The organism is Pseudomonas sp. AL10, from assembly GCF_029960685.1.
Lineage (GTDB): Bacteria > Pseudomonadota > Gammaproteobacteria > Pseudomonadales > Pseudomonadaceae > Aquipseudomonas > Aquipseudomonas lactis.
This window is the reverse complement of record NZ_JASBQZ010000001.1, coordinates 353549-468553: the sequence shown is the minus strand read 5'-3', so window position 1 is coordinate 468553 and position 115005 is coordinate 353549. Positions and strand designations below refer to the sequence as shown.

The 115005-nt window shown below is 58.4% G+C and carries 102 protein-coding genes and 2 pseudogenes (1 of these 104 running past the window's edge); 52 read left to right on the top strand and 52 right to left on the bottom strand.

Translation table 11 applies throughout. From position 1 onward, the window contains the following. From arsC to QK296_RS02165, 8 genes are all read left to right on the top strand, one after another. Entirely contained in the window at positions 1 to 429 is a 429-nt protein-coding gene (arsC, locus tag QK296_RS02200) for an arsenate reductase (glutaredoxin) (RefSeq protein ID WP_019334880.1), read from the top strand. Positions 430 to 732: 303 nt separating this feature from the next. Continuing rightward, entirely contained in the window at positions 733 to 1866 is a 1134-nt protein-coding gene (locus QK296_RS02195; protein ID WP_038444681.1) for a nucleoid-associated protein, read from the top strand. Positions 1867 to 1868: 2 nt separating this feature from the next. Next, the gene (locus tag QK296_RS02190) at positions 1869 to 3131 is read left to right on the top strand and encodes a hypothetical protein (RefSeq protein ID WP_061433810.1); all 1263 of its coding nucleotides are present in this window, start codon (positions 1869 to 1871) and stop codon (positions 3129 to 3131) included. A gap of 318 nt (positions 3132 to 3449) precedes the next feature. Beyond that, entirely contained in the window at positions 3450 to 3782 is a 333-nt protein-coding gene (locus QK296_RS02185; RefSeq protein ID WP_019334883.1) for a DUF2790 domain-containing protein, read from the top strand. 218 nt (positions 3783 to 4000) lie between these two features. Next, positions 4001 to 5326 (top strand): OprD family porin, encoded by a 1326-nt coding sequence (locus QK296_RS02180; RefSeq protein ID WP_058825474.1) that lies wholly within the window; start codon positions 4001 to 4003, stop codon positions 5324 to 5326. Between the two features lie 227 nt (positions 5327 to 5553). Further along, complete coding sequence (locus QK296_RS02175) at positions 5554 to 5829, top strand: metal/formaldehyde-sensitive transcriptional repressor (protein WP_061433809.1); 276 nt, start codon at positions 5554 to 5556, stop codon at positions 5827 to 5829. Between the two features lie 11 nt (positions 5830 to 5840). Then, positions 5841 to 6794: a CDF family Co(II)/Ni(II) efflux transporter DmeF gene (dmeF, locus tag QK296_RS02170; RefSeq protein ID WP_061433807.1), complete on the top strand. Its 954-nt coding sequence runs from the start codon at positions 5841 to 5843 to the stop codon at positions 6792 to 6794. Positions 6795 to 6837: 43 nt separating this feature from the next. Further along, on the top strand, positions 6838 to 7020 hold the full coding sequence (locus QK296_RS02165) for a DUF1289 domain-containing protein (RefSeq protein WP_017341650.1): 183 nt from the start codon (positions 6838 to 6840) through the stop codon (positions 7018 to 7020). Between the two features lie 319 nt (positions 7021 to 7339). On the opposite strand, the gene QK296_RS02160 is transcribed toward QK296_RS02165, so the two are convergent. The 5 genes from QK296_RS02160 to QK296_RS02140 all read right to left on the bottom strand — a co-directional run bounded on the left by QK296_RS02160 (position 7340) and on the right by QK296_RS02140 (position 11577). Then, positions 7340 to 7807 carry a DUF411 domain-containing protein gene (locus QK296_RS02160; RefSeq protein ID WP_017341649.1) on the bottom strand — a complete coding sequence of 156 codons (468 nt, stop codon included), beginning with the start codon at positions 7805 to 7807 and terminating at the stop codon, positions 7340 to 7342. Between the two features lie 162 nt (positions 7808 to 7969). Next, positions 7970 to 9034 (bottom strand): copper resistance protein B, encoded by a 1065-nt coding sequence (locus QK296_RS02155; RefSeq protein WP_038444668.1) that lies wholly within the window; start codon positions 9032 to 9034, stop codon positions 7970 to 7972. Next, positions 9006 to 9251, bottom strand: a complete 246-nt coding sequence (locus QK296_RS02150) for a hypothetical protein (protein WP_139302248.1) — start codon at positions 9249 to 9251, stop codon at positions 9006 to 9008. Before QK296_RS02150 ends, QK296_RS02155 begins: the two co-directional genes overlap by 29 nt. Positions 9252 to 9263: 12 nt before the next feature. Beyond that, positions 9264 to 11192 (bottom strand): copper resistance system multicopper oxidase, encoded by a 1929-nt coding sequence (locus tag QK296_RS02145; RefSeq protein ID WP_099452388.1) that lies wholly within the window; start codon positions 11190 to 11192, stop codon positions 9264 to 9266. Between the two features lie 178 nt (positions 11193 to 11370). Next, positions 11371 to 11577, bottom strand: coding sequence for a co-regulatory protein PtrA N-terminal domain-containing protein (locus QK296_RS02140; RefSeq protein ID WP_061433800.1), 207 nt, complete (start codon positions 11575 to 11577; stop codon positions 11371 to 11373). A gap of 385 nt (positions 11578 to 11962) precedes the next feature. Between QK296_RS02140 and flgB the strand changes: the two genes are divergently transcribed. Continuing rightward, positions 11963 to 12376, top strand: a complete 414-nt coding sequence (flgB, locus tag QK296_RS02135; RefSeq protein ID WP_082781443.1) for a flagellar basal body rod protein FlgB — start codon at positions 11963 to 11965, stop codon at positions 12374 to 12376. 30 nt (positions 12377 to 12406) lie between these two features. On the opposite strand, the gene QK296_RS02130 is transcribed toward flgB, so the two are convergent. The 5 genes from QK296_RS02130 to QK296_RS02110 form a co-directional block, all read right to left on the bottom strand. Next, a complete protein-coding gene (locus tag QK296_RS02130; RefSeq protein WP_074321237.1) occupies positions 12407 to 12607 on the bottom strand; it encodes a heavy metal-associated domain-containing protein in 201 nt (66 codons plus the stop codon). A gap of 111 nt (positions 12608 to 12718) precedes the next feature. Continuing rightward, a complete protein-coding gene (locus tag QK296_RS02125; RefSeq protein WP_080034400.1) occupies positions 12719 to 15076 on the bottom strand; it encodes a heavy metal translocating P-type ATPase in 2358 nt (785 codons plus the stop codon). 2 nt (positions 15077 to 15078) lie between these two features. Next, entirely contained in the window at positions 15079 to 15324 is a 246-nt protein-coding gene (locus tag QK296_RS02120; protein ID WP_019334910.1) for a DUF2933 domain-containing protein, read from the bottom strand. Positions 15325 to 15419: 95 nt separating this feature from the next. Continuing rightward, positions 15420 to 15956, bottom strand: a complete 537-nt coding sequence (locus QK296_RS02115; protein WP_019334911.1) for a plastocyanin/azurin family copper-binding protein — start codon at positions 15954 to 15956, stop codon at positions 15420 to 15422. 163 nt (positions 15957 to 16119) lie between these two features. Continuing rightward, positions 16120 to 16473 carry a co-regulatory protein PtrA N-terminal domain-containing protein gene (locus tag QK296_RS02110; RefSeq protein WP_019334912.1) on the bottom strand — a complete coding sequence of 118 codons (354 nt, stop codon included), beginning with the start codon at positions 16471 to 16473 and terminating at the stop codon, positions 16120 to 16122. Between the two features lie 206 nt (positions 16474 to 16679). Here QK296_RS02110 and QK296_RS02105 point away from each other — a divergent pair, with 206 nt between their 5' ends. The 12 genes from QK296_RS02105 to QK296_RS02050 all read left to right on the top strand — a co-directional run bounded on the left by QK296_RS02105 (position 16680) and on the right by QK296_RS02050 (position 31773). Beyond that, the gene (locus tag QK296_RS02105) at positions 16680 to 17375 is read left to right on the top strand and encodes a heavy metal response regulator transcription factor (RefSeq protein WP_017341638.1); all 696 of its coding nucleotides are present in this window, start codon (positions 16680 to 16682) and stop codon (positions 17373 to 17375) included. Next, entirely contained in the window at positions 17372 to 18760 is a 1389-nt protein-coding gene (locus QK296_RS02100; RefSeq protein WP_032708745.1) for a heavy metal sensor histidine kinase, read from the top strand. The genes QK296_RS02105 and QK296_RS02100 overlap by 4 nt, the downstream gene beginning before the upstream one ends. Before the next feature lie 339 nt (positions 18761 to 19099). Then, positions 19100 to 19483 (top strand): copper homeostasis periplasmic binding protein CopC, encoded by a 384-nt coding sequence (gene copC, locus QK296_RS02095; RefSeq protein WP_017341635.1) that lies wholly within the window; start codon positions 19100 to 19102, stop codon positions 19481 to 19483. Positions 19484 to 19486: 3 nt separating this feature from the next. Beyond that, positions 19487 to 20425 carry a copper homeostasis membrane protein CopD gene (copD, locus tag QK296_RS02090; protein ID WP_019334915.1) on the top strand — a complete coding sequence of 313 codons (939 nt, stop codon included), beginning with the start codon at positions 19487 to 19489 and terminating at the stop codon, positions 20423 to 20425. A gap of 74 nt (positions 20426 to 20499) precedes the next feature. Beyond that, positions 20500 to 20841 carry a hypothetical protein gene (locus QK296_RS02085; protein WP_074321238.1) on the top strand — a complete coding sequence of 114 codons (342 nt, stop codon included), beginning with the start codon at positions 20500 to 20502 and terminating at the stop codon, positions 20839 to 20841. A 99-nt stretch (positions 20842 to 20940) separates the two neighbouring features. Then, entirely contained in the window at positions 20941 to 22197 is a 1257-nt protein-coding gene (locus tag QK296_RS02080; protein ID WP_019334916.1) for a TolC family protein, read from the top strand. Then, positions 22194 to 23678 (top strand): efflux RND transporter periplasmic adaptor subunit, encoded by a 1485-nt coding sequence (locus QK296_RS02075; RefSeq protein WP_019334917.1) that lies wholly within the window; start codon positions 22194 to 22196, stop codon positions 23676 to 23678. The genes QK296_RS02080 and QK296_RS02075 overlap by 4 nt, the downstream gene beginning before the upstream one ends. Then, entirely contained in the window at positions 23675 to 26818 is a 3144-nt protein-coding gene (locus QK296_RS02070; RefSeq protein ID WP_099236593.1) for an efflux RND transporter permease subunit, read from the top strand. Before QK296_RS02075 ends, QK296_RS02070 begins: the two co-directional genes overlap by 4 nt. 291 nt (positions 26819 to 27109) lie before the next feature. After that, a complete protein-coding gene (locus QK296_RS02065) occupies positions 27110 to 28276 on the top strand; it encodes an SAVED domain-containing protein (protein WP_282390548.1) in 1167 nt (388 codons plus the stop codon). After that, complete coding sequence (locus QK296_RS02060; protein WP_019334920.1) at positions 28276 to 29526, top strand: nucleotidyltransferase; 1251 nt, start codon at positions 28276 to 28278, stop codon at positions 29524 to 29526. Before QK296_RS02065 ends, QK296_RS02060 begins: the two co-directional genes overlap by 1 nt. Further along, positions 29510 to 31294, top strand: a complete 1785-nt coding sequence (locus QK296_RS02055; RefSeq protein ID WP_019334921.1) for a ThiF family adenylyltransferase — start codon at positions 29510 to 29512, stop codon at positions 31292 to 31294. The genes QK296_RS02060 and QK296_RS02055 overlap by 17 nt, the downstream gene beginning before the upstream one ends. Next, a complete protein-coding gene (locus QK296_RS02050; RefSeq protein ID WP_019334922.1) occupies positions 31291 to 31773 on the top strand; it encodes a Mov34/MPN/PAD-1 family protein in 483 nt (160 codons plus the stop codon). Before QK296_RS02055 ends, QK296_RS02050 begins: the two co-directional genes overlap by 4 nt. A 28-nt stretch (positions 31774 to 31801) precedes the next feature. Here the strand turns inward: QK296_RS02050 and QK296_RS02045 are convergent, their stop codons facing one another. After that, positions 31802 to 32350 carry a 3'-5' exonuclease gene (locus tag QK296_RS02045; RefSeq protein WP_099236594.1) on the bottom strand — a complete coding sequence of 183 codons (549 nt, stop codon included), beginning with the start codon at positions 32348 to 32350 and terminating at the stop codon, positions 31802 to 31804. Between the two features lie 226 nt (positions 32351 to 32576). Here QK296_RS02045 and QK296_RS02040 point away from each other — a divergent pair, with 226 nt between their 5' ends. The 4 genes and pseudogenes from QK296_RS02040 to QK296_RS02025 all read left to right on the top strand — a co-directional run bounded on the left by QK296_RS02040 (position 32577) and on the right by QK296_RS02025 (position 34625). After that, entirely contained in the window at positions 32577 to 33215 is a 639-nt protein-coding gene (locus tag QK296_RS02040; protein ID WP_306533188.1) for an antitoxin Xre/MbcA/ParS toxin-binding domain-containing protein, read from the top strand. Positions 33216 to 33234: 19 nt separating this feature from the next. After that, positions 33235 to 33428 (top strand): annotated as a pseudogene (locus QK296_RS02035) (N-acetyltransferase); the annotation flags it as partial. 150 nt (positions 33429 to 33578) lie between these two features. Next, on the top strand, positions 33579 to 33971 hold the full coding sequence (locus QK296_RS02030) for a hypothetical protein (RefSeq protein ID WP_074321239.1): 393 nt from the start codon (positions 33579 to 33581) through the stop codon (positions 33969 to 33971). A gap of 288 nt (positions 33972 to 34259) precedes the next feature. Further along, positions 34260 to 34625: a hypothetical protein gene (locus QK296_RS02025; RefSeq protein WP_282390544.1), complete on the top strand. Its 366-nt coding sequence runs from the start codon at positions 34260 to 34262 to the stop codon at positions 34623 to 34625. A gap of 168 nt (positions 34626 to 34793) precedes the next feature. Here QK296_RS02025 and QK296_RS02020 read toward each other — a convergent pair whose 3' ends face one another. The 6 genes from QK296_RS02020 to QK296_RS01995 are packed head-to-tail and all read right to left on the bottom strand — an operon-like array spanning position 34794 to position 40471. Next, on the bottom strand, positions 34794 to 35726 hold the full coding sequence (locus tag QK296_RS02020; protein ID WP_003195814.1) for a phosphatidate cytidylyltransferase: 933 nt from the start codon (positions 35724 to 35726) through the stop codon (positions 34794 to 34796). A 1-nt stretch (position 35727) separates the two neighbouring features. Further along, on the bottom strand, positions 35728 to 36348 hold the full coding sequence (locus QK296_RS02015) for a lysophospholipid acyltransferase family protein (RefSeq protein WP_003195812.1): 621 nt from the start codon (positions 36346 to 36348) through the stop codon (positions 35728 to 35730). 9 nt (positions 36349 to 36357) lie between these two features. Next, the gene (locus QK296_RS02010; protein ID WP_054896098.1) at positions 36358 to 36801 is read right to left on the bottom strand and encodes a hypothetical protein; all 444 of its coding nucleotides are present in this window, start codon (positions 36799 to 36801) and stop codon (positions 36358 to 36360) included. Next, positions 36791 to 38089, bottom strand: coding sequence for a phosphatase PAP2/dual specificity phosphatase family protein (locus QK296_RS02005; RefSeq protein ID WP_281913077.1), 1299 nt, complete (start codon positions 38087 to 38089; stop codon positions 36791 to 36793). Before QK296_RS02005 ends, QK296_RS02010 begins: the two co-directional genes overlap by 11 nt. A 2-nt stretch (positions 38090 to 38091) precedes the next feature. Next, entirely contained in the window at positions 38092 to 39840 is a 1749-nt protein-coding gene (locus QK296_RS02000) for a bifunctional alpha/beta hydrolase/class I SAM-dependent methyltransferase (protein ID WP_282390543.1), read from the bottom strand. Positions 39841 to 39850: 10 nt separating this feature from the next. Continuing rightward, positions 39851 to 40471, bottom strand: coding sequence for a CDP-alcohol phosphatidyltransferase family protein (locus tag QK296_RS01995; RefSeq protein WP_003195803.1), 621 nt, complete (start codon positions 40469 to 40471; stop codon positions 39851 to 39853). A 319-nt stretch (positions 40472 to 40790) separates the two neighbouring features. On the opposite strand from QK296_RS01995, the gene QK296_RS01990 reads away from it, so the two are divergent. From QK296_RS01990 to cfaB, 8 genes are all read left to right on the top strand, one after another. Next, positions 40791 to 42716: a protease modulator HflK gene (locus QK296_RS01990; protein WP_094773983.1), complete on the top strand. Its 1926-nt coding sequence runs from the start codon at positions 40791 to 40793 to the stop codon at positions 42714 to 42716. A 9-nt stretch (positions 42717 to 42725) separates the two neighbouring features. Further along, a complete protein-coding gene (locus tag QK296_RS01985; RefSeq protein ID WP_164692220.1) occupies positions 42726 to 43727 on the top strand; it encodes a protease modulator HflC in 1002 nt (333 codons plus the stop codon). Continuing rightward, the gene (locus QK296_RS01980) at positions 43724 to 44758 is read left to right on the top strand and encodes a protease modulator HflK (protein WP_282390542.1); all 1035 of its coding nucleotides are present in this window, start codon (positions 43724 to 43726) and stop codon (positions 44756 to 44758) included. Before QK296_RS01985 ends, QK296_RS01980 begins: the two co-directional genes overlap by 4 nt. Beyond that, entirely contained in the window at positions 44755 to 46641 is a 1887-nt protein-coding gene (locus tag QK296_RS01975) for a cation-translocating P-type ATPase (protein ID WP_057710623.1), read from the top strand. Before QK296_RS01980 ends, QK296_RS01975 begins: the two co-directional genes overlap by 4 nt. A 116-nt stretch (positions 46642 to 46757) precedes the next feature. Beyond that, positions 46758 to 47009, top strand: coding sequence for a membrane protein (locus tag QK296_RS01970; protein ID WP_003195792.1), 252 nt, complete (start codon positions 46758 to 46760; stop codon positions 47007 to 47009). Positions 47010 to 47076: 67 nt separating this feature from the next. Next, entirely contained in the window at positions 47077 to 47922 is an 846-nt protein-coding gene (locus QK296_RS01965; RefSeq protein WP_003195790.1) for a DUF692 domain-containing protein, read from the top strand. Beyond that, the gene (locus QK296_RS01960; protein ID WP_057710622.1) at positions 47913 to 48701 is read left to right on the top strand and encodes a DNA-binding domain-containing protein; all 789 of its coding nucleotides are present in this window, start codon (positions 47913 to 47915) and stop codon (positions 48699 to 48701) included. Before QK296_RS01965 ends, QK296_RS01960 begins: the two co-directional genes overlap by 10 nt. 86 nt (positions 48702 to 48787) lie before the next feature. Then, positions 48788 to 49972 (top strand): C17 cyclopropane fatty acid synthase CfaB, encoded by a 1185-nt coding sequence (cfaB, locus tag QK296_RS01955; protein WP_034134113.1) that lies wholly within the window; start codon positions 48788 to 48790, stop codon positions 49970 to 49972. Between the two features lie 132 nt (positions 49973 to 50104). Here cfaB and cls read toward each other — a convergent pair whose 3' ends face one another. After that, positions 50105 to 51544: a cardiolipin synthase gene (gene cls, locus QK296_RS01950; protein WP_034134112.1), complete on the bottom strand. Its 1440-nt coding sequence runs from the start codon at positions 51542 to 51544 to the stop codon at positions 50105 to 50107. Between the two features lie 130 nt (positions 51545 to 51674). Here cls and QK296_RS01945 point away from each other — a divergent pair, with 130 nt between their 5' ends. Further along, on the top strand, positions 51675 to 52196 hold the full coding sequence (locus QK296_RS01945; protein WP_003195781.1) for a DUF3617 domain-containing protein: 522 nt from the start codon (positions 51675 to 51677) through the stop codon (positions 52194 to 52196). On the opposite strand, the gene QK296_RS01940 is transcribed toward QK296_RS01945, so the two are convergent. Genes QK296_RS01940 through folE2 form a run of 6 tightly spaced genes read right to left on the bottom strand, consistent with a single transcriptional unit; the run spans position 52193 to position 57403 of the window. Beyond that, positions 52193 to 53530 carry a dihydroorotase gene (locus QK296_RS01940; protein ID WP_282390541.1) on the bottom strand — a complete coding sequence of 446 codons (1338 nt, stop codon included), beginning with the start codon at positions 53528 to 53530 and terminating at the stop codon, positions 52193 to 52195. The genes QK296_RS01945 and QK296_RS01940 overlap by 4 nt on opposite strands. A gap of 3 nt (positions 53531 to 53533) precedes the next feature. After that, positions 53534 to 54094: a DapH/DapD/GlmU-related protein gene (locus QK296_RS01935; protein WP_003195776.1), complete on the bottom strand. Its 561-nt coding sequence runs from the start codon at positions 54092 to 54094 to the stop codon at positions 53534 to 53536. Further along, entirely contained in the window at positions 54091 to 54969 is an 879-nt protein-coding gene (locus QK296_RS01930) for a metal ABC transporter substrate-binding protein (protein ID WP_003195774.1), read from the bottom strand. Before QK296_RS01930 ends, QK296_RS01935 begins: the two co-directional genes overlap by 4 nt. An 11-nt stretch (positions 54970 to 54980) precedes the next feature. Continuing rightward, positions 54981 to 55847 carry a metal ABC transporter permease gene (locus QK296_RS01925; protein WP_003195772.1) on the bottom strand — a complete coding sequence of 289 codons (867 nt, stop codon included), beginning with the start codon at positions 55845 to 55847 and terminating at the stop codon, positions 54981 to 54983. Then, positions 55848 to 56516, bottom strand: a complete 669-nt coding sequence (locus tag QK296_RS01920) for an ATP-binding cassette domain-containing protein (RefSeq protein ID WP_003195770.1) — start codon at positions 56514 to 56516, stop codon at positions 55848 to 55850. After that, positions 56513 to 57403 (bottom strand): GTP cyclohydrolase FolE2, encoded by an 891-nt coding sequence (folE2, locus tag QK296_RS01915; protein WP_057710621.1) that lies wholly within the window; start codon positions 57401 to 57403, stop codon positions 56513 to 56515. The genes QK296_RS01920 and folE2 overlap by 4 nt, the downstream gene beginning before the upstream one ends. Before the next feature lie 128 nt (positions 57404 to 57531). Here folE2 and QK296_RS01910 point away from each other — a divergent pair. Then, a pseudogene (locus tag QK296_RS01910) lies at positions 57532 to 58744 on the top strand (N-acetylmuramoyl-L-alanine amidase). Here QK296_RS01910 and QK296_RS01905 read toward each other — a convergent pair. Continuing rightward, positions 58741 to 59109, bottom strand: a complete 369-nt coding sequence (locus QK296_RS01905; RefSeq protein WP_282390540.1) for a glutamine synthetase — start codon at positions 59107 to 59109, stop codon at positions 58741 to 58743. The pseudogene QK296_RS01910 and the gene QK296_RS01905 sit on opposite strands and share 4 nt — an antisense overlap. A gap of 126 nt (positions 59110 to 59235) precedes the next feature. On the opposite strand from QK296_RS01905, the gene dksA reads away from it, so the two are divergent. From dksA to QK296_RS01885, 4 genes are read left to right on the top strand one after another with little or no spacing between them, the layout of a single operon-like run. After that, on the top strand, positions 59236 to 59640 hold the full coding sequence (gene dksA, locus QK296_RS01900) for an RNA polymerase-binding protein DksA (protein WP_003195761.1): 405 nt from the start codon (positions 59236 to 59238) through the stop codon (positions 59638 to 59640). A gap of 27 nt (positions 59641 to 59667) precedes the next feature. Continuing rightward, complete coding sequence (gene zigA, locus QK296_RS01895; RefSeq protein ID WP_003195759.1) at positions 59668 to 60873, top strand: zinc metallochaperone GTPase ZigA; 1206 nt, start codon at positions 59668 to 59670, stop codon at positions 60871 to 60873. Then, complete coding sequence (locus QK296_RS01890; RefSeq protein WP_137204665.1) at positions 60873 to 61517, top strand: DUF1826 domain-containing protein; 645 nt, start codon at positions 60873 to 60875, stop codon at positions 61515 to 61517. Before zigA ends, QK296_RS01890 begins: the two co-directional genes overlap by 1 nt. A 44-nt stretch (positions 61518 to 61561) precedes the next feature. Then, positions 61562 to 62524: a CobW family GTP-binding protein gene (locus QK296_RS01885; protein WP_094773986.1), complete on the top strand. Its 963-nt coding sequence runs from the start codon at positions 61562 to 61564 to the stop codon at positions 62522 to 62524. Here the strand turns inward: QK296_RS01885 and QK296_RS01880 are convergent. After that, positions 62518 to 62913, bottom strand: coding sequence for a DUF3301 domain-containing protein (locus QK296_RS01880; protein ID WP_003195752.1), 396 nt, complete (start codon positions 62911 to 62913; stop codon positions 62518 to 62520). The genes QK296_RS01885 and QK296_RS01880 overlap by 7 nt on opposite strands. A gap of 117 nt (positions 62914 to 63030) precedes the next feature. On the opposite strand from QK296_RS01880, the gene pdxY reads away from it, so the two are divergent. Further along, the gene (pdxY, locus tag QK296_RS01875) at positions 63031 to 63903 is read left to right on the top strand and encodes a pyridoxal kinase PdxY (RefSeq protein ID WP_003195749.1); all 873 of its coding nucleotides are present in this window, start codon (positions 63031 to 63033) and stop codon (positions 63901 to 63903) included. A gap of 133 nt (positions 63904 to 64036) precedes the next feature. On the opposite strand, the gene QK296_RS01870 is transcribed toward pdxY, so the two are convergent. After that, positions 64037 to 64522: an acyl-CoA thioesterase gene (locus tag QK296_RS01870; protein WP_003195747.1), complete on the bottom strand. Its 486-nt coding sequence runs from the start codon at positions 64520 to 64522 to the stop codon at positions 64037 to 64039. Between the two features lie 284 nt (positions 64523 to 64806). On the opposite strand from QK296_RS01870, the gene QK296_RS01865 reads away from it, so the two are divergent. Further along, positions 64807 to 66564 (top strand): cation:proton antiporter, encoded by a 1758-nt coding sequence (locus tag QK296_RS01865; RefSeq protein ID WP_003195744.1) that lies wholly within the window; start codon positions 64807 to 64809, stop codon positions 66562 to 66564. A 101-nt stretch (positions 66565 to 66665) separates the two neighbouring features. On the opposite strand, the gene QK296_RS01860 is transcribed toward QK296_RS01865, so the two are convergent. The 3 genes from QK296_RS01860 to uvrD form a co-directional block, all read right to left on the bottom strand. After that, positions 66666 to 67073 (bottom strand): SMI1/KNR4 family protein, encoded by a 408-nt coding sequence (locus QK296_RS01860; RefSeq protein WP_003195742.1) that lies wholly within the window; start codon positions 67071 to 67073, stop codon positions 66666 to 66668. A gap of 135 nt (positions 67074 to 67208) precedes the next feature. Further along, a complete protein-coding gene (locus QK296_RS01855) occupies positions 67209 to 68075 on the bottom strand; it encodes a Tim44 domain-containing protein (RefSeq protein WP_003195740.1) in 867 nt (288 codons plus the stop codon). A 284-nt stretch (positions 68076 to 68359) separates the two neighbouring features. Further along, on the bottom strand, positions 68360 to 70543 hold the full coding sequence (gene uvrD / locus QK296_RS01845; RefSeq protein WP_192002103.1) for a DNA helicase II: 2184 nt from the start codon (positions 70541 to 70543) through the stop codon (positions 68360 to 68362). 279 nt (positions 70544 to 70822) lie between these two features. Here uvrD and QK296_RS01840 point away from each other — a divergent pair, with 279 nt between their 5' ends. The 3 genes from QK296_RS01840 (at position 70823) to QK296_RS01830 (ending at position 75129) form a co-directional block, all read left to right on the top strand. Beyond that, the gene (locus QK296_RS01840) at positions 70823 to 73696 is read left to right on the top strand and encodes an EAL domain-containing protein (protein ID WP_003195736.1); all 2874 of its coding nucleotides are present in this window, start codon (positions 70823 to 70825) and stop codon (positions 73694 to 73696) included. A gap of 162 nt (positions 73697 to 73858) precedes the next feature. Continuing rightward, a complete protein-coding gene (gene hexR, locus QK296_RS01835; RefSeq protein WP_003177007.1) occupies positions 73859 to 74725 on the top strand; it encodes a transcriptional regulator HexR in 867 nt (288 codons plus the stop codon). A gap of 206 nt (positions 74726 to 74931) precedes the next feature. Beyond that, positions 74932 to 75129 carry a hypothetical protein gene (locus QK296_RS01830; protein WP_020302818.1) on the top strand — a complete coding sequence of 66 codons (198 nt, stop codon included), beginning with the start codon at positions 74932 to 74934 and terminating at the stop codon, positions 75127 to 75129. Here the strand turns inward: QK296_RS01830 and QK296_RS01825 are convergent. Then, positions 75059 to 76033 carry a LysR family transcriptional regulator gene (locus tag QK296_RS01825; protein WP_003195734.1) on the bottom strand — a complete coding sequence of 325 codons (975 nt, stop codon included), beginning with the start codon at positions 76031 to 76033 and terminating at the stop codon, positions 75059 to 75061. The two genes, QK296_RS01830 and QK296_RS01825, sit on opposite strands and share 71 nt — an antisense overlap. A gap of 194 nt (positions 76034 to 76227) precedes the next feature. On the opposite strand from QK296_RS01825, the gene QK296_RS01820 reads away from it, so the two are divergent. Together QK296_RS01820 and oadA are read left to right on the top strand one after the other, a co-directional pair. After that, a complete protein-coding gene (locus tag QK296_RS01820) occupies positions 76228 to 77643 on the top strand; it encodes an acetyl-CoA carboxylase biotin carboxylase subunit (protein ID WP_003195732.1) in 1416 nt (471 codons plus the stop codon). An 11-nt stretch (positions 77644 to 77654) separates the two neighbouring features. Then, on the top strand, positions 77655 to 79463 hold the full coding sequence (gene oadA / locus QK296_RS01815; protein ID WP_094773988.1) for a sodium-extruding oxaloacetate decarboxylase subunit alpha: 1809 nt from the start codon (positions 77655 to 77657) through the stop codon (positions 79461 to 79463). A gap of 85 nt (positions 79464 to 79548) precedes the next feature. Here oadA and QK296_RS01810 read toward each other — a convergent pair whose 3' ends face one another. The 4 genes from QK296_RS01810 to QK296_RS01795 all read right to left on the bottom strand — a co-directional run bounded on the left by QK296_RS01810 (position 79549) and on the right by QK296_RS01795 (position 85670). After that, complete coding sequence (locus tag QK296_RS01810; RefSeq protein ID WP_282390539.1) at positions 79549 to 80850, bottom strand: autotransporter outer membrane beta-barrel domain-containing protein; 1302 nt, start codon at positions 80848 to 80850, stop codon at positions 79549 to 79551. A gap of 109 nt (positions 80851 to 80959) precedes the next feature. Beyond that, positions 80960 to 83926, bottom strand: coding sequence for an autotransporter outer membrane beta-barrel domain-containing protein (locus QK296_RS01805; protein ID WP_282390538.1), 2967 nt, complete (start codon positions 83924 to 83926; stop codon positions 80960 to 80962). Positions 83927 to 84081: 155 nt separating this feature from the next. Beyond that, on the bottom strand, positions 84082 to 84852 hold the full coding sequence (locus QK296_RS01800; protein WP_003195723.1) for an amino acid ABC transporter permease: 771 nt from the start codon (positions 84850 to 84852) through the stop codon (positions 84082 to 84084). Continuing rightward, positions 84849 to 85670 (bottom strand): ABC transporter substrate-binding protein, encoded by an 822-nt coding sequence (locus tag QK296_RS01795; protein WP_169912828.1) that lies wholly within the window; start codon positions 85668 to 85670, stop codon positions 84849 to 84851. The genes QK296_RS01800 and QK296_RS01795 overlap by 4 nt, the downstream gene beginning before the upstream one ends. A 114-nt stretch (positions 85671 to 85784) precedes the next feature. On the opposite strand from QK296_RS01795, the gene QK296_RS01790 reads away from it, so the two are divergent. Further along, entirely contained in the window at positions 85785 to 86687 is a 903-nt protein-coding gene (locus QK296_RS01790; RefSeq protein WP_282390537.1) for a homocysteine S-methyltransferase family protein, read from the top strand. Between the two features lie 115 nt (positions 86688 to 86802). Here QK296_RS01790 and QK296_RS01785 read toward each other — a convergent pair whose 3' ends face one another. The 3 genes from QK296_RS01785 to QK296_RS01775 are packed head-to-tail and all read right to left on the bottom strand — an operon-like array spanning position 86803 to position 88566. Beyond that, positions 86803 to 87474: a GNAT family protein gene (locus QK296_RS01785; protein WP_282390536.1), complete on the bottom strand. Its 672-nt coding sequence runs from the start codon at positions 87472 to 87474 to the stop codon at positions 86803 to 86805. 10 nt (positions 87475 to 87484) lie between these two features. Further along, positions 87485 to 87931, bottom strand: a complete 447-nt coding sequence (locus tag QK296_RS01780; protein ID WP_003195716.1) for a GNAT family N-acetyltransferase — start codon at positions 87929 to 87931, stop codon at positions 87485 to 87487. Next, complete coding sequence (locus QK296_RS01775) at positions 87928 to 88566, bottom strand: FMN-binding negative transcriptional regulator (protein WP_003195715.1); 639 nt, start codon at positions 88564 to 88566, stop codon at positions 87928 to 87930. The genes QK296_RS01780 and QK296_RS01775 overlap by 4 nt, the downstream gene beginning before the upstream one ends. A gap of 87 nt (positions 88567 to 88653) precedes the next feature. Between QK296_RS01775 and QK296_RS01770 the strand changes: the two genes are divergently transcribed. Then, entirely contained in the window at positions 88654 to 90192 is a 1539-nt protein-coding gene (locus QK296_RS01770; RefSeq protein ID WP_003195713.1) for a PLP-dependent aminotransferase family protein, read from the top strand. Between the two features lie 7 nt (positions 90193 to 90199). Here the strand turns inward: QK296_RS01770 and QK296_RS01765 are convergent, their stop codons facing one another. The 7 genes from QK296_RS01765 to QK296_RS01735 form a co-directional block, all read right to left on the bottom strand. Then, the gene (locus QK296_RS01765; RefSeq protein WP_282390535.1) at positions 90200 to 94810 is read right to left on the bottom strand and encodes a DUF6543 domain-containing protein; all 4611 of its coding nucleotides are present in this window, start codon (positions 94808 to 94810) and stop codon (positions 90200 to 90202) included. 140 nt (positions 94811 to 94950) lie between these two features. Next, positions 94951 to 99540: a hypothetical protein gene (locus tag QK296_RS01760; RefSeq protein ID WP_282390534.1), complete on the bottom strand. Its 4590-nt coding sequence runs from the start codon at positions 99538 to 99540 to the stop codon at positions 94951 to 94953. A gap of 124 nt (positions 99541 to 99664) precedes the next feature. Then, entirely contained in the window at positions 99665 to 100756 is a 1092-nt protein-coding gene (locus tag QK296_RS01755; protein WP_003195708.1) for a polyamine ABC transporter substrate-binding protein, read from the bottom strand. After that, positions 100753 to 101787, bottom strand: a complete 1035-nt coding sequence (locus tag QK296_RS01750; protein WP_003195706.1) for a histone deacetylase family protein — start codon at positions 101785 to 101787, stop codon at positions 100753 to 100755. The genes QK296_RS01755 and QK296_RS01750 overlap by 4 nt, the downstream gene beginning before the upstream one ends. A 133-nt stretch (positions 101788 to 101920) precedes the next feature. Continuing rightward, entirely contained in the window at positions 101921 to 102913 is a 993-nt protein-coding gene (locus QK296_RS01745) for an AraC family transcriptional regulator (RefSeq protein WP_003195702.1), read from the bottom strand. Between the two features lie 50 nt (positions 102914 to 102963). After that, positions 102964 to 103941 (bottom strand): asparaginase, encoded by a 978-nt coding sequence (locus QK296_RS01740; protein ID WP_094773996.1) that lies wholly within the window; start codon positions 103939 to 103941, stop codon positions 102964 to 102966. Positions 103942 to 104017: 76 nt separating this feature from the next. Beyond that, positions 104018 to 105463, bottom strand: coding sequence for an alanine/glycine:cation symporter family protein (locus QK296_RS01735; RefSeq protein WP_003195697.1), 1446 nt, complete (start codon positions 105461 to 105463; stop codon positions 104018 to 104020). 396 nt (positions 105464 to 105859) lie between these two features. Here QK296_RS01735 and QK296_RS01730 point away from each other — a divergent pair, with 396 nt between their 5' ends. The 4 genes from QK296_RS01730 to QK296_RS01715 all read left to right on the top strand — a co-directional run bounded on the left by QK296_RS01730 (position 105860) and on the right by QK296_RS01715 (position 108560). Then, a complete protein-coding gene (locus tag QK296_RS01730; protein WP_240520818.1) occupies positions 105860 to 106090 on the top strand; it encodes a DUF3077 domain-containing protein in 231 nt (76 codons plus the stop codon). 228 nt (positions 106091 to 106318) lie between these two features. After that, entirely contained in the window at positions 106319 to 107731 is a 1413-nt protein-coding gene (locus QK296_RS01725) for a PAAR domain-containing protein (RefSeq protein ID WP_094773997.1), read from the top strand. Further along, a complete protein-coding gene (locus QK296_RS01720; RefSeq protein ID WP_094773998.1) occupies positions 107728 to 108117 on the top strand; it encodes a hypothetical protein in 390 nt (129 codons plus the stop codon). The genes QK296_RS01725 and QK296_RS01720 overlap by 4 nt, the downstream gene beginning before the upstream one ends. A gap of 53 nt (positions 108118 to 108170) precedes the next feature. Next, positions 108171 to 108560, top strand: a complete 390-nt coding sequence (locus tag QK296_RS01715) for a hypothetical protein (protein WP_094773999.1) — start codon at positions 108171 to 108173, stop codon at positions 108558 to 108560. 124 nt (positions 108561 to 108684) lie between these two features. Here QK296_RS01715 and QK296_RS01710 read toward each other — a convergent pair whose 3' ends face one another. The 7 genes from QK296_RS01710 to QK296_RS01680 form a co-directional block, all read right to left on the bottom strand. Further along, on the bottom strand, positions 108685 to 109911 hold the full coding sequence (locus tag QK296_RS01710) for a hypothetical protein (RefSeq protein ID WP_282390533.1): 1227 nt from the start codon (positions 109909 to 109911) through the stop codon (positions 108685 to 108687). A 450-nt stretch (positions 109912 to 110361) separates the two neighbouring features. Continuing rightward, positions 110362 to 111321 carry a PDR/VanB family oxidoreductase gene (locus QK296_RS01705; protein WP_282390532.1) on the bottom strand — a complete coding sequence of 320 codons (960 nt, stop codon included), beginning with the start codon at positions 111319 to 111321 and terminating at the stop codon, positions 110362 to 110364. Next, positions 111318 to 112352 carry an aromatic ring-hydroxylating dioxygenase subunit alpha gene (locus tag QK296_RS01700; protein WP_003195686.1) on the bottom strand — a complete coding sequence of 345 codons (1035 nt, stop codon included), beginning with the start codon at positions 112350 to 112352 and terminating at the stop codon, positions 111318 to 111320. Before QK296_RS01700 ends, QK296_RS01705 begins: the two co-directional genes overlap by 4 nt. Positions 112353 to 112371: 19 nt before the next feature. After that, on the bottom strand, positions 112372 to 112599 hold the full coding sequence (locus QK296_RS01695; RefSeq protein ID WP_003195684.1) for a recombinase-like helix-turn-helix domain-containing protein: 228 nt from the start codon (positions 112597 to 112599) through the stop codon (positions 112372 to 112374). 25 nt (positions 112600 to 112624) lie between these two features. Next, positions 112625 to 113767 (bottom strand): FAD-dependent monooxygenase, encoded by a 1143-nt coding sequence (locus QK296_RS01690; protein WP_034134088.1) that lies wholly within the window; start codon positions 113765 to 113767, stop codon positions 112625 to 112627. A 13-nt stretch (positions 113768 to 113780) separates the two neighbouring features. Beyond that, positions 113781 to 114746, bottom strand: a complete 966-nt coding sequence (locus QK296_RS01685; RefSeq protein ID WP_003195680.1) for a VOC family protein — start codon at positions 114744 to 114746, stop codon at positions 113781 to 113783. Next, positions 114743 to 115005, bottom strand: partial view of an aldehyde dehydrogenase gene (locus tag QK296_RS01680; protein WP_169912817.1) — the end only. 1234 nt of this gene lie beyond the right edge of the window; 263 of the gene's 1497 nt are visible here — the last part of the coding sequence; its start codon lies beyond the right edge, outside the window — the gene reads right to left on this strand; it ends in the stop codon at positions 114743 to 114745. The genes QK296_RS01685 and QK296_RS01680 overlap by 4 nt, the downstream gene beginning before the upstream one ends.

Sequence of the window (115005 nt, the reverse complement as noted above, 5' to 3'; positions counted from 1 at the left end):
ATGAATCAGATCACGATTTATCACAACCCGGAATGTGGCACTTCCCGCAATACCTTGGCATTGATCCGCAACAGCGGTGAAGAGCCAACGGTAATTGAGTACCTGAAAACCCCACCTGATCGGCCAACGCTAATCAGGTTGATCAAGGATATGGGTATAGAGGTGCGGGCGCTCCTCCGTATCAAAGGCACGCCGTACGAAGAGCTTGGGTTGGGCGATCCGTCACTTGCCGATGACCAGCTCATTGACGCCATGATGGCTCATCCCATCCTGATCAATCGTCCCATCGTCGTGACCCCCTTGGGGGCACGCCTGTGTCGTCCGTCTGAGGCTGTCCTCGACCTGCTTCCACAAGAGCAGCGCGGCAGTTTCGTCAAAGAGGACGGACAGGTCGTTGTGAAAATTGATGATCTGGGCCGTAAAGTCTGATCCCACGTAAGCGATACGCAGCAAACGTAGGGGGGGATGGTGGTGAGTCATAATCCGAAATTTGATGTCGTGGTTATTGGCGGCGGCCAATCCGCGCTTCAACCCTCCGCTCCTCGTGCTGATGAATGGCATAGATTATGATACTGTATACATATACAGTTATTGGGTTCGTGCAGCCTTACTGATCGGTAGGTATTGGAGCCCTTCGGTGATATCTGATATCGAGATAAGCCCTGAAGTTTGCTGGGTAAGGTGCTATTTTCAGTGATTCCATATTGATACTATCGGAACGGAATTCGACCTATGATTACGCTGAAAACTGCCATTATTCACAGCTTCAAGAAGCTGGCCAAGACCAGTTTTATCTCCGAGGTGGTCAAGAAGGATGTGGCGCTCGATACTGAAAATCCCGCGTTGCATTTTCTGGTCAATGGTATCCACGGCCTCATCGGCAAAGAAGGCAACAGCGTGGTCTACGGCCAGTTTGCCGATGATGACCGTCAGGGACCGTTTCCAGAGCGCTTCACCGCGTTCGTAGAAGTACAAGATGATGAAGCGCGATTTATCGACTTGACCCACTTGGCAATGGACCAGTTGGTGGAGCAAGCCGGTAATCAAGTCTTATCGACCGGTGGACACATCCTTTGCGCTCAGTACACCGCAGGTGCAACCGACTTTTTCCTGGTCGCCAGCATGAAGGAACGCGGCGGTATACAGCTGGACGAGAACTATGTGCCCAAGGAAATTCAAGAGGTCGATCTCAACAAGGTTCAGCAGGCCGCCAGGATCAATTTAGCGAGCTTCGTGGCCATAAAGGCTATGGCTGCTGCGGCCGCTGCTGCGCCTGAGCAGAATGAAGATGACGCGGAGGATGAAGTGGATTCAACCTACCTGTGCTTCATCAGCCGGGGCCGTGATAGTCAGGCATCCGATTATTTCATCTCTGCACTGGGATGCGCGAAAGGAGTAGCTTCCGGACGCGCTACCAAAAATGCCATTGATAACGTTGCACGGTTTTTTCGCGACAACAAAACGTTAAAAGGCTTTGGTTACAAGGCCAAAGAGGCGGTGATCAAGTATCTGGAGGAGCAGTTGGCCGCAGGCAAATCTGCGCGCTTGGACGCTATCTGCCACGTCGCTGTCGCACACGTACCCGCTGACTTAGTGGATGAAATTGTTGGGCTGAAAGACTATTTGAATAGCGAGAAACATAAGGTGCCAGACGACTTTACGGTCAATGCGAAATCGCTGAAAGAGAAGACCCGTATCAAGGGGGACGCGGCTAACTGGTCGTTGCAATTCGAGCGTGGAGCGTTAGGTAAGGATCCGGCCGCAGACGTTTATTATGATGAGGGACGGAAAAAGTTGACACTGTCCAATCTGACTGCCGAACTGGTTGGTGTGATCGAGAAAGAACTGCTGGCCAGGGTCGGCTAAGAATGTTTTCTAATGTGGTAGCTCTCTACCGCGCCATTGGAGCGCCCACCATTGAGGACGGAGTCATCCGCTATGAGGGGATGCCAACGCCCGACATTATCGGTGCGTTGCGAATGTGCGATGGCCTGCCCGCAGCCTATGGCAAGTTCGAGCATTGCTCTGAAGAAGCAGACTCTCTCGATATTGAGTTTCGCTTGCCATCGAACGAGTCTGGCCGGTTCTACGCGAACTTAGGCGAGTTTGTCGCTCGCAATGGCTCATTGGGCAAGGGGCAATTCCCGAGCAACGTATACATTGTTGAGCTCTGTTGGGCAGATAGTGATGACATCGAGCCTCCGACGATTAAGGCGCTCAGGCGCGTCTGCCGGCTGATCGAGCTGCTTGCACTGCTAGCGATCGGTGTCGACAAAGACAGCAGCCAAGATGGTTTTAATCTGTTCTTTGCCTTGCCTCCCGATGGGGCTAAGCCTCCGAGAACTTTTCTGTTACCTACCCAGGTTGACATCAAGGTTCTTGACTATGAGCTCAATCACCTGAGCTTGTTGGAAGAAATACTCAATCGAAAAAACGAAAATAAGGCACACCTCTCCGAACGAAAATTAATGATTCGGATGGCGGTGGCTAGCGTCATCGAGAAGTTTGAGAGCGAGCCCAATCTGTTCTTGGTGATCGTGCGGGAGTGGCGGGAGGTCCTCGCCACATACCGCGCGAATCTGCAAACCTACGTCTATAGCTTCTCGTTTGAGCGGGCCCGGCGCGAGGTGGCCCAAGCTGAAATCGACTATGGCACCAAGCTTAGCGGGGTGCTGGGCGACATCGCCGGCAAGATGCTCGCCCTGCCGATATCGCTAGCGGGTTTGGTCGTGTTGGAGAAAACAACCTCAAAATTCGAAGGTTTTATCCTTGTCCTTGGGCTGGCAGTTGTTTCTGTGGTTCTACTTGCGATCCTCCACAATCAAATGCTGCAAACGGAGCGCCTGCTGCACAGCTTCAATGTCATTTTCGATGATTTCAAGGACAAGATAAAAACATATCCCCCGAAACTTCAGGGGCTGCTCAGGATCACCATCGATCAAGTCGACAAGCAAGGCCGAACCCTCACCAGGACCTTTCGGTTGCTGAAGGGGTTGTCCCTGCTTCCAATCGTCGGTGCTTTGCTGCTAGCCGCGATAAAATACTGGGACGATTTCTTATGGCTGTTAAAGGCTATCCTAGCGATGGTGTTTTCGGTACTCAACGTAGCCCCTAATATTCTCAGCCTATAAGGCTTTTGTAACACGTTCCTCGTCTCATCTTACTGCGCTCAAACCACTCATCCATATGGAGCAGTCCAAGCAGCTGTCCATAATATAGATGAGATGTATCTTTAATAAAAAAAGCTTGGGTATTTCGTGAGAAACTCGAGTTGATCTTTAATGCTTATCTGACATATTCAGCCTACTTCGCCAACAAGTTAAAATTCTAATAGTCGAGCTCACCAGTGCTGAGGGACACCTTACGCATATGTAATATTCGCGGCAGCTTTCTGAAAGGCATCACTGGTTATCCTCTAGTCAGAAGTAAGTGAACACTAGGAGAAAATCATGAAATCACTAAAAGCTTTTTTTGCCGTTTCCATCTTGACCTTGTCTTCTTTGGCCATGGCTGAAGGAGGTGGTGACCGTGTTTATGGTCGAATGATGCAAGAGAACCAGAAGGCGATGGAACAGTACGCCTTAGAAAATGGAAAGACGACACCTGAAGTTGTTCATTATGAATATGGAATGAACCTCGATGTCCAGAAGGTAATCAGTACCACTCAAGCCAATAAAACCTGTGGCGTAGCTCCTTCGCGCATGACCTATGAAGACTCGGCGGGCAAGCTCAACACCCTGGAATACAAGGTTATGGGTACTAACTGCCCTCACGGAAGCTAGTTAGCGTTGGCCCTAGCTGCGCCAGTTTGTTCGGTATGTTTTGAGCCTGCTTACTGTTCGCTGACATAGAAGTAATTTTCAGGTCACGCTGGAGTTATCTATTGTATGAAATTATGTCTGCCGGCACGTAGGAGAAATCCTCACGTGCTGGTGGCTTTTTATAATTATAAAAAATATTTCATAAAGAAACTCTGCCAAGCTAAAGCCTGGAGTGTTAAATGAACAATAAAAGCATTTATGGTCTTTCTCTCATTGCCCTTGGCATGAGCATGGGGCAAGTTGCAGTAGCTGTGGAGCAAAAACCTGAAGGGTTCATTGAGGGGAGCACCTTTAGTATTCTGAATCGGAATCTCTATCTCAATCGTGATTATCGAAAGGGCCAGTCAAGCCCCACGGGCAATGGTTACTCAGCCGAATGGGCTCATGGCATCATTGGCCGATTCGAATCGGGCTTTACTCAAGGTACGGTAGGCTTCGGCATTGATGCGTTTGCAATGGAAGGCCTCAAGCTCGATTCAGGTGATGGTCGCTCGGGAGCCCGTAGCTCAGTCGATGTCTTGCCGCACAATAGCAAAGGCCAACCTGAAGACTCCTACTCAAAAGTAGGCGGGGCCGCAAAAGTGCGCTTCCTGGATACAGTCGTCAAGGTAGGGGACGTATTTCCATCGACACCTGTCGTGGCCTATGGGGATTCCCGACTCCTCCCTGAGAGTTTTCGTGGCGCAACGTTCACCAATACCAGCATCAAAGACCTGACCCTTCAAGGGGGTCGGCTGCATGCGATGAGCCAACCCAATTCCAGTGGCATGCGTGACGGCTTTTCGACTTTCTACGCCGGTGCAGTAGATGCTCCGTGGATCGCTTATCTAGGGGGCGATTACACGGTCAATGAGCACGTAGGTGTGAGTCTTTACACCAGCCAATTCAAGGATGTGTGGAACCAGTATTACGCAGGCACCACATTGAACTATCCGCTCTCAGACAGCGTATCGCTAATCGGTGGCTTTAATTACTACCGAGCGGTTGATGAGGGTAAAAAACTTCTGGGAAGCTTCGATAACAACATCTGGAGCGGCAAGACCGGGGTCAAATTCGGAGCGCATACCGTGACCGTTGGGTATCAGCGCAATAATGGTAACGACGACTTTGACTACCTACGCCAATCAGACTCGATTTTCTTGGATAACTCCATTCAGTACAGCGATTTCAACTCACCGAAAGAGCAATCCTTGCAGCTGCGCTACGATCTAGATATGCAGGCTTTCGGCATCCCCGGTCTCAGCTTCATGACCCGCTACGCTAAGGGTTGGGATGCGGACTATTCCAACGCGAACAGCGTGTACATGCGTCGCGGAGCGGACGGTGCCCCATTGCAGGACCAAAAGCGTTGGGAGCGAGACATAGAGGCCAAATACGTCATCCAGTCCGGCTCACTGAAGGACATGTCTTTACGTGTTCGCCAAGCAACAACACGAGCTACCGATTTCGAATCTGATTTGGACGAGGTCCGACTGATTGTTGAATATCCACTGCAACTCCTCTAACGGGCATTAGCCATCGGCATTAACTGTCCGGTATCCCCGATACACCCCGTCTCTTTGTTTCTCCTTTGGTTTGGAGACGGCTTAGGCGCCCTAGTGGCGCCTTTTTTTGGATTGAAAAAACTGTTGGTATATCCAGGCGTTTGCAACGCGGCGGCGAGCATCCCTGGGGTTGTATGGCTAATTGGAACGTGTGATCATACTCTCAATATAGGTAGGGGGGGTATGGTATGGGTCATGTCAGATCAAGCAAAGACGATCTTCTTAAGCGCGTAAAGCGAATCGCTGGGCAAATCCAGGCGATTGAGCGAGCACTCGACTCTGATGATGACTGCTCGAAAACCTTGCTTTTGGTCGCTTCTGCCCGTGGCGCTATCAATGGGCTGATGGATGAAATTATCGAAGACCACGCTCGTGAACACGTCGCGAATCCGACACTCAGCAACGACGAAAGAGCGAAAGGTGTCGACGAGCTGCTCGAAGCCATTCGCCGCTATTCCAAATAGGATCTGCCTCGATGAGCACCGACTATTCACACGACCATATGTTCCTTGGGAAATCACATGAAGAAAACGCCAAGCGAACCTTGTGGGTGGTGGCCCTGACCGTCGTAATGATGGTTGCTGAAATCACCGCAGGTTATCTCACTGGCTCAATGGCGTTGCTTGCCGATGGTTTTCACATGGCAACGCATGCAGGAGCGCTGGGCATAGCCGCAGCTGCTTACGCGTACGCGAAAAGACATGCCTCAAGTGCTCGCTACAGTTTTGGAACTGGCAAGGTAGGAGACTTGGGTGGCTTCGCTTCTGCTCTGATTTTGGGACTGGTTTCCTTGGGAATTGCTGGAGAGTCGCTGTTTCGTCTCTTTCAACCGACTCAAGTGCAATTCGGGACAGCGACTCTAATCGCAATTGTCGGACTAGCAGTGAATGTGGTGAGCGCGCTTTTGCTGTCTGGCGGTCATGATCATCACCATGGGCATGACCACGGCCACGATGAGTCTCACCATGCGCATGGTCACGACAATAATTTGCGCTCTGCATACGTTCACGTCATTGCAGATGCACTGACTTCGGTTCTGGCCATCGCAGCCCTTCTTGCTGGTCGGTACCTTGGTTGGGTATGGCTCGACCCTGCAATGGGGATTGTGGGTGCCGTTGTGATTGCACGCTGGGCTTGGTCGTTGATGCGGGTGACTTCGGGTGTATTGCTCGACCAGACAGATGATCATGTCGCTGAAGAGATTCGTGAACTGGTTGAGCGACCGGGAGATGCTTCGATCATTGATCTTCATGTCTGGCAGGTTGGGCCGCAAGCCCGCGCCGCGATTGTGAGTGTTCTGGGCAGCCCAGCAGTCAATGCAGAAAACATACGAGAACGGCTTGCGACGGTTCATGAGATCACTCATCTGACAGTTGAGTACCGCACGAAGTTGGGCGCTGACGCACCTGATCAGATCGTTCTGGCTTAGCTATGAACCCGCAGCACGCATAAGTTCGACGAGGAATTGAACAATGGCAAAGGACATCGAAAATCCCTGTATTTCTGTTTGCCAGCTGAACAGCGAACTGTGCGTTAGCTGCGGTCGCACCAAGGAAGACATCAGAAAATGGAAACGAATGAAGCGTCCAGAAAAAATGGCCGCTGTACAACGCGCGACCCTACGTCTGAAGAGCCTTCAAAAAAAGAACTCTTAAGCCACCGTCATTTACGTTTTCTACTGTTTCAGCCGAGACAGATGTCCTGATTCGGGAAGGTACGCTGAGGGTGCAACGCCATCTCCGAACTTAACACTATCGCGATCAACTGCGCAGTGCTTGTCAGCATGCGGAGGATGGGATCATCTCAAATTCTTATTGAGGACTGCGGTTCGGGGTTATCTGATTAGGCACAAGCATGCCTTTACGACGGCTGTTGATCGTCTTTAGCCATGGCTTGAGAATGAAATCGAAGGAGCATGTCCCGCTGCATGGTCATGAACGCTGACCATGCTGTGACGGGAGGGATGGGGTGGGATTAGTTTTGAGGGTACTCAGCAATGACCTGATCTGTGCCAGCTTTGGTCAGGCCGATTATCTGGTAGGCCTCATGCACTCCGTCGACTTCCATTCCTGGAGAACCAGGTGGCATGCCAGGAGCAGCGATCCCGAGAAGGTCGTCGCGTTTACTCATCGCAATTATTTGCTCAGCTGGCACGTGGCCTTCAACAAACTTCCCGTTGATCATCGCGGTGTGACAAGACGAGAGTCGTGGAGCGACACCCAGATCTTGTTTGAGAGCACTCATGTTGGTTTCTTCATGATCGATGACGGTGAAGCCATTGGCCTCAAGATGCTGAATCCATTTTTTGCAACATCCGCAGTTTGCATCACGATGCACATCGATGGTGAGGGCCTGCGCCGCTTGAGCCGTTGAGCCAATGAACAGCGCGGCGAATGTTGCGATACGCAGAGATCGACTTGAAAGTCGGAAGCTACCTGTCATGAATATTTCCTTTTCCCTTGGAGACGGCGAGATGTTCTACGAAGCAATAGAACTCCACTCAAGCGTTCATGCCGCTGCAAAGGTTGCATTGAAGGATCTACTCTAGAGTCGGGGAGCTAACTCCCCGATCATTAGAATTCGTAGGGCTAGTGCTCAAATCGCTTAGAACCACATCCGAATACCAGCTACAAATCGGGCCTCGTTTGTTTTTTCCCCTTCATCGCTGGCCAGGTCAGCCGTCTTACCGTATGAGCGATTCCAGCTAACTCCAATGTAGGGTGCGAATTGACGAGTAATTTCGTAGCGCAACCGCAGGCCTAGTTCGGTGTTGGCCAATCCAGATCCTATGCCGCGCTGAGGATCATTTTTCCCGTACAAGTTTACTTCGGCGGTCGGCTGCAAGATCAGGCGATTGGTCAACAGGATGTCGTAATCGCCTTCAAATCGAGCAGCGGTTTGACCGTTCTCACCAATATAAGCAGTCGCTTCAGCTTCAAAGTTATAGAGGGCCATGCCCTGAATACCGAGCGCTCCCCAGGTTTGAGGTGACCCAGGTTTGAAGTCTTGTCGAATGCCGGTGACGACATCCCACCATGGACCGATGGCGTGTCCCCACAGAGCCTGAAGTTCAGCGTTTTCGGTTACGCCATTTGTACGTTCACCTTCCGAACGCAACCAGAGGCGGTCGACGTCACCGCCGATCCACCCTTTTGCATCCCAAGCCAGCGCACTGCCGTTGTCAGCGTCTTGGTACTCAAATTTATCCAGGAGGATGAACGAGTTAATTTTTTTATCGTGCACACCATGGCCTGGTACGTCTGGAAAAGCGGCGGCCCGGTCAGCGTCGGTAAGTACGGGGATCGGGGTTCGGCTTGTGGTAGTCGCCCCTCCATCCATGCTTTCCATACCGTCCATTTGCCCGTTATCCATGCTCATCTTGCTGTGATCCATCGCCCCCATCTTGCTATGGTCCATGGCTCCCATTGAGCCGTGGTCCATCTTGGAGTGATCCATCGCGGCATCTTTCGCTTTGGCTGGTTTGGATTTTTGTGCAGTTGAAGGCTTTGCGTCCGCACTTGATGGCATCGCCATCGACGGATCCATCTCTTCAGCGGCTTGAGCCATAAAAAAGAATGCAGGACCGGTGGAGACTGCAAGTGCCATCAACGTTGGGCGTAAAAACTTACTGGTCATGATCTCAATCTGCCTTTTTGGTTTTTTGGTCATGATCCATCGACTCATGGCTCATCTTGCTATGGTCCATTGACCCGTGATCTAGCTTCGAATCGTTTGCCGCTGCTGGCTTGTCCGTTGCTGTAGCAGGAACAGTAGTTGAATGATCGCTGCCATTTTCCTTTGCCAGCACCGTGGGCGAGAGTCCACTCAGCAGGACAGCGGCAAAGAGGCAACCCACGAGGGAATTACGATTTAGGTATGTGCTCACAGATCGTCTCCTTTACTCATCAACCCGTACTTCACGGAACATGCCCATTTCCATATGGAAAAGCAGGTGGCAGTGATATGCCCAGCGGCCTAAGGCATCAGCGGTGACTCGATAGCTGCGTTTGGTACCAGGTGGCATATCAATCGTGTGCTTGCGCACCATGAACTTGCCGTTCTCATCCTCGAGGTCACTCCACATGCCGTGAAGGTGGATGGGGTGGGTCATCATGGTGTCGTTCACCAAGGTGATGCGCAGACGCTCGCCATACTTCAGGCGCAGCGGTTCGGCGTCAGAGAATTTGATGCCGTTGAACGACCACGAAAACTTCTCCATGTGACCGGTCAGGTGAAGCTCGATGGTGCGATTTGGCTCGCGGCCGTCAGGATCTTGGAAAGTGCTTTTCAAGTCGGAGTAAGTGAGCACTCGACGACCATTGTTCCGCAAGCCTATGCCAGGATCGTTCAGCTTTGGCGTTGGACTCATGGCTTGCATGTCAACCAAGGGATTGTTGGTTTCAGAGGCTGGATGAGTCTGCATTTCTCCACCCATACCGCCCATGCCAGCCATCCCTGACATATCGCCACTGCCCATTCCTGCCATCTTGCTGTGGTCCATGCCAGCCATGTTGGACATGTCGCCTTTGTCCATGCCAGCCATCTTGCTGTGGTCCATGCCAGCCATGTTAGTCATGTCACCGCTGTCCATGCCGGTCATCCCGGTCATGTCACCTTGGTTCATCCCTGCCATCTTGCTGTGATCCATGCCGGCCATGTCGCCGCCGCTCATTCCACCCGAGCTGCCATGGTCCATACCAGCCATACCACCCATCCCCATGTCATCCATAGTTACTATAGGACGTGGGTCAATCGCAGGTATCGGTGCCTTTAGGCCGTCACGCACTGCAAGTGTTCCGCTGGCGTAACCTGTGCGATCCATAGACTGAGCGAAGATGGTGTAAGCCTCATCAGTAGCAGTCTCCACAATAACGTCATATGTTTCAGCTACCGCAATACGAAACTCGTCGACGCTCACCGGCTTGACATGTTGACCGTCTGCGGCAACCACGGTCATCTTCAACCCAGGAATGCGGACGTCGAAATAGCTCATGGCGGAGCCGTTGATAAAGCGCAGACGGAGTTTCTCACCCGGTTTGAAAATACCAGTCCAGTTACCGTTGGGTGCCTGGCCATTCATGAGATAGGTATAGGTATCCGCGCTGACATCGCCGAGGTCAGTAGGACTCATGTTCATCTCAGCCCACATCTTTCGATCTGCTACCGTCGAAGACCAACCTTTGCTGCTGACATCGTCTATGAAGTCTCCGACGGTGCGCTTGTGATGGTTGTAATAGCCCGATTGTTTCTTGAGCTTCGCCATAACGCGACTGGGATCTTCGTCGGTCCAGTCAGTCAACATCACCACGTAGTCGCGATCGTATTGAAACGGTTCAGGTTCTTTCGAATCGATGACGATTGGACCGTAAACGCCTGCCTGCTCCTGCAAACCCGAGTGGCTGTGATACCAGTAGGTTCCGTTCTGATGAAGCTTGAATTTGTATTCGTACATGCCATCGGGTGCGATGCCATGGAAGCTCAAGCCAGGCACACCGTCCATGTTGGCGGGTAAGATGATCCCGTGCCAATGGATTGATGTGTCTTGGTCTAGACGGTTTTTTACACGCAGAGTGACGGTCTCCCCCTCACGCCAACGCAGCAACGGTCCGGGCAATGATCCGTTGATGGTCATAGCTGTGCGAGGCGAGCCTGTGATGTTTACAGGGCTTTCACCAATAAACAGATCAAATTCGTTACCGGAGAGTACGCTCGGCATACCAGGACTTGTCACCGCCCATACAGGAGTGCGCCAAAGGCCAAGGCCGCCGAGAATGCCACCAGCGGCCAAGCCTTTCACGAATGTCCGCCTAGAGGTTTTGGAGTGCATGCCGTTATGTCCAATCAGTCAAAAGGGAAGCCGCGCGAAACAACAAATGAATTGTCTGGATGAGACTCACTCACCGTTACAAAAGACGAACTCAAACGGTAAGCGAGCTCAGAAATTGCCACATTTAAACCACCACAGTGATTACATTTCTGTCAGCTTGTGAGCGTAGCTCAAATATTTAGCAATTTTTGTGGTCCATCGCCCTGGCTTTGCTTTCCGCGACAGGAGGCTGGGCATTTTTCGTTTGGGCTATTTGGTACGATTCCATCGAGTTACTCCTGGCCGCTTCCATACGTTCGAAAGTGCGGTCACCTCCGCCTTCAGCCATAGCAAAAGAAGATACGGTCAGAGCAGCGATGACGAACAAGGTTTTGATAGGGTTCATTTGGGTTTCCTCTGATAGATGGTAGCCCCTGAATCCACAACAAAGTTGTTGATGCTCAGGGAAGAGCTTAAGGCTCAATAGGACTATAAGACTGATTCCCTGTCAGGCAGCTTAGGCCAATATTACAGTTGTGTCAGGTTCCGATATTTCTCTTGAGCTGCGATGTACTTAATCCGTATGGTCTATCCATTGTCGGAATTCGCTGAAATCAAGCTCCTAAAATTTAGCCGTTCGGTGTTCTGTGCTTTCGGTCACTTTCACAGGGCTTGACGTTTTTTGAATTTGCACCGGAGTTATAAGCCGACTCAGACGCACCACATTCAACACATAAGTGTTTGATATAGGTGAAAATGGGAAATAGTAGCGTGACGTAAGGTGGCCGCTTGTGAGCATTAATTTTGAAAAAGCGCTTGGCTCCGCAGAAAGAGCGTTAGTTTATCGCGGCCAAAGAGCTGAGGTACTTAGCAATAATATCGCTAACGCTGATACTCCTAACTTTAAGGCTAGAGATTTGGAGTTTTCTGCTGTGCTCGCCAGCCAGACAAAACGAGGCTTGGATTCTCCGTTCTCTTTGAAAACAACAAACCTAAAACATATTGCCGCAAACGAATTAGCAAGTGATGGTCAAGGTGATGGTTTGTTTTACAGCACGCCTTACCAACCTTCACTTGATCAAAATACTGTGGATGCACAGCTTGAAGTTGCAAAGTTTACTGATAACGAAATTCATTTTGAAAGCGCTTTTAATAGATTGAACGGAGCATTTAAGGGGTTGCTTAAAGCTCTGCGAGGTGATTAGTAAGATTTACCCAACAATGAAATCAGCGCCTTAAGCGCTGATTTGCGATGGGAAACCGAGTGATTCGACAGCTTTACGAACTTGCTCTGGGTTTTCGCTACTTTCAACGCTTACCTTACCTGCCGCGCGATCCACGGAAACTTTAGCCTCGCTGTCCAACGATTGAATCGCTTTAGTGATTTTGCTGACGCAGCTACCGCAACCAATGCCTGATACGTTTAAGACGAACATGGTTATTCCTCTTGTGCTGAGCGGTCTCTTTTCACCGCGATGACAGCATCAACGTTGACACCGCGGTAAGGTCAAGAGTTATGTTTTGTGGGGTGCGAGCAACGGTTTCGCTCAAGCTATATGGGTATTCCTCAGTCTCAAAGCATTGAAAACTACAGACGCAGAACTGACGCTCATGGCTAACGCAGCGATCATTGGCGACAGAAGGTGCCCCGTCAGCGGATAGAGTAGGCCTGCGGCCAAGGGAATACCCATTGAGTTGTAAAGGAAGGCGAAACCCAAGTTTTGCCGCATGTTTTTTACTGTCGCAACCGAAAGTGCCCGTGCCCGTAGAATCCCCATCAGGTCGCCTTTTACCAGCGTGAGCTGCGCGCTATTCATCGCGACATCAGTCCCTGTACCCATGGCAATGCCCACATCTGCACGCGCCAAGGCCGGTGCGTCGTTGATACCGTCGCCGGCCATGGCAACCTTTCGACCGTATCGCTGGAGGTCCGCCACCAGGCGCTCTTTGTCCTGAGGTTTAACTTCTCCATGAACCTCTTCAATACCCATCTCCTTGGCGACAGCACGTGCGGTGGTGAGCCCGTCTCCGGTGGCCATGATGATTTTTACGTTATCAGCTTTAAGCTTGGTGACTGCTTCTTTGGAGGTCGGTTTTATCGGATCTGAGACCGCCAGTAATCCTGCCAGAACCCCGTCAACTGCTAGATAGATGATGCTGATGCCTTCAAGGCGCAACAACTCTGCACGGTACTGTAAGACCTTAGTGCTTACACCGGCAGCGTCCATCAGTGCTGTGTTGCCCAGCTGTACCTTCTTGCCATCAACGAGGCCACTGACTCCAATCCCAGACCCGGACTCAAACGATTCAGGCTTGGTGAGCACGATATTTTCAGTTCGGGCATGGTCGACGATGGCGCGCGCCAAAGGATGTTCGCTGCCTTGATCAAGGCTAGCGGCCAGTTGAAGAACATCGTGTGGGTTGAAATCTGGTGTGGCCTCCACACTGTGAAATACCGGCCGTCCCTCTGTCAGGGTCCCCGTTTTATCGACAATCAGCGTGTCGATCTTGCAAAGGTTTTCAATAGCACTGGCGTCCCTGAATAGCACACCCATACTGGCGGCTTTACCCGTCGAAACCATGATCGACATGGGCGTTGCGAGACCAAGTGCACAGGGGCAAGCGATGATAAGTACGGCGACAGCGTTGATCAGGCCGAAGACCCAGCTGGGTTCCGGGCCGAATAGTCCCCAGCCTAAGAATGTCAGCAACGCAATCGCGATAACCCCCATCACAAAGTAGCCGGCGATCGAGTCGGCCATTCTTTGCATTGGCGCTTTGGAGCGTTGGGCTAGAGCGACCATTTGCACTATCTGCGACAGCATGGTGTCGGCGCCGACCTTTTGCGCCTCCATCACCAAGCTCCCGTGAGTATTAAGCGTGGCGCCGATCAAACTATCCCCTGGTCTTTTCATTACCGGCACAGGCTCACCAGTGAGCATGGACTCATCCACCGCACTTTCTCCCTCGAGCACAGAGCCATCAACTGGCACCTTTTCACCAGGTCTGACCCGCAAATGGTCGCCCAAGTGAACATGGGTAAGAGGAATGTCTTCCTCCTGACCATCGGCGTTGATCTTGCGTGCAGTTTTGGGAGATAGGCCTAGAAGGGACTTAATTGCTGCGGAGGTTTGTGACCGTGCTTTTAGCTCAAGAATCTGCCCAAGCAAGGTGAGCGAGATGATGACCGCAGCGGCTTCGAAGTAAACGCCGATGCGTCCATCTTGCATGAAGGTGGTGGGAAAACTTTGGGGAAAGAGGGTTGCTGCGACGCTGTAAAGATAAGCTGCGGAAGTACCCAAACCTATCAGAGTCCACATATTTGGACTGCGATTTCTAACAGATGCTATGCCCCTTACAAAAAAGGGCCACCCTGCCCATAAGGTAACCGGTGTCGCAAGAGCAAACTCGATCCAGTTTTGAACCGAACCATGGAAGAGTTGTAATGAATGGCCCGCCATGGCTAGAACGGTCACTATCACGGTTAAAGGCAGAGACCACCAAAAGCGGCGCGCGAAATCACGGAGCTCGGTTTTGTCATCGTCATCTAGCGCCGGAATGACAGGTTCTAATGTCATGCCACATTTTGGGCAATTGCCGGGCCCTGGCTGTTTTATTTCCGGGTGCATCGGACAGGTAAATTCAGTGGCTACTTGGCGCGCGGGTTCTGTAGCCGCGATGCTGGGTTCAGTGCTGGGATGAATACCACTGTAGTGCTCTGGAGCTGCCCGAAATTTTTCTTGGCATTTCTGGCTGCAAAACTGATAAATCTGTCCCTGATAAGACTCGCCAAATTTACTTGGAGGCGTAATCGTCATGCCGCACACCGGGTCACGTAGATCAGCGTCAGGGGGCGAGGCAGCGTGGGTAGGACCGTGATCGTGGTGGCTCGGTTTATTGGGCATAGCTATTTCTCTTCCTTGTTGGCTTGCGCCTGATTGCCATGGTCATGTGCGCCATGTCCATGCCCCAAAAAATGCATCAATGGACAGATCAACAGAATGAGATAGGGCAAGTATGGATAGACGTGGCTGAAATGCTCCCGCACCACGTAGAAGGCGCCGATCACAATGAACATAATCAGCACAACGCCTGTTTTGCGCGTCCAAAATGGGGTGGTGATGCTTCCAGCCGGATGCTGATGGTTATTCATGATCTAGACCCCAGTGTGTGAGCGAGTTGCTCTGATGTCTGCCTCAGAGCGTAGCCAACTCTTGAGGAGATGCGGGTTTAGTGGTCAGTTCAGGCTCACTTCAGGTCAAATTGACCGACCATCCCAGATTGGTAATGACCTGGCACGTTGCAGGCAAATTGAAGTCCAGTTGTATTGTTGAAGGTCCAGATCAATTCCTTTGTTGCTCCTGGCTCGATCAGCATGCTGTTCGGGTCGTTGTGTTCCATTCCAACCATCTTCATCCCTCCCATGCTGTGACCCATGCTGCCCGTCATTTTCCCTGACCCGGTGGGTGTAAGCGTTCCGTTCTGGAACATGCTCGCCATTTCTTTTTGGTGCGCCGCATGAGCGGCGGCTTGGCCGATATTGAATTCGTGCAGCAGTGCGCCCTTATTACGAAGGACAAAACGAATAGTCTCACCAGGCTTCACATCGATGTTTTTAGGCATGAAGAAAATATCACCCATCTCCACATCTACCGTACGGGTCACCGCAGAGGCGACGCCAGGCTGGCCGATGTCCTCTTTGCCATGACCTACGTCTGCCATGGCCGTCGCACCGAAGAATAGGGTGATCGCCGCAATAACTGGGGTAACGAGCTTAGCTTTCATGATGACCTCAAGAGCAAATTGAAAACACTAGCTATGCTAAAAGGATAGAGCTGCCAGCTAACTGACGTGAACACTACATTTCTGTCAGTTTCCAAGAGTAGTGCGGCGCGCATATGACGCCGTACCAACCGAGCGGATCAAACAGCCCATCGGAGGTACCCGGTTACTGATGGTTCTCAGAAAGCATCAGTTTGTGTTCGCGCTGCATTTGGTTCAAAACGTCATCAACCATAGCGTCGTGCTTTTCCATCCAGGAAAGATGTTCCTGAGGCGACATTGATGCTTTTGGGTGATCCTGATGGAGTTGGTTCATGATCTCGCCCAGCAGTTTCATATGCTCGGCCATGTGTACATGGCGCTCTCCCTCTGGGGCTTTTTCAGCTTGCACCAAGGTCGCTTCTGCTTTGTCGCGTAGGCTTTCCATACGCTCCGCAATCCGATCTGCGCCACCTTCAGCCAAAGCAGACGCTGAGATGAGTATCGAACCCACAAAGAAAAGGATTTTTAGATGATTCATGAGGAAGCTCCTTTTTAATCTGTTTTCCGGCTCCCCCAAGGTTTCATGCGGAGGCGTCGGTCGAGTACTAGGGAGTACTCATGCTCGAACCCTAGACAGCACTCGCTGACATCTACCTGAAGCCAATATTACTTTTCTGTCAGTTGCTGGTTGGCAGAAGCATTTCCTTGCAGACTCATCATCACAATCATTCGAGAGCCACCCCCATGAGACTTCTGGTTGCGGAAGACGAACCCAAAATAGGCATTTATTTGCAGCAAGGTCTTGCTGAGGCAGGGTTCAATGTTGATCGCTTTACCAATGGTAAGGAGGCGCTTCAACACGCGTTGAGCGAGGCTTATGACCTGCTGATTCTCGATGTGATGATGCCTGGGCTGGACGGATGGGAAGTACTTCAGAAGGTGCGGGCATCCGGAAAAAATGTCCCCGTGCTTTTTCTCACGGCGCGAGACCGCGTCGAGGATCGCGTCAAAGGACTTGAGCTGGGGGCAGACGATTACCTCATAAAACCCTTCGCTTTTTCTGAATTGCTGGCCCGCGTCAGAACGCTGCTGCGAAGAGGGAGTACAGCCCCCTCCCAAACTCATATGAAATTGGCTGATCTTGAGGTTGACCTGCTCAAGCGCAGGGTTGTCCGTGGAGGCAAACGTATAGATCTCACGGCCAAAGAGTTTGCGTTACTCGAATTGCTGCTCCGTCGTCGAGGTGAGGTGCTGCCTAAGTCGCTTATCGCTTCCCAGGTGTGGGACATGAACTTCGACAGCGATACTAACGTCATCGAGGTCGCCGTAAGGCGGCTCAGAGCAAAGATTGATGATGATTTTGAGGTCAAGCTTATCCACACCTCCCGAGGCATGGGCTACATGCTAGATGCGCCGGATTCTGGGACGGGGCTGGAATGAATCGAATGTCTCTGACTACCCGCATGAGCCTGATGTTCATGCTAGCTGTAACGGCGGTGCTCACCGTCGCTGGACTCAGTTTTAACAGCCTTAGCCGGCATCATTTCAAAATGCTAGATCAGCAGGCGCTGAACGAGAAGCTACACTCGACCCAAAGAATTTTGACGGGATTGAGTAGCATTGACCAGTTCAGTGATGTTAAGCCTGAGTTGGAGGCGCTGCTGGGTGCTCACCGAGATTTGACAGCCCTGATCTTCGATGGTCAGGGCAAGACCCTTTTTGCTGATCCAGGTCCAATCGATATTCCGGAAGGCTTTCGTACGACTTCAAACAACAATGTTTGGGAGTGGCGGGATGATGAGCAAACGTTCCGGGGAATAACGGCGCAAGCGATTGTGACGGGACAAGAAAAACCGCTGACCGTACTGTTGATCTTTGACGTTACGCAACATATGGCGTTCTTTGAGACGCTTGAACGCTGGTTTTTGATAGGGTTGTTTATAAGCGCGCTGGTCAGTGCGGCGCTGGGCTGGATGGTCGCGAGCAGTGGACTAAGGCCTATTCGCCAGGTTACTCAAGTTGCTGCGTCAATGTCTGCTAAATCGCTCAAAGAACGGATTCCTTTAGCGGCCGTTCCTAAAGAGCTTCAGCAGATGGTGCTTTCTTTCAATGCAATGTTATCTAGACTTGACGATGCATTTGTTCGCTTATCAAACTTCTCTGCGGACATTGCTCACGAACTACGAACACCTGTCAGCAATTTGATGACTCACACCGAAGTGGTTTTATCTAGAAAAAGGAATATTGAGGACTACGAAGACAACTTGTACTCGAATCTTGATGACCTGAAGCGTATGGGCCGGATGATCGATGACATGCTTTTTCTAGCGAAATCTGACAATGGTCTGATTTCTCATGAAAACAAACCGATAGACTTGGTAGCGCTAGTAGAAAAATTACTCGAGTACTACCGCTTGTTGGCTGATGAGCAAGGCATCGACCTTAAGGTGACAGGGAGGGGCAGCGTCCGAGGTGACGTTCTTATGCTCGACAGGGCTATCTCTAATCTGCTCTCGAATGCCCTCCGGTACACCTCCGCAGGGAAATGTATCAGCGTCAATATAAGGCAGGAAGGGACGTCAATCTCTGTCTCCGTGGAAAACCCTGGAGAACCTATCGCTCCTGAGCACCTTGAAAAACTGTTTGATCGATTTTATCGAGTGGACCCCGCTCGTAGAGAAGGAAACCCAAGTAATGCGGGGCTAGGCTTATCAATCACTCGATCCATTATCGAGTCGCATGGCGGCAAGATATGGTGCACGTCGTCAGATGGAAAAACAGCCTTTCATATACAGCTCCCATGTGCGAGTGCAGAAAATGCCTAATCAACGACACCATATACACCCGAGCAGCTATGTGGTCTTGCGAACGGTTATCACAGTGTGAACGTCGCAAAACGGAAGCCAGTTTTAACCATTTTTTCAAGAAATTCAGCGTCCCAAAGCAGGTCCAAGCTGACTGAAATGTAATCGAATAGTTTGCGTTCGTGTGGCATCGTGTACTTGCGCTGTGACGTTGGAATTCTTGTGATTATTCCTGTCCAGGCCGCCGTAGAACACGGAATTTGCTAGGTAGCTCGCCAGTGTTTTTAATAAGCGTAAAAGTAATAACTAGATACTCATCAAAAACCTAGAATCAACAGCTTTTGCTGTGAGGAGTCTTGCATGTCATTCCTTAAAACCACCACCGTAGCTGTAGCACTGACAGCGGGTTTGCTTTTGAGTGCAGTTGCTCAGGCACATCCAAAGCTGCTTTCTTCTACTCCAGCAGAAGGGTCGGATGTTGCTGCTCCTGCGAAAATTGAACTGCAATTTTCTGAGAATCTAACGACTCAGTTTTCCGGTGCTAAGCTGATCATGACCGATATGCCTGGCATGCCTAACTCCCCAATGGGCGTTAAAGCAGCCGTTGCAGGCGGTGGAGATCCTAAGACAATGGTTATTACGCCTGCATCGCCATTGACCACAGGTACTTATAAAGTTGAGTGGCGTGCCGTCTCGTCTGACACTCATCCAATCACCGGCAATTTTTCTTTCAAAGTGAAATGATTCATGAGCGACTCAATAAATATAGCTGTTCGCTTTGCTCTATATTTTGATCTGATGCTGTTATTTGGACTGGCAATATTTGGTCTTTATAGCCTGAGGGGAAAAGAGAGAGTATCGGGAGCGGTTTTAAATTTTGAGTCGCTTCTTTACAGTACATCTGTTTTAGGTGTAGCTCTGTCTCTAGCAGCCATGTTGTTGCTTGCAAAAGCTATGAGTGGTGTGTCGGGCTTCATGGAGCTACATCACCATATTTTTCAAATGGTTCTCATGGGGACTGACGTCGGTTTGACCTGGATGGTCCGGATAGTGGCGTTGCTGACGGCTGTTCTCGGCGTTGCTCTGAGTAAGCGCTTTCCGACACTCAGTCTTTGGATTGTCACTGTATGTGGCGCCATTGCGCTTGCGACGCTGGCATGGACAGGGCATGGTGCGATGGACGAAGGGAGCCGTCGTTACTGGCATTTTACTAGCGACATCTTCCATCTCTTGGCCGCAGGCGGTTGGTTGGGTGCGTTGGCAGCATTTGCACTGCTGCTGCGTTTAAAATCGCTGAAAGGTGATCAGGAAGTACGAGTTCTTGCTCGGGTACTGACAGGGTTTGAATCGGCCGGCGCGGTGATTGTAGTAATCATCAGTATAACGGGCGTGGTGAATTACCTATTTATCGTAGGACCGAGCCTCGATGAGGTGATGCTCAGCACTTATGGCCAGTTACTATTTTTGAAAATCCTGCTGTTTGCAGGGATGATCGTATTAGCCACGCTTAACCGTTTTCATCTAAGCCCCTTATTGGAGCGATCAGTTCGCAATGGCGAATACGCTGTCGCGGTGAATGCCTTGCGCCGTAGCATGAAACTTGAGTTTTCAATGGCGGTCATCATTATCTGTCTTGTCGCATGGTTAGGTACTTTAAGCCCTGTCATGGAAATGAGCGCAGCATAGACGTTGGTAACAGCCAATACAGGAGTCTTAAGGGTGAATTGTAAGGGCCATTTGCACCGTCTACACTTTAGCCCATGAAACGCTATGTGCGGTTTTGCCTGATTTTCCTAATTAGCTTGGCGCTTCCCCTTAGCGGGATGGCGGGTGTTCAAGCATCGACTGAACCATGCCCGATGAAAACCATGGGTATAGCGATGATGGATGGTATGGGTCAAGACTGCTGCCACGACATGAAAAGTACCGCTGAGCATGGCAAACCTTGTAAGTCGGGCCAGGAATGCAAAACGGGCGGCATGCTGCAAGTCTCGATCATCAAGCCTCCTATTACCTTGTCCAGTCCAATCGTTCCGCCCTTCTCCAGCCATTTCCCACTCGTACAAACCCCTTCTGGGTTATGGCGACCGCCCCGTACTTGATTCCTGTACCACACTGAGCCTCATTCCGCGTTAGCGGGATGGCATATCTGCGCGCATGTCTTATGAAGCGCGCGGTGGATCATCACAGGAATCGTGAACATGAACTCCAACTGCTTTTGCACAGGTTGGTCCCTCGTGGCCGGCCTGGCGGCAAGCGTACTGGCATTGCCGAGCCTTGCTGGTGCATTGACACTCGATGAAGCGCTGCGGCTGGCCGAAAACAATGCACCGTCGTTGACCGCACAAGACGCCAAAATTCAAGCAGCCACCAGTGCGGCCATTCCCGCTGGCGAACTACCCGATCCCAAGCTACTGCTGGGCGTGCAGAACTACCCCATTGGTGGTGCCGACAGATGGAGCATCGACCAGGACTTCATGACCATGCAAATGGTCGGGGTCAGACAGGAGATGCCCAACAGCGATAAGCGCAAAGCACGTATCGAGGTCGCGGATGCGGCTGTTGATCGAGCGTCCGCTGAGCGTCGAGTGGCGCGTCTGAACGTCCGACAGTCCACGGCATTGGCCTGGATCAGTAGCTACTCGGTTGAGCGTAAAGATGCGATGTTCCAGGACTTCTACAAAGAAAACCGTCTTCTGACCGATACCGTCAGATCTCAGATTGCGGGTGGCCGCGCCCAACCCGCCGATGCGGTGACACCTAAACAGGAAGCTGCCCAACTGGCGGAGCAGCAGGATGATTTAGTTCGCCAACGTGCACAGGCCCGGGCGGCCCTCAAGCGCTGGATTGGCCCAGCTGCCAATGACAAACCGGCGGGCAGCTTGCCTGATTGGCCCATTGAAACCTCTGGATACTCCCATAAGCTGCAACATCACCCTGAATTGGCGGCGTATGTGCCGATGACCCGTGAAGCACAAGCCAAGATCCGTGAAGCTGAGGCGGAAAAGCAATCTGACTGGAGCTGGGAATTCGACTATCAGCATCGAGGCAAACAATTCGGTGACATGGTTAGCGTCCAGTTTTCATGGGATCTCCCGCTGTTTCCTGACTCTCGGCAAAACCCCAAAATTGCGGCAAAGCACGCCGAACTCAACCAGCTTGAGGCTGAGCGGGAAGCTCTGTCGCGCGAGCATACCCAGCAACTGGAGGATGAGTTGGCCGACTACGAGCGACTCAATCGTGCAGTCAACCGTAATCAGGAAAGCTTGTTGCCGCTGGCTAAAGAAAAGGTTGAACTCACCATGGCTAGCTACCGTTCCGGCAAAGGTGATTTGAACTCGGTTGTGGCCGCCCGACGCGAACTCATCGAAGCCCGTCTCAAGCAGATTGACGTTGAAGAGCAACGTGCTCTCACCAGCGCTCGCCTGTATTTCTCTTACGGGGAGCCCGCTCAATGAATTTCAAAGTATGGAAAGGGACTTTAGTTGTCGGCATCTCGATTGCCTTGGGTGTTGCCGGAGGTTACTGGTTAGCCCAACCGCGAATGAGCGAAGTAGCTGGTGTCGAGCCGGATCAGGAAGCCAAAGCCTCTCCTGATCGAAAGGTTCTGTATTGGTATGACCCCATGTACCCACAACAGAAATTCGATAAACCGGGTAAGTCACCCTTCATGGATATGCAGATGATCCCCCAATACGCAGATACCAAGGGGGACAGCGGCGGCATTCGAATTGATCCAAGCCTGACTCAGAACCTTGGTGTGCGACTGGCTAGTGTCAGTCGAGGGGTATTTGCCTCGACACTGAACGTGGTAGGTGTTCTGGCCTTCAACGAACGGGACGTTGCAGTCATTCAGGCCCGTACGGCGGGTTTTGTCGAGCGCGTGTACGCCCATGCACCTGGTGATGTGCTGAAAGTGAATGCCGCCTTGGCAGATATCTTGGTGCCGGATTGGGCAGCTGCTCAAGAGGAATTTCTCGCCCTCAAGCGTAGTGGCGATGCTGACTTGCTGACAGCGGCCCGCCAGCGATTGAGGCTCACCGGAATGCCAACTAAGTTAATTGCTCAAGTTGAGCGCAGTGGCAAAGTTCAACCGAACCTGACTCTGACCAGCCCTATTGGTGGTGTGCTTCAAGAGCTGAGTGTGCGTGAAGGTATGACGGTGGCCGCAGGCGAGACGCTCGCGCGTGTTAATGGTTTGAGCAGTGTCTGGCTGGCCGTGGCGGTACCAGAGTCGGAGGCTGGGTCAATCGTTGTAGGGCAAGCAGCCGAAGCGCGTTTGTCCGCGCTCCCTGGAGTTGTGCTCAAGGGCGTCGTCAGTGCGATTCTTCCGGAAACCAGTTCGGACAGTCGCACACTTCGCGTTCGAGTTGAGTTACCCAATCCGGATGGCCGACTCAGGCCAGGTTTGACCGCGCAGGTAAGTCTCAATCGTTCGACGGAGCAAAGTGTTTTGTGGGTGCCGAGCGAGGCCGTCATTCGTACCGGTCGACGTACGTTGGTCATGCTCTCTGAAGACGCTGGTCGATATCGCCCGGTGGAGGTGCAGTTAGGCCAAGATAACGATGGCAAAACGCTGATATTGAAAGGCTTGGAAGAGGGGCAAAAAGTGGTGACTTCTGGCCAGTTCCTTCTCGACTCGGAGGCCAGTCTCAAGGGCGTTGTCGCAAGCTCACTGGACGTTTCGCCATCTACTGTAACCGCAGGCGCTTTGCATGAGGCCGATGGTCAGATCGTTGAGATCAACGACAAAGAAGTCACGCTCGCCCACGGTCCCTTCAGAACATTGGGTATGTCAGGCATGACGATGACTTTCCCTCTCGCCGCTCCAGCTCTGATGAAGGATCTTAAAACGGGCGACAAGGTTCGGATCGCTGTCAGCCAGACGGAAGATGGTCTGCGCGTTGAGCGTCTGGAACGCTCTGGGACCCAGCCATGATCGCGGCCCTTATTCGCTGGTCGGTGGCTAACCGCTTTCTTGTGTTGCTGGCGACGCTGTTTGTCACGGCATGGGGGATCTGGGCGGTTCAAAGTACGCCCATTGACGCACTGCCAGACCTGTCGGATGTTCAGGTAATTATCCGTACACCATATCCAGGCCAAGCCCCACAGATCGTAGAGAACCAGGTCACCTATCCATTGGCAACCACCATGCTCTCTGTGCCTGGTGCCAAGACTGTGCGCGGTTATTCCTTCTTTGGCGACAGTTTCGTTTACGTACTATTCGAAGACGGAACTGACTTGTACTGGGCTCGCTCGCGCGTATTGGAATATCTGAGCCAGATACAAAGCCGGCTTCCGGCCAGTGCCAAGCCCGCTTTAGGACCTGATGCCACTGGGGTTGGCTGGATTTTCCAGTACGCCCTGGTAGACCGAAGCGGCGGGCATGACTTGGCGCAGTTACGTGCCTTGCAGGACTGGTTCCTTAAATTCGAGCTTAAGACCCTACCGAACGTTGCGGAAGTGGCCACGGTGGGTGGCATGGTAAAGCAGTACCAGGTGCAGCTTGATCCGGTGAAGCTGGCCAGCTTGGGTATCACGCAGTCTGAAGTGACCGAGGCGATCGGCAAGGCCAATCAGGAAACTGGTGGGGCGGTGCTGGAGATGGCGGAGACCGAGTTTATTGTGCGGGCTTCCGGGTACTTGAAGACCCTCAATGACTTTCGTGCTATCCCACTCAAACTGGGCACGGGTGGTGTGCCGGTCACTCTGGGCGATGTTGCCACGATTCAGATGGGGCCTGAGATGCGTCGAGGCATCACCGAACTCGATGGCGAAGGTGAGACCGTCGGCGGCGTTGTAATTCTGCGCAGCGGTAAGAATGCTCGAGAAACCATTGCGGCGGTCAAGACCAAACTCGACGAGCTGAAAAGCAGTCTGCCGGCGGGGGTAGAAATCGTCACCACCTACGACCGCAGCAAGTTGATTGATCGTGCCGTGGAAAACCTCAGCCACAAGCTGATCGAAGAGTTCATCGTCGTCGCGTTGGTCTGCGGAATCTTTCTCTGGCACCTGCGTTCATCTCTGGTGGCAATCATCTCCCTGCCGGTTGGGGTGCTGATCGCCTTCATCGTAATGCGCTATCAGGGTATCAACGCCAACATCATGTCCCTTGGCGGGATTGCCATCGCCATCGGCGCCATGGTCGACGCTGCCGTGGTGATGATTGAAAACGCCCACAAGAAGGTCGAGGCTTGGCACGTGGCTAATCCTGGGAAGGAACTGAAAGGTGAACGTCATTGGCACGTGATGACTGAAGCGGCTGCCGAGGTAGGACCCGCATTGTTCTTCTGTCTGCTGATCATCACCCTGTCGTTCATTCCGGTGTTCACGCTGGAGGCTCAGGAAGGACGTCTATTCGGTCCATTGGCGTTCACCAAAACCTACGCTATGGCCGCAGCGGCTGGACTGTCGGTAACTCTAGTTCCGGTGTTGATGGGGTATTGGATTCGCGGACGAATTCCTAATGAGCAACAGAATCCGCTAAATCGCTGGTTGATCCGGATCTACGAGCCCGCTCTGGACGCCGTATTACGTCGACCTAAAGTAACGCTGCTGGTTGCATTGCTAGTCTTTGTCAGCGCGTTGTGGCCGATCTCTCGTCTGGGTGGTGAGTTTCTTCCCCCGTTGGACGAAGGGGACCTGCTCTATATGCCGTCAGCTCTGCCTGGATTATCGGCGCAGAAGGCCGCGCAACTGCTTCAGCAGACTGACCGTCTGATAAAGACAGTTCCAGAGGTCGAACATGTTTTCGGAAAAGCCGGCCGCGCTGAAACCGCGACTGACCCGGCACCGTTGGAAATGTTCGAGACCACCATTCAATTCAAACCACGCGAACAGTGGCGCCCAGGCATGACCCAGGAAAAGCTCGTTGAGGAGCTAGAACAAGTGGTGCGTGTCCCAGGATTAACCAACATCTGGATACCGCCTATTCGTAACCGTATCGACATGCTGGCCACCGGCATAAAAAGCCCGATTGGCGTGAAGGTTGCCGGTACCAACCTGACGGAGATCGATGCCGTCACCCAAGCCATCGAGCGTGTTGCCAAGGACGTCTCAGGTGTCAGTTCAGCGTTAGCCGAACGACTGACCGGTGGCCGCTATATTGATGTGGATATCGATCGCAAAGCTGCGGCACGCTATGGGTTAAATATTGCCGATGTGCAATCAATCGTGGCCGGCGCAATCGGCGGTGAAAACGTCGGGGAGACGATTGAAGGGTTGGCTCGTTTCCCAATTAACGTACGTTACCCTCGTGAGTGGCGGGATTCGCTCGGCGCTTTGGAGCAGTTGCCGATCTACACCCCGCTAGGCAGCCAGATCACCCTTGGCACCGTGGCGAAGATCAAGGTCAACGACGGGCCGCCAATGCTCAAGAGTGAGAACGCACGGCCTTCAGGCTGGGTGTACATCGATGTGCGTGGCCGGGACATTGCCTCCGTAGTCGCCGATCTACGCCGGGTCGTCAGTGAGCAGGTCAAGTTGCAGCCCGGCATGAGCCTGAGCTACTCAGGTCAGTTCGAGTTTCTCGAAAGGGCCAACGCACGACTCAAACTGGTGGTGCCTGCCACGCTGTTGATCATCTTCGTGTTGCTCTACCTGACATTTGCACGCCTTGATGAGGCTTTGCTGATTATGGCCACGCTGCCATTCGCTCTCACGGGCGGGGCATGGTTTCTCTATCTGTTGGGATTCAACCTGTCGGTTGCCACCGGGGTCGGCTTTATCGCCTTGGCCGGTGTTTCTGCCGAATTTGGCGTGATCATGCTGCTCTACCTGAAAAATGCATGGACCGAGCGTCAAGACCTCGGTGACAACACAGAACGCGGGTTGATGGCCGCGATTTGTGAAGGCGCTGTCCAGCGCGTTCGACCTAAGGCTATGACCGTGGCAGTGGTTATCGCTGGTTTGTTACCTATACTTTTGGGAGGCGGTTCCGGTAGCGAGGTTATGAGCCGCATTGCCGCCCCGATGATTGGCGGTATGGTTACGGCACCCTTGCTATCGCTGTTTGTGATCCCGGCGGCCTATCACCTCATGCGTCGTCGACACTTGTCCGTTGAGCCTGGCAAGCACTGACGCGTAAAAACGCATACGAAAGGGGCTGCGCTTGCAGCCTCGTTTGAGCTGCGCAGCTCGTTTTCATCAGTCCTACATACGCTGTGGTCAGTGCCATTACCCACCAGCACTTGCCAGAAAACGAACGCCGCCACCCCCGCCTTTCGATGAGCCAAAAAAGCATCCTGCTAAAAGGCGACTCAGCATTCGTCACCCTCAGATCTCTCTTGAAATCGGGACGAATGACCCTAATATGATCTTATCTTGCCATCATCGTTTTCAATCATGGATGTTTTTCGGGGGTCGGTCGAAATGGCAGAAAAAGAAGACGCTAAGCCCGCGAGCGGGCGCTTTAACACGAATGATGAGACGAAGCGGATCGTATGGACACAGACCGCTGGTCATTGTGAACTGTGCGGTACGGATCTAACGTTCGACTATCGTGCCGGCAAGCCAATGAAATGGGGCGAAGTGGCGCATATCTTACCCGCCAGTCCCAAGGGGCCTCGGGGACGCGCGGATCATGATGCTGAGGCGCACACTAACGATACTGCTAACCTGATGCTCCTGTGCCCAGGCTGTCATGACAACATTGATCGTGACGCAGATGGCTACCCTGAAAATGATCTGAGCGGTTTGCACCAAGCGTACCTTGAACGCATCCGACTCGCCGCAACGACCCCCGATGGTGGCAGAGCCATTCCTCTCATCGTCCAGAGTCAGCACTTTCAGACGATCAACGATATCCCCGTTCGCGATCTGTTGACTGCGATGTCCGCCGAGGGATTAACCGCCTTCGATCAAGGCATCAAAATCGCCTTCGCTGCGCCCGGACCACGTGGCAGGGACACTACCTATTGGCAGAACGTCAAAGACAGCGTCCAGTATGAGCTGGAGCAGCAACTCAAGCGTCGCGGCGGCACTTATGGCGATTCGCCCGCGCTAGCAGTAGTCGGCTTGGCCGACATTCCGGCCTTGATGATGTTGGGCCAGAGTATCGGCGACCGTTCCAAACGCTTGATCTTCTCTTTTCATCGCGAGCATCTTTTGCGCTGGCCCGATCAGTCTGCTGAGCCGCCTAGTTTTCTGTTTACGCCTCCACCCAACGGCGATGGCCCACTGGCGTTGGTGCTCTCCATTTCTGCGCAAGTTCCAGTACGCGACGTGACCGACGCTCTACCCGGTGCACGTATTGCAGAGCTGTCGATCCCAGAACCAAGCTACGCGATGGTACAGAACCGTCGGGTGATTCATGCTTTTCGCGACGCACTTCAAATACGACTGAGTCAGCTTGAGGCTCTGACTCCTGACCCCATCCACGTCTTCGCCGCCATTCCTGCGGCATTGGCCATCGAGTTTGGCGCGTTGCTCACAACACAGCATCAACATACATACCTGATCTTCGATCGGGACAAAGAAAACCAAGATCGGTTTACGCAAACACTGCAATTGGGTCCCGTGGCCCAGGAGGCTATGTAATGCTTTTGAGCAACGAACAGACCAAGCGCAGCAGTTGGGAATATTTTCTGCTTCGCGCCGCGCGGGAGATCTCGCTGTCGGAAGCGCAGTACGAAAAAATCAATGACCGCTACTCCCAACTGGAAAAAATCCTCTCGGCTTCCGACAATCCGTTGCTCGCTGAGGCTCATATTTTCGTTCAGGGCTCAATGCGGCTGAAAACGACCATTAAGCCAATTCCCGGCGCGCCTGCGGATCTGGACACCATTGATGCGGACGCGATTATCTGGCTCCCTCACGCTCAAGGCGCTGGTGCGAAGGAAGTTCTAGAGGCGATTGAGCAGCGTTTTAGGGAAGGCTCCCGCGTTCAGGAAGAAGTTAAGCAACTACGTCGTGGTATTCGAATCGTTTATGCAGACGAAAATCCAGGTTTCCACATCGATGTCACACCTGCCCGGGCGATCAACGGAAATGGCGAAGCAAACGGCGAGGGTAAGCTTGAGGTTCCGGATCGAGTCACAGGATGGAAAGCGAGCAGCCCTATTCCTTACTCGAATTGGTTGCAGGTCGCTTCCGCCCAGGAAATCTCTCTGGAAAGCTTAGTGGTTGCCAAAAGCCAGCGGATGCTTGATGCCGCGACCCAAGATCCTTTGCCGCATTATCAGGATTACATCGATCAAGATCCCCTGCGTGCGACCATTAAGCTGCTCAAGCGGCATCGCGATGAATGGGCCATCAAGACAAGGAGCGCTGATACTCGCCCAATATCTGCGGTCATCACCACTCTAGCCACGCACGCATACCTGGATGTCGTAAAGGAGTCGCAGTCGAAGCCTCTGGCACCGCTCGATGCAATTTTGGAAATCGTTCGCAGAATGCCGCAGCACATCGCGCATAGAGGTAGCGACTGCTATGTCTGCAACCCTGCCGATAACGGCGAAAACTTTGCAGAGAAGTGGAATCGACCGGGCGAGGGGCAAGGCTACCGTCAGGCATTCGCCAAGTGGCATGCGGACGCCAGTGCATCTGTGTCATTAGGTTTGGAAAGTTTTGAATCCAATGACTCCTTTGCCGAGGCAGTGAAAAAGAACTTCGGTATTGCGCCGGCGTTCATCACGGCAGTGAACAATGAAATCCCTGCGAATTGGACGATGCCCGGTCGACCGGATGGCACTACTCGAAACTCTGCTTCGATGGGTTCGCTCTTCGGAGGGGCCAGCGGTGGCGGAACCTCTCAGTCGAGCGTAAAGCCAGTTGGACGCCTTGGCTGATCCTATTAAGACACCATTGCAGCGCGGAATCGCCGCACTGCGTAACACCCTAGGTCAGGATGCTGCCGATGCATTGCTCCAGCCCGCACCCATGCGGGCTGACGAAGCGGCGTGCTTTCACTTCCCCTTGCCCATCGATTACACGGGGCAGGAGCGGCGACTGCGTATAGGTTTCCCCTCCAACTTTCCCCGCGGGCTCTTGCGGCTGAACGTCGAACCCTCTCCATGGCTGGTTTGGCCGCATGCCACTAAGTCGGGGCTTTGCCTTCATGGCTTTCAGGAACGCCCCATCATGGGCTCCCCGGAGGTCGTGGTAGAGGACAGCCTTGCTCGCTTGGCCCAGATCGTTTCGTTGTCCAAGATGGGATCAAACCAGGCAACACGCGATATCGAATTTCAGAATGAGATCACTACCTACTGGTCGTTTCAGCACGGGCAGTCATTCCAGAACCTCTTACTGTTGGATCGACCTCAGGCTGCCTCGCAGTTGTTTGCGCTCAGCGATCCGCGCCGAGCTGTGCCATCCGGTCAGGAAACGGTTTGGTTAGCATCGAATGTAGCTGCACTCAAAGGGCATTACCGACGGGTCGTCGGGCGCTCTGCTGTCATTCGTGCGGCCGAAACTCCCGGTTTTTACGTCAAGCTTCAGACTTATCCGGATATCCGCACCCCGGATCCAGAAGATTTATTGCTGTGGCTAAAGCCACACCTTCAACCAGACGATGCCGAGCAATTGCTGGCATGGTTTGAGCTGCATGGAACGTTGGCGAGTCGATGGATTGTTCTGGAGCTTCCAGGAGGCGCAGATGCTCCAACATATTGTCTCAATGTGCGTTCGCTCGGTGTACAGCAGGAGCGGGGGGCAAAGTTTGGCTTGCGTACAGCTCGCCGGCGGCCAGCTATCGCAAATGCTCATCCTCCGGCGCTCGTCCGAGCAACTGCCCTGGATGTGCTTGATCGAGCGTCCATCCTGTCCCGCGATATAAGCGGCACTGCACAGCACCTTGAAAATGCTCGAGTCGTTTGTGTTGGCGTTGGCTCATTAGGCAGTACGGTGGCAATACAATTGGCACGATCCGGTGTCGGCCACCTTACCCTCATCGATCCTGACACTTTGGTGTCAGCCAATCTGGGGAGGCACGTTCTGGGAGCGGATAGCCTAGGGAGGCTGAAAGCCTCAGCGTTGAGGGACAAGATTCTGTTAGATCTTCCGACGACAGAATGCACCGCTTATTCGACTTTTGCCGAAGTAGTGATGAGTAGCAAACCAGAAGTGTTCGATAACGCAGATCTGGTGGTGATCACGACAGCAGACTGGCAGTCGGAGGTCACTGTATGGCGAGCCAAATCCAGCGGCGCTCCTTGGGGGCTTTTACAAGCCTGGAGCGAACCGTATACCCAGGTAGGCCATGCTCTATTCGCACCAGCCGGCACCTTTGATGGCCGTCAGTTGTTCACGGACGTCGGCGATTTTTTGCATAGATTTACAGAGTGGCCGGGAGGCGGTGTTGTTCCACTGCCCGCGTGTGGCGAGAGCTTTATCCCAGGCGGCTCGCTGGGAATGACCAATATCGCCTCTATGGTGTCGCACACGGCCTTACGCGCATTGACCGGCAAGATCGCCACTGCATCTTGGGTCAGCAGCATTTACAGGCCTGAAGATGTGCTGAGCCTAGGAGGCCAATACCATGGGCCCAAACTGCCAGAGGGGACGCAGCAAATCTTACTCGAACGCGGATGGCCGGAAGATAAGGACGAAATGGTATGACGGATATCGCATGGCGCTGGCGATGGCCGGAGGTGGACTCCGAGCTATTGGTGTCCCAGGCTGTCGCGGACATCTTGGATAGTCATCGGCAGGGCCTTTTTGGCGTGGAGCGAGGTGGACAGTTATTCGTCAACCCTGTTGATCCGAAAGGTTTGCTGCTGGCCTTGGCCACGTTGCCTCATCGCGCGGATCGGTCAGGCTGGTCTTGGCTAGAGTTGGATGCGGCGCGGTGCCGTCAGGAGATCCAGGCTGCCAACGAACAAGGGTTACGTCTGGTGGGCTATTGGCATACGCATCCCCAATCCGTTCCGGTGATCTCTCCGGCAGACATCGGTAGTTTCTCCAAATTTGCTGCACGTTACACGCAGGATCTGCCGCACCCAATAGCCATTATTGTAGGCAAGTCCGAAAAACCAGAAGGTATCAAGGCGTGGTCGTTCAGGGACGGCAGATATGTTGAGGCAACCTGGGTCAGATGAACTTCAAGTCAGTGCGGTGGAAGGCAGGTCAGCGTTTATAGTTACCCGCTAGCATTAGGGCGAAGAGCTCTGCCTGAAAGCGGGCATCATCCAATGCGTTATGGTTCGGTTCGCTGAGTGGCTTCAGCGCAGCGGTCATTTTGGATGATTTTGTTTCCTTCCAGCTGCAACCTACAGCGCCCATAAAGTAGGCCTTCATGTCGATAGCGGTAAAACCAAAGGGGTTGGTTTCCAGGTATTTGTGGAAGTAATAATTGACGAATGACCAGTCAAACGGTGCATTGAGTCCTACGAAAATGACCTTTTGCCCCGTTTGGCAGGACGATCTCAGCCACTGATCAAATGTCAGCATCGCCTGTTGCGGAGTGAGACCCTCGCGCTCCAGCTTCTCCAGACTCAGCCCCGATACTGCCAGCGCTTCGGGGTCGTGTTTCGGACTGTCAGGCTGTAGTTCAAGATAGATGGACGTTTCAGGTTGGGCTACAAGACAAGCTCCAATGGAAAGCAGACTGTATTCGCCTGGTATAGGCCCAGAAGTCTCGACGTCGACGGAAACATAAAGCTCATCAGGGTGCATGTCATATCCTTTCGTGTAGTTAACTGATCACGCTCAGGCTCTTAGCCATGTGAAGGTGGAAAGGCAGGTATAGCCATTGCCCCATTTTTGCTGTTTCACTCGCTACTCGGCGTTCGAGCAGCGGCAGTGCCTGTCTACCAGCGGATTGCGCGTTCCTTTGGTCAGCTTTGGGCCCAACCATAATGATGTGTGTCATTCTCTGATGGCGGATGAGGGCCGGACGATCATGAATGAAACTGAGCGTTGGATAGTAAAATCCCAGAAAACTGAGGACGGAACTGGCGACATCATCATTGATCTGCCTCAAGAGTTGCTTGACCAAATGGGGTTAGGTGTTGGGGACGACCTGGAGCTAACGGTAGCGAATGGCACATTAGTGCTGACGCCCGTGCACAACACAATATCAGTGCGGCCCATGTTTGCTGGCGTCCTGAGTCAGGATGTCTATCATGCTTACCGCATGCGTCTGGAGACGCTTCTTCATATCTCTGTCAATGCTTCGGATCTGGACATTCACGACATGATAGTAGCTGGCTTCTCGGTCAGCCTGATAAAAATGCTTTGTGATGATGGAACCCTCAGCGACGAAGAACGCGACAGAATCATTCAACCCAAAACGCTTAAAACAAAACTGTCAGCCAATCAGCTTTTAACGTTGCATGAGAGCGATCGCCTGTTCCGGTTTGCACATATTAGCGCCATGGCCGAGGTGATCTTCGGTGACAAAGGGAAGGCCAAACAATGGCTTTCCAAACCCAAAGCCCGTTTTTTAGGAGAAAGCCCATCGGCGGTGGCCACTACAACCTTTGGCACACATCTAGTCGAAGAAATGCTGATTCAAGTGTCTGAGGGCATGTCATTTTGATTCAGTCGCAGCCAAACGGCTTCTACCGCTCCTTGAGTAACATGGATTTCATGCGCCTATGCCCGCGTCGCCTTGCCGAATACGGCATGCACGGGCATCCATGAAGCACTAGGTTTCACCCACATCGGAACCTACCGCGAGGTAAGGTTCAAGCACGGCAATGGCATAGCCGGGTACTGGCGTAAACCACTTTATCTGGTGACAGCTAGATAGAAATCATCCCGTTCAGTGGGATGAGGGGAGAAGGCGGACCAGCTGTAAAATGGCCCAGTGGTCGGCATAGGAACCTCGTGTGTCGCTGGGAGCTAAGCTGAATGATGCTTCTCGTTCGAATCAGTTTTTTTTGATCGGCCGGAGGTACAAATGAACCTGGCAGATTTTGTCTCAGTGCTTTCTGCGGGTGAGAAAATAGACGGGTGCCAACTTACCACCTCAGATGCTGTGGCCCTCGCCAGTCTGCATTTTCCTTCCCGTGCCTATTGTCTTGTTGCTGATTGGGCAATATTGGATCTCGACATTACAACACGTCAGCGAAAAGCCATTACGGATAGACAGCTAATACCTGCTCTCGTTTACGCTTTGACCGTTATCCAAGACAGTAAAGGCCGCTTCCCGCCTGGTGGTTGGGTCCGAACAACGCTGGGTGTTTCCTTCACCCATGGCTGCTTATTTCGAACAAAAAACACAGTTTATGTGCTGATGGGGACCGGTCGAAGGTTGCGCACGGATTTAGACATCGCACTGAGCCTGTGTTGAAAAAAGACTATTTCCGCACAGGTGAGTGACCGGTCGCGCTCACATAATATTTCGTGCCTGAATGAACGCTCGCTGTTGTGTCAATCTATGTTGTTACCAATCGGGCCCCGTATTTGAAGTGCGACCCGTCTGTGTCAGTCTATGTTGCTGTTGTGTGGATCCCGGGTCATCCTACAGGCCCCGATTTACGAGAAGGGCTGTGTCAAACTATGTTGTTGGCAACCAAGGGGCTGTGTTTAACAGCCCCTTTTTTCGTTTTGGATTCGATTAATTCAAGGATGCGTACTGATGCAAAGCTCTTCTGCGACTGTCCAGGCACGTTTGCACAATCGTCGGTTCGTGGTCGCGAATAACGCCCAAGGGTTGTCCGGTACCGGCACCGTGTTTCATTACCAGGTCGAAGATGGCGTGATTTCCAGCACTTACCAGGGTGGCCGAATTCGCCTGGGAACGCAGGTCGGGCGGGTGACCGGTGCAGATACCATCGAGCTGCTTTATCAGTGCGTAACCCTGGACGGCGAACTGCTGGCGGGGTGGTCACGAGGCACGGTAGGTGTGGATCACGCCGGGCTCACAACGCTGAGTTTCGTTTGGGGTTGGCTATCGGGTGCGACAGGCGGCGGTGAGTCCAGCTATGTCGAGATCACTGGCTAGAGGTATTGAAAGCACCACAAAACCTACAGGTAGGCGCATATCCCCTGTGGGAGCGGGCTTGCCCGCGAAGGCGGCGTTTCAGTCGCTGCATCTGTTACTGCACCACCGCTTTCGCAGGCAAGCCAGCTCCCACATTTGGATCTCCATCGGGTTTGTAAAAGGGGTGGGTCAAGTCCACCAATACCGCACGAGATGGAAAAAGATCGGCGCCGCAAAGCACACTGAATCCAGCCGATCCAACATCCCGCCGTGTCCTTCGATCATGTGCCCCCAGTCCTTCACACCGCGGTCACGCTTGATCGCCGACATCACGATCCCGCCGGCAAACCCCAGCAAGTTGATCAGCAGCGCGATCAGGAACGACTGCCAGGGATTGAACGGTGTGGTCCACCACAACGCCGCGCCGATCAAGGAGGACAGCAGGATCCCGCCCACAAACCCTTCCACGGTTTTCGACGGCGACAGGTTGGGCGCGATCTTGTGTTTGCCGAACAGCTTGCCGCACACGTACTGCAATACGTCCGACAGTTGCACCACGATCACTAAATAGGCGATCAGCAGCAGGTTGCGGCCTTCGTAGCCCGGTATGTCCAAGGTCAGTAGTGCCGGGACGAAGGACACGCAGAACACGGCGATCATCAGCCCCCATTGCACCTTCGATGCCCGTTCCAGAAAGTGCGTACTGTCGCCGCCCAGGGAGGCGAGGATCGGCAGCAGCAGGAACACGTATACCGGAATGAAGATCGAGAACAGCCCATACCAGTCGGCGTAAATCAGCAGGTATTGCAGCGGCAGGGCCAGGTAGAACGCGGCCACCAGGGCCGGGTAGTCGCTGCGCCGGGTGGGGGTGAGCGTAAGAAATTCGCGCAGGGCGTAGAACGACACGGCGTAGAACAACAGGATTACCGCGCCGGTGCCGAGCCAGAAGGCGACGCCGATCACTACCACCATGACCCACCAGGCGTTGATGCGGGCGTTGAGGTTATCGATCACGGCATTCGGGCTGCCACGGGTGCGCAGCTTGAGGATCAGGCCGATCAGCGAGGCGATGACCAGGATCGCGCCGATGCCGCCAAATAACATCAGGGTTTGGCTATCCATCTCAGGAATGCTCCGGGGCAAGGGCGAGCAGGGCGTCGCGGCTGCGGGCAAGGAAGGCGGCTTTGTCTTCGCCTTCTTCCAGTTGCAGGGGGGCACCGAAGCTGGTGGTGCATAGCAATGGCAGTGGCAATACGCGACCCTTGGGCATGACCCGGTTCAGGTTGGCTATCCACACGGGGACCAGCTCGGCCTGTGGGTAACTCTTTGCCAAGTGATACAAGCCGCTTTTGAAGGGCAGCAAGCCATCTTCCAGATTGCGCGTGCCTTCGGGGAAAATGATCAGCGAGTCGCCGCCCTCCAACGCCGCAAGCATGGGCTGCAAAGGGTTATCCACAGGGTCCTTGCGCTCACGGTCGATCAGCACGCCATTGAACACTCGATTGATGATGTAGCGGCGCAGCGCACTCTTGTTCCAGTAATCACTGCCGGCCACCGGGCGCGTGAATTTGCGCAGGTTCTGCGGCAGCGATGCCCATACCAGCACGAAGTCACCGTGGCTGCTGTGGTTGGCAAAATAGATGCGCTGCACCGGTACCGGCGCGCACCCCAGCCACAGGCTGCGGGCGCCGGTGACGGTGCGGGCCATGGAAGTAATCAGCGTGGCGACCACGGGTTCGAACATGGGAATTCCTTATCCGGCGAAAGGTAGCCAAGGGCTGGCGAGGATGACGCCCAAGGTCAGCAGCGCTTGCGCGCCCAGCAGCCAGGCTTGTTTACGCAACAGTTTGAGGGCGCCACGACGGCGTTCAGTCCAGGGGCGACCGGCTCGTTTGGGCGATTGCAGGCCAAGGGTTTGCAGGGCCTGGTCGAGGTCTGGCGTGCGGGTGGTGTCGCGAGCGAGCAGGGCGAACAGGTCGGCGTCAAAGGCCACCCGCAGCGCCCAATATTTTTGCAACAGGCCCAGCACAATCATCCACAGGGCCAACAGCAAGCAAATGGTGGAAATACTGGCCAGCAACAACTGGGCGAGGCCGAACAGCACACCGAGCAGCGTCAGCCCTGTGGATAACTGATCCAATGATCGGCCACGGCGCAACAGGCTGGCGACCACCTGAAGTTCCATATCAGCAGGCATTTGGCAAACCCTCCAACGCTTGACGGTGTGTGGGGTGCAGGACCACATCGGCCCGCGCTGTACGAATAATAGCCAGCGCTTGCTCAACCGTGGCGGCGCGCCCCGTGTTCAGCAGCCAGGCGGCGACGGCGGTGGCGCTGCGTGAGTAACCGAGGGCACAACACACCAACAGCGGGCCGCTCGCTCGCAGGCGTTCAATGGCGTGGGCGGCGTTCAGGCATTCGTCGGGGGTTGGGGCGATCAGGTCCAGCACGGGCACGCAGACGTAAGCACGGCCTTGTGGATCCATCGGCAGTTCGGCGCATAAGTCGACGATGCTCGCGAATGAGCGCTGTTCACCGGTTGTAGGAATGCGCCCAAGCCAGACGTTATCCACAATCAGGTCCGGCTGTGGATGTTTGCGTGTCCACAGCCGCGAATTGATCCACGCACACGCCAAATAAGGCGCATACAACCATCGGGCGGCAGGTGTAAGGCGGCCATCCGCACGTTTTTGAAAGCCCGACACGCCGATCAAAAGGTAGTTGGCCGCGATCAAACCCAGGGAAACCGCTGGCCACAGCAGCCACAGCCAGCCGCCGCCCAGTACCAAGGCAAGCGCCAGCAGTAATAGCGCGCCCAGCCCATAGCGCACAGCCAGGCGACAACGTTGGGTATCTCGCGTCAACCGCGCACTTAACAATGGGCTTGGGTGTTCTACCGGCCATAACCACACGCACAGCCATCCCGCGAGGGCGCCTGTGGGTAAGTCGATAAAGTGATGTTGATAAGTGGTCAGCACCGAAACGCCGATCAGCGCGAACCAGCCATGCACCAGCCAACGCCACAATCCTTGAGTGTGCCGCTGGTACATCACCCACAAGATCACCAGCAGCGCGATATGCAGCGAAGGCGCCTGGTTGAAGGGCTTGTCAAAACCGGCCAGCACCGCAAACAACCAACCGAACACACCGTCCAGTTCCGGCCGCTCAAACGTGAAGCGCAGTGGCCAGATCAGAAAGCAACTCACGGCAATCACCTGCGCACTCAGCAGGCGCAGCGCATGCTGTTTGAGCTCATGGCGTGTAGTGGGCAGCAGCAGGGAGAAGCCGTAAAGCAGGTCGATGGACCAATAGGGCACGATGGTCCAGGCCCAGAACGGCATGTGGCTTTCCCAGCCGAACACCAGCGTACCGACGTCACTGCGCTGGCTGGTGACCCAGGTGGCAAAGCCGTAGGTGCTGAAAAACAGCGGTGCCAACAGCAGTAGCCAGAGCACCGCAGGTTTCAATAAACCGGGTTCGCGCATGTTCAGATCTTCTGTGCCAGGGACACGGTGAAAATGCCCCACTCATCCACGCGCTGGGTGACCTTGCGAAAGCCCGCCGCTTCGACGAGTTGGTCCATTTCCGCCTGGCTACGCCGGCGCATTACCCAAGCCTGGCCCTGACGGTGGCTGGTGAGCGCGCGGGCAATCAGCTCCAATTGTGGGTGCCACGGTTGGCCGGTGTAGACCAGGTAACCACCTGGCTCCACAGCTTCGGCCAGGCCCGCCAGCGAGCCGCCGACCATGGCGTTATCGGCAAACAATTCGTACAGGCCGGACACCACGGCCAGTGTCGGCTTAGGGTCCAGGGCAGCCAGGTCAGCGCGATCGAACGCATCGCCTTTGACGAACTGAGCGATGTCCCCCAAGCCCTTCTCTCGAATCAGCGCGCCACCGTCGCGCACGTTGATGTCGCTGTAGTCGCGCAGCAGGATCGATTCCGGCAGCGGCGATACGCCTTGCAAGGCTTCCAGGATGTAGCGGCCGTGGCCGGCGGCGATGTCGACAATGCGCACTTCGCGTTGGTCGTCACGCAGCTTGGCCATGGCCAGGCGCAGTAACTCCTCGACGTTCAACTTGCGCTGGCGAATACCGCGCCAGCCAATGGAATTGAGGTAGTTGGTATCGATCATCCGCCCCAGCCCGCCCATGCCGGTAGGCTTATTGCGATACACGTAGTCCAGGGTGCTGCCGGAATCGAAGCCGGTGTCGAAGCCCAGCTTCACCCCATCCGACAGGTTTTTACCCAGGCCCATGCTGGCGCGGGTCATGCGCCAGTACAGGTCGCGCAGGGAATTGCGTGGCAACGGCGCGGCGAGGGATTCGGATTCGGCGCACGTGGCGCCAAGTTTGTCGGCGTCCAGTAGAGAGGCGCGGTCCAGCGGGTGTGCGAAGTTCTGCAAAATAAAGCGTTTGGCGCTGCTCACGGCCACGGCTCGGTCGCGTTCACCGAGGGTGTCGTGGAAAAACCCAGGGAGGATATGCAGCTCTTTTTTCAGGCTGCCGAGGCGGTCGAAAAATTGCTGCTGGGGTTTACGGTGCACCACAAAATCGGAGCCGGAGATAAGCAACTGGGTCGGCACCTGGATCGCCTGGGCGTCGGCTACAACCCGGTCGGCCGCTTCGTACAGGCCCAGCAGCACATTCACCGAAATGGCTTTGGTGATCAGCGGATCGCTGTCGTAGGACGCCACGCGTTCCGGGTCATGGCTGAGGAACTTGGCCTTGACGTAGCTGTTGACGAAAAAGTTGCCGCGAAACTTGCGCATCAGTGCCAGGCCTGGACGGGCGAAGGGCACGTACAGCTTGACCTTGAAGGCTGGCGAGGCGAGCACCAGGGCGCGGATTTTCGGCGCGTAGTCGTGAACCCAGGTGGCCGCGATCACCGCGCCGACGCTTTGGGCGATCACGGCGAGGTCTTCCTCTTCGATGCCGTAGGTTGCATTGATGTGGTCACAGAAGGTCTGCACATCGCGGGCGCTGGTAGCGAAGCTGGGGCTGTCGCCGCGCTCGCCAGGGGATTGGCCATGGCCACGGGCGTCCCAGGCGAAGAAGTCGAATTCAGGCAGGCCCAGTTCATCCACCAGGTGGGCAATACGCCCTGAGTGCTCATGGCCGCGATGGAACAACAGGATCGCCTTGCGCGGCCCGGCGCCTGCCGTGGCCGGCCAGTGCCGGTAGAAAAGCTCGACGCCATCATGGGTACTGAAGGTGTGCTGTTGCTGTTCGCGCATCGCAAAATCCTTATGCAGAAGGGGAAGTTTGTTGTTCTTTGAGGCCCTGACGCACCCGGTTGACCAAGGTGTAGGCGAGCAGGGCGGCGACCAGCCACATCACCACCTCCACCCAACCGGCGCCGAGCCAGCCCAGCGCCACGCCCGTGGCCAACACGCCGAGTACGAACGCCCGATCACTCTTGCCCATGGGCCCGTCATAACGGCGCGACGCGCCCACCATTGGCCCCAGCACTCCGGCGTACTCGCTGAATACCGCCAGCAGCGTCACCAGCAGCACCGGCGCCAGGCTCACCTCGGGGATCAATGCAAAGGGCAGGATCAGCGCGCTGTCGGCGATCACATCGCACAGTTCATTGAGATAAGCACCGAGGCGCGACTGTTGGCCAAATTCCCGGGCGAGCATGCCGTCAATGGCATTGAGGGCCATGCGCACAATCATCCACAGCGGGATCAGCGCAAACAGCCAGAGGTGTTGGGCAAAGCCCGCGATCAACAGCCCCACCAGCAGGGAAACAACCCCGGCCAGTACGGTGATCTGGTTGGCGGTGGTGCCGTTGTCATAGAGGCGCTGCACGAGAGGGCGCAGCAGGTTTTGAAAACGCGGTTTGAGTTGGTAGATGGAAATCATGGGGGGTGGCGCTTCCTTGTCCGTGAACCCGCGAAAAACTGTTCTGAAGTGTGCCGACTTATTGTTGCCGGCACTAGTGATGGCTTGCGTTTATAGGGGTTTAGTCACTGTATTAAGCACGGCGCAGGTCGAATGTGGGAGCGGGCTTGCTCGCGAATGCGGTTTGTCAGTAAAAGATATTCTGTCTGGCACACCGCATTCGCGAGCAAGCCCGCTCCCACAGGGGATTTACGGTGGCATTTGGATTGGGGGTTTCGAACAAAAATTTCACGCTTCGTGTTATATCGTAACGAATTGTGTACAAGTGGGCGTTGAGCAGATGCAAGTGGATCTAGAGGCTGACGGGGCTTCGGTTGAAGGCCTCGCGCGTTTTCAGCAGGGGCTGTTCCACGCCCGTCGATTGCGCCAGGCCGGTATCGGCCTGACGACCCTGGCCCTCAGCGGTTGGATATTGGCGCTGTTCGTAGCGTTGTTTGCACCGCTGTCGATCTGGCCGGTGGTATTGATCAACTGCGCGTCGGCCTTGCTGCTGCTGGTGGCCGGGTTGCAGTCGGCCTGGTGGGTGGCCGATTGGCGTGCCCAGGCTCTGGAAGCGCCGAGCGGCGAGTTGATCGAACCTCTCAGCGAGCCCACTCCTTGGCACAAGGGCCTGATCAACCGGTTCGGCAACGGCCTGTTGGCGCAGATTGGCGCGCCGGTGCTGTGGTTGGGCGGCTGGTCGCTGTTGGCGCTGGTCAGCATCCTGCAGTTCTGGAACTTGGGCTTGCCCGCTGCCGCCATCGGGCAGTCGGCAAGTATTGGCGCAGCGCTCGCATTGGCCCTGGCGTTTGGCCTGTTGGTATTCGAACGCCGTTTGGCCCAGGAAACCGCTGCCCAATGGCCGGAAGCCTCACAGTTGGCGCAGTTGAGCCGGATGGCAATTATTTGCCTGGTGCTCAGCGCGATCTGCCTGCTGTTTGCCAATGCGGAGTCGGTCTGGCCGTTGCGCCTGGCCACTCTCATCGGGCTGTTGCCGGCGTTGGTGGCGCTGGAGTTCCTGCTCAGGGGCGTGCTCTCGCTGTTCAGCCCGCGCCAGCCGCGCCTCGAACCGCGCTTGATGGCGCAGAGTTTTATCGCCGGCCTACTGCGTTGGCCGCCTCAGCCCTTGCTGGCGTTGCAGCATGAACTGCACAACCGCTTTGGCATCGACCTGCGCCAGATCTGGGCCTTTACCTACATGCGCCGAGCGTTTTTCCCGGTGTTGCTGGTGGTGCTGGCGGTAGGTTGGGCGCTGACCGGTGTGCATGAAGTGCCCCTGCAAGGCCGTGGGATTTATGAGCGCTTTGGTAAACCGGTCGAGGTGTTCGGCCCCGGGTTGCATGCGGGCTTACCGTGGCCGTTGGGCCGCGTACTGAATGTTGAAAACGGCGTGGTGCATGAGCTGGCGACCAGCGTCAGTGACGCCGCCACACCGGAGCTGGCCGCAGCCGAAGGCCCGGCGCCGTTGATCGCCAACCGCCTGTGGGACGCCAGCCATGTGAATGACAAATCCCAGGTCATTGCCAGCAGCAGCGGCGGCAAGCAGGGCTTCCAGATCGTCAATATGGACGTGCGCTTTGTCTACCGCATCGGCCTCACCGATCAGGCTGCGCTTGCCGCCACCTACAACAGCGCGGATATCCCGACCCTGATCCGCAGCACCGCCAGCCGCATCCTGGTGCACGATTTCGCGTCGCGCACCCTGGATGAATTACTCGGGGAAGAGCGCACCAGCCTCGCCGACGAGATTGGCCGCAGTGTGCAAGCCGACCTGCAAACCCTCGACAGCGGTGTGGAAATCCTCGCCACGGTGGTCGAGGCGATCCACCCGCCGGCCGGTGCCGCTAACGCTTACCACGGTGTGCAAGCCGCGCAGATCGGCGCCCAGGCGCTGATCGCCCGTGAACGCGGTGTCGCCAGCGAACAGACCAACCAGGCGCTGCTGCAAGCCAGCACTGCTCGCGATCAGGCCCAGGCCAGTGCCCGCGAAGTGAATGCCGGCGCCCAAGCAGCGAACCTGCGCTTTGCCGCCGAACAAAAGGCCTACGCCGCTGCGGGCCAAGCCTTCGTGCTGGAACAGTACCTGGGCCAACTGAGCCAGGGCCTGGCCCAGGCCAAGCTGCTTATTCTGGATCATCGTTTGGGCGCCGACAGCGCGCCGACGATCGATCTGCGTTCTTTTACCTTGCCCGCCGACCCGTCGGCGCCGCGCAAAGCCGTTCAATAAGGAGTTCGTCTGTTGAGCGCTCATTCCCACGATCATGATCACGGTCATCACCACCATCACGGCCACCACCATCACCATCACGGCGATGAGCAGGCGGCCGGGCCTTTTCCCTGGCGTCGCATGGCGTGGGCGGCGTTGCTGGTGCTGTTTGCCGTGGCAGCGGCGAGCCTGGTGCAAGTGCGTTCCGGCGAGGCCACGGTGATTACCCGCTTCGGCAACCCCGCGCGTGTGTTGCTGGAACCGGGCCTGGGTTGGCGCTGGCCGGCACCGTTCGAAGCGGCGATCCCGGTGGACCTGCGTCTGCGCACCACCTCCAGCGGCCTGCAGGATGTGGGCACCCGCGATGGCTTGCGGATTATTGTGCAGGCCTATGTGGCGTGGCAGGTGCAGGGCGATGCCGACAACGTGCAGCGTTTTATGCGTGCGGTGCAGAACCAGCCTGATGAGGCGGCGCGGCAGATTCGTACCTTCGTCGGCTCGGCGTTGGAAACCACGGCGGCCAGTTTTGACCTGTCCAGCTTGATCAATACCGACGCCAGCCAAGTGCGCATTGCCGATTTTGAAGCGCAGTTGCGCCAGCAGATTGATCAACAATTGCTCACCACCTACGGCGTGCGCGTGGCGCAGGTCGGCATCGAGCGCTTGACGTTGCCATCGGTGACCCTCACCGCCACGGTTGACCGCATGCGCGCCGAGCGTGAAACCATCGCCACCGAACGCACTGCCGTGGGCAAGCGCGAAGCCGCGCAGATCCGCTCCGCTGCCGAACGTGATGCGCGCATCATGCAGGCCGATGCCACTGTGAAAGCCGCTGATATCGAAGCGCAGTCGCGTGTCGAAGCCGCGCAGATTTATGGTCGTGCCTACGCTGGCAATCCGCAGCTGTACAACCTGCTGCGCTCGCTGGATACCTTGGGCACGGTGGTCACGCCGGGGACCAAGATCATCCTGCGCACCGACGCCGCGCCGTTCCGCGCCTTGGTGGACGGGCCCAAGGACCTGCAGCCATGAGCGAGCCTGAAAGCCCGGACAGCCCGTGGATCCAGGCCGGGCGCCTGACGTTCCTGGCACTGTACGCGGTCACCGTATTGGCGGCGTTGGCCTGGGCCTTTTCCAATGTGCGCCAGATCGACCCGCAGAATCGCGCCGTGGTCTTGCACTTCGGCGCCCTTGATCGCATTCAGAACGCCGGATTGTTGCTGGCCTGGCCGCAACCCTTCGAACAAGTCGTCCTGTTGCCAGCGGCCGACCGGGTGATCGAACGCCGGGTAGAAAACCTGCTGCGTTCCGATGCGGCATTGCAGGCCGATCGGGTGGCCAGTTTCGCCACGCCCTTGAGCGATGCCCTGGCCGGTTCCGGCTACCTGCTGACCGGCGATGCCGGGGTGGTGCAGTTGGACGTACGGGTGTTCTACAAGGTGACCGAACCCTACGCCTTTGTGTTGCAGGGCGACCACGTGCTGCCGGCCCTGGATCGGCTGGTGACACGCAGCGCCGTGGCCCTCACCGCTGCGCGGGATCTGGACACCATCCTGGTAGCCCGCCCGGAACTGATCGGCAGCGACAATGGCGCCGCCGAACGCCGTGAGCGGCTGCGCGGCGACCTGGTGCAAGGCATTAATAAAAGCCTGGCGGAGTTGGCGGCCAGCGGCTTGGGGCTGGGTATCGAAGCCACCCGCGTCGATGTGCAATCGAGCCTGCCAGGGCCTGCGGTGAATGCGTTCAACGCCGTACTGACCGCCAGCCAGCAAGCCGATAAAGCCGTGGCCAACGCCCGCACTGAAGCGGAAAAACTTACCCAGACCGCCAACCAAGAGGCTGACCGCCAGGTGCAAGTCGCCCATGCCCAGGCCAGCGAGCGCTTGGCCAATGCCCAGGCGCAAACCGCTACCGTTGCCAGCCTCGCCCAGGTCAAAGACCCCGGTTTGCTGTTGCGTCTGTACCGTGAACGCCTGCCGAAGATTCTCGGCCAGGCCGGTTCGGTAACCACCGTCGATCCCAAAGACGACTCCCGCTTGATCATCCAGGGAGCCGAACAATGAGCGCACCCATGCTGACCTCCGCCGAACAGCGCAGCGCTGCCCGGCAATTGACCTTGGCGATGCTCGCCCTGGGCTTGCTCATGCTGGGCCTGGTGTGGCGCTGGCTCGCGCCGGCCCAGAGCGGCGTCAGCCAGTTGCTGCTGGGCGTGGCTTCGCTGTTGGTGGCGGTGCCGGTGATGCGTTCAGCCTGGTACAGCCTGCGCTTTCCAAGCCTGCACGGCATCACCGACCAATTGATCGCCCTGGCCATGCTCGGCGCCTGGGCCACGGGCGATCTGCTCACCGCCGCGTTGCTGCCGATCATCATGATCTTTGGGCATGTGCTGGAAGAGCGCAGCGTGATTGGCTCCCAGGAAGCGATCCATGCCCTGGGCAAACTCACCCGCAGCCACGCACGCCTGGTGCAGGCAGACGGCAGCATCACCGAAGTGGATAACGGCACCTTGAACACCGGCGATATCGTCGAAGTGCGCGCCGGCGACCGCGTGCCGGCCGATGGCGTGGTGTTGTCCGGCCAGGCGAGCCTGGACACGGCGCCGATCACCGGCGAGTCGGTGCCGTTGGAAGCCAGCGTGGGCGTGCAGGTGTTTGGTGGGGCGATCAACCTTGATGGCCTGCTGCGTCTTGAGGTCACGCGCACCGGTAACGAATCGACGTTGGGCAAAGTCATTGCGCTGATGCAGAACGCCGAGCGGTCCAAGCCGCCGATCACCCGGCTGTTGGAGCGCTATGCCGGCAGCTACATGGTGCTGGTGTTGCTGCTGGCGGCCGTCACCTGGTTTGTCACCAATGACGCCCAGGCGATGCTCGCGGTACTGGTAGCGGCGTGCCCCTGTGCCTTGGTGCTGTCGGCACCGGCCACGGCGATTGCCGGGATTGCCGTGGCGGCGCGCCATGGCATCCTGATTCGCAGCTCGGCGTTCCTCGAAGAGCTGGCCGACCTGACTTCACTGGTGGTCGACAAGACCGGCACCCTGACCTTTGGCACCCTGCGCTTGCAGTCCATCGAGACCCGCGTGCCGGATCGCCAAGCGCTGCTGAACCTGGCGGCCAGCCTCGGTTCGGCGAGCAGTCACCCGGTCAGCCGAGCGTTGGCGGGGTTGGCGAGCCAGGAGCAGATGCTTGTTCTTAGCGACATCCGCGAGCGTCAGGGCCTGGGCGTGGTTGCCCAGACCGAGCAGGGCGAAGCGGCGCTGGGACGGCCGGAGTTATTTGAACAGTTGGGCATCGTCACCACCGCCGTACCCACCCATGATGGCCCGATTGCCGGGCTGGCGTTGAACGGCGAGTTCCTCGCCTGGCTGCTGTTGGCCGACAGCGTCAAACCCGAAGCGCGCCAGGCCCTGCAAGAGCTGCGTGACTTGGGCCTGGGCCGCCAACTGCTGCTGACCGGCGATCGCCAAAGCGTGGCCGACAGCCTGGCGCTGGACGTGGGCATCAGTGATGTCGAAGCCCAAGCGCTGCCGGAAGACAAGCTCAACCGCGTGCTGGGCGAAATCAGCAGTGGCTTCAGGCCAATGGTGGTGGGCGATGGCATCAACGACTCCCTGGCGCTCAAGGCCGGTGTGGTCGGTGTGGCCATGGGCGCGGGCGGTGCGGACATCGCCCTGGCCTCGGCGGACGTGGTGCTGATCGGCAGCGATTTGCGCCGCCTGGGCACCTGTGTGCGCTTGAGCCGCCAGTGTCGGCAGACGTTGCAGGTCAATGTGATCATTGGCTTGGGCTGGACGCTGGCCATTGTGGTATTCGCCGCATTTGGCTGGTTGGGGGCGGCGGGCGCGATGATCGCGGCGGTGCTGCATAACCTCAGTACCTTGCTGGTGTTGGGTAATGCCGGGCGTTTGCTGCGCTTCCAGGAGCCGCTGTTAAAGCTTGAGGAATAATTTCAGAAATATTTGCTCAAGGCTGTAACGCCGACAGGGGGCCTCACTCTAGTGCTGTGTCGAGACTGAACAATCCGTTCAGACCGGCTCCACTACTGATCATGAGGAATACAACAATGAGCATTAAATCCGCTGCTGCTGGTGCCGCCCTCGCAATGGCCGCTGCTTCTCTGTTCGCGGGTGTGGCCACTCAGGTACAAGCCGCAGACGCCACCGTGCACTGCTACGGCGTGACCTCCTGCAAAGGCATGAACGATTGCAAAACCAAGGACCACGCGTGCAAGGGCCAGGGCGAGTGCAAAGGGATGGGCTTCAAGGCCATGACCAAGTCGGCCTGTGACGCCGCTGGCGGTAAAGTCGGCGAGTAACCGGCACACGAGTGCAACCGCGGCGGCTGCCTGCCACCGCTGCGGACACTTTGCCCAGGAGTGAGTCATGTCCGCGTCCCTTCCAAGTCTGGGTTACGGCCTGGGTTTGCGCAGTGAGTACTACCACCAGATCCTTGAACAGTCGCCGGCCGTGGATTGGTTCGAAGTGATCTCCGAAAATTACTTGGTACAGGGCGGCAAGGCCTTGTACTACCTGGATGCGATAGGCGAGCGTTACCCCTTGGTGATGCACGGTGTGTCGTTGTCCATCGGCGGGCCGCATGCCCTCGATACCGATTACCTGAACCACATCAAACAGCTCGCAGAGCGCATTCAGCCGGCGTGGATTTCCGATCACCTGTGCTGGAGCCGCGGTAGTGCGCACCAGCTACATGACTTGTTGCCCCTGCCTTACACCGAAGAAAGCCTTTACCACGTGGCCGGCCGTGTACGTCAGGTGCAGGACGTGTTGCAGCGTCCGCTGGTGCTGGAAAATGTCTCCAGCTATGTGCGTTCCAAGGCGGATGAATTCACCGAGTGGGAGTTCCTCAACGCCTTGGCCCACCTGAGCGGCTGCCAGTTGCTGCTGGACGTCAACAACGTCTACGTCAGCGCACGTAACCATGGTTTTGATGCCTGGACCTTCATTCGCAACCTGCCACCCGAAAGCATTCGCCAGCTGCATTTGGCGGGGCATATGGACTATGGCGACTATGTGGTCGATACCCATGACCATCCCGTGTGCGACCCGGTGTGGGCGCTGTATCAGCAAACTCTGGAGCATTTGGGCCCGGTGTCGACGTTGCTGGAACGCGATGACCATTTTCCGCCCTTCGAAGAGTTGCTCACCGAGTTGAACAAAGCCCGTGAGTTGGGTGCCAGCGCCTTGGCCCGGAGAGCGTTATGCGCCTGATCGACTGGCAGTTGGCGTTTGAGCAGCATCTATTATCCGAAGCACCCGCGGCCAACAGTGGCTTTGCCGCCACCTTGCTGGGAGGGCCGACATTGGATGTAGACACCGGCCTGGCGATTTACCACAACGCTTACCTGTCGCGTCTGCAAGAAGTGCTGCGCCATGACTTCGGTGCCATCTGGTATTGGCTGGGAGATGAGGAGTTTTGCTCACTGACCGAGGCCTACATCCGCCGTTATCCCTCGGCCCATTACAGCGTGCGCTGGTTGGGCGAGCGCTTTGCGATGTTTATCGTTGAGCATCTGATGGCTGCGCAAAGTGCGCCTTTGGCTGAGTTGGCACGCCTGGAGTGGGCGTTCACCTTGGCGTTTGACGCCGCCGAAGGGGAGCCGCTGACCTTGAATGACATGGCGCACCTGGCGCCTGAAGACTGGCCCACCTTGCAGGTTGCGCTGGCGCCTTCGGTGCAGCAGCTGCTTTGCCGCTTCAACACGGTGGCGATCTGGCGAGCCAGCAAGGATGAGTCGGATTTCCCCGGCAGCCAGACGCTGGAACCGGCGCAAATCTGCCTGGTGTGGCGCAACCAGAACCGCTGCCACTACCGCAGCCTGGAAGCCGCTGAAGCCTGTGCGCTGTCGGGCATGGTGACCATGGGCTGGAATTTTTCAGAACTGTGTACTGAGCTGGCGGTCACTTATTCAGAGGGGGCGTCGCTGCAAGCGGCCACTTGGCTGAAACAGTGGGTCCAGGAAGGTTTGCTCGAGCGCCGAGCGCCATAGAAGGAGGTTATTCATTCGATAGCTTCCTACTTTGTTTGGCATGGTCTACCCTCACAGCAGACGTCTGAAACAAGGGGGGACTACTCATGCTCGCGCAACTTCCACCGGCCTTACAGAATCTTCAGCTACCGCTGCGTCTTCGACTCTGGGACGGCCATGAATTCAACTTGGGCCCTGAGCCCAGTGTCACCATCGTGGTCAAGGACCCCACGGTTGTCTCCAAGCTGACCCATCCAACGCTCGACTCACTCGGCGAAGCCTTCGTCGAGGGCAAGCTGGAGCTGGAAGGCTCCATCACCGAAGTGATCAGGGTATGTGACGAGTTGAGTCACGCTTTGGTCGATGACGACGAGGGGAGTCGTCCGGTGCGCTCGATTCACGACAAGGCCACCGACGCCGCGGCCATTTCCTACCATTACGACCTATCCAACGAGTTCTACCAGCTGTGGCTGGACCAGGACATGGCGTACTCCTGCGGTTATTTTGAAACCGGCAGCGAGTCGATCGACCAAGCCCAACAAGACAAATTCCGCCACCTGTGCCGCAAGTTGCGGCTGCAGCCAGGTGAGTATCTGCTCGATGTGGGCTGTGGCTGGGGCGGGCTGGCGCGCTATGCCGCGCGGGAGTTCGGGGTAAAAGTGTTCGGTATCACCTTGAGCAAGGAACAACTGGCCCTGGCCAAGGAGCGGGTGAACGCCGAAGGCCTGCAAGACCAGGTCGACCTGCAATTACTCGATTACCGCGACCTGCCCCAGGACGGTCGTTTCGACAAAGTGGTAAGCGTGGGCATGTTCGAACACGTCGGCCACGCCAACCTGGCGCAATACTGCCGGACCTTGTTCGGCGCAGTGCGTGAAGGCGGCCTGGTGATGAACCATGGCATCACCGCCAAGCACACCGACGGCCGCCCCGTGGGCCGTGGCGCTGGTGAGTTTATCGAGCGCTACGTGTTCCCGAACGGCGAACTGCCGCACTTGGCGATGATGACCGCCCAGATCAGCGAAGCGGGGCTGGAAGTGGTCGATGTCGAAAGCCTGCGTATGCATTACGCCCGCACATTGGACCATTGGAGCGAACGCCTGGAAGACAACCTGGAAGCGGCGGCGAAGATGGTGCCTGAGCAGGCGCTACGTATCTGGCGGCTGTACCTGGCCGGTTGCGCTTACGCGTTTGCCCGTGGCTGGATCAACCTGCACCAGATATTGGCGGTAAAACCCCATGCCGATGGCGGGCATGAACTGCCGTGGACGCGGGAAGATCTCTACCGCTGATCTCCAGACACTGAAGATCGAAACTGTGGGAGGCTGGCTTGCCTGCGATAGCGTTGTATCAGGACCGGATGAGTCGACTGACACACCGCCATCGCAGGCAAGCCAGCTCCCACATGGGTTGTGTGTTGTCTGTCAGAGGATGGGTGAGATCAAGCGCGCCACGCGCATCCCCAGTTGCTGCAGGCGACGGGTCTCGCGGCTTTCTTCCTGGCTGACTTCATGGGCCAGGGCAAAGTCATCCAGCAACATCTGTTCAACCTGGCTGGCGAAGGCTTCATCCACCGTCAGCAGCATCACTTCAAAATTCAGCCGGAACGAACGGTTGTCCATGTTGGCGCTGCCAATGGCGCTGATTTCGCTGTCCACCAACACCACCTTCTGATGCAAAAAGCCTGGCGTGTAGCGAAACACCCGCACGCCCGCTCGCACCGCTTCGTTGGCATACAGGCTGGATGCGGCGTACACGATGCGATGGTCGGGCCGTGACGGCAGCAGCAGGCGCACATCTACCCCGCGTAACACCGCCAGGCGCAGGGCGGCAAACACCGCCTCGTCGGGAATGAAGTAGGGGCTGGTGATCCACACCCGCTCGGTCGCGGCGTGGATGGCCTCGACGAAAAACAGCGAGCAGGTTTCATAAGGGTCCGCTGGCCCGCTGGCGAGCAACTGGCAGAGCACGCCGTCTTCCGGGTAGGCGTCCGGTAGGATCAGCGGCGGCAGTTCCCGGGCGGCCCAGAACCAGTCCTCGGCAAACGACTCCTGCAGGCACGCCACCACTGGGCCTGTGACCTGCACATGGGTATCGCGCCATGGTGCCAGCGGCGGTTTTTTACCCAGGTATTCATCGCCTACGTTATGCCCGCCGACAAACCCGGTGATGCCGTCCACCACGACGATCTTGCGATGGTTACGGAAGTTGACCTGGAATCGATTGAGCCATCCACTGCGGGTGGCGAACGCCTTGACCTGCACGCCAGCGTCACGCAGCGCTTGCACATAACGATGGGGCAGGGCGTGACTGCCGATGCGGTCGTAGAGCACGTAAATGGCTACGCCCTGGGCGGCTTTTGCCTTCAACAAGGCCTGTAACTGGCGGCCCAGTTCGTCATCGTGAATGATGAAAAACTGGAACAGCACGGCGGTCTTTGCGTGACGGATAGCCTCGAAGATCGCGCCGAAAGTGGCATCGCCATTGATCAACAGGCGCACTTCATTGTTGGCCAGGCACGGCATACGGCCCAGCTTGGGCATGGCGCGCAAGGAGGCATAGGCGCTGGAGTTGCGCGCTGCGAGCGCTTCCTCCACCCACGGGCGCCAGTTCAACTCGGTGATGGCCGTGTGCATTTCCTGGTTGGCCTGGCGACGGGCCTGGATGTACGCGTCGAAGGTGCTGCGGCCAAAAATCAGGTAGGGGATCAACGTCAGGTAGGGCATGAACATCAGTGACAACGCCCAGGCGATCGAGCCTTGTGCGGTGCGCACGGTCAGTACTGCGTGGATCGCGGCGAGCGTTCCCAGAAAGTGCAGCGTGGCAATGACGTAGGCGAGCAGGTGCGGGCCAAAGAAATCCATGAACGACGTAACTCCAGGCAGTCCAGTGCGTAACAGACCATGAACGGCTGTGAATGTCGCTATTTTATTTGCCATGCAACACTGGCTGCTTTGCGACGTCTAACGCCCACAATTACCCAGGAGTTACCCGATGAATGCTCGTCTGCTTGGTTTGGCCATGGTTGTTGGTTTGTCGCTGCCTGTGGCGGCGCAGGCGCAGATGCTGGCGCCGGGCTTGTGGGAATTGACCACCAGCAATATGAAAGTCGATAACCAGGACCTGCCGGACTTGTCGCTGATCCTCGGTCAGCTCAAGCAACAGATGACCCCTGAACAGCGCGCCATGCTCGAAAAGCAAGGCATCAACATGGCCGGTAAAGGCGTGCAGGTGTGCCTGACCCCGGCCCAGGTTGCCTCCGACTCGATCCCACTGACTGACCCTCAATCGGGCTGCAAGCAGGAAGTCACCGACAAGAGCGGCAACCAGTGGAAATTCCGCTTCAGTTGCCCGAAAGCCCAGGGTACTGGGGTAGCAACGTTCCAGAGCCAGAAAGAATTTACCACCAGCGTCAACGGTACGTTCAATGCCACCGGTATCCAGCAAAAAGGTAGCCTGGATAGCCATGCCCAGTGGCTGGGCAACGATTGCGGTACGGTCAAACCCCGCGCTTAACGCCCAAACTGCAGGGGCAAGCCCTGGCAACTGTTGACCACCTGGCCGTTGTGCCAGGCCAGGTGGCCGCTGACCAACGTTGTACTCACGCTGTGGCGAAAGCTGCGCTCTGCAAAGGGCGTCCAACCGCAGCGGGCGAGAACCGGTTGGCTGCTGACCGGCTTGCCGGCAGGCTCCGGTTTGATCAGTACCAGGTCGGCCCAATAGCCTTCACGCACGTAGCCGCGATCAGCAATGGCAAACAGGTCGGCCACGCGGTGGCTGGTCTTGGCGACCAATGTGGTGAGGGGCAAATGCCCGTCGGCCACCAATTCCAGTAACGCCGGCAAGGCATGCTGCACCAGGGGCAGCCCTGACGGTGCGTCACGATAGCCCAACTGTTTTTGCGCCCAGGTGTGCGGCGCATGATCAGTGCCAATCACATCCAGACGATCACTCAATAACGCCAGGCGCAGCGCGTCGCGGTCGGCGCGGGTCTTGATTGCCGGGTTGCATTTGATCTGGTGGCCGAGGCGGTGGTAATCACGGTCATCGAACAGCAGGTGGTGCAGGCAGACCTCGGCGGTGATGTGCTTGTCGGCCAGGGGCTTGTCTTCGAATAGCGCCAGTTCGCGAGCGCTGGTCAGGTGCAACACATGCAGGCGCGTGCCATGGCGTTTGGCCAATTCCACGGCAAACGATGACGAGCGATAACAGGCCTCGGCATCGCGGATCAGCGGATGAGCCACGGCGGGAATATGCTCGCCGAAGCGCTCGCGCAGGCGTTGCTCGTTGGCGAGGATGCTGGGTGTGTGTTCGCAGTGAGCGAGCAGGATGGTTGGCACCTCGGCAAACAGACGCTTCAGAATGCGCGGGTCGTCCACCAGCATATTGCCGGTAGAGGCGCCCATGAACACTTTGACCCCAGCCACTTCACGGGGGTCGAGGGCGGCGACGGTGTCGAGGTTGTCGTTGCTCACGCCAAAGTGAAAGCCGTAGTTGGCCACTGAGTGCAGTGCCGCACGGCGCTTTTTATCGGCCAGGGCTTCCAGGCTCAAAGTGGCCGGGTGAGTGTTGGGCATGTCCATGAAGCTGGTTATGCCACCGGCCACCGCCGCGCGGGACTCGCTGTAGAAGCTGCCTTTTTCCGGAGCGCCGGGTTCGCGAAAATGCACTTGGTCGTCGATCATCCCTGGCAGCAGCCACTGGCCGTTGGCATCGATTTCCACTGGTTCGTTATCGCCTTGAATGCTGGTGGCAATCTTCTCGATACGGCCATTGGCGATCAGTACGTCGGCGTCGAATACCTGGCCTTCGTTGACCAGGCGGGCGTTGCGGATCAGCAGGCGGCTCATGGTTCAGAACTCGTTTTGCAGGGCTTTGTAGCCGCGTACCAGGTCGACGTTGGTGCGTGCCACGTCTTCGGAAAACTCCGAGGCGCTGACACTCACCGGCGGAAACTGCGACAGATCCGTGTTGGGGCCGATACGCGTCGTGGAGGGCACGTAGAACGCGGCGGGCAGGTCGCGGCCGTCGACCACCGAGTTGTGGCGCACCACGCATCCATCGCCCACGGCGCAATTGAACAGCACGCTGTTGAAGCCAATAAACACGCGGTTGCCCACCGTACAGGGGCCGTGGACGATGGAGCGGTGAGCAATGGAGGTGAATTCGCCGATGGTCACCGCTGCGCCGGACTTGGAGTGGATGACCACGCCGTCCTGGATGTTGGAGTTGGCGCCGATGGTGATCGGGTCCATGGCGCCGCTGGCATCAACTTCGTCGGCGCGGATCACGGCGTAAGGGCCAACGAACACGTTCTCGCCGATGATGACTTTGCCGCAGATGATCGCGGTCTTGTCGACGTAGGCCGATTCGGCAATCACCGGCAGGTCGCCGGAAGGATTTTTGCGGATCATGGCTGGCTCAGTGCGGCGCACAGGGTGTTGAGGTTGTATTCGAACAGCCCGAGAAAGGTGCTGGCCGGGCCTTCTGCGGCGAGGGCGTCGGAGTACAGCGTGCCGCCGATCTGTGCGCCGCTTTCGTCAGCGATCTGCTTGAGCAGGCGTGAGTCTTTGATGTTTTCCATGAACACGGCTTTGACCTTGTCCTTGCGAATCTGGGTGATTAGCGCGGCAACTTCAGCAGCCGAAGGGTCACGTTCGGTGGACAAGCCCTGGGGCGCGAGGAACTGGATGCCATAGGCCTGGCCCAGGTAGCCGAAGGCGTCATGGGAGGTGACGATGCGGCGGTTACCCGGTGGCAGGGCGCCGAACTTGGCTTTGGCCTCTTCCAGCAGGCTATGGATTTGTTTGAGGTAGGCCTGGCTGTTGCGCAGGTAGGCGGTCTTGTTTGCCGGGTCGGCGGCCACCAGGGCCTTGGTGATGTTGCTCACATAGATCTCGGCATTGGCCAGGTTGTGCCAGGCATGCGGGTCGGGAATGGTTTCGCCATCCTCGTCCATGGTGTGGGAAATCACGCCTTTGCTGGCGGTGACCACCGTTGCCTTGGTTTCGGTGCTGGTGACCAGGCGGTCCAGCCACGGCTCGAAACCCAGGCCGTTCTTGATGATGACCTTGGCCTTGAGCAGTGCCTTGGCGTCATCCGGCGTGGGTTCATAGGTATGAGCATCGGCGTCCGGGCCGACCATGTTGCTGATCTGGATATGCTCCCCACCGATCTGGTGGGTGATGTCATCGAGAATACTGAAGCTGGTGACCACTTGGAGTTTGTCTGCCGCGTGAGCCATCGACAGCGGTAGCAGCAGACTGAACAGCACGAGTAGAGCGCGCATGGGGAAACACCTCATTGGGATGTGAGCAAAGGCGGGCGGCGCAACAAACCGTGCACCGGACCGAACACCACGGACAACAAATACCCAGCGCCCGCCACCAGCACGATTGCCGGCCCACTGGGCAGTGAGTAGTAGAACGACAGCAGTAAGCCCAACCACACCGACAGGCAGCCCAGCAGCGCCGATACTGCGATCAACACCGGCAGGCGTCGACTCCAGAAGCGTGAGGCGATGGCCGGCAACATCATCAAACCGACCACCATCAGCGCGCCGATGGCCTGGAAACCGATCACCAGGTTCAGCACCACCAGGGTCAGGAATACGCCATGGGCGAGGGGGCCGAGGCGGCTGACCGTTTGCAGGAACAGCGGGTCGAGGGTGTCCAATAGCAGCGGTTTGTAGATCAGCGCCATGGCGATCAGGCTGAAACCCGAAACCCAGAGCATGCCGGTCAGGGTGGTTTGATCCACGGCCAGGGCAGAGCCGAACAGCAGGTGCAGCAGGTCCAGGCGCTTGCCGGCAAGGCCCAGGATCAGCACGCCGGCGGCCAGAGAAATGGGGTAGATGGCCGCGAGGCTGGCGTCTTCGCGCAGCCCGGTGCGGCGGGTGATCCACGCAGCCAGGCCGGCCATACTCAGTCCCGCACCCAGGCCGCCGAGGGTCAGCGCGGGCAGGCTCAGGCCGGCGAACCAGAAACCCAGAGCGGCGCCGGGCAGGATGCCGTGGGCTACCGCATCACCGATCAGGCTCATGCGCCGCAGGATCAGAAACACCCCCAGCGGCGCGGTGCTGCAAGCGAGCACCAAACCGCCGATGAGTGCGCGGCGCATAAAAACGAACTCATGAAACGGCAGCCACAAGTGGGCAGTGAAGTGCATTCAGGCCACCTGCATCTGCGGTTGCGGGCGGATCAGCTCTTTGCTGGGGCCAAATAGGCAGCCGGTGTTTTTGATCTGCAGTACGTGCTGGGTGTGGTGACGCACGGAGGCCAGGTCATGGCAGACGATCACCAGGGTGCGGCCTTCGCTGTGCCAGGCATGGATGTGTTGCCAGCACAGCGCCTGGCCGTCCTCGTCGAGGGCTGCATGAGGTTCGTCGAGTAGCAGAACCGGCGCCTCGGCCAGGCTCATGCGTGCCAGCAGGGCGCGCTGCAATTCGCCGCCGGACAGTGCCATCAAGGGGCGGTGTTCCAGGCCAATCAGACACCAGTCTTCCAGCACCGCTTGCAGGCGTTGGCTGCGTTGTTGAGCGGTGTGTTGGGTGCCCCAAAAACCTGCAGCCACCAGTTCTTGCAGGCTGATAGGAAACTGGCGGTCCAAGTGTTGCTGCTGGGGCAAGAAGGCCAGGCCGCCACGGCGTGGAACATCCACGATGACTTTTCCCGCCAAAGGCTTTTGCAGGCCGGCGATGACTTTGAGCAGGCTGCTCTTGCCCGTGCCGTTGGCGCCGATGATGCCGGTGAGGCTGCCTTTTTGCAGGGTCAAATTCAGTGCCGGGGTGAGCGGTTGCCCGGGGGCACCCCAGCACAACGCGTTGCAGGTGATCATGCAGAAGCTCTCGTCCAGCGGCTTTCAGCCACGGCATCGTGCGCGTGCAGGCTTTCGGCGTGGATCACTTTGAGGTGGAAGGCGTTGATGGCATCCGAGCGTTTCAAGGCGAGGTGTAGGCGGCGAGCGGCGTCTTCGCAGAACATCAGGTTCTGCCCGTTGGCCAGGGCGAAGGCTTGTTCGTCTGCGCGTTTCACCGCGGTTTGTACGGCGGTGCCGAGCGCGGCTTCGGCAGCGTTGATCAAGTCGACTATCGGCAGGTCAGTACCTTGCAACTGAACGTGCAACTGCGCGCTGCTGCGTTGGCTATGGGGTGTGGCGACGATGCCGTTGGCACTGCCAAGCCAGGCCAGCACCGCTTCGTGCTGCAACGGCGTATTGGCGAAATCATCGACAAATTGCTGCTGAATCAACTGCCTGGCGAGGGCGGCGGAGCAAGGGCAGGTTGAGGAATAAGTAACGTCAATTTTTAGTTCCACGTGGAACATCTGGTTTTCCAGGCGCGCTTCGATGCTCACGGGGTAGGTCTTCCAGCCGGCTAATGGGCTGACCAGGGCAGGGCGTTTAAGCAGCAGCTGGGTGTGGATGCGCAGGTATGCGTTCTTAGATAAACCTTCATGTGTGTCGAGAAAACGCTGCAGTACATTACGCAGCAGTGCCGATGTCAGCGGCTGTTGATCAAGCATTTCCAGGGCCAGGTACAGGCGTGACATATGAATGCCACGGGCCGTGCCGTCGTCCAGGCTTACACCCGCGTCGGCGGTGGCGGTCAGGTGTTGACCGTCAATCAGGATCGGCAAGGCGATGCCGCACATCCCCACCCAGTCGAGTGGCAAGGCTTGGCGTGAAGCCTGCGCGGCGATATCCGGCAGAGTCAGCGCGTTCATAAGCAGGTCCATCGTTGGAAATAATTCGACATGTTATAGTATAACAATACGAGCTACGATGAATTTTCTGCTCCAGCCTTTGTTCAGTCATATCGAGTAGGGACGCTCCTTTATCTGCGGTATATGTCATGCACAGACGTCAGCTCCTTAACCTGCTGCTGGTCAGCCCTCTGTTCACCTTGCCTTTGGGGGCTTACGCCACACAGATTCGTAATGCACGCCTGTGGCGCTCGGACGATAAGCTGCGCCTGGTGTTCGACCTCAGCGGCCCGGTGCAATACAAGACCTTTTCCCTGACCTCACCGGACCGCTTGATCATCGACTTGAGTGGAGCCGGGCTCAGCGGCGACTTTTCCCAATTGGCGTTGAAGAACAGTGGGATTACCTCGATCCGTTCCGGGCATTTCGGCAAGAGCGATACGCGCATCGTGCTGGACCTGGTCGAGCCCATGCAGCTCAACAGCTTCGTGCTGCCGCCCCAGGATGGCCCAAGGCCATCGCCTGGTGCTGGATTTGACCAACGCGACCCGTGCGCCCCGTCAAATCGCCGCAGAGCCGGCACCCTTGGTGACGCCGGTAGACAAGGCGCATCCCAAGCGCGACATCATCGTGGTGGTCGACCCCGGCCATGGCGGCAAAGACCCAGGTGCGATTGGCTCCAAGGGCCAGCGCGAAAAAGATGTGGTGCTGTCGATTGCTCAGTTGTTGGCTAAACGCTTGAAGCGCGAAAAGGGTTTTGACGTAAAACTGGTGCGCAACGACGACTTCTTCGTGCCACTGCGTAAGCGCGTGGACATCGCCCGTCAGCACAAGGCCGATATGTTTATCTCAGTGCATGCCGACGCCGCGCCACGGCTGACCGCGTCGGGCGCCTCGGTGTATGCGTTGTCGGAAGGGGGCGCTACTTCGGCTACGGCACGTTTCATGGCCCAGCGCGAAAATGGCGCCGACTTGCTGGGCGCCACCACCTTGCTCAATCTGAAGGACAAGGACCCGATGCTGGCCGGGGTCATTCTCGACATGTCGATGAATGCGACCATCGCCTCCAGCCTGCAACTGGGCAGCTCGGTATTGGGCAGCCTGCAGAACATCACCAGCCTGCATCAGAAACGTGTGGAGCAGGCCGGGTTCGCCGTGCTCAAGTCACCGGACGTACCCTCGATTCTGGTGGAGACCGGGTTCATCTCCAATGCGCGCGACGCCCAGCGGCTGGTGACGGTGCGTCATCAACAGGCGGTGGCGGATGGTCTTTTCGAAGGCCTCAAACGTTACTTTCAGAAGAACCCACCCATGAACAGCTACATGGCCTGGGTGCAGGCGCAGAAAAACAGCCAGGTCTAACAGCCGGTCATTCGGCTGCAAGTGAACTTGGCGCTGGCGCCCCCTGAGCTGGAAAACCGGTTAAGGGTGGTCCAGCCCACGCGCCGCGTGTAGCCGACCCACGCCTCGCCATCCGATGCCAGCCCGGTAAAGATCGTCAGTTGCCCATACCGGCTGTTGGTCTGCGCCCAATAGCGTTTGCCGATCACTTCGAATCCGCGCAGGTAAGTGGTGCTGCCGACGGTCGCCACGCTATAGGCATTGCCCAACGGGTCCACACACGCCAGCAGGTTGGCGCTGCGTGTGCACTTGGCCAACAGGCTGGGTGCCTGGGCGCAGGCAGGCCCGGCGACTGCCAATAGCAGCGCGCACAGCAGGTATTTCATCGAGGTTCTCAACATAGGCAGGTGACCCAGCATTGCGCCCTTCGTCACGGCGAGCAAGAGGGATTGGCTTATTTGTATTGTTATACTATAACATAAAAGCACAGCCCGACCCGCGAACCGCTTCCCATGACCGAACACGATCTTTTGGCCCAACCAGCGGCCGACTACATGAACGAGGCCCAGCAGCGTTTTTTCCGCGAACTGTTGCTGGCTCAGCGCGATGACTTGCAAGCCCGTATCGATGCTGAGTTCCAGGCACTGCGCGAGCAGGAAACCAACAGCGACCTGGCGGATATCGGCAGTGCCGAAGAACAACGCCAGTGGCAATTGCGCCTGCTGGAACGCGAAAAGAAGCTGTTGGACAAGATCGACGACGCCCTGGAGTTGCTGGCCCGTGGCGAATACGGCTGGTGCCGTGAAACCGGCGAACCCATCGGCCTGCAACGCCTGCTGCTGCGCCCCACCGCCACCTTGTGTATCGAAGCCAAAGAACGTGAAGAGCTGCGCGAACGCCATAAACGGGCAGTTTGACCGGCCAACCTTGATGAGGAATACCTGATGCCCAATCGTCTCCCTGTGACCGTGTTGTCCGGCTTTCTCGGCGCCGGTAAAAGTACGCTGCTCAACTATGTCCTGCGCAACCGCGACAACCTGCGAGTGGCGGTGATCGTCAACGACATGAGCGAAATCAACATCGACGGCAGCGAAGTGCAGCGTGATGTCACGCTCAATCGATCGGAAGAAAAGCTGGTGGAGATGAGCAATGGCTGCATCTGCTGCACCTTGCGCGAAGACTTGCTTGAAGAGGTAGGAAAGCTCGCCAAGGAAGGCCGGTTCGATTACCTGCTGATCGAATCCACCGGTATTTCCGAACCTTTGCCCGTGGCCGAAACCTTCACTTTTCGCGATGAAAACGAGCAAAGCCTGGCCGACATTGCACGCCTGGACACCATGGTCACTGTGGTCGACGGTATGAATTTCCTGCTCGACTACCAGGCTGCCGAAAGCCTGGCTTCACGGGGCGAAACCCTCGGTGAAGAAGATGAACGTTCCATCACCGACCTGTTGATCGAACAGATCGAATTCGCCGACGTCATCCTGATCAGCAAGATCGACCTGATCAGCAGCCGCGAACGCGAAGAACTGATGGCCATCCTCGAGCGCCTCAACGCCCAGGCGGAAATCATCCCGATGGTCATGGGCGAAGTGCCGCTGAACAAGATCCTCAACACCGGCCGTTTCGACTTTGAGCGCGCCGCCCAAGCCCCGGGCTGGTTGCAGGAATTGCGCGGTGAGCATGTGCCGGAAACCGAGGAATACGGCATAGCGTCCACCGCTTACCGTGCGCGCCGGCCCTTCCATCCACAGCGGTTTTTCGACTTTATCGACCGCCCCTGGGTCAACGGCAAGCTGTTGCGCTCCAAAGGTTTCTTCTGGTTGGCCAGCAAACATCAGGATGCGGGCAGTTGGTCCCAGGCGGGTGGCTTGATGCGTCATGGGTTTGCCGGGCGTTGGTGGCGCTTTGTGCCGAAAAGCCAGTGGCCGCAGGACGAAGAAAGCGTGGCGGCGATCATGGCCAACTGGCAATTGAGTACCGGTGACTGCCGCCAGGAACTGGTGTTTATCGGGCAAAACATCGACTTTGCCCAGATGCGTACCGAGCTGGACGCCTGCTTGCTCAACGATGAGGAAATGGCCCTGGGTGTCGAAGGTTGGCGCCAGCTGCCCGACCCGTTTGGCCCTTGGTATGAGCAGGTCGCCTGATGTTGGCCCCGGTCATCCCCCTGCGCCCCGTCATCCGCCAGACACATGGGGAAACGCCGCTGGCGCTGTCCGATATCCTCAATGACGGCGTCAACCTGGCAATCTGGCAGCGCCAACTGCCCCTGCATATCGCTGAGTTTGGCGCTTTGCTGGTGGCGCTCAATGAACCGTTGGCCGAGTCCTTGGTGGTCGAGTTGGTTAGCGAAGACTCCGTGCCGAACTTGCAGGGTTTGGCGTCCAGTTGTCGCGATCTTGAAGGCTACGATGGGTTTATCGCCGATGTGTCGTGGCTGGTCAGTGCATTCGCCTGCCTGCTGGGCGCCAAGCGCATCGGCGTGCGTCTACGGCTATTGGACAAGGCCATGTGCCCGCGTTTTCACGTCGATCACGTACCGGTTCGGCTGATCACCACCTACGCCGGTATCGGCAGCCAATGGTTGCGTGAAGGCGTCATGGACCGGCGCGCATTGAGCCAGGTGGATGCCGAGCCCACGGAGCGCATCGAGCAGATCCATTGCGGTGAGGTGGCGCTGCTCAAAGGCACCAAATGGCACGGCAATGAAGGGCATGGCCTGATCCACCGCTCGCCGGCGCTCAAGGCCGATGAGCGACGGTTGATCCTGACGCTGGATTGGCTGGCATAACCGCGTAGGATCAAACGCTCTAAACGGCCTGAACCATGCCTCTTATGCTGCAGAACATTCCTACCCATGTGATTGCCGGGCCCTTGGGCGCCGGCAAGACCAGCCTGATCAAGCACCTGCTTGCCCAGCGCCCGGCCAACGAGCGCTGGGCGGTGCTGATCAACGAGTTCGGCCAGATCGGCCTGGACGCAGCCCTACTCACACAAGACGATGAAGGTATCGCCTTGGGTGAGGTGGCGGGCGGCTGTTTGTGCTGTGTGAACGGTGCACCATTCCAGGTAGGGCTGGGCCGTTTGTTGCGTAAGGCCAAGCCGGATCGGCTGTTTATCGAGCCCTCAGGCTTGGGCCATCCAGCGCAATTGCTCAAGCAACTGCGGCAGGCACCATGGCAAGGCGTGCTGGCCGTGCAGCCTTGCGTGCTGGTACTCGATGCCCAGGCTCTGGCGGCCGGCAAGCCGTTGCCGCAGGCACAACAGGAGGCGTTGACCAGTGCCGGCCTGCTGGTGCTGAACAAGGACGAGACGCTGACCGCAGCGCAACGTCAGGCGATTGAAGCGCAATTACCCGATTGCCCGCTCCATTGGACACGCCAGGCGCAACTGCCACTCGACCGGTTGCCCGGTTTGAAAGCACAGGCCCAAGTAGCTGTGGATAATTTCGGCGTTCCTGAAGCGGTGGGGCAAATGCCGGCGATCTGGAGCGACCCGGGGCTGCCGATCTGTCTGAGTCAGAGCCAGGAGGGCGGCTGGAGCATCGGCTGGCGCTGGCACCCAAGCCAGCGATTCGATGTTAGCCGTCTGCATCAGTGGCTATCGAGTTTGGGCTGGCGCCGGGCCAAATTGGTTATCCACAGTGTTGACGGCTGGGTGTCCGCCAACGCGGTGGATAACAGTCCACTGCACTGGCAACCCAGCGCTTGGCGGCGCGATTCACGTGTTGAATTGATCTTCAGCGCACCACAGGACGTGGCCGCATTGCAGAGCGCCCTGGCAGCCTGCCGTTACTGATGTTTCTTGCTGGCGTGGTCCTGGCGCCACTGGCTCAATTCGATGATCTCGGCGCTGGGCAGCGGCTCTTTGGTTTCGAACGGGTAGGGCGCCAGTTCGATCTGCGCGCTGTGGGCGCCGAATTGGGTGATGACCCCGGCATGCCGGGTTTCGCCGGTTACCGTAAACTCGAAATTATAGATGCGCGCCAGGCGTCGACGGCCATTGGCATCCTTGACGAAACCGATGCGTTTGAGCGCCACGGCACCGTCAAGCAGCTCGATATCGAGCTTGGCGCAATGCTGCTTGACCCGCGCCAACGCCCGTTCACGCAGGCCGTGGTTGTGCCAAACCCAGGCGGCGCCGGTGGCCAGCAGCATCAAGACGAAGATGTTTCCCAGGGTCAGCATTCCATGAACTCCAACAAAGTGAGCGCAGCTTAACTGTGTCGCCGGTCTGTCGTACAGGCTGCGTTTAGTCGCATACTGCTCGGCCAGAAATTCAACGGTTTTACGGAAATCTCCCGCATGAAACGTACACCTCACCTGCTTGCGATCCAGTCTCATGTGGTCTTCGGCCACGCCGGAAACAGCGCCGCCGTGTTCCCCATGCAACGGGTCGGGGTGAACGTCTGGCCGCTCAACACGGTGCAGTTCTCCAACCACACACAGTATGGACAGTGGGCGGGCGAAGTGTTGGCGCCGCAGCAAATTCCTGCGCTGGTAGAGGGTATTGCCGCGATTGGTGAGCTGGGCAATTGTGATGCGGTGCTGTCCGGATACCTGGGCAGTGCAGACCAGGGCCGCGCCATCCTCAGCGGTGTGGCGCGCATCAAGGCGATCAACCCCAAGGCGCTGTACCTGTGCGACCCGGTGATGGGCCACCCGGAAAAGGGCTGCATCGTGCCGCAGGAGGTCAGCGATTTCCTTTTGGATGAGGCTGCCGCCATGGCGGACTTCCTGTGCCCCAACCAACTGGAGTTGGACAGCTTTGCCGGGCGCAAGCCGCAATCGCTGTTCGATTGCCTGGCGATGGCCAAGGCATTGCTGGCGCGTGGGCCCAAGGCGGTGCTGGTCAAGCACCTGGATTACCCAGGCAAACTGCCAGAAGGGTTTGAAATGCTGTTGGTGACGGCTGATGGCAGTTGGCACTTACGTCGACCGCTGCTGGCGTTTCCGCGTCAGCCAGTGGGCGTGGGCGACCTGACGTCCGGCCTGTTCCTGGCGCGGGTACTGTTGGGCGATAGCCTGGTGGCCGCTTTTGAGTTCACCGCTGCGGCCGTGCATGAAGTGCTGCTGGAAACCCAGGCCTGCGCCAGTTATGAACTGGAACTGGTGCGGGCCCAGGACCGTATTGCCCATCCGCGTGTGCGCTTCGAAGCCACACCGATCAGCCTGTAATGACACAGATCCCAATGTGGGAGCGGGCTTGCCCGCGATGACGGAGTCTCAGTCAAAGAGATGTCGACTGAACCACTGCTATCGCGGGCAAGCCCGCTCCCACACTTTTTTGAGTTGATTCACCGCTTGGAGTTTACGGCGCGTCTGCTTTGATTTCCCGGTAGCGCTTTTCCAATTCCTGGCGAATCTGCCGACGCTGCTGGGCCTGCACAAAGCGGCGCTTGTCTTCGCTGTTCTGCGGCTGCAACGGTGGTACAGCGGCAGGTTTGCGCTGGTCGTCCACGGCCACCATGGTGAAGAAGCAGCTGTTGGTATGGCGCACCGAGCGCTCACGGATGTTCTCGGTCACCACCTTGATGCCCACTTCCATCGACGTATTGCCGGTGTAGTTGACTGACGCCAGGAAGGTCACCAGTTCACCGACATGGATCGGCTCGCGAAAGATCACCTGGTCCACCGACAGCGTGACCACATAACGACCGGCATAACGGCTGGCGCAGGCGTAGGCCACTTCGTCGAGGTACTTGAGCAGCGTGCCGCCGTGCACATTGCCAGAGAAGTTGGCCATGTCAGGGGTCATCAGTACCGTCATCGACAGCTGGGCGTTTCCGGGTTCCATAGCACACTCACGGGTTGTAGGCATTGGTTGGGGGGGAAGGCACCTCTGCGGGTACTCAAAGTCTTTGCAGCGCCATCCCTAACGGGACGCCGTCAGGCGGCTTGCCGTCACGCGCGCAGCGATCTGTTTCCATATATTGCACCGGCTTTCCAGCAGAAGTCGCGGTGTTACCCTTCAAAAGCCCTTCTCAGGGCTTTTCTTACGATCAAGGCAGACTTTTCCGACCCTTCAAAGGCGCGGCCGGAAGTGGGAAAAGTGCCGGCACCCTCAAGGAGCCCCTCGCCATGCACGCCATCAGCTTTATCCAGGACTTGGCCGTGATCATGCTGGTGGCAGGGGTGGTCACCATCCTGTTTCACCGCTTCAAGCAGCCGGTGGTGTTGGGCTACATCGTCGCCGGCTTCATTATCGGCCCCCACACCCCGCCGTTTGGCCTGATCCACGACGAAGACACGATCAAGACCCTGGCCGAGTTGGGGGTTATCTTCCTGATGTTCTGTCTGGGCTTGGAATTCAGCCTGCGCAAGCTATTCAAGGTAGGAGCTACGGCGTTTATCGCGGCGTTCCTGGAAATCGTGCTGATGATCTGGATCGGCTACGAGATCGGCCGCTGGTTCGACTGGAGCACCATGGACTCGCTGTTCCTCGGTGCGATCCTGGCGATCTCCTCGACCACCATTATCGTCAAGGCCCTCAACGACCTGAAGATGAAAGACCAGCGGTTCGCCCAGCTGATTTTCGGCGTGCTGATTGTCGAGGACATCCTGGGTATCGGCATCATTGCCTTGCTGTCGAGCATTGCCGTCAGTGGCACGGTCAGCTCCGGCGAGGTGTTCTCCACGGTCGGCAAGCTCTCGTTGTTCATGATCGTCGCCCTGGTGATTGGTATTTTGCTGGTGCCGCGCCTGCTGGCCTATGTGGCCAAGTTCGAAAGCAACGAGATGCTGCTGATCACCGTGTTGGGCCTGTGTTTCGGTTTCTGCCTGCTGGTGGTGAAGTTGGAATACAGCATGGTGCTCGGGGCCTTTCTGATTGGCGCGATCATGGCTGAATCCCGCCAGTTGATTAAGATCGAGGGCCTGATCGAGCCCGTTCGCGACATGTTCAGCGCAATTTTCTTCGTGGCGATTGGCTTGATGATCGACCCGCAGATCCTGCTGCAATACGCCTGGCCCATTGCAGTGATCACCGTGGCCGTGGTGCTGGGCAAGATGCTGTCTTGCGGGCTGGGCGCGTTTATCGCCGGCAACGATGGTCGCACCTCGCTGCGGGTGGGTATGGGGCTGTCACAAATTGGCGAGTTTTCTTTCATCATCGCGGCGCTGGGGATGACCCTGCAGGTCACCAGCGACTTTCTGTACCCCGTGGCGGTGGCCGTTTCGGCGATCACCACGCTGCTCACGCCCTACCTGATTCGTGGCGCGGACCCACTGTCGTTGAAGATCGCGGCGGTGATGCCCAAGCGTATGAGCCGAGTGTTCGGCATGTATGGCGAATGGCTGCGCAGCATTTCGCCTCAGGGCGAGGGGGCGATGTTGGCCGCGATGATCCGCAAGATCATCCTGCAGGTCGGGGTAAACCTGGCGTTGGTGATCGCGATCTTCTTTGCCGGCAGCTTTTTCGCGGAGCGCATCGGTGGGTATCTGGAGGGCTGGGTCAGCGATCAGAGCTGGCAGAAGGCGTTGATCTGGGGCGGGGCGCTGCTGGTGTCGTTGCCGTTTCTGATTGCGGCGTATCGCAAGCTCAAGGCGTTGTCGATGCTGCTGGCGGAGATGAGCGTGAAGCCGGAAATGGCCGGACGGCATACCCAGCGTGTGCGACGGGTGATTGCCGAGCTGATCCCGATCTTGTCGCTGCTGGTAATCTTCCTGCTATTGGCAGCCTTGTCGGCCAGTATTCTGCCGACCAACAAGTTGCTGGTGCTGATTGCCGTGGTCACGGCGGCCGTGGCTGCAGTGCTCTGGCGCTGGTTTATCCGTGTGCATACGCGGATGCAGGTTGCGTTGCTGGAGACGCTGGATAACCACAAGGATACACAGTAGAGCGAGCTTGCTCGCGAAGATTGTTAACGATAACGCGGGAAACCTGACACAAAGCGGCGCCCTCAGGTTTCTCGCGAGCAAGCTCGGCTTCTACAAGGGACTCAGCTTTCCAGCCAGACGTCCCGCGCCCAGTGCCACACCGATTCCCAGGTTTCTTCCTGGACGAGTTCTTCTTCGGCAGACCACAACACCACGGTGCCGTCTTCTTCGACGCAGTAGTAGTCATCGCCGTCCTGGCAGATAGGGATCAGGCTGCGATCAACACCGGCATCCCAGGCGTTGGCGGCAACGTCAGGCAGGTAGGTGTGGGACTGCGGGTCGGTGACGGTCACTGGCTCCAGGCTGCCATAGACCACGTCACTGACGGTCAGCAGGAATTCGCGGAAGACAAAGGGGATGTCGATGAACAGTTGTTCTTCGATTTCCACCAGTTGGTCTTCGTCAGGCAGCTCCAAAGGAACCGGGACCGGTTCGTTGGCTTCACGCAGTTGTTCGATGATTTCTTCCACGGCCGGGATCCTCTTGCTAGATGGCGCGGTTTATAGGGGCGTTTTATACAGTAGCTCGCTATAAGTGCAACCGTGAAATAGAAAACCCCGGACATGTCCGGGGTTTTTGTTACCGCTTGCTCAACCGCGCAGGTATTAACCGTTCTGGCGGATACCGGCGACCAGCCAAGGCTGGTCGTCGCCCTGGGCGCGTTCCATGTTCCAGCTTTCGCTGAACACTTCGCCCTGGTCGAAACGCGAGGACTTCGACACACCGCTGAAGGTCAGGGTGGCGATGGTCTTGTCGGCGCGATCATCCACGCCATCGAGCTGTACGCGCAGGTCGTCGATGTAGGTCGACTGGAAGGCGTCACCGATCTCGGCACGTTCGCGCTTGAGGAACTCCAACAGCTGCGGGGTCACGAACTCGGAGATCTTGTCCATTTCGTTGGCGTCCCAGTGCTGTTGCAGGGACTGGAAGTGGCTGCGGGCCGCTTCGACGAAACGCTCTTCGTTGAACCAGGCCGGTGCGTTGATCACCGGACGGGCGGCAGGAGCTGCCGAACCACCGAAGATCGAACCCATGGCAGGCTTCTGTTCGAACGCTTCACGCTGCATTGGCGCGCCGGCTGGAGCCAGGTGCTCCTGCTGCTTGCGGCGACGGGCGGCGATAAAGCGGAAGACCAAAAAGGCGATGACGCCCATGATCAGGATGTCGAAGATCTGCATGCCCTGAAAGCCGTCGCCCATGAACATGGACGCCAGCAGGCCACCGGCGGCGATGCCGGCCAGTGGGCCCAGCCAGCGCGAAGCACCGCCGGCCTTGGCAGCAGCGCCAGCGGCACCGGCTGCGCCTGCAGTCGCCGCAGCACCGCCCGCACCGGCGGATGGAGCCATTTGGCTGGTCTGGTGAGTCGGTGCCGCGCCCGAGCTTTTGCCGCCACCGAAGCGTTTGGCGTTGGCGTCGAGGCTCATCGTCAGGCCGATGCACAACGCCATGGCGATGCTAAGAAAACGTTTCATATAGGGAATTCCCATTTGTGGATTGCACGCGCGCCATGTTGCACAGGTGTCGTGGCAGTGGCTAGCGGCATAATGTTTCGGGCTTTTGCGTAAGACCAAATCCGAAGGGTCTGTAGGACTAATTACAGATATTGGCCCGCACGCGTGAAATACAAGGGCGCGGCCGTATCTTCCCGTAGGAGCGAGCTTGCTCGCGAAAATCGTCAACGATTACGTGGGCATTCTGGATGCACGCATTGTCTGGGCGTTCTTCGCGAGCAAGCTCGCTCCTACAGGAATGGGGTTCAGACCGCTTCGAGCTTGGCGTAACCCATCATCAGCCACTTGCTGCCCTCGGCGAAGTTCACCTGCACCCGGGCCTGGGCGCCGGCGCCTTCGAAGTTGAGGATCACGCCTTCGCCGAAGATCGCATGTTTGACCTGCTGGCCCAGGCTGAACGGGGTTTGCGGTATTTCGGAGCCGGCAAACAGGCTGCTGGAGTTCTGTTGCTGGCCACCGCCGAACGGGCGGCTGACGCTGTTGGACAGGCGAACTTCCTGGATCAGCCCCTTTGGCACCTCACGTACGAAGCGCGACACCTTGTTGTAGGTTTCGCTGCCGTACAGGCGTCGGGTCTCGGCGTAGGTCATCACCAGGTTCTGCATCGCCCGGGTAATACCCACGTAGGCCAGGCGGCGTTCTTCTTCAAGACGGCCAGGTTCTTCCAGGCTCATCTTGTGAGGGAACAGGCCTTCTTCCATGCCCACCAGGAACACGTAAGGGAATTCCAGGCCCTTGGCGCTGTGCAAGGTCATCAGCTGGATGCTGTCTTCATGCTCATCGGCCTGGGTATCACCGGCTTCCAGCGAAGCGTGGCCCAGGAAGGCGGCGAGCGGCGTCAGCTCTTCGTCGTCCTCGGTGTTTTCGAACGCACGGGCGGCGCTGACCAGTTCCTCAAGGTTTTCTACCCGAGCCTGGCCTTTCTCACCCTTTTCCGCTTCGTGATAGGCGATCAGCCCGGACTGCTCGATGACAGTTTGGGTCATCAGGTGCAGCGGCATTTCTGCGCACTTGGCCGCCAGGTTCTCGATCAGCTCGACGAACACCCCCAACGCCCCGGCAGCACGGCCGGTCAGGCCTTTATTGGCGATCAGCAAGCGCATGGCTTCCCACATCGACACATCGGCATGGCGCGCATGGTCGCGGATCGCTTCGACGGTTTTCTCGCCAATGCCACGCGCCGGGATATTGATCACCCGCTCCAGCGCCGCATCGTTACCCCGGCCTTCCAGCAAGCGCAGGTAGGCCATGGCGTTCTTGATTTCGGCACGTTCAAAGAAGCGCTGGCCGCCGTAGATGCGGTACGGGATGCGTTCGCGCAGCAAGGCTTCTTCCAGCACCCGCGATTGGGCGTTGGAACGGTACAGAATCGCGATATCGCTGCGGGCCAGGCCGGTTTTCAGTGCGCTTTCGATGGTTTCGACCACGTAGCGCGCTTCATCGTGCTCATTGAACGCTGCGTACAGGTTGATCGCTTCGCCTTCGCCGCCGTCGGTCCACAGCTCTTTGCCCAGGCGCCCGGTGTTGTTGGCGATCAAGGCGTTGGCAGCCTTGAGGATGCCGGCGGTGGAGCGGTAATTCTGCTCCAGGCGGATGGTCACCGCGTCCGGGAAGTCTTCGGAATACTGGTAAATGTTCTCGATTTTCGCGCCACGCCAGCCGTAGATCGACTGGTCGTCATCGCCCACCACCATCAGGCTGTCGCCGCCCTTGGCCAGCAGGCGCAACCAGGCGTACTGCACGGCGTTGGTGTCCTGGAACTCGTCCACCAGAATGTGGCGGAAGCGTTTCTGGTAATGGGCCAGCAAACCGGGGTTGTCGCGCCACAGGTCGAGGGCACGCAGCAGCAGTTCGGAGAAGTCGATGACGCCGGCGCGCACGCAGGCCGCTTCATAGGCTTCATAAATGCTGCGCATGGTGGCTAGGAACAGGTCGCCGCTGGCCTGGATATGTTGCGGGCGCAGGCCTTCGTCTTTCTGGCCGTTGATAAACCACTGCGCCTGGCGCGCCGGCCAGCGTTGTTCGTCCAGGCCCAGCTCGCGGATCACGCGCTTGACCAGGCGTTGCTGGTCGTCGCTGTCGAGAATCTGGAAGGTCTGGCTCAGCCCCGCTTCCTGCCAATGCGCCCGCAACAGGCGGTGCGCCAGGCCATGGAAGGTGCCCACCCACATGCCGGCCGGGCTGATGCCCATCAACTGCTCGATGCGATGACGCATCTCGGCAGCGGCCTTGTTGGTGAAGGTCACCGACAGGATGGAATGCGGGGACGCGTTTTCGACCTGGATCAACCAGGCGATACGGTGCACCAGCACTCGGGTTTTACCGGAGCCAGCACCGGCCAGGACCAACTGACGGCCAACGGGGGCCGCTACGGCCTGGCGTTGGGCATCGTTGAGGGAGTTCAGCAAAAGAGAGAGATCATCGCGCATCGACGCATTCTATGGGCCTTGGGGGGCCTGGGCAAATCCCAATGCCGGATGGTCGATGCAAAACGCCTGCACGCTAGCGCCGGGGGCGTACATTCTGGCGTGGGTGATGACCGGTTGGTCATCGGCCGCAGCCCGTGCCGTGTCTTGCCCAAGCGGTCTGGGCCAAAGGTTTGCGGCCAATCGCAACAGGTTTTTTATGACTTGTAGCAGTTTGGCCCGGGCGCTTGCTTGTGTATGCTCCGTCGACGTTTCGGGCTCACCATTATAAGAACACCGCCTATGACCCTTAGCACCGACCTGTTTGGCCTCTCGCCGGCCCCAGCACAGGTCATCCATAAACACTATGCAACCGAAATCGCGGTTGAGCGCACACGCCTGCTGTATCAGGGTTCGTTGCTGCCGACGCTGTTGATGCTGGTCAATGGTCTGGTCTGCGCCTGGCTGCTGTGGAACCCCGATCAGTACCTGCTGGACAGCGTCTGGCTGCTCTGGCTGCTCGCCCTGGTGGCAATGCGCGTGATCCAAGTGGCGGCCTTTGACTCGGCCATGCCCAGCCGCCAGGCCCAGCCCGTGTGGCGGCGTATGTTCATGCTCGGCTCGGCGGTCAGTGGCCTGACCCTCTCCGTTGCGGCCATTGCCCTGGTGCCCACGGACAGCTTCATGCATCAGGCCTGGGTGTTTGGCCTGATTGGCGCCGCCACCTTGTCGGCCAGCGTGGCCTATGCCGTGAGCCTGTGGGCCTACCTGTCGTTTGCCTTGCCGTGCCTGGTGCCGGCCATCGTCTACCTGTTCTGGGATGGCACCCCGCAGCAACAAGGCTGGGGCGTACTCGGCCTGATCCTACTGGCGTCCCTGAGCCTGGTCGCGTGGCAGGTCAACCGCCTGATCCAGCGCGGGCTGTTGCGCCGTTTCCAGAACCAGGCCCTGATCGAGCATCTACAGCAGGCGCAGCAACGCAGTGAGCAGTTGAACCAGGAGCTGGTGCGCGAAGTCGAGCAGCGCCGCGAGGTGGAGCAGGACTTGCGTGAAGCCCAGGTCGGCCTGCAAGACCGTGTGGCGCAACGCAGCCAGCAACTGGATGCTGCCAGTCTCGCCTTGAGTAAAAGCGAAGCGCGCCTGGCCATGGCCCTGCAAGCCAGTGAACTGGGCCTGTGGGACTGGAACCTGCAAACCGACGAGGTCCACCACACCCAGCTCAAGGAGTTGTTTGGCCTGGAGCCCGAATACGTCACGGCGATGCTCAGCCACCTCAAACCGCGCCTGCACCCCGACGATCTGCCCTTGCTCAAGCACGCGTTGGTGGAGCATCTCAAAGGCCGCAGCGAGGACTATCAGGTGGAATACCGGATACGTCATGGCGATGGGCATTGGGTGTGGATCCAAGACCGCGGGCGCGCCGTGGAGCGCACGCCCAGTGGCCGAGTCATCCGTATGCTCGGCACGCGCCGTGACATCAGTGCCGCCAAGGCGGTGGAAGAGCAGCAGCGCCTGGCTTCGACGGTGTTCGAGGCGGCCAGCGAAGGCATTGTGATCCTCGACCCGAACTATGCGTTGATCGCCGTGAACCAGGCGTTCAGCCGCGTCACCGGCTTTGACATCGACGACATGCTTGGCCGCAACGTCGTGGAACTGCCCTGCAGTCGCGATGCCCGGCGCCACTTCCCGCTGATCCGCCAGGCATTGCTCAGCCACGGCACGTGGCAGGGCGAATTGGTGGAAACGCGCAAGAATGGCGAACTCTACCCGCAATGGCTACAGCTGAACGTGGTGCGCGATGTACGGGGAAATGTCAGCCATATTGTAGGGTTCTTCGCCGATCTGTCGGCGCGGCGCGAGTCTGAAGAGCGTATGCGCTACCTCACTCACTACGACGAGTTGACCGGCCTGGCCAACCGTTCGCTGTTTCGCGAACGGCTGCGCGAAGCTCACCAGCGCGTGCGCCAAGGCGGGCGCAGCCTGGCGCTGCTGCATATCAACCTCGACCGCTTCAAATTGCTCAATGACAGCCTGGGCCATGAAGTGGCTGACCAACTGCTGCAAAAAATGGCACGGCGCTTGATCAACGCGCTGCCGGAGGCTGACACCATCGCGCGCCTGTCCGGGGATGAATTCGCCGTGCTGTTCGACGCCTATGGCAACTTATCGAGCCTGGCGCGGGTGGCGACCCGGCTGCTGGCGAAATTGCGCGTGCCGGTGAATGTGGAGGGGCATGAACTGGTGGTCAGCGCCTCGATGGGCGTCAGCCTATTGCCGGATAACGCGCGGGAAATTTCTGCGCTGGTCAGCCAAGCGAATATGGCGATGCAGCATGCCAAGCACTTGGGCGGGAATAATTTCCAGTTCTTCACCGACAGCCTGCAAGCCAGCACCCTGGAGCGTTTGCAGCTGGAAAACCACCTGCGCAAAGCCATCGACGAGCGTCAGCTCACGGTGTTCTACCAACCCAAGCTGTGCCTGGCCACTGGCAAACTGAACGCTGCCGAGGCGTTGGTCCGCTGGGAGCATCCGCAGTGGGGCATGGTGCCGCCGGGTGACTTTATCGGTTTGGCGGAAGAAACCGGCTTGATCGTGCCGTTGGGCGAATTTGTGCTGCGCCAGGCCTGCTGGCAGGCCTGCGAATGGCAGCGCCAGGGGCTGGCGCCGATTCGCGTGTCGGTCAACTTGTCGGTGCATCAGCTGCGTCAGGGCAAGCTGGTCAGCCTGGTACGCCAAGTGCTGGAAGAAACCGCACTGGACCCGCAATACCTGGAGCTGGAACTGACCGAAAGCCAGTTGCTCGACAGCGTTGAACACATCATCGCCACCTTCCAGCAATTGCGCGACCTGGGGGTGAAGCTGGCCATCGACGACTTTGGCACCGGTTACTCATCCCTCAGCTACCTCAAGCGCATCCCGGTGGACTACGTAAAGATCGACCAGGCCTTTATCCGCGGGCTTGGCCAGGGACGCGAAGATGCGGCGATCACCCGCGCGATCATCGCCATGGCCCACGGGTTGGCGCTCAAGGTAGTGGCCGAAGGTGTGGAGGATCAGCAGCAGCTGGATTTCCTGCGCGGCGAGCAGTGTGACGAGGTGCAGGGTTACCTGATCAGCCCGCCCATGCGGGCCGAAGGGCTGGCGGATTTGTTACGTAAAAATGCAGATTTTTCTTAACGCAGCGTAGGCCGCCTTTATGGCTACATAGCGCCTGCCCGCTGAATCAGGGGGGAGCGGGGCGATTTAGTGATGCATCGGACGGGCAAAACGACAATTCTTGTAGTATAACTACAAGCTTGCTACATCCCTGGCGTCTGCCAATAACAAGAGTCCTGCCCTTTGAACCTGTTGCAACATATCGCCCAGTCGCGCCACCTGTTACGCAAATCGGAACTCAAGGTTGCCGATCATGTGCTGCTTGACCCTGCGGCCGTGATGCACAGTTCCATGGCCGACCTGGCCCACAGCGTGGGCATAAGTGAGCCGACCATCGTGCGCTTTTGCCGCGCCATTGGTTGCTCCGGGTTTCAGGATCTGAAACTCAAGCTGGCGCAAAGCCTGGCTGCTGGTGCGAGCTTCGGCCAGTTTGCAATCCATGAAGACGACTCCGTCGCCGACTACAGCCTGAAAATCTTCGACACCACCTTGCACACCCTGATGGAAGTGCGTGAGAAGCTCGACCCGGTGGAGCTGCAAAAGGCCGTGACCGCAATGTCCCAGGCCCAGCGCGTCGAGTTCTACGGCTTCGGTGCGTCCGGCGCGGTGGCGGCCGATGCCCAGCACAAGTTCTTCCGCCTGCTGCTGACCGCCGCGGCCTATAGCGACCCGCACATGCAGGCGATGTCGGCGGTGACCTTGAAGCCCACAGACGTGGCCATCTGCATTTCCCAATCCGGTCGTTCCAAAGACCTGCTGATCACCGCCAACCTAGTGCGTGAGAGCGGCGCGTCGTTGATTACCCTGTGCCCGAGCCAGACGCCATTGGCGGAGCTGTCCACGGTGAACCTGGCGATCGACGTGCATGAAGACACCGAAATCTACACGCCGCTGACCTCACGCATTGCCCACCTGGTGGTGATCGACGTGCTGGCGATGGGCGTGGCCATGGCCCGTGGCCCGAGCCTGGTCAACCACCTCAAGAGCGTGAAGCGCAGCTTGCGCAGCCTGCGGTTGTCGCCCAAGTCCGTCAAAGCCCTCGACGACTGAGGGCCTGTGGGAGCTGGCTTGCCTGCGATAGCGGTCTGCCAGTTACCCTCTTCATTGCCTGATACACCGCCATCGCAGGCAAGCCAGCTCCCACAGGGAATTTGCGCCAGTTTCGCAAGATTCATCATCCTGTAACCCCCGCGCCGCCAAACCGTCATCCCCCACGCCCATCCTGTACTCCCCGTACTCGCATTGGGAGACTCCAAATGACCCGGCCCTACGAAGACAGCAACAGCACCGTCAAGACCCGTCGTCAGCAGGAAGACCAGCGCCGCATGGCGTTCCGTCGCGCCATCGAAGACCGTTGTGAGGAGCGCCAGTTGCTCCAGAGCATCAGTGACTACCCGGAATTGCATTGGCAGGCACCCGTGGCTGCCCAGCGAAACGCTCAGCCAACGCGCTGATCTGCACCCGTTCGCTGCGAATAAAGCCCAGGAACGCATGGGCCACCGGTGACAGGCGCTTAGCCTTGGCCTGCACCAGGCACCAACTGCGGTACAGCGGCAGTTCTTCCACCGGCAGCTCCTTGAGCCCGCCGGTGGCCAGCTCCAGGTTCAAGGCGTGGCGCGTCAGCAGGGCCACGCCCAACCCTGCGACCACGCACTCACGCTGCGCCTCCGCCGAGGCCACTTCTACCGTCTGGGTGAAGTGCACGCGTTTTTCCTTGAAGTACTCTTCGCAGGCCAGCCGTGTGCCAGAGCCCGGTTCACGGATGAGCAGGGTATAAGGCTCCAGGTCCTGCAGGCGCAGCGGCCCTTGCAGGCTCAACGGATGATCCGGCAATGCCACGGCCACAATCGGGTTGTTGAGAAACGGCAGGAACTCCAGGCCCATGTCCTGGGGCACCATGGACATGATCACCAGGTCGTCGCGGTTGTCCGAGAGCCTGCGGATCACCTGGGCACGGTTGACTACCGTGAGCTGCAATTGCACTTCCGGATGCTGACGCTTGAAGGCGGCGAACAGGTGCGGCACGAAATACTTGGCGCTGGACTCCACCGCCAGTTTCAGTTGGCCTTGCAGTGAACCCTGCATGTCCGATAGCTGCATATCGAGGTTTTCCAGGCGCCCGAAAATATCGCGGCTGGCCCGTTGCAGGGCTTCGGCAGCCTCGGTCATGTAGAGCTTTTTGCCAACATAGTCGAACAGCGGCTGGCCGATCAGCTCTTCCAACTGGCGAATTTGCAGGCTGACCGCCGGTTGGGTGAGGGACATTTCCTCGGCGGCACGGCTGTAGGAACGCAAATCACACACTTCATTGAAGATCTGCAATTGACGCAATGTCATACGCATCAATGACTTACGCATTTTATAAGCCCTTAGCTCCCAAGTCGTCCGGCCAACTATAAGTCTTTACTTATACACAACCCAATAATTATTGATTTTTGTTAATTCTCCTATGCGCATAGTGTGTGTCTCGCGACTGTCATGAAACATTTGGTCACGCGCCGGCCCGGCTGCAACGGGTCGAAGCACGCAAATCGGCTCAAGGGAATTTCCAAGTGATAAAAAAGATCCTGATCGCCAACCGTGGTGAAATTGCCGTACGAATCGTGCGTGCCTGCGCCGAGATGGGCATTCGCTCGGTCGCGGTTTATTCGGACGCCGACCGCCACGCGTTGCACGTCAAGCGTGCCGACGAAGCCCACAGCATCGGTGCCGAGCCACTGGCCGGTTACTTGAACCCGCGCAAGCTGGTGAACCTGGCGGTGGAAACCGGTTGCGATGCGCTGCACCCCGGCTACGGCTTCCTGTCGGAAAACGCCGAGTTGGCAGACATCTGTGCCGAACGCGGCATCAAGTTTATCGGCCCCTCGGCAGAAGTGATTCGCCGCATGGGCGACAAGACCGAAGCGCGCCGCAGCATGATCAAGGCCGGAGTGCCGGTTACGCCGGGCACCGAAGGCAACGTTGCCGACATCCATGAAGCCCTCACCGAAGGCGACCGTATCGGTTACCCGGTGATGCTCAAGGCCACCTCCGGTGGTGGCGGCCGTGGCATTCGTCGTTGCAACAGTCGCGAAGAACTCGAACAAGCCTTTCCCCGCGTGATTTCCGAAGCCACCAAGGCCTTCGGTTCGGCGGAAGTGTTCCTGGAAAAATGCATCGTCAATCCCAAGCATATCGAGGCGCAGATCCTCGGTGACAGCTTTGGCAACGTGGTGCACCTGTTTGAACGTGATTGTTCGATCCAGCGTCGCAACCAGAAGCTGATCGAAATCGCCCCCAGCCCGCAACTGACCCCGGAACAGCGCGCCTACATCGGCGACCTGTCGGTGCGCGCCGCCAAGGCCGTGGGCTACGAGAACGCCGGCACCGTGGAGTTCCTGCTCGCCGAGGGCGAGGTGTACTTCATGGAGATGAACACGCGGGTGCAGGTGGAACACACCATCACCGAAGAAATCACCGGCATCGATATCGTTCGCGAGCAAATCCGCATCGCCTCCGGCCTGCCATTGTCGGTCAAGCAGGAAGACATCCAGCACCGGGGTTTCGCGTTGCAGTTTCGCATCAACGCCGAAGACCCGAAGAACAACTTCCTCCCAAGCTTCGGCAAGATCACCCGTTACTACGCCCCCGGCGGCCCTGGCGTGCGTACCGACACGGCGATCTACACCGGCTACACCATCCCACCGTTCTACGACTCCATGTGCCTGAAACTGGTGGTGTGGGCGTTGACCTGGGAAGAAGCCATGGACCGCGGCCTGCGTGCCCTGGACGACATGCGCCTGCAAGGCGTGAAGACCACCGCCGCCTACTACCAGGAAATCCTGCGCAACCCGGAATTCCGTAGCGGCCAGTTCAATACAAGCTTTGTGGAAAGCCACCCTGAGCTGACCAACTACTCGATCAAGCGCAAACCCGAAGAGCTGGCCCTGGCCATCGCCGCCGCCATCGCCGCCCACGCAGGCCTGTGAGGAATATAACAATGAGCAAGAAGATCTTCGTAACCGACACCATCCTGCGCGACGCCCACCAATCGTTGCTGGCTACCCGCATGCGCACCGACGACATGCTGCCGATCTGCGACAAGCTCGACAAAGTCGGCTACTGGTCCCTGGAAGTCTGGGGCGGCGCGACCTTCGACGCCTGTGTGCGCTTCCTCAAGGAAGACCCGTGGGAGCGCCTGCGCCAACTGCGCGCCGCGCTGCCTAACACACGCCTGCAAATGCTGCTGCGCGGCCAGAACCTGCTGGGCTACCGCCATTACAGCGACGACGTGGTCAAAGCCTTCGTGGCCAAGGCGGCGGTCAACGGTATCGACGTGTTCCGCATTTTCGATGCAATGAACGACGTGCGTAACTTGCGCGTGGCCATTGAAGCGGTCAAGGCCGCTGGCAAACATGCACAAGGCACTATCGCCTACACCACCAGCCCGGTGCATACCGTTGAGGCGTTCGTGGCCCAGGCCAAGCAATTGGAAGCCATGGGCTGCGACTCCATCGCGATCAAGGACATGGCTGGCCTGCTCACGCCCTACGCCACTGGCGAACTGGTCAAGGCACTCAAAGCCGAGCAGAACCTGCCGATCTTTATCCACTCCCACGACACCGCCGGCCTGGCCGCGATGTGCCAACTCAAGGCCATCGAAAACGGTGCCGACCATATCGACACGGCCATCTCCAGCTTTGCCTGGGGCACCAGCCATCCGGGCACCGAGTCGATGGTCGCTGCCCTTAAAGGCAGCGAGTTCGACACCGGCCTCGACCTGGAGCTGCTGCAAGAGATCGGCCTGTACTTCTACGCCGTGCGCAAGAAGTACCACCAGTTCGAGAGCGAATTCACCGCCGTCGACACCCGTGTGCAGGTCAACCAGGTGCCGGGCGGGATGATCTCCAACCTGGCCAACCAGCTCAAGGAGCAGGGCGCTCTGAACCGCATGAGCGAAGTGCTGGCCGAGATCCCGCGGGTCCGTGAAGACCTCGGCTTCCCGCCGCTGGTAACGCCGACCTCGCAGATCGTCGGCACCCAGGCGTTCTTCAACGTGCTGGCCGGTGAGCGCTACAAGACCATCACCAACGAAGTGAAGCTCTATCTGCAAGGCGGTTACGGCAAGGCGCCGGGCACGGTGAACGAAAAACTGCGCCGCCAGGCCATCGGCAGCGAAGACGTGATCGACGTGCGCCCGGCGGATTTGCTCAAGCCGGAAATGACCAAGCTGCGCGGCGAAATCGGCGCACTGGCCAAGTCCGAAGAAGACGTGCTGACCTACGCTATGTTCCCGGACATCGGGCGCAAGTTCCTCGAAGAACGCGACGCCGGCACCCTGGCTCCTGAAGTGCTGTTGCCGATCCCGGAAGCGGGCGGCGTGGCCCGTGCTGGCGGCGAAGGCGTACCGACCGAATTCGTTATCGACGTGCACGGCGAAAGCTACCGCGTGGATATCACCGGTGTCGGCGTGAAGGCCGAAGGCAAGCGCCACTTCTACCTGTCCATCGACGGCATGCCGGAAGAAGTGGTGTTCGAACCGCTCAACGAGTTTGTCAGCAGCGGCGGCAGCAAGCGCAAGCACGCGACCGAACCGGGCCATGTCAGCACGGCGATGCCGGGCAATATCGTTGATGTGCTGGTCAAGGTCGGCGACGTGGTCAAGGCCGGCCAGGCCGTGCTGATTACCGAAGCCATGAAGATGGAAACCGAAGTGCAGGCAGCAATTGCCGGCAAGGTTACTGCTGTTCATGTGGCCAAGGGCGACCGGGTCAACCCTGGCGAAATCCTGATTGAGATCGAAGGCTGATCACAGCCTTCGAGACTGACGTTTAATCCTCGGGGGGGCAGGTGCTCCCCTTTTTTTTCGCCTGCAATTTAAGTGTTTGGCAGGGTTAGAAGCTCATTTTCCACTGGCCGGTCAGACCTTGGTCGTGGCCATGGTTGCCGGCTTGGCTGGTGTAAGTCAGGCCGACGCTGTGTTGTTTGGACAAGGCAAGGTCCAGGCCCGCTTGCAGGTCGAGGCTATCGCGGTCCAGGGCGGTGCCAGTGATGGTGTAACCGTCGATCAGACCCGGCGCATAGCGCGAGGTTTGGCGGACCTGGCTGTTGACGTCGCCGTAGAGGTGTTTCCAGCTCGTGCTGAGGTGGGGCGTGAGGCTCATGTTGTTGTCGAAGCGATACAGCGTTGCCAGGCGCAGGCCAAAGGTGCTGTTCAGGTTTCGCTGGGTTTGTGGGCCGACGTTCAATGCGGTCACGCCGCCGCTCTCTTTGAAACGGTCGCGCTGATAGCGTTGGTAGCCGAGGCCGACGAAGGGTTCGACAGTGGAATCACCGCTGCCCAATTGATAGCCCAGTTCGGAGAACAGGGTCTGGCTGCTGGCGTTGTATTTGCTTTTGAGCGAGTCGTGGTAATTGAGCAGGCTGACGCTGCGTTTGTTCTGCCCGGCATGGTTGCTGTAGATCGCCCCCAGGCGCAGGGCGAAGGGGCCGTCCTGGCGCACGGCGTAGCCGCCCAAGTGCCAGCTGTCCAGGTCGGCGGCATAACGCGGGGCATCGAAGCGGCTGGAGGTCTTGGCGCCCATGACACCCACCCGCCAGGCATGGTCGATCGCCCAGTCGGCGCCCAGCAACAGGCCTTGGGTATCGTGTTTCAAGCCGGCGCTACCGTGTTGTGCGTCTAGGCTGCCGCCGTTGCCCAGGCCTTGCACCCAGAAGTGGCCGTCGTCGTCAGTAGGCAGTGTGCGCAGGGTGGCGAGCAATTGGCGGCTCAGGTGCTGGGTGGTGGCCTGGGTTGCGGTGGCCAAGTTGGCGTTTTGGCTGGCGGCCAGTTGCTCAAGGGCTGCGCCGATCCCTCCAGGTTGCTTGCTCAATTGCTCGAGCGATTTTTGCAGGTCCTTGAGGTCTTCCGCGTCCAACTCGCCGGAGGCCACCAGTTGAATCACTGCGGGCTCCAGCACCTTGGCGACTTGCAGGCCGTTGTGCGAAGTGGCCTGCTGAGTGAGGAACCCGTCGAAGGGCGGTGGAATGGGCGGCGCTTCGAACTTGGGTATAAACGCCTCGCTATAGTCGGCGGCGTCGTAGGGATGGTGCCCATAGGGCCTGTATTCGATATCGCCTCGCGCGTGGGCGGGCTGGAAACTTGCCGCCACTGCCAGGCTGATGACTATCGCGATTCTTTGAAGTGTAAAGCGCATGAATTCCCAACCTCTGATGAATGAGGCCGGGAATTTAGGCGAGGTGCGGGGGGATAACTGTCAGGCTATCGACCACCGTTTTGCGGGAGTTGTCTCTAGTACGGTGCGATTAAAAACTCATCTGCCATTGGCCGGTCAGCGCATGGTTGCGGCTGTTGCTGCCCACTTCGCCGGTATAGCCCAAGCCCAGGCGATGACGGGCGGATAAGCCTACGTCCAGGCCTGCTTCGAGCAACAGGCTGTCGCGGTCCAGGGCGCTGCCTTGCACATTGAAGGCGGTGCCACCGGCCAGGAAAGCCTGGCGTGTGGTGCTGTCGACATCGCCATAGGTGTGCTTCCAGCCAAGGCTGGCGCGGGGTGTGAGGCTAACGCCGTTGTCCAGCTGGCTCAGGTGCGCCAGGCGCAGGCCGAAGGTGCTGCTGAAGTTGTCCTGGGTCTGGCCTTCCACGTGCAACGCAGCGGCGCCGCCTTTTTCGTTGTAACCGTCGCGCTGATAGCGCTGGTAGCCGAGGTTGGCGAACGGCTCTGCGCTCAAGCGACCACTGCCCATGGCGTAGCCCAGTTCAGCGAAAGCCTGCTGGCTGTTGGCGTCATAGTCGCCTTTGGCGCGGTCGTTAAAACCGCTGAAGGCCAGCGTGCGTTTACTGTCGCCCTGGTGCCCGCTGTAGGCCGCACCCAGTCGCAACGCCAATGGGCCGCTCTGGCGCAGGGCATAGACGCCGGCGTGCCAGCTGTCGACGCTGCCGTCGACACCGGTGGTGTCCAGGTCGGTCTTGGAGTAACCCCCTAGCACACCCAAGCGCCAGTCGCTGTCCAGCGCCCAATCGGCGCCGAGCACTGTGCCTTTGGTGCGTTGGGTCAAGCCGTTGCTGCCGTGCTCGCCATCAAGCTTGCCGTAGCTGCCGATGCCTTGCAGCCACAGTCGGCCGCGGGCATTCGGGTCATTGAGGTTGCGCACCTCGGCGGGCACACCTGTGGCGGCCAGTACCGGTGTATCTTTGTCATTGAGCCCTACCAGCAGTCCCGCACCGCCGCCCACCTTGTGCATGGCGGCGAGCATGCTGTTGCCCACTTGCGCACTGGCATTGAGGGTGGCGCTGGTGAGGTTGGCGGTGCTGCTGCCCGCCAGTTGCTCGATAGCGGCACCGGCTGTGCCGGTGGTGGTATTGAGCAGGGCGTTGTACAGCGGGTTGGTCGTGCCCAGGCCCGCCAGGCTGTTGGCGGCGCTGGCGCCGTTGCCGGTGCTGGCGAACTGGTTGAAGGCGATGTCGTTACGGGTGTACGTAAGGCCGACCTGAGTGGCGCTGTAATCCAGGGTCGGGGTCAGGAAGGCGTAGTCGCTGGTGACCTTGCCAAACGTGCCATTGATGCTGCCGGCTTGCAGCACGCTGTAGTGGCTTTGCCAGGGGTAGGTGCCTTCGCCGGGGTTGACCGTCAGCGTCGCCCCATTAAGGTAAGCGGTGCCGCCGACCTTGATCGGTGCGCTACTGCCGTCGGCGTTGACGCCATAGGCGAGGGTCGAGCCGCTGCCCATGCGCAAGTCACGGCTGATGCTGGCGGTACCCAATACGGTGTTGGTCTGCAGAGTGCCGTTGACCAGCAGGCTGCCCACCGAGCCGCCGCCGGCATACACACCGCCTGCGTCGACCGTCACGTTACCGGCAATGCCGCCTTGGTTGACCAGCGTGGCACCGCTGGAAATCTCGCCGCCGTCGCTGAAGTCACCCTGGCCGGTCAACGTCCAGGTGCCTTGCTTGACCTCCAACCGTTCGAGGTTGCGGCTGTCGCCAAAACTGCCACCGGCGACGTCGTCCAGGGTCAGTCGGTCGTAACCGCTGCCGCCGTCCACCGTGCCGATAAAGCGGCTGCCGTTACGCAAGATCAGCTGGTCATCGCCGCCGCCCAAATCCAGGGCCAGGCCATTACTGCCGCTTATGGTGCCGCTGTTGATGACCGTGTCGGCATAGTTGCCGACGAACTTCACGCCAAAGCCATCCAGGCCTTCAATCGTGCCGTGGTTCTCCAGGGTGGTGGCCGCGAGCCCCGGCCCGTCGCTGCCGTCGTCCACCAAGATGGCATTGCTGGCACCACTGATCAGCGCGCCTTTGGCGTTGTAGAGAGAGCCACCGCCCAGGGCGATCCCTTCGCTGCCGTTGGCGAAGCCGTTCTTGTCGACACCCCCGGCGCCTACACCCTGGATAACACCGTAATTTTCGATATGGGCGATCTTGTCGATGTCCACACCGTCACCGTCGCCATCCGGTTGCAGGCCGGAGAACGCGCCTATGATGGTGCCGTGGTTGACCACAGTGCCGTCGCCATCGGAACCAAAGCCCGAGCCGTTGCGGCCGATCACCGTGCCGTAGTTGGTCAGCGTGGCGCCCTCGTCCGTGGTGATGCCATGGCGGCCACCGGAAATCAGGCCGTAATTGGTGACCGTCACGCCGCTGGCGGAGTCGATGTCCACGCCATCGAACTTGTCATCGCGGGAGAAGGTGTCGCCAGTGGAGATCTCGCCGTAGTTAGTGATAGAAGCGTTGGCGCCGGTCTTCATGCCGTCGCTGGCCTCCCCGCGAATCAAGCCACCGGCACGGTTGATGATCGTGGTGGTGACGTTACTGCTGCGCAGCGCATCCAGGTCCAGCCCTTGGCCGGTGGCCGAGCGAATGGTGCCGCTGTTGTCGATCAGCACGCTGCCGCTGGCAACGTTACTGTTGATGCGCAACGCATCATTGGCGCCTTGGATCACCCCACCGGCAAGGTTGTAAATGCTGTACCTGCGCTCCCCGCTGACACTGCCCGAACTGTCGATACCCCGGCCGCCACTGGAGATCAGCTTGCCCGCGTTAGTCACCACCACCCCCGCACTGCGGGTGCCGTCCTTGAGCGTCACTGCTACCCCGGAGGTTGTAATGCTGCCAGGCGCCGACGTGGTCAACGTATCACTGCCACCCAGGGTTTGCCCCTGGGTGGTAGGCGTGTCGATCTGCAGGGTCTTGGCTGCGGCTGCTTCGATGAAACCACCGCCGGCCAACAGGGTGATGGCGAGCGCGAGGCGTTGTGGAGACGGGGGCATGCTGGGCGACCTTGTTATGGCAAGCGAGTCGACCTGTATAGCGGAGGGGAGTTGCAGGAATGTGTCGAAAAGATGACGACAATGAATATGCAATCTATTGCAGATCCTTGAGCCTATTCAGCCTGAGCGCTGCAATATATTGCACATTCTGCACGTCAACCGCGCCGCACGTAGCCCTTGCCGAAATGCCGCTCCATGCGCGCCTGGATCAATTCCAGCCCCAGGGACATCACCCAATAAATGATCGCCGCCGTCGTGAGCATCTCGATATAGCGGTAGCTCGAGCGGCCATAGGACTGTGCCAGGAACATCACTTCCCACACGCCCATCACCGAGATCAGGGAGGAGTCCTTGAGCATCGAGATGAACTGGTTGGTGGCCGGCGGGATGATGGTGCGCATGGCCTGGGGCAGGGTCACGTGCCAGAAGATCGCCCTGTCGCGCATGCCCAGGGCCAGCGCGGCCTCGCGTTGGCCATGGGGCACGCCGAGGATGCCGGCGCGGAAAATTTCACTCAGGTAGGCGCCGTAATTCAGCGACAGCGCGATGATGCCGGCGACGATGGCGCCTGGCACCAGCCCCAGTTGCGGCAGGCCCAAGTAGATCAACAAGATCTGGATCAGCAGCGGCGTGCCGCGAAAGAACGAGGCGTAGAAACTGGCGATGCCGAACGCCACCGCACTTTTGGACAGGCGCCCCAATGCGGTGATAAAACCCAGCACCGACGAGGTGACGATGGCGCACAGGCACAAGAACAGCGTCAGCGCCGCACCTTGCAGGAAGCCGTTGGGCGCAAGGTGCAGGCCGACCAGGTTGGGCAGCTTGTCGAGGATGATCGAGAACTTCAGGTCAAAGCTCAGGAAGAAACTCGCAAACAGGCCGAACAGCGCCGCCCAGGTCAGGTAAAGCCGTAGGCGAAAACTCATCGGCTGATATCGGCGCCGATCCATTTTTGCGACAGCGCGCTCAAGGTGCCGTCCTGCTTGAGCTGGGCGAAGACCTCACGCACTTTGCTGTCCCACTGCGGGTCGCCTTTCTCGATGGCCACCGAGTTGGGCTCCGAGTACAGCGGCGCACCGGCGAGCTTGAAGCGCTTGTCCTGGCTCAGGCGCGGCTGCGCGGTGACCAGGTTGGTGAGGATCGCGTCCAGGCGCACGCCGGCGCCCAGGCCCAGGTCCTGGAATGCCACATTGTCGGTGTCGTACGGGGCGATCTGCACATCCTCGAACGGGTACTGCAACTGCGTGTCTTCGGCGCCTTCGATCACCAGGTTCTTGTTCAGGTAACTTTCGTAGCTGGAGGCGCTGGTGAGGCCGACTTTCTTGCCGCTCAGGTCCCGGGCTTCGTGGATGCGCTCGTCCTTGGCATTGACCACGATCACGGCCGGCGAGGCGTAGTACTCCACCGGGAAGTCGAACACCTCGGCGCGTGCCTTGCTTGGGGTCATGGAGCAGATGCAGATGTCGTAGCGCCCGCTCCAGCGGCCGGCGGCGATCACGTCCCAGGACGGGGTTTCCAGGCGCAACTTCACGCCCAGTTTTTGTGCCACGGCCTTGGCCACGTCCACGTCGAAACCGTCGAGCTGGTTCTGGTCATTGAGAAATGAAAACGGCGGATAGCTTTCCATCAGCACGCCGACCAGTTCTTTCTTCTGCTCGACACGATCCAGCGTGGCACCGCCAAAGGCTTGGGTTGAAGCAGCCAACATCGTCAGGCCCAGGGCCAACAGCGGTCTGAATTTCAAAATCGAACACCTGAATAAAAAAGAGGTTGTTATTAACCGAACGGTACGCATTAAATAGTTATAAGAACGACTCTCATAGTGAGTTATTTTCATAAGCATATGAGTAAAAAGCATATGGGCGCAGTAAGCACAGTAATTCTCGATGGCGGCATGGGCCGTGAACTGCAACGCCGTGGCGCGCCGTTCCGTCAGCCGGAATGGTCGGCACTGGCCTTGAGCGAAGCGCCGCAAGCGGTGGAGGCGGTGCACGCGGCCTACATCGACAGTGGTGCCAATGTAATCACCAGCAACAGTTACGCGGTGGTGCCGTTCCATATTGGCGAAGAGCGGTTTGCCGCAGAAGGCCAGGCGTTGGCCGCGTTGGCCGGCGAGTTGGCGCGACGGGCGGTGCAGGCCTCCGGTAAAGCCGTGCAGGTAGCCGGCTCATTGCCGCCGCTGTTTGGCTCTTATCGCCCTGATCTGTTCCAGGCCGAGCGCGTCAGTGAGTTGCTGACACCGTTGGTGAACGGCCTGGCCCCGCATGTAGACCTGTGGCTGGCGGAAACCCAGAGCTCGATCGCTGAAGCACGGGCGATCCATGCCGGGCTGCCTAAAGATGGGAAGCCGTTCTGGCTGTCGTTTACCTTGAAAGACGAAGACACCGACGAGGTGCCGCGCCTGCGCTCCGGCGAACCGGTGGTGGACGCAGCCGAGGCGGCGGCGCAACAGGGCGTGCAGGTATTGCTGTTCAACTGCAGCCAGCCGGAAGTGATCGGCGCGGCGATTGATGCTGCCCGCCAGACCTTCGACCGACTGGGCGTGGCCATCCAGATTGGCGCCTACGCCAATGCCTTCCCACCGCAACCCAAGGAAGCCACGGCCAACGACGGCCTGGACCCGTTGCGCGACGACCTCGACCCGCCCGGCTACTTGCAATGGGCGGCGGATTGGCAAGCACGCGGCGCCAGCCATTTGGGTGGGTGCTGCGGCATCGGGCCGGAGCATATTGCGGTGCTGGCCCAGCGCCTGACCCACTGATTCACCGCTGGTCAAAACTGTGGGAGCTGGCTTGCCTGCGATGGCATCAACGGGTTTTGCCTGATACACCGAGGTGTCTGTATCGCAGGCAAGCCAGCTCCCACAGATGTGAGCATTAATCCCGACACTCTGTGAGTGTCTTCAACTGGCCCGAATCACTCTGGTTCGCCTCCGACAACCACGCCTCAAACCCGGCACCGACCTTCGGCCATTCCGAATCCAGGATCGAATACCACGCCGTATCGCGGTTCTGTCCCTTGACCACCATGTGCTGGCGGAACACCCCTTCAAAACTGAACCCCAACCGCTCGGCCGCGTACTTGGACCGCGCGTTGCCGTTGTTGCACTTCCACTCCAGCCGACGGTAGCCCTGCTCGAACGCATACTTGGCCAGCAGGTACACCGCTTCAGTACTTTTCGGCGAGCGCTGCATCGGCGCGCCGAAGGTAACGTGGCCGATTTCGATACGGCCTTGCGCCGGGACGATGGACATCAGGCTGAGGATGCCCTGAACCTGGCCCGTCGCACGGTCGATCACGCTGAAAAAGTACGGGTCGCTGTGGGCGGCGTGATTGTTCAACCAGGCGTCGAAGGCACTGCGTTCGGTGAACGGGCCGTAGGGCAAGTAATCCCACAGCTTCGGGTCGGCCCCTGGGCCTTCAAGGGCTTGCCACAGTTGGTCGGCATGGCGCGTCGGGTCGAGCTTTTCCAGGTGGATAAAGCGCCCTTCAAGCAGGTGCGCGGTGGGCGCCGGGGCGCCTTTCCAGTCGGCGAGGGAAGTAGTCATGCTGCGCTCCTTAGAGACCTTTGCGAAATTGAATGAAGCCTGGGCGTTCGGCGATGCGCTCGTAGAGCTGGATCGCCGTGGCGTTGGTCTCATGGGTCAACCAGTGCACCTTGCAGCAGCCATCGGCCTTGGCGGTGGCGTAGACGAATTCGATCAGCTTGCGACCCACGCCCGTGCCACGTTGGGCCGGGTCTACCAGCAAGTCCTGCAGGTAGCAGGAGTTCTCGATGCTCCAGTTGGAGCGATGGTAGATGAAGTTGACCATGCCCACCGCCTTGCCGTCCTGCCAGGCCAGTGCCGAATGGGTCGGCTCGCTGGGGTCGATCAGGCGCTGCCAGGTGCTCTGGCTGACGGCGTCCGGCAGTTCGGTGTTATAGAACTTCAAGTACGCCTGCCACAGCGGCAGCCAGGCGGCGTGGTCGGCGGCGCTGACCTGGCGAATGTCGATCAAGCTCATTCTGAAACTCCTTGGGGAATAAAGCGGGCCAGGGTCTGGTCGCGTACATCGGCACTGGCGGCCAGGCCGTCACGGACACCGGCCATGTCGGCGGCGCTGCGGTTCTGGCTGAGTTTGCGTTTGCCCACCAGGCGCTCGATCGGCAGGGCGAAGCCGACGATGGCTTTGAGCATGCCGTCAATGTAGTCCGCCGGTGCGTCGCTGACACGCCAGGGCTGGGCGCGGCCGCTTTCATGGCGGTCGGTAAGAGCCGTGACCACCTTGAGCAAGCGCTCGGCGTCGCTGAACACTTCGGGCTTGCCATAGGCGTGCACGGCGATGTAGTTCCAGGTTGGCACCACTTTGCCGTGCTCGGCCTTGGCGGGGTAAAACGCCGGGCTGATATAGGCCTCGGCACCCGCGAAGATCACCAGTGCCTCACTGCCGTTTTGCAGCTCGCGCCATTGCGGGTTGGCCTTGGCCAAGTGGCCGTACAGCGTGCCGTTGGGACCTTCATCGGGGTTGAGCAGCAAGGGCAAATGGCTGGCTTGCAGGCCGTTTTCACCCACGGTGACCAACTGCGCCAAGCGGGTGTGCTGGATCAGTTGCTGGATTTCGGGCAAGTCATCGAGAGCAAAGGCGCGGGGTGTGTACATGGAGATTTTCCTTGGCGAATGCCTGCATCCTAGGCAGGCTATTGGTTCGTTGTAAGAGCCATCTAGCGCTAATTTCATAGGTCCAATATGCCGCCCATTTCGCCGCCGTTGTCCTTCAACCCTGCCGGTATCGAGTTGGACCGCCGCCAGGGCCTCACGCGCCAGCTTTATGAGGCCCTGCGCCAGCGGGTATTGGATGGGCGATTGGTCAGTGGCACGCGGCTGCCCGCGACCCGCGATCTGGCGGCGGCATTGTCGATTTCCCGCAACAGCGTGGTGCGCGCCTACGATCAGCTGTACGCGGAGGGGTTTATCGAAAGCCGGGTCGGTGATGGCACCTATGTTGCCCAATTGCCGATGGCCAAAAAATTATCCACAAAAGTATCCACAGGGTTGTCAACAGGCTTATCCCCAGGGTTATCCACAAAATGGGCGAATTTGCCCGAGGATCTGGATGACGAAGTTATCCACAGTGCCGGGTTGGCGCGGGTGAAAGACCACCATCTGCCACAGCCGCCGTTGGGACCGCCTCGGGCATTTCGGGTGGGCGTACCCGCCTTCGACCTGTTCCCGTTTGAGGTCTGGGCCAAGCTGAATGGGGCGTTCTGGCGCAAGCCCGACCTGGAACAGCTGTGCTATGGCGACCCGGCAGGCGATGGCCGCCTGCGCGGTTTGATCGCCGCGTACCTGCGCAGCTCGCGGGGCATGCAATGCACGGCTGAACAAATTGTGATCACCAGTGGCGCACAGCAGGCCATCAGCCTTTGTGCACAGTTGCTGGTGGAACCCGGAGAGGGTGTGGCGGTGGAAAACCCCGGCTATCGCGCGGCCGGCCACGCATTTGCTTTGGCGGGCGGGCGGCTGCATGGCGTGCCGGTTGACGGCGAAGGCATGGATTGCCAGGTGCTCAGTACCCTCAATGATTGCCGCGTGGCGTATGTCACGCCTTCCCATCAATACCCGCTGGGCGTGGTGATGAGCCTGGCGCGGCGCCTGGAGCTGTTGGCCTGGGCCGAACGTTCAGGCGGTTGGATCGTGGAAGACGATTACGACGGCGAGTACCGCTACAGTGGTGCGCCGCTGTCACCGTTGGCTGCGCTGGATCGCAATGGCCGCGTGCTGTACGTCGGCACCTTCGGCAAAGTGGCGTTCCCGGCGTTACGCCTGGGTTATCTGGTGTTGCCACCAGGCCTGGTGCAAGCCTTCACCCGGCGCCGCGCCGTGGATATGCGTCATTCCGAAGTCAGCACCCAGGCGGTGATGGCCGAGTTCATGGCGACGGGGCATTTCCAGCGTCACATTCGCCGCATGCGTCGCGCTGCGTTGAGCCGACGCAATGCCTTGCTGGCCGGTTGGCCCGACGGGTTGCCCGGCGTCGGCGTCTTGCCCAGTGTGGCGGCGGGGCTGCACATGACGGTGCGCGTGGATAGCCTGGCCCGTGAGCAGGCGCTACTCACTCAGGCCCACGCGGCCGGTGTGGAAATCAACGGCCTGAGCAGCTATTGGCTGACCGGCCCCAGCCCACCGCCGGACCAGCGTGCCGGCCTGGTGATGGGTTTCGCCGCCGTGCCCGAAGCCGACATCGCACAAGCGCTGGCCCGTTTGCGCCAGGCGTGGTTGCCGTAAAACGCGTTCAGCTTTTGAAGAACAGTGAAGTGGCCAGTGGTTTACCAATCCTGCGGCGGTGAATCTCGATGGTGTCCCAGTCGCTGGGGCCGGTACGCTGGCGAGCACCTCCTAAGCGTTGTTGTTCGCGGGTCTTCAGGTGGTCTGCGGTGAAGTCCTCCAGCGCCGCACCTTTGGCGTCATAGTGAAAGTGCGCATACCACAGCACCGTGCCGCTCTCTTTATCGCGAATCTCGTACTCGTCCAGATAGTCCTTGTTGGGCCCTTTCAGGGCACGGCGGCTGACGACCTTGACGATACTGATCAGCCCTTGGCTGTGCAGCCACTCGACACGCTCGGCGGTGGGTGCTTGATGCTTGATCATCTCGATGTAGGTTTTTCTGCCTAGCCGATAGAAGCGTTGCGCGGCATCGCTGAGGTCGCGGTTGGTCGTGGCGGCGGAAGTATGATCGCTTTCGGTGAGGTTGCGCTGGGTCAGGGCTTCTTCGATGTTGTTTGAGGCTCTTTCCAAGTCTCTTGCATAGCCATCGAACATATCTTGAATGTCCTGCGGGGCATGCCAGGGTTTCTTGGTGAAGCTCTGGTATTTGCGGATTTCCGCTTGTTCGCCATCCAACAACGCTTGGCCTGCGTTGATGCTGATGTCCAGGTCCACGGTGGCAGGCGTGGGCTGCTGTGACGGGGTTTTCTCCCTCTTGACCCAAACACCGGGTGCCTTCTCGTGGAACGTGGCGATCACCTTGCCGGTCATGCCTGTCTTGACATCGACCAGCGTACTGTCGCTTTCACGCGGTTCGCCCATCACCAAGCCGTGATGGCGCGTTTTGATCACTTTGCGCCGTGGTGGTGGTTTTGCCTTTGAGCTACCGGGTTTGGGCTCCAGGTTTTTTCTCTCTCTGAGCAACTGTGCCAGGTCGTGCACGGCCCGCTGCTTGAACTCGTCAATCTGCTGGCGAAAACTTTCCAAACGGCTTTTGAGCAAGTGCTGCGGGTAATCGGCATGCAGGTCCAGCAGGCGTTCATCAGCGCTGGAAAATTGCTCAACCAGGCTGTTGAGTACGTCAATACGCTCCTCCAGCGACGTGCTGTCGGCCCGTTCCATCATCTCACTGAAACTTTCGACGTTGAGTTCGGCGGTATCGGCGATCTGGCCCATCCGTTCACGTAGCGTGGCGGGAATCTGGCGCTGCTCTTCATCGATACACAGGTAACGGACCAAGCCGATTTCCAGGGATTTGAGTTCATCGAGATTGAGCTGCGGTAACTCCTGCTTGCTTTTCAGAATGACTGCGGCGCCTGCATCCCCCAGCTCTTCGAGATCGTCGAACCGATCATTTATGAAGGTCAATCGCTCGAGGATCGCCTGGTTCTGAATGGACAGGGCTTGTGCGGTGCTTGCCTGGCGTTTGTAGTCAATGTCTACCTCCGCTTCGAGGATTGAAGATGACGCCCTCAAGGCAACTTGGTAGCTCACCAACTGCTGTTGCAAGGCAAGCTGTGTCAGTTGCACCTGTTGTTTCAGATACCCGCTCATATTGCTCTGATAGGTAGGTACGGCGTCGATGGTACTCAACGACTTCAACTGGCTGATCGCTTCGTCGTACTCCGTCATCCGGCTATCGACTTTGCCGATGAACGACGCACGCCGCAGGTCGGTGGAAGGGCCGGGAGTTGCGTCCGGCGCAGGCATTGATTCAAGTACGTCCAGCTGTTTACTGGCGGCAACTGCGTCAAAGGTGTTGAGCTGGGCCTTAAGTTGCGGGATGCGCTCAGTTTGGTTGACCTTGACGGCTCGGCGTTGTTTTCGAAGGCCTGCGCCGCGCAGCCGCAGCCGGACGTCGACAAACCATTGGCCCGCCAGGTTGCCGATCAACGGTGGGCCGGTACGCAAGGGGTCCTTGGGGTCGACGATAATGACGCTGTCGTTGTCATCCACCTTCACCTCGAACCAACGCTCGCCCACCGGCGCATACCACTTGTCTGCAAGCGGATAGAGATTCAGGTGACGACCGGGGGTCTTGTCTTGTTCGCCCAGCATCTCGGGTTTGGCGATGTTGAAGCTGTCGAGTGTCGTGCCCAGCCCCAGGCGGCTATGGCTCAGGGCACCGCGGGTGTGCACGGCGCCTTGATGCTGGGCGGGCAGTTGGTTGTCGGTAAGAGTGGCCTGTTGTACGGCGGTGTATTTTTTCTCGGTAATAGCCGGTTTGCCTGCTGTTTCGATCGTCGTTGTCGCGGATTCTGCCTCGGTTGTGGGGGTATCGAATCGCTTGAGCGGGCGCGGGTGGCGTAGGGCGATGTGCAGCGTCAGTGCCATGCCCAAGTTGAGGAACACATCCGCCAACGCTGTCCAGGAAGCGCTCTGGTCACCCTTGTTCACCGCCTCCCCGGCAGCTTGCAGATCGTCCATGATTTGCCAGATCCAGGCGGCAACCCCGAGGGTGCGGCCCATGAAGGGCAGGGCGGCATTGAATATCTGCCAGCCGGCATGTCGCAACGTCGCCCAACGTTTTTGCACGTTGGACACTGACTGGCGTGTAGCCAACTCGACCATCGCATTGGCGTTGGTCTTGAATAGCGTCGTCAGGGTGTCATTACCCACTTCTTCATCGCTCAGCGTTATCGGGCCGCTCATGTAAAGCACGGTGAGCGGTTCTACCAGCGCGCGCACCACGGTCCAAGGCGAGGGCAGGGTGTCTGGAAAAACGTATTGGGCATAGTTGAAGCGCTGTGCTTCAGGCAACCAAGCCAACACCGACTCGCGCAAGGCGTGCTCGTGTTTGATGGCGTATAGCAGGTTTTGCCGCGACGCAAATTGCATCAGGGCCGGTTCCATCAGGGGTCGATAAAGTATGCAGGGGCCAGCCTCGGAACGCCTCGGGCCGATCACGAACATATTGGCGACCACATCTTGCTCATGGCCAGGGCGCAGGGTGGGCATGAAAGCCAGGTTTCGGATGACGATTGGCTGTCCGTCGACATGGCGCTCATGTACCTCGGCGTGCACCACCGCGGCGACGTAGCGGTAACCGAGCTCATCGATGCCGTTCTGATTGCGGATTTTCATCTGCAGGGCCAACAGCGGCAGTTGGATTTGCAGGTGGCGGGTATAGAGCTGCTGTCGGTGGCTCGATTGCTGCGGGTCATCGAGCAGTTTCTGTTTGACCAGGGCTGGGTAGTACTGGCCGATGTCGATGTCTTCGATGACGTCTTTCAGATAACGGTAGGTCAGCCAGGCGGGTGCGTTATTGTCCTTGCCGTTGTAGTGCACCGTCGCGTTGCCGGTGGGCAGGCCGGTAAGGTTTTCCAGGGCCAGGTCGATCAGGCTGCGACGAGTGATATCCACCGCCCCGGGAACGACAAACGTACCCCACAGCACCGGGCTCTCGATCACAATCTCAACTTTTTCCAGGTTCAGGTTCACGTCCTTTTCGGGGGCGCGGATACGGCTTTGCAACTGTGACAGGGCATAGTCACGAATAGGAGGGATGCCATCCTGAAAGGTCTCCCCATGGTAATGGCTATGCAGGAGGGCCATGTCGATCAGGTAACGGCTGTAAGCGGTAGTATCAGAGTCGGTCGCCGAGGCTAGCCAATCTGGAATTTGCTGATGAACCTCGCGGATATTCGACAGTTGATGGTCGCTCATCTCTTCGATGCTGGGCATGATACGGACGAGGGTGGGGGCCTGCATCTGCTCCGGCAGACGGGATTCGCCCAGGCTGCCGATGGCTTGGATCTGCAGCGAAATCAAGTTGCAGGCCAGTGCATCGAAGAAGTTGCCGTCAGGCTCGTACAGGCGCCATTGCAAGGTGGTGTCCTGCTCTGGCGCACTCAAGCGCGCGGGCAGCGAGGCGCCGAACTTGTCCAGTGACTCGAACGTCTCGTATCCGTTCACCAACGAGTACGTGAGGACCATCTGGCGCTTGTCGTGCTCGCCCACCAATACGGTGAGGTCCAGAAAGCTAGTGTGGTGGGGCTGGCCGTCCTTGAGGATATCGATATCTACCAGGTAGGCATGGCTGTCGTAAGGGTCTTTCAGCGATCGCCTGGCCCGGTCGGGTTCCTGGAAAACCGTACGGGCCATGGTGCATTCGTGTTCACCCAGGCCTTGCTCTTCAGTGATGTTCCATACCTTTTTCAGGGTGTTGGAAAAGGCCTGCCAGCGCGGACCGGTGCTGTCGTTGGAGGCGTTCCAGAAGTCCAACTGCTGTTCCTGTGCGGCGGTGAACAGCAGGTCGGACAATTCGTTGATCAGGCGGGCGATGTCATCGATTTTTACCGCCAGATGCACAGGCACCGCAGCGTTCGGTTGCAACGTGAGGAAGTGTTGGCCGTCGATGTAGGTCACTCTCTCGTCGGACAGTGCCTGATGTGCCAACACCGAAGTGAGTGACTCGACAAAGGGCGGCGCGCGCTCTATGGCGTTGTCGACCACCTGCCATTGAGGGCTGACCACCACGGCCAGGTCGGGATCGATGTTGAGCGTGGGGTACAGCTCCTTGAGTGCCGAGCGCAGTGTGGCGGCGGCGACTTCCCGGGTGGAGGGGCCGGTGGTCAATTGGGTGAGCACTTCATAGGTACTGGGTGGGCGGTGGTTGTTAGCGATGTCATTGGGCATGTGCCGCTCCTCTGCATTCGATGGCCCGGACGGGCATCAGGAGTCGGCAAGTTAGCGAGCGCCGGTGTGACGAGGGCGGTAGATACGTCGAGGCGCAGCCGTTCAGTGTGGGACAAGCACCCTCGCCACAGGTGGGTGATTTATTTCACGTTGAAAAACAACCGTCGTGCCTGGTCCAGATTGATTTCGCTGAGATAGATCGCGGTTTTCTGCTTCTCGCTAAGGCCGTTGAGGGTATCGGCTTCTTCGCCCCGCCCGTGCTCTTGTGGCGTTTTGAGGCGTGCGCGCAAAAACGCCTTGGCGGGCACCCAGTCGGTGGAGTAATGGAAATGGGCATACCACAGCACGCTTCGGTCGTTGCGGTTACTGATGGTGTACTCGTCCAGATAGTCCTTGTCAGGGCCTTTGATTCGGCGGCGCTTGACGGTTTTCTTGATGACGATCTCGTTGTTTTGCATCAGCCATTCCACACCTTGCACAGTGGGTGGGTGCTTTTTGATTAACAGCGACTTGTAGCTTCGCGCCTCGCTGTAAAGGGCTTGCACTGCTTCGCTGAGTTGTTTGTTGACAACCGCCGCTGAGCCTAGGCGGCTGTCGGTGATATTGCCTTCGGTCAAGGCCTGTTCAATGTTGGCCGAGGCCTGCTCCAATTTCAGCGCGTGCTGGTGATACAGCCATTCGATGCCGATGGCGCTGCGTTCCGGCTTGGCCGCTTGCTCGGCGGCACGTTGCTTGAAGGCTTGTAACTGGTCTAACAGATCTTGTGCCTGATTGACGCAGGTGGCGACATCAAGGGTAGGGGGGGACGATGCTTCGACGGGGCTCTCGCGCTGCACCCAGATGCCTGCGGGTTTTTCGTGAAAGGTCGCGATGATCTCGTCGTTGAGCGGTGATCTGATATCCACCAGTCCGGTTTCCTCGCCTAGGGCTGAGCGGCGGGGCTCCCCAATCAGAACGCCGTTGTAGCGCGTATAGATGATTTTTTTCCTGGTTTTTGGAGGGGTGGGTGGCGGTGTGGGTCGGCTTCTGAGTGCTTCGCGGGCATTGTGCAGCAACTCCAGGTGACCCACGGTTTCGTTGTAGAAACCACGGACTTTTTCACGCAGGCGTGTGAGCGGGCTGGTCAGCGCGACGTCGTTGAACTCCTGGGCAAAATCCTGCAGGCGTTCATCAATGATGTTGAATTGCTCCACCAGGCTGGCGAGGATTTCGATGCGTTCGTCCAGCCGCGACTCGCTGCGCTCCAGCAGACTTTCACGAAAACTCAGGATGGTCAGGTCGGCGCTGTCGACAATACGGTCGAGGGCATTCCACGCATCCAGTGCGGTGGTGCTGCTCTCGTCCACGCACAGGTTACGCGCCATCGTTACCTGCAGGGCCCTGAGGTATTGGGCGGTGTAGGCCGGCAAGTGCTTGCGGTGCTCGCGAATGGCTTCGAAGCCTTTCTTGCCCATTGCCCTGAGTTGATTAAAGCGCGATTCGATGTAATTGAGGCGCTCGATCATGTCCTGGCTCATATCGGTCAGGGCCCGGGCATCGTCAATCTGACGATCCTGCGGGTGGCTGATCTGATGCTTGATCTGGTCCAGCACGGCTTCGAGCTTGGGCGTAAAGGTGACTTGAGCCTCGCGTATCCCGGTTTCGCTCAGCTTCAGCTCGGCGTCTACATAGCTAACGGCTTGCTCCTGATAGGTTGCGGTCGGCGCGAAGACGTTCAAGATCTTGAGTTGTTGCAGCGCCGATTCGTAGCTGTTTCTCTGGGTTTCGAGTTTCTGCAGGTAGGTGTGACGGCGGGCCTGGGCCGACGTGCTGGCCTGAGGATCGTCCATGGCCACTCGCGCCTGTTGCAGCTGCTCTTGCGTGGCCGTCTTGTCTTGCTCGAATTGTGACAAGCGCTGTTGGGCCTTATCGGCCTCGGCCTGCGCGTCGGTCTGCGACTTTTGCTGCTGTTTCTTGGGGCCGCCGCCGCGCAAGCGCAAGCGTGTGTCGATGAACCATTGGCCCCTGGCGTTGTGGATCAATGCCGGGCCTGTGCGTTCAGGCTTCTTGGGATCGATGATGACCACCGGCTCATCCTCGCCGACGCTCACCTCGAACCAGCGCTCCCCCACGGGGGCGTAGTAGTGCTGCGCCTGGCGGTACAGGTACTGGTACTGGCCTTCGGCAGTTTCAACGGTGCCCAGGTTTTGCGGTTTACTGACCTTGAAGCTGTCGAGCAGTTTGACGAGTTCACCTGGGGCGCGCTTGATTGCGCCATCGATGTGCAAATGAGGTGCGGGCAGCTCATGAGATGCCGACGGCTGTTGTTTGACCGTGACGTCTTTGGCGGTTGTCGCCTTCGGCAATGCTGGCCTGGACTTGCGTGGGTAACCGGGGCGGTGGCTGCGGCTGGCGACGTGCAAGGTGATTGCCATGCCCAGATTGAGGAGCACATCGGTGAGCGCCGACCACTCGGCCTGCTTTTCACCGTGTTCCTGAGCCTCGATAAAGTTCTGCAGTTGATCGACCACCTGCCAGATCCACGCCGCCGTGCCTACGCTACGACCGAGAAAAGGCAGCACGAGATTGAAGATCAGCCAACCGGCGCGCTTGAAGGTGGCCCAGCGGTTTTCGGCGTTGGAGACCGATTGCCGATCGGCCAGTTCGATCAAGGCATCAGCGTTGGCTTTGAACAGCGCGTAGAACCGATCGCCGTTGAGTACCTGCTCACCCAGCGTCATGGGCCCGCTCATGGTCCACAGCTTATCGGGCTCTATCAGGGCATCGGCTACCTGCCAGGGGGATGGCAGCGTGCCGGGAAATACATAATTGGCATAGTCGCTGCGCACGGCTTCCGGTAGCCAGGCCAGCACCGACTCGCGCAGGCTGCTCGACTGCGAGATCGCATAGATCAGATTGGCCGGTGACGGGAACTGCATCAGTGCCGGCGTGAACATCGGCCGATACAGCAGGCAGGGTCCCGCCGCCGGGTCGTCGGGGCCGATCACATACATGTTAGCCACCGTGTCCAAAGAAGCCGACGTGCGCCGTAATGGCCGGAAAGCCAATGGCCTGAGCACAAGGGTTTGTCCGTCCACTAGACGGTCAGTGGGGTCGTCCTGTAAGACGGCGGCCACGTAACGGTAGCCACGCTCGTCGATACCTTCCTGCTGGCGAATCTTGGCTTGCAAGGCCTGCATCGGCAGCTGGATACGCAGGTGCTGTTTGAAGAGCGTTTTACGGCGCGAGGATTCCTGCGGGTCATCCAGCAGTTTCTCTTTGACCAGGGCGGGATAGGTGCTGCCGATATCGACAGCGGTGACCAGTGATACAACATAATCCGCGTCCAACCATTCGGGCAGGTTGAAGCCATTTTCGGTCTTGAGAGAGCGATTACCGGTCGGCAGCGCAATCAGATTCTGCAGGGCCAACTCGGCCACGCTGAAGGTGCTGGTGTCGAACTGACCCGGCACCACGAAGGCGCCCCAGATGACCGGGCTTTTTACCTCCAGCCGGATTTTATCCAAGGGAACGTTGGCGCTGTCAGGATGATCCTTGAGCATTTGCGCTTTGGTCATCTTCAACGCGTACGCTTCGATGGAAGGGATATCGTCCAGGTAGGAGCGGCCGTCGTTCTGGCTGTGCAGCGCAGCGAGGTCCTTCAAGTGGCGAGCGAAGAAATCCTGGTCTGCGTTGGAGGCATTCATCAACCAATCGGGCAATTGGCTCTGATACCACGCAAGGTCGGGGCTTTTATCCGTCGCAAGGGGGACGACGGCGGGCGGCGTGCCCACTGCGACATCAGCGGCGTGGGTGTGATGCACGTCTGAAAAATCAATGTCACCCACGGCCTCCACCAGCACAGACACCAACGCGCAAGCTTGCTGATCAAAAAAATTGCCCTCGGGTTCGTACAGGCGCCAATGGATTTCCTGCTTTGCGGTAGAGCCCGGCAAATGCTCAGGCAGCGAATGGCCCAGTTGCTCCAGCGAAGGGAATTTTTCATAACCCTTGAGCAGCGAATGCATGAGGATCGAGGTTTGCCCTTCATGTTCGCCGAGCAGTACCGCGATCACCACCTCATTGCGGTGTGTCACTTGTTCTGCGTCGATTCGGTCGATTTCAATCAGGCAGGCCTTGAGGTTATAGGGGTCTTTACCCTTGCGGTCGGCTTTATCGGGGGACGTGAACAGGGTGCGCGCCATGGCGCATTCGGTGGCGCTCCAGTCATCGGCGGTCTCAACGTTCCAGATCGCTCGCAATACGCTCGACAGTCGCTGCCAGTGAGCGCCGTTGCCGTTGGTCTGGTTCCAATAATCGACCAGCTGTTGCTGGAAGGCCCGCAGCATGACCGGGGCCAGCACGTTGAGGGTCTTGGCTATTTCACAGATGCGCACGGGCAGGTGCACCGCTGGTTCGACGATCGGTTGCTGGGTGAGAAAGTGCTCGCCCTCGATGTACAGGGCGGGCTCGGCCACGACGGCCTGTATCGCGAGGATTTCACTGAGCGACTGATAATGCGTGGGGCCGGCGACGATCTCATTGTCGATCAATTGCCAGGTGGGTGTACCGACCATGGCGATGTCCGGGTCAATATCCAGCGTTGGGTAGTGTTCTCGCAGCGACTGGCGCAACAAGTGGGACGCGGTCTCCCTGAATGAGGGACCGACGTAGAGTTCGGTGAACAGCGCTGAACGTTCATCCAGGCGCTTTGCGTTCGTAGAGGGCGTGTTTGCAGCGGCTGAGGTCATGAGGCTTCCCTGTCTGGCCGATTGATGGAAATAACCCGAGGTCCAGGCTCGGGATTTCCATGCTAGGGCTCGGCCAGCCGGGGAGGCGGTGCTTACGTAGGCCTACTGTAAAATCTGCAGGGCGTTACCTGCCGGATTTGATCTTGGTCCAGGCCCGCGTCCTGGCGCGTTCGGCTTTGCTGTCCAGGGGTTTGAGGGTATAGAGCGTGGCCATGGCTGCGTCGGTCGGGTACAGGTTGGGGTTGTTACGAATGGCTGGTTCGACCAACCCGCTGGCATCCTTGTTGGGGTTGGGGTAACCGACAAAGTCGCTGATCGGCGCGATCACGTTGGGTTGCAGCAGGTAGTTGATAAAGGTGTAGGCGTCGCCCGGGTTGCTGGCGCCCTTGGGGATGGCGAGCATGTCGAACCAGATCGGCGCGCCTTCCTTGGGCAGGCGCATGTCCACGGTCACGCCATTCTTGGCTTCCTTGGCACGGTTGGCGGCTTGGGAAAAACTGCCGGAGTAGCCCACCGCCACGCAGATATCGCCGTTGGCGATGTCGGCCATGTATTTGGAGGAGTGAAAGTAGGTGATGTACGGGCGGATCTTCATCAACAGGGCTTCGGCCTTGTCGTAGTCCTTGGGGTTGCTGCTGTTGGGGTCCAGGCCCAGGTGCTGCAAGGCCAGGGGCAGGATCTCCGAGGGCGAGTCCAGCAGGGCGACGCCGCATTGCTTGAGCTTGCTGATGTTCTCTTCCTTGAAGATCAGGTCCCAGCTGTCCACGGGGGCGTTGTCGCCCAGGGCCGCCTTGACCTTGGCTGGGTTGAAACCGATCAGGATGGTGCCGTACATGTAGGGCACGGCGTATTGATTGCCGGGGTCGTTGGCCTCGATCAGCTTCATCAGCTTGGGATCGAGGTGGTTCCAGTTGGGCAGTTGGCTGCGGTCCAGGGGCTGGAACACGCCGGCTTCGATCTGTTTGGCCAGGAACACGTTGGACGGTACCACCACGTCATAGCCGGAGTTGCCGGTGAGCAGTTTGGCTTCCAGGGCTTCGTTGGTGTCAAAGATGTCGTACACCAGCTTGATCGACGGGTGCTGGGCCTTGAAGTCTTCCAGCGCCTTGGGCGTGATGTAGTCGAACCAGTTGTAGACCTTCAGGGTTTTTTCTTCGGCCTGGGCTGCGCCGCTGACAACCACGGCGCACAGGGCGAGCGACTTGAGTATGTTCATTGGGCTGCTTCCTCGAAACCTTCCAGCACGTTGACGGCGTTGATGCCGATTTCTTCCACCGCGTAGCCGCCTTCCATCACGAACAGCGTGGGTTTGCCCAGGCGCGCAATGCGTGCGCCCATGGCTAGGTAGTCGGGGCTGTCGAGCTTGAACTGCGAGATAGGGTCGTCCTTGAACGTGTCCACGCCCAGGGACACCACGATGATGTCGGCAGCGTAGCGCTCGATCTCGGCGCAGGCCTGTTCCAGCGCCGCGCTCCAGGCCTGCCAGCCGGAGCCCGCCGGCAACGGATAGTTGAAATTGAAACCCGCGCCTTCGCCTTCGCCGTGCTCATCGGCATAACCGAGAAAGAACGGAAACTCTGCCTCCGGATGGCCGTGAATCGAGGTGAACAGCACGTCGCTGCGCTCATAGAAAATCGACTGCGTGCCGTTGCCATGGTGGTAATCCACGTCGAGGATCGCGACCTTTTTGCAGCCCTGATCAAGGAACGCCTGGGCCGCGATGGCCGCGTTGTTGAGGTAGCAATAACCGCCCATCAAATCGCTGGCGGCGTGATGCCCCGGCGGGCGGCACAGCGCGAAGGCACTATGGGCGCCATGGGCGATAGCGGCCTGGGCGGTGAGGGCAACTTGTGCTGCGCTGTAAGCCGCTTGCCAGGTGCCGGCGGTGATCGGCGCGCCACCGTCGAAGCTGTAATAGCCCAACTGGCCGTGCAGGCTGGTGGGCAACACGCGGCGCAACGTGCGCGCAGGCCAGGTGTAAGGCAGCAGGTCGCCGTCCTGGCCGTATTCGGTCCAGCGTTGCCAGGCGCCTTTGAAGAAGTCGAGGTAGTCGCGGCTGTGGATACGTTGCAGCGGTGCCAGGCCGAAATCCTCCGGGGCCTGCACCGGGCCCAGTTCGCGGTCCTTGACCCGTTGCAGCACATGGTCGGCGCGCGAGGGCATTTCGAAGCAGGGCATCAGTTGCCCGTCCATCAGCTCACAGCGGCCATGGTGCAGGTGGTGATCGTCCGAGTAGATCGTCAGCATGTTGTTGTTCTCCGCAGGCTGTATTCGTGAGTGCAGTCTTGCGGCGCACGCGGTTTATGAGAACGACAGGAGCGGCCAAAAGGGGATCAATATGGCCAAAGTGTGTGTCCGCAATTCGCCCCTCATTGGCGCGTCATGCACGAAATTGGCTCGGCGTGACGCCGCTCCAGCGCACGAACGCATGCCTGAAGCTTGCCGTTTCGCTGAACCCCAGCGTCTCGGCAATCCGGTGGATCGGCCACAGGCCGTTAGCCAACAACTGTTTGGCGCGTTCGAAACGCAGCTCATCGAGCAGTTCCTGATAGCTGCAACCCAGGTTGTGCAGGTGCCGGCGCAGGGTGCGCGCAGAACAGTTCATCTGCTGAGCCAGGCCATCGAGCCCAGGTGCGGCGTGCAATTGTGCAGCCAGCAGCTGGCGGATTCGCCCCAGCCAGGCCTCGCGCCCGGTGAATTCGGTGTTCTGTTTGCGGCAACGTTCGACCATGGCCTGGTGGGTGACCGCGTCGGCCAGGGGCAAAGGTTGGGCGAGCCAGCGTTTATCAAAGGCGAACGCGTTGGCGATAGCCTGAAACTGCAGCGGGCAGTCGAAGCTCTCGGCGTAGCGGGCCTGATAATCCGGCGCATCGTGCTCGAACCGAGCGCCCAGCAACGGCAGTGGATGGCCGAGCAGGTCGTCGCAAATGACCTTCAGTGATCCCAGGCACAGCTCGACATTGAAGGCAGTCAGTGCCGGGTTTTCGCGGTAATCGCCGGCCGTGAACCAGATACGCTCGCCGTCCTCTTCCAGGCTCAGTTCGAAGAGTGTTCCCAACAGCGCCGGATACCGCAGGGCCAGGCGCAAAGCGTCACCGAAAGTGGCACTGGTGAGCAGGGCATAGCCCAGTAGGCCGTACGAGGAAACATGCATACGCCGTCCAACGATCAGGCCGATATCACGCTGATGGGCCACGGCATTGGCACACACTTGCATCTCCTGATGTGTGGCGATACGCGTGTCGGCGCGGCTCAAATCCGCCGCACAGATGCCGCTGCCGGCCAGCAATGCTTCAGGGGGCAAGCCTTCGACCTCGAAGGTACGCAGCACTAGGGAAACGGCATTGAGGGTGGTGAGGTGGGAATGCAGCATGGGAACTTCCAGCCAGGGGATAGCTGGAAGTGGAGCAAGTTACATGCCGGTCAGCTCAGCTCGCCGCACAGGTCCAATTCCACCAGGCGGCGGATTTCTGCGCTGTCCAGCCCCGCGCCGATCAAGGCGTTGAGCTTGCCGAAGGCCGCTTCTCGGGTCATGCCGCCGCCGGACAGTACACCCACGCTGCGCAGGCGGCTGCCGGCTTCGTAGACATCCAGTTCCACGCCGCCTTCATGGCATTGGGTGATCGCGACCACCACCACATCCTGGTCCTGCGCACGCTGGAGACTGGCCAGGAAGGCTGGGTTGTCACTTGGGCCGGTGCCGCTACCGAAGCACTCGAGCACCAGGGCCTGGATGCCGCTGTCGATCAGTGCATCCAGTTGCGCGGCAGTGATGCCAGGAACCAGCGGCAGGACACCAACGTTGGCCGGGGCCTTGTCGTTGCGGTAGGCCAGCGCGGCGGGAAGCTTGTCTGCCAGCGCAACACCGCCATTGCGTTGCAGTGCGGCAAACGGGTTGCGCCCAAAACTGCGAATTTTCGCGCAGCGAGTCGGCGCCATCAGCGCGCCGTGGAAGTACAGGTGCACACCCGGCTTCAGGCCTTCGCCCAAGGCCGTCAACGCACCGCTGACGTTCTCCCAGGCATCGCTATCCGGTACACCCGCTGGCAGCATCGAACCGGTGAACACCACCGGCGCCGGCAGGCCCAGCAGTTGGAAGCTCATGGCCGCCGCGCTGTAGGCCAGGGTGTCGGTGCCGTGCAGGATCAGCACGGCGTCGCAGCCGGCATCTACCGCCTCGACCACGGCGCTGCGCAGGCGTTGCCAGTAGGCAGGGTTCATGTTGGCGCTGTCGATCAGTGGCGACATTTCTTGGAAGCGCCACGCGGGCAGGTCTGCGCCGGCAAACTGTTCACGCATGCGCACTTCAAAACCAGACGCGGGCGCCAGGCCGTTGGCGCTGGCCTGCATGCCAATGGTGCCGCCGGTATAGAGCACCATCACGTTATTAGCTGATTGCATCGAAAATCTCCTGAACGAAAAACGCCGCCGGGCCCAGAGCATGCCCAAGGCCGGGCGGCGTGTCATCTAGCTGCGATTAACGTTGCGCTTGAGCGCTCAGTTCCGCTGCCGGGGCCGTTTCGGTTTTCACCGGGTTGGCCGGCCATGCCTTGCGGTCCAGGTCCAGGTCGGGGAACTGGCTGGAATCGAACACCGGAGTCTTGATGCCCGCCGCGCGCTGGTTGTCGTAGTCATTGAGGATGCGCATGGCAATCTTGAACAGGAACGCCAGGGCGAACAGGTTGACGAACGCGAGCATGGTCATGGTGATGTCGGCGAAGGCGAATACCGTGCTCAGGTTCTCGATCGAGCCCCAGAAAATCAGCACCAGCACCAAGGCGCGATAACCCATCAGCACCTTGCGGTTGTTACCGACCAGGAAGCGCAGGTTGCTCTCGCCCAAGTAGTAGTTGTACATGATCGACGTGAACACGAACAACGCCAGGGCCACCGAGATGAACATGCGGCCCCAGTCACCCACTACCGCCGCCAGGGAGTTCTGGGTCAGGGCAATGCCGTCACCTTCAAAGCCTGGGGTGTAGAAACCGGACAGCAAAATCAGCAACGCAGTACAGGTGCAGATCACGAAGGTGTCGAGGAACACGCTGAACGCCTGCACCACGCCTTGGGCGATCGGGTGTTCTACCGACGCCACTGCCGCTACGTTAGGCGCACTGCCCAAGCCTGCTTCGTTGGCGAACACGCCGCGCTTCACACCCATGATGATCGCACTGCCCACCAGGCCACCGAAGGCTTGGTCGAGGCCGAACGCGCTCTTGACGATGGTCGCGAGCATGGCCGGTACATGGTCGAATTGCAGCACGATCACGTACAGGGTCACGGCGATGTAGACCAGGGTCTTGACCGGCACCAGCAGGTCGGCAATCGAGGCGATACGCTTGATCCCGCCGATAAACACCAGGCCCAGCAACACCGCCAGCGCAAGGCCGGTGTAGGTGGTGTCGAGGCCGAAGGCGTTGTTCAGCGAGTGCGTTACAGCGTGGGCTTGCAGGCCGTTGAAGGCAAAGCCGAAGGTCACCAGCAGCAGGAACGCCATGACCATACCCAGCCAGCGCTTGTGCAGGCCGTGCTGGATGTAATAGGCCGGGCCGCCACGGTAGGTGCCTTCAGCGTCGGTGCGCTTGTACAACTGGCCGAGGGAGCACTCGATAAAGCTCGAAGACATGCCCACCAGCGCGGTAACCCACATCCAGAACACGGCACCCGGGCCACCCAACGTCACGGCAATGCCGACACCGGCGATGTTACCGGCACCCACGCGGCCCGCCAGGCTGAGCATCAGCGCCTGGAACGAGCTGAGTTGGCCGGCGCTGCTCTTGAGGCTGTCTTTAAACACCGAGAACATGTGGAAAAAGTGACGCAATTGCACGAAACGCGAGCGGATCGTGAAATAACCGCCGAGCCCGACTATGAGCACGATCAGTACTTTCCCTGAGAGGAAGTCGTTGATGACTTCGAGCATGGAGTGTTCCTCGCTGATTTTTCTGATGGCAAACGCAGGACGGTCCGACGCATCGCTCGGCACCAGGCAGTGCACGACGCTCGATCCCCATCCTTTTGCGGGTGTTGTTATTCATGCGCTTTCGCGGTGTACCCGGGCCTCGTTACCGACGGCCGCAGACGCGAAGAGGGGCGGCACTATACCTAGGTGTGCGCCAGCCGTCTGCAAGGGGCGTAATTGACCGAGGAACGGTCAATAGGAAAAGGCGCGCTGGGGCTGATAAATATCTTACCTGGGGCGAGGGAGCTTGCTCCCGCTGGACTGCGCAGCAGTCCCATTTTCCGGGGGCCGCTTCGCGCCCCAGCGGGAGCAAGCTCCCTCGCCACAACAGCCATTTGCCACCGGTCGCGAGGGCGCGTGCATAGCGTTAATCTCTGCGGCGTCGCTGCTCATCAGCAATCGGGCGTGGAAGCCCTCGAACACGCCTCCCACGTGCTCTACTACGCCAAAATGCTCTCCCTTGAAGCCGCCATGGACCCAAGAACCGAGAAGTTCGCATTCGCCTCGCACTACCTGGGCGAAATGGGCAAAGCCATCATCGATGACCTGCTGCTGGCGATGCAGCCAGGCACTTCACCTGCGCAGTAAGTAATACGCGCCCGGTGCACGGCATCGGGCGCCGAAGCCCCGTCAGACTTATACGACGAAACTCCCGGAATCGTCCGACTTTACCCTCAGTAAATCCCTCTCCAAAGTTTGGCTTGCCACTGACTTTCTCGTTCTCGTTTACCTCGGTTGAATGCATCACGCATCAATTTTCTTATTCGAGACGAGAAGGAAAGTGTGGCCAAAACGACTTGGATAAGGGGCAAGACAATGAGCAAAGGACACTATGTTGTTTTAGGTGACCAAACGACGTGCGGCGGGCGAATTCTCGAGGGTGATCCGACATTCAAGTTACATGGCCTTCACCGTGTTCTGGAAGGTGCTCGGGTCACGTGCGGAAATCATGCAGGAGATTTCCGGATTCTAGGCGGCATTTCCAATATGAGACGCAATGGAAAGCGTGTTGCTGGCACACTGGACAGTGTCAGCAGTTGCCCCTGTGGAGCCCGGTTGATTCCTTCGGTATTAGAGGCCACCTACGAAAAGCGAGAAGCAGAATCGCCAGCGAGCCAGCGGGTTGCTCAACCGAACGAGGCACCTGTAAACGGTAACCCCATAACGCCGTCTCAATCTGCTTTCACGCCTTCTAGTCGTACAGTGCCAACGGCATTCAATAGCGTGCAGGGTCAGGAACCAGGTTTCTACATCGTGCCCAAAAGCATGAGCCGCGAGGCGCTGGAGGCCACACTTTTTCCGACGCTCGACCCGGCTGTGATGCGCAAGTTTCAGGTACTTAACCCCAATACCGGCAACGTCAAAGCCGGCTCGATGATCGTGCTCAGTGATCCGAACAACACCTCCTGCACTTATCAGGAAGCGCAACTGATGCAGGCTGCAAAACAAGTCAGCGCATCTCTGGATTCCCTGACGCCCGACGAGGCCGACTTTCTGTATCGCCACGGTGCTGAAATCGCCGGTTTCATCGGCCAGACCTCAACCTGGTTAGGTGTCAGTGCGGTGGTGATGGAAAAGCACCTGAGCAACCTGCGAGACACGCTGCAGGCCATGGAGCGGCTGCATCAGGACAGCTATCGGCAGCATGGGCACCTTAGATCACCGCAGTTCTTTGCTGATCGCCAGCGGTTGATGAATCAGCTGGATGCTCATCTGCTCAACTCCACGCGCCTGCGCGGCCAGACAACCTTGGGCGATCACCCCAAGTTGAAAACGGCCCTGGGTATATCCAGTCGCAGCTTGGTGCATCACTGGGACAAGGCCGGTGGGCCGGGGCAGATTCCGGGGTATGCGGCTCATGTGGAGGCGGTCAGCCGTGCGACGAAGTACATGAAGGCGGGTGGTTATATTGGTATTGGCCTTGGCGGCGTGTCTTCGTTGCTGGCTATTCAGCACGTTTGTAATGGGGGCTCTGGGGCGGCTTGCGAGAGGGTCAAGTTTACAGAGGTAGGAAAATTTGGTGTTTCTACTGGTGTTGGCGCGTGGGGAGGGAGCGCAGCCCGAGTTGCCAGTGGCCCGATTTGCTTTGCGCTGGGCGTTTCCACAGGCATTGGAGGGGTTGTCTGTGTCGCAGCTGTTGTAGGTGCTGGGGCGTGGATGGGTACTACCGTCGGCGGTATGGGAGGCGAATATATGGGTGAGAAAATTTATGAAGCGACACAACGATGAATAGTATCGACACTTGGTCTCCCTGGATTGCAATCATTGTTGCCGGTGGCCCAGGCTTGTTGGCAGTTATGAATCTCGCATTCAGTTTGTACCTGAGCAACCGTTACATGGAGGCACTGAAGGAGGCGTTGAAGAATAGTCGTTATATTTATCTCTGGGGATTTGGACTGGGAAGAAAAGGCTTGATTTGGGCCCTTTTAGATATGGCAAAAATTACAGGCATGATAATGATGCCAAAGACGCACATTCGGATTGGTGATTTAGATCCTATTGATTATAAGCAGTTCCCTGTTTATCTTAAGTGTCTGTTGAAAGTTAACTTTATAATGATGATTGCTGTTGGTGTATGGCTGGTTGTATTGTTTTTTCTGCTGAGGTTCAGGTAGTGTTATGAGAGAAATTCATTTATGGGAAAGTTGACTTATGAAATTAATCAACTATGACCAGTATCGACACTTGGTCACCTTGGGTTGCGATATTTGTGACTGGGGGGCCAATTATTCTTGGGGTTGTGAGCACTGCATACACTCTTTACCTGAGCCACCGTCACTTGGAAGCCATGAAGGAAGCCCTGAAGAATAGCCGCTACATTTATCTATGGGGGCCAAGTTTGGGGAGACGGGGCGTGATTTGGTCTCTTTTGGAAATAGCGAAAATCGCAGGAATGGTCACATGGTCAAAAGCGTATATCCGAACTGGAGATGTAAACCCTGTTGATCTTGAAAACTTTCCGCCCTACCTGAAACGTCTTTTGTTCATTGATGCAGCGATGAAAATCGTTGGTTTTAGCTGGATTATTATCGTGGGCGTATTGCTGAAACTGAAGTAGTGGGTGATTGATAATGAGGCCGCCCCCTGTGTGAGCGGGCTTGCTCGCGAATGCAGTAGGTCAGTCAACGTATGCAGTGGCTGATATGGCGCATTCGCGAGCAAGCCCGCCCAGGGGTTCTAGGTCAGAAGTAGTAACCGATATTGACGTTGGTGCGGTAATACCAATCGTTGCTACCCACCGAATTGGTGCTGGTAAAGCCGCTGCCATTCTCCGCCCCGCCGTAGGGGTTGGCATTGCGCGCCCAGGTGAAGTCGACCCAGGCCATCACCGGCATCGCCAGGAACTGCGCGCCCACGGTGAACATCTGCGAGTCGTCCCAGGCGCTTTTGTCTTTCATCATCCGGCTGTAATCGCTGTACAGCTTGATCTTCTTCAGTTGCCCCAGCCGTGGCGTGTGGATGTCGTAGCCGACGTTGAGCGAGGCCAGGCTGGCCTTGGAGGCGATCAGGTACGCAGGCGTCAGGCCATTGCCGCCCATCAGCACCGAGTCGTTGCTCACGCCGCTCGGGTTTTCGGGGTCGTATTCGTAGCGGATGGCTTGGGTGGTGACGGTCCACAGGCCCTTGCTGATGATGGCGTGCACGCCGGCGGCCCAGTAGTCGCCATTGTCTTTGGTAGTGGCGTTGTACAGTTGGGCGGTGGCGAGCGAGGCGCCGACTTCGGTCTTCCAGCCCTCGTTGTTGAAGGTGCGCGCCACGCGGGCGTTGAATTGGTTGCGCTTCTCGTTGTCCTGGCGCGACTGGGTGAAGGCAATCGCGTTGTCATTCAAGTCGGCGTAACGCCCCACTTCCGGCGAGTAACGCAAATCGCTGGGCAGCATGCGCGGGAAGTAGCCGAGTTGCACGTCCCAATCCTGATCCTTGTAGCTGTATTTGAGGCCGGTGCCGGCACTCACCGCGTAGCCCATGAAGAACGGCAGGTGGTAGCTCCAGCCAAATTGCGGATAAGGCTCCAGACCGAAGGGTTTGAACGGCGCCCCCAGTTGCAGGTTGGAGTTGGGATTGAGCCGATAGCCCACGAACCCGCGGTCAATGGAACGCTTGCCGTCATCCTGGAACCAGTAGCCGATATCGCTGTAGAGGCTCTTGTAGGTGGCCTGCACATCCAGACGGAACGTGTCGAACAGAAACCTGCCGTTGTTTTCGGTGGTGTCCCAATGCTCGTCGCGATAGTTGGTACGCAACGCCCCGCCGATGTCCAGGCTGCTGTCGCCGCTATCGCTGCGCCAGGAAATATGCGGGAAAGGTTTGTTGGCGGCGTTGGCCCGTACCGGCTCGGAAGGAATGGATTCTGCGGCGAAACTGCTGAAACTGGTAAACATCAATCCTGCACACAAGACGCGCTTCATAGAGACCTCTCTACCGGGTGATCGGCAACACTCGTCCGCTTGCCTTTAAAGGCAACTAAGGAGGGAGCGGGTCTTACCGGGTTTAAGTGTTGGTTCTTATTGTTTTATCGGCGAAACGCCGTTTAATCAGTGAATGCACAGGAGTAGAGCAGGAAGTGTGCCAGGCGGCTTGTTAGTTAATGCTTTATAAAAACATCATTAAAAACAGTTGTTTATATGGGAAACAAAGCGGTTTGTATAACCCGTGAAACAACCTGTAAGTGTGGTAACAAAGTTGCCCGTGATAGGTGCGTATTTATTGCACGCTGCCAATGAAACGGGCACTTTTCGGGTGATCCTGTAGGAGCGAGCTTGCTCGCGAAAAACGTTAACGATAATGCCTGCACCCTGGAATAACGCGGTGCCTGGACGTTCTTCGCGAGCAAGCTCGCTCCTACAAGGGGTGGGGGGTTAGAGGTCTAGCACCAAGCGTCGGCTCTTGCAGCCTGAAACGCACACCATCATCGACTTGTTCGCAGCCCGCTCGGCCTTGGTCAGCACCCCATCGCGGTGGTCGATTTCGCCTTCCACTACCCGCGTCTCGCAGGAGCCACACACGCCTTCGCGGCAGCTGTGATCAATGTCGCAACCCGCCTCCAGCAGCACATCCAGCAAACTCAAGCCAGGTTCCACCGCCAGGGTTTTGCCGGACCTTTTCAGTTCAACGCTATAACTGCTCTGGGCGTCTTCGCTGGGCGGCAGTTCGGCGGCGGCAAAGCGCTCGATGTGGGCATGGGGATAACCCAGGCGCTCACAGGTACTTTCGAAAGCGTCGAGCATCGGCGTCGGGCCGCAGCAGTACAGATGGGTATCCGCAGGTTGGTCGGCGAGGTAGGCGGCCAGATCGGGCGGCACGCCTTTTTCGTCATTGAAGTGGTAAATCACCCGCGCACCGAGTCCGCCCAATTCTTCTACCAATGCAGCTTCCTGGCGTGAGCGGGCGCAGTAGATCAACTCGGCGGATTTTCCCAGCGCCAGCAACTGGCGGAACATGCAGTAGATCGGCGTGATCCCGATGCCACCGGCCACCAGCACACTGTGCCTGGCGCTCAGGTCCAGTTCGAAGTTGTTGCGAGGCGGCGAGATCGACAACGGCATGCCGACCCGCAACTGGCTGTGTACATACTCCGAGCCGCCACGGCTGTTGCGGTCACGCAGGATACCCACCACATAACGCCCACGGTCGCCGGGCGAATTGAGCAGCGAATAACTGCGCACCAGGCCGTTGGCCAGGTGCAGGTCGATGTGCGAGCCGGCGTCGAACGGCGCGAATACGGTATCGCCCAAAGGCCGCAGTTCGACGCTGATGATGCCTTCGGCTTCATAGCGCAGGGTGTGGACGCGGGCGTTGAGGAGCGCGGCTTTGTTCATGGCAATTGCTTCGCGTCGATCAACTCGAGCTGGGCTTTGGCGGCGTTCTTCAGGTACCGCCGCAGCCGCACCACGCCCAAGTCGTGCTGGTAGAGGTTTTCACGCTGATTGGCATCCGGCTCCATGAACTCCAACAGTACCCGGTCTTGTTCCAGTACCGCCCAATGCCGCGCTTCCAGGCGGTTCTTGTACAGAAACCGCCAGGTGTCGCGCTGCCAGCCGGTCAGCGGGCGGCAGCGCCAGTGGAACGCGGCGGCCAGCGAGCGGCTGCTGGGGGTGTAGCTGCCGATGATGGTGAAGTTGCCGCCGGGGCCGCCGGTTTTCGGGTAGGGGATTTCCAGGCGCAGCCAGTGGCAGCCGTTGTCCACGAACTCGGTCCAGTCGAAGTTCACGCCGCGCTGGCCTTCCTTCTCGAAGAAAAAACCGGTGTCGGTGTCGCGGGTGACAAACTTGGCGGTGGCTTCGCCTTCGCTCATCGAGTGCGACATCTTGTGCAGGTAGGTGCCGTGCATCGGGTCCATGACGTTGTCGATCACGTAGCGATAGTCGCCTTTCCACTCGGTGTAGCAGACGAAGCTGCTCCACTCGGGAGAGGTCAATTGTTCGGGCAGCACCAGCTCCGGCGCAACGTCCAGGTGCGGGTCGGTGGCGTTGAACAAGAAGATCGCGCCTGCGGCTTCGCGGGTGTGGAACATACGCGTGGGCCGGCTGCCTTCCAGTTTGCAGCCGGGGCTGCCGGGTACTTTGGTGACGGTGCCGTCGCAGCGCACTTCAACGCCGTGGTACGGGCACTGCAGGCGATCGCCCAGCACCGGCCCTTGGGACAGCGGGGCGCCGCGATGGGGGCAATGGTCTTCCAGCGCATGAACGCTGCCATCGTTGTCGCGCCACAGGGCAATCTTGTAGCCCAGGCGTCGTATCGACAGCGGCTTCTCACCCAAAAGGTCCGACGGCAATACCGGGAACCAGAGGTCTTTGAGGCCATTGGCCAGATGCTGTTCAACAGGGTCGACGGTCAATTGCATGTTCATTTTTATTCCTTCTGCCGGGTCATTCGCCCAGCCGGGCCATCAGGGTTTTGTAGGCATCTTCGGTCCACTCGCCGCTGGTCAGCGGGCACGGCGGGCCGGCCAGGTTCAAATGCGCGAGCAGGGCCGGCAGTTCGGTCACGCCACTGCCAAACGCGCGCTCGATGGAGTCGCCCAGCAACTCTTCGAACTGGGTGTTGGGTCGTTTACGTGCCTGATGGGGTTGCAGGTAGGGTTCGTGAGTACTCATGGTGTTGACCTCCGTACAGGTGTGTTCAGGCTGCGTGAGTTGTTGGGACGCCCCAGGCGTCGTAGCCGTAGACCCAATCGGCATTACCGCCGTCCTTGAGCCACTGGTTGCCCCGCGAGCCGATCTGGATCTGGCTGGTGCGTTCCAGGCGCGCTTGCTGGTAAGCCTGCAACGCGCCGGCCACCGAGGCCTGGCTGTCGAGGTCTTGCAGGTAGCGGGCGAGCACCACCGCATCTTCGATGGCCTGGCCGGCGCCCTGGGCCATGAACGGCATCATCGGGTGGCAGGCATCGCCCAGCAGGGTGATCGCGCCCTTGGACCAGAACGGCAGCGGGTCACGCTCATACAACGCGGTCTTGAGCACATCGGTGCAGGCATCAAGCAGGGCGCGGGCGTCCGGATGGAACGCCTGGTAGTGGCTGCGCAGCTCATCGGCATCGCCGGCGCTGGTCCACGACTCTTCGTGCCAGCTGTCCTGGGCGGTGGTGGCGAAGATGAAGATGTCTTTGCCCTGGTTCAGCGGGAAGGTGACGATCTGGCTTTGCGGGTTCGGCCCCCACCATTTGGTGAACGCCTGGATGTTCGGCACGTGCGCCACCTGTTCGGCCGGTACCACCGCGCGATAGGCCACCACTCCGGTAAAGCGCGGATGCTCTTCGCCAAACAGCGCGCTGCGCACCACTGAGTGGATACCGTCTGCGCCAATCAGCACGTCACAGCGGTGCTGGCTGCCATCCTTGAAGTGCAAGGTAATGCCGTCGTCAGCCTGTTCTATCCGTTCGGCACGCTTAGCGAACTGCACGTTGTTCAGCGGGAACACTTCGGCCAGGGCCGCGAGCAGGTCGGCGCGGTGGATGGTCAGTTGCGGCGCGCCGTATTTTTGTTCGGCAGCATCGGACATTTCCAGGCGCGAGGTTTCCTCGCCGGTGTCCCACATGCGGCTGATGCGGTGCGTGGGGCGAGCGGCCGGGATGCGTACGGCGGGGCCAATGCCCAGGCCATCCAGCGCACGGACCGCGTTGGGGGTGAGGTTGATATCGGCACCGACGCGCAAAAAGGCCTTGGACTGTTCGAACACGGTGACCTGGTGACCGGCGCGATGCAGGGCGATGGCGGCGGTCAGGCCGCCGATACCGGCACCGGCGATAGCAATATTCAGGGAAGGCATGGGCGACTCCTGCTCAAGGTTTGGGTTTGTCGGTGAGGAACTTGCCTTGCGGCGCTTCGACGTGTTGCTGGCGCCGGGTGTTGCCGTCGATACCGCCAGCAATGGCCCATTCAGCGAAGACCGTAGGGCCGGGCTCAAAGGTGCGTGGCTGCCATTCGCCGGTCAGTTGGTCTTCATCGGCGTAGTACTCCACCAGCGCGCCGGCCGGGTTCTTGAAGTACCAGAAAAACGCCGAAGACACCGGGTGGCGGCCCGGCCCGATTTCGGTCGGCCAGCCGCTGCGGGACACATGCATGCCGCCGCCAAACACCTCATGAACGTCGCGCACGGTAAAGGCCACGTGGTTCAGCCCCGCCCGTGGTGCCGGCAGTTGCAACATGAACAGGTCGTGGTGGCCGCCTTCTTCGGCGGTGCGCAGGAAGGCACCGCGGTCCGGGTAACGGTCCGAGGCCTGGAAGCCGAAACGCTCGTGGTAGAAGGCTTCGCAGGCGTTCACGTCCTTGACGAAAAACACCACGTGGCCGACTTCAATCGGCGTGGCGCGCTCATAGATCGGCGCCGCCTTGTTGATCCGGCCCTTGGTCTGCCAGGTGTTGTGGCCGCTGCATTCAATCTCCAGTTCACGCTTGCGCGTGACTTGCAGGCGGATCGCCAGACCGTTGGGGTCGGTGCAGCCGATGCGCCCGTCACATTCGACAAACCCCGGGTCATTGGCGATGCGTTGGCTGTACAGCGCCAGGTCGGCGGTGCTGGCTACGCCCCATACCACTTCGCGCACCGTGGAGCCGGCTTCGATGGCCGGCGGCAGGCCCGGCTTGTTCAGGTCCGCAAGCACTACGCGACAGCCGTTGAGGGTCTCGAACACCACCTCGTCCGATTGCGCGCTGACTTGGGTCAGGCCCCAGTCGCTGAAAAAACGTACGCAGGTGTCCAGGTCCTCGACGCCGTAAGTGACTTCATCAATACCTAAAACGCTCATTGCGCTACCTCTCGTGGCACACCGGCCCAGGCCAGTGGCTGTTCGTTCATGCCCCAGTAGAGGCTCTTCTGTTCCATGTACTGCAGGATGCCCAGGCGACCTTTTTCGCGGCCCAGGCCGCTGTCGCGCCAGCCGCCGAAAGGCGTGGAGATCGAGAACTGCTTGTAGGTGTTGATCCATACCGTACCGGCCTGCAAACGCCGGCCCAGGGCCCAGGCGCGCTTGTAGTCACGGGTCCAGATGCCGGCGGCGAGGGCGT

Excerpts from the sequence above, each read along its gene's own strand:
- arsC (WP_019334880.1), top strand. The coding sequence starts at position 1 with ATGAATCAGATCACGATTTATCACAACCCGGAATGTGGCACTTCCCGC.
- QK296_RS02195 (WP_038444681.1), top strand. The coding sequence starts at position 733 with ATGATTACGCTGAAAACTGCCATTATTCACAGCTTCAAGAAGCTGGCC.
- QK296_RS02190 (WP_061433810.1), top strand. The coding sequence starts at position 1,869 with ATGTTTTCTAATGTGGTAGCTCTCTACCGCGCCATTGGAGCGCCCACC.
- QK296_RS02185 (WP_019334883.1), top strand. The coding sequence starts at position 3,450 with ATGAAATCACTAAAAGCTTTTTTTGCCGTTTCCATCTTGACCTTGTCT.
- QK296_RS02180 (WP_058825474.1), top strand. The coding sequence starts at position 4,001 with ATGAACAATAAAAGCATTTATGGTCTTTCTCTCATTGCCCTTGGCATG.
- QK296_RS02175 (WP_061433809.1), top strand. The coding sequence starts at position 5,554 with ATGGGTCATGTCAGATCAAGCAAAGACGATCTTCTTAAGCGCGTAAAG.
- dmeF (WP_061433807.1), top strand. The coding sequence starts at position 5,841 with ATGAGCACCGACTATTCACACGACCATATGTTCCTTGGGAAATCACAT.
- QK296_RS02165 (WP_017341650.1), top strand. The coding sequence starts at position 6,838 with ATGGCAAAGGACATCGAAAATCCCTGTATTTCTGTTTGCCAGCTGAAC.
- QK296_RS02160 (WP_017341649.1), bottom strand. The coding sequence starts at position 7,807 with ATGACAGGTAGCTTCCGACTTTCAAGTCGATCTCTGCGTATCGCAACA.
- QK296_RS02155 (WP_038444668.1), bottom strand. The coding sequence starts at position 9,034 with ATGACCAAAAAACCAAAAAGGCAGATTGAGATCATGACCAGTAAGTTT.
- QK296_RS02145 (WP_099452388.1), bottom strand. The coding sequence starts at position 11,192 with ATGCACTCCAAAACCTCTAGGCGGACATTCGTGAAAGGCTTGGCCGCT.
- QK296_RS02140 (WP_061433800.1), bottom strand. The coding sequence starts at position 11,577 with ATGAACCCTATCAAAACCTTGTTCGTCATCGCTGCTCTGACCGTATCT.
- QK296_RS02130 (WP_074321237.1), bottom strand. The coding sequence starts at position 12,607 with ATGTTCGTCTTAAACGTATCAGGCATTGGTTGCGGTAGCTGCGTCAGC.
- QK296_RS02125 (WP_080034400.1), bottom strand. The coding sequence starts at position 15,076 with ATGCCCAATAAACCGAGCCACCACGATCACGGTCCTACCCACGCTGCC.
- QK296_RS02120 (WP_019334910.1), bottom strand. The coding sequence starts at position 15,324 with ATGAATAACCATCAGCATCCGGCTGGAAGCATCACCACCCCATTTTGG.
- QK296_RS02115 (WP_019334911.1), bottom strand. The coding sequence starts at position 15,956 with ATGAAAGCTAAGCTCGTTACCCCAGTTATTGCGGCGATCACCCTATTC.
- QK296_RS02110 (WP_019334912.1), bottom strand. The coding sequence starts at position 16,473 with ATGAATCATCTAAAAATCCTTTTCTTTGTGGGTTCGATACTCATCTCA.
- QK296_RS02105 (WP_017341638.1), top strand. The coding sequence starts at position 16,680 with ATGAGACTTCTGGTTGCGGAAGACGAACCCAAAATAGGCATTTATTTG.
- QK296_RS02100 (WP_032708745.1), top strand. The coding sequence starts at position 17,372 with ATGAATCGAATGTCTCTGACTACCCGCATGAGCCTGATGTTCATGCTA.
- copC (WP_017341635.1), top strand. The coding sequence starts at position 19,100 with ATGTCATTCCTTAAAACCACCACCGTAGCTGTAGCACTGACAGCGGGT.
- copD (WP_019334915.1), top strand. The coding sequence starts at position 19,487 with ATGAGCGACTCAATAAATATAGCTGTTCGCTTTGCTCTATATTTTGAT.
- QK296_RS02085 (WP_074321238.1), top strand. The coding sequence starts at position 20,500 with ATGAAACGCTATGTGCGGTTTTGCCTGATTTTCCTAATTAGCTTGGCG.
- QK296_RS02080 (WP_019334916.1), top strand. The coding sequence starts at position 20,941 with ATGAACTCCAACTGCTTTTGCACAGGTTGGTCCCTCGTGGCCGGCCTG.
- QK296_RS02075 (WP_019334917.1), top strand. The coding sequence starts at position 22,194 with ATGAATTTCAAAGTATGGAAAGGGACTTTAGTTGTCGGCATCTCGATT.
- QK296_RS02070 (WP_099236593.1), top strand. The coding sequence starts at position 23,675 with ATGATCGCGGCCCTTATTCGCTGGTCGGTGGCTAACCGCTTTCTTGTG.
- QK296_RS02065 (WP_282390548.1), top strand. The coding sequence starts at position 27,110 with ATGGCAGAAAAAGAAGACGCTAAGCCCGCGAGCGGGCGCTTTAACACG.
- QK296_RS02060 (WP_019334920.1), top strand. The coding sequence starts at position 28,276 with ATGCTTTTGAGCAACGAACAGACCAAGCGCAGCAGTTGGGAATATTTT.
- QK296_RS02050 (WP_019334922.1), top strand. The coding sequence starts at position 31,291 with ATGACGGATATCGCATGGCGCTGGCGATGGCCGGAGGTGGACTCCGAG.
- QK296_RS02045 (WP_099236594.1), bottom strand. The coding sequence starts at position 32,350 with ATGCACCCTGATGAGCTTTATGTTTCCGTCGACGTCGAGACTTCTGGG.
- QK296_RS02040 (WP_306533188.1), top strand. The coding sequence starts at position 32,577 with ATGAATGAAACTGAGCGTTGGATAGTAAAATCCCAGAAAACTGAGGAC.
- QK296_RS02030 (WP_074321239.1), top strand. The coding sequence starts at position 33,579 with ATGAACCTGGCAGATTTTGTCTCAGTGCTTTCTGCGGGTGAGAAAATA.
- QK296_RS02025 (WP_282390544.1), top strand. The coding sequence starts at position 34,260 with ATGCAAAGCTCTTCTGCGACTGTCCAGGCACGTTTGCACAATCGTCGG.
- QK296_RS02020 (WP_003195814.1), bottom strand. The coding sequence starts at position 35,726 with ATGGATAGCCAAACCCTGATGTTATTTGGCGGCATCGGCGCGATCCTG.
- QK296_RS02015 (WP_003195812.1), bottom strand. The coding sequence starts at position 36,348 with ATGTTCGAACCCGTGGTCGCCACGCTGATTACTTCCATGGCCCGCACC.
- QK296_RS02010 (WP_054896098.1), bottom strand. The coding sequence starts at position 36,801 with ATGCCTGCTGATATGGAACTTCAGGTGGTCGCCAGCCTGTTGCGCCGT.
- QK296_RS02005 (WP_281913077.1), bottom strand. The coding sequence starts at position 38,089 with ATGCGCGAACCCGGTTTATTGAAACCTGCGGTGCTCTGGCTACTGCTG.
- QK296_RS02000 (WP_282390543.1), bottom strand. The coding sequence starts at position 39,840 with ATGCGCGAACAGCAACAGCACACCTTCAGTACCCATGATGGCGTCGAG.
- QK296_RS01995 (WP_003195803.1), bottom strand. The coding sequence starts at position 40,471 with ATGATTTCCATCTACCAACTCAAACCGCGTTTTCAAAACCTGCTGCGC.
- QK296_RS01990 (WP_094773983.1), top strand. The coding sequence starts at position 40,791 with ATGCAAGTGGATCTAGAGGCTGACGGGGCTTCGGTTGAAGGCCTCGCG.
- QK296_RS01980 (WP_282390542.1), top strand. The coding sequence starts at position 43,724 with ATGAGCGAGCCTGAAAGCCCGGACAGCCCGTGGATCCAGGCCGGGCGC.
- QK296_RS01975 (WP_057710623.1), top strand. The coding sequence starts at position 44,755 with ATGAGCGCACCCATGCTGACCTCCGCCGAACAGCGCAGCGCTGCCCGG.
- QK296_RS01970 (WP_003195792.1), top strand. The coding sequence starts at position 46,758 with ATGAGCATTAAATCCGCTGCTGCTGGTGCCGCCCTCGCAATGGCCGCT.
- QK296_RS01965 (WP_003195790.1), top strand. The coding sequence starts at position 47,077 with ATGTCCGCGTCCCTTCCAAGTCTGGGTTACGGCCTGGGTTTGCGCAGT.
- QK296_RS01960 (WP_057710622.1), top strand. The coding sequence starts at position 47,913 with ATGCGCCTGATCGACTGGCAGTTGGCGTTTGAGCAGCATCTATTATCC.
- cfaB (WP_034134113.1), top strand. The coding sequence starts at position 48,788 with ATGCTCGCGCAACTTCCACCGGCCTTACAGAATCTTCAGCTACCGCTG.
- cls (WP_034134112.1), bottom strand. The coding sequence starts at position 51,544 with ATGGATTTCTTTGGCCCGCACCTGCTCGCCTACGTCATTGCCACGCTG.
- QK296_RS01945 (WP_003195781.1), top strand. The coding sequence starts at position 51,675 with ATGAATGCTCGTCTGCTTGGTTTGGCCATGGTTGTTGGTTTGTCGCTG.
- QK296_RS01940 (WP_282390541.1), bottom strand. The coding sequence starts at position 53,530 with ATGAGCCGCCTGCTGATCCGCAACGCCCGCCTGGTCAACGAAGGCCAG.
- QK296_RS01935 (WP_003195776.1), bottom strand. The coding sequence starts at position 54,094 with ATGATCCGCAAAAATCCTTCCGGCGACCTGCCGGTGATTGCCGAATCG.
- QK296_RS01930 (WP_003195774.1), bottom strand. The coding sequence starts at position 54,969 with ATGCGCGCTCTACTCGTGCTGTTCAGTCTGCTGCTACCGCTGTCGATG.
- QK296_RS01925 (WP_003195772.1), bottom strand. The coding sequence starts at position 55,847 with ATGCACTTCACTGCCCACTTGTGGCTGCCGTTTCATGAGTTCGTTTTT.
- QK296_RS01920 (WP_003195770.1), bottom strand. The coding sequence starts at position 56,516 with ATGATCACCTGCAACGCGTTGTGCTGGGGTGCCCCCGGGCAACCGCTC.
- folE2 (WP_057710621.1), bottom strand. The coding sequence starts at position 57,403 with ATGAACGCGCTGACTCTGCCGGATATCGCCGCGCAGGCTTCACGCCAA.
- QK296_RS01905 (WP_282390540.1), bottom strand. The coding sequence starts at position 59,109 with ATGAAATACCTGCTGTGCGCGCTGCTATTGGCAGTCGCCGGGCCTGCC.
- dksA (WP_003195761.1), top strand. The coding sequence starts at position 59,236 with ATGACCGAACACGATCTTTTGGCCCAACCAGCGGCCGACTACATGAAC.
- zigA (WP_003195759.1), top strand. The coding sequence starts at position 59,668 with ATGCCCAATCGTCTCCCTGTGACCGTGTTGTCCGGCTTTCTCGGCGCC.
- QK296_RS01890 (WP_137204665.1), top strand. The coding sequence starts at position 60,873 with ATGTTGGCCCCGGTCATCCCCCTGCGCCCCGTCATCCGCCAGACACAT.
- QK296_RS01885 (WP_094773986.1), top strand. The coding sequence starts at position 61,562 with ATGCTGCAGAACATTCCTACCCATGTGATTGCCGGGCCCTTGGGCGCC.
- QK296_RS01880 (WP_003195752.1), bottom strand. The coding sequence starts at position 62,913 with ATGCTGACCCTGGGAAACATCTTCGTCTTGATGCTGCTGGCCACCGGC.
- pdxY (WP_003195749.1), top strand. The coding sequence starts at position 63,031 with ATGAAACGTACACCTCACCTGCTTGCGATCCAGTCTCATGTGGTCTTC.
- QK296_RS01870 (WP_003195747.1), bottom strand. The coding sequence starts at position 64,522 with ATGGAACCCGGAAACGCCCAGCTGTCGATGACGGTACTGATGACCCCT.
- QK296_RS01865 (WP_003195744.1), top strand. The coding sequence starts at position 64,807 with ATGCACGCCATCAGCTTTATCCAGGACTTGGCCGTGATCATGCTGGTG.
- QK296_RS01855 (WP_003195740.1), bottom strand. The coding sequence starts at position 68,075 with ATGAAACGTTTTCTTAGCATCGCCATGGCGTTGTGCATCGGCCTGACG.
- uvrD (WP_192002103.1), bottom strand. The coding sequence starts at position 70,543 with ATGCGCGATGATCTCTCTCTTTTGCTGAACTCCCTCAACGATGCCCAA.
- QK296_RS01840 (WP_003195736.1), top strand. The coding sequence starts at position 70,823 with ATGACCCTTAGCACCGACCTGTTTGGCCTCTCGCCGGCCCCAGCACAG.
- QK296_RS01830 (WP_020302818.1), top strand. The coding sequence starts at position 74,932 with ATGACCCGGCCCTACGAAGACAGCAACAGCACCGTCAAGACCCGTCGT.
- QK296_RS01825 (WP_003195734.1), bottom strand. The coding sequence starts at position 76,033 with ATGCGTAAGTCATTGATGCGTATGACATTGCGTCAATTGCAGATCTTC.
- oadA (WP_094773988.1), top strand. The coding sequence starts at position 77,655 with ATGAGCAAGAAGATCTTCGTAACCGACACCATCCTGCGCGACGCCCAC.
- QK296_RS01810 (WP_282390539.1), bottom strand. The coding sequence starts at position 80,850 with ATGCGCTTTACACTTCAAAGAATCGCGATAGTCATCAGCCTGGCAGTG.
- QK296_RS01805 (WP_282390538.1), bottom strand. The coding sequence starts at position 83,926 with ATGCCCCCGTCTCCACAACGCCTCGCGCTCGCCATCACCCTGTTGGCC.
- QK296_RS01800 (WP_003195723.1), bottom strand. The coding sequence starts at position 84,852 with ATGAGTTTTCGCCTACGGCTTTACCTGACCTGGGCGGCGCTGTTCGGC.
- QK296_RS01790 (WP_282390537.1), top strand. The coding sequence starts at position 85,785 with ATGGGCGCAGTAAGCACAGTAATTCTCGATGGCGGCATGGGCCGTGAA.
- QK296_RS01785 (WP_282390536.1), bottom strand. The coding sequence starts at position 87,474 with ATGACTACTTCCCTCGCCGACTGGAAAGGCGCCCCGGCGCCCACCGCG.
- QK296_RS01780 (WP_003195716.1), bottom strand. The coding sequence starts at position 87,931 with ATGAGCTTGATCGACATTCGCCAGGTCAGCGCCGCCGACCACGCCGCC.
- QK296_RS01775 (WP_003195715.1), bottom strand. The coding sequence starts at position 88,566 with ATGTACACACCCCGCGCCTTTGCTCTCGATGACTTGCCCGAAATCCAG.
- QK296_RS01770 (WP_003195713.1), top strand. The coding sequence starts at position 88,654 with ATGCCGCCCATTTCGCCGCCGTTGTCCTTCAACCCTGCCGGTATCGAG.
- QK296_RS01765 (WP_282390535.1), bottom strand. The coding sequence starts at position 94,810 with ATGCCCAATGACATCGCTAACAACCACCGCCCACCCAGTACCTATGAA.
- QK296_RS01760 (WP_282390534.1), bottom strand. The coding sequence starts at position 99,540 with ATGACCTCAGCCGCTGCAAACACGCCCTCTACGAACGCAAAGCGCCTG.
- QK296_RS01755 (WP_003195708.1), bottom strand. The coding sequence starts at position 100,756 with ATGAACATACTCAAGTCGCTCGCCCTGTGCGCCGTGGTTGTCAGCGGC.
- QK296_RS01750 (WP_003195706.1), bottom strand. The coding sequence starts at position 101,787 with ATGCTGACGATCTACTCGGACGATCACCACCTGCACCATGGCCGCTGT.
- QK296_RS01745 (WP_003195702.1), bottom strand. The coding sequence starts at position 102,913 with ATGCTGCATTCCCACCTCACCACCCTCAATGCCGTTTCCCTAGTGCTG.
- QK296_RS01740 (WP_094773996.1), bottom strand. The coding sequence starts at position 103,941 with ATGCAATCAGCTAATAACGTGATGGTGCTCTATACCGGCGGCACCATT.
- QK296_RS01735 (WP_003195697.1), bottom strand. The coding sequence starts at position 105,463 with ATGCTCGAAGTCATCAACGACTTCCTCTCAGGGAAAGTACTGATCGTG.
- QK296_RS01725 (WP_094773997.1), top strand. The coding sequence starts at position 106,319 with ATGAGCAAAGGACACTATGTTGTTTTAGGTGACCAAACGACGTGCGGC.
- QK296_RS01720 (WP_094773998.1), top strand. The coding sequence starts at position 107,728 with ATGAATAGTATCGACACTTGGTCTCCCTGGATTGCAATCATTGTTGCC.
- QK296_RS01715 (WP_094773999.1), top strand. The coding sequence starts at position 108,171 with ATGACCAGTATCGACACTTGGTCACCTTGGGTTGCGATATTTGTGACT.
- QK296_RS01710 (WP_282390533.1), bottom strand. The coding sequence starts at position 109,911 with ATGAAGCGCGTCTTGTGTGCAGGATTGATGTTTACCAGTTTCAGCAGT.
- QK296_RS01705 (WP_282390532.1), bottom strand. The coding sequence starts at position 111,321 with ATGAACAAAGCCGCGCTCCTCAACGCCCGCGTCCACACCCTGCGCTAT.
- QK296_RS01700 (WP_003195686.1), bottom strand. The coding sequence starts at position 112,352 with ATGAACATGCAATTGACCGTCGACCCTGTTGAACAGCATCTGGCCAAT.
- QK296_RS01695 (WP_003195684.1), bottom strand. The coding sequence starts at position 112,599 with ATGAGTACTCACGAACCCTACCTGCAACCCCATCAGGCACGTAAACGA.
- QK296_RS01690 (WP_034134088.1), bottom strand. The coding sequence starts at position 113,767 with ATGCCTTCCCTGAATATTGCTATCGCCGGTGCCGGTATCGGCGGCCTG.
- QK296_RS01685 (WP_003195680.1), bottom strand. The coding sequence starts at position 114,746 with ATGAGCGTTTTAGGTATTGATGAAGTCACTTACGGCGTCGAGGACCTG.